Source organism: Streptomyces sp. NPDC093984, assembly GCF_044764595.1.
Lineage (GTDB): Bacteria > Actinomycetota > Actinomycetes > Streptomycetales > Streptomycetaceae > Streptomyces > Streptomyces cynarae.
In genome coordinates this window covers 1-113,091 of sequence record NZ_JBIWIM010000010.1, presented here as the reverse complement: position 1 = coordinate 113,091, position 113,091 = coordinate 1, and the positions used below count along the sequence as shown (strand labels likewise).

The 113,091-nt window shown below is 70.9% G+C and carries 104 protein-coding genes, 2 pseudogenes and 1 riboswitch (1 of these 107 only partly in view); of the genes and pseudogenes, 68 read left to right on the top strand and 38 right to left on the bottom strand.

The window, feature by feature from the left end:
- A protein-coding gene (locus ACIRC0_RS29920; protein ID WP_403622058.1) for a BTAD domain-containing putative transcriptional regulator crosses the window boundary here: on the bottom strand, positions 1-1,417 show its 5' end (the start). 1,604 nt of this gene lie to the left of the window's left edge; only the first 1,417 of its 3,021 coding nucleotides appear in the window; its start codon is at positions 1,415-1,417; the stop codon falls past the left edge of the window.
- A 109-nt stretch (positions 1,418-1,526) separates the two neighbouring features.
- The gene (rpmB, locus tag ACIRC0_RS29915; protein ID WP_403622055.1) at positions 1,527-1,712 is read right to left on the bottom strand and encodes a 50S ribosomal protein L28; all 186 of its coding nucleotides are present in this window, start codon (positions 1,710-1,712) and stop codon (positions 1,527-1,529) included.
- Between the two features lie 287 nt (positions 1,713-1,999).
- Here rpmB and ACIRC0_RS29910 point away from each other — a divergent pair, with 287 nt between their 5' ends.
- Complete coding sequence (locus ACIRC0_RS29910; protein WP_403622052.1) at positions 2,000-3,700, top strand: DAK2 domain-containing protein; 1,701 nt, start codon at positions 2,000-2,002, stop codon at positions 3,698-3,700.
- A gap of 55 nt (positions 3,701-3,755) precedes the next feature.
- On the opposite strand, the gene ACIRC0_RS29905 is transcribed toward ACIRC0_RS29910, so the two are convergent.
- Positions 3,756-6,656, bottom strand: coding sequence for a tetratricopeptide repeat protein (locus ACIRC0_RS29905; protein WP_403622049.1), 2,901 nt, complete (start codon positions 6,654-6,656; stop codon positions 3,756-3,758).
- On the bottom strand, positions 6,653-8,509 hold the full coding sequence (locus tag ACIRC0_RS29900) for an HSP90 family protein (protein ID WP_403622363.1): 1,857 nt from the start codon (positions 8,507-8,509) through the stop codon (positions 6,653-6,655). The genes ACIRC0_RS29905 and ACIRC0_RS29900 overlap by 4 nt, the downstream gene beginning before the upstream one ends.
- Before the next feature lie 167 nt (positions 8,510-8,676).
- Between ACIRC0_RS29900 and recG the strand changes: the two genes are divergently transcribed.
- From recG to mutM, 8 genes are all read left to right on the top strand, one after another.
- Complete coding sequence (recG, locus tag ACIRC0_RS29895) at positions 8,677-10,893, top strand: ATP-dependent DNA helicase RecG (RefSeq protein ID WP_403622046.1); 2,217 nt, start codon at positions 8,677-8,679, stop codon at positions 10,891-10,893.
- Between the two features lie 113 nt (positions 10,894-11,006).
- On the top strand, positions 11,007-11,594 hold the full coding sequence (rsmD, locus tag ACIRC0_RS29890; protein ID WP_403622043.1) for a 16S rRNA (guanine(966)-N(2))-methyltransferase RsmD: 588 nt from the start codon (positions 11,007-11,009) through the stop codon (positions 11,592-11,594).
- Between the two features lie 26 nt (positions 11,595-11,620).
- Positions 11,621-12,100: a pantetheine-phosphate adenylyltransferase gene (gene coaD, locus ACIRC0_RS29885; protein WP_200422737.1), complete on the top strand. Its 480-nt coding sequence runs from the start codon at positions 11,621-11,623 to the stop codon at positions 12,098-12,100.
- A 121-nt stretch (positions 12,101-12,221) separates the two neighbouring features.
- Entirely contained in the window at positions 12,222-13,274 is a 1,053-nt protein-coding gene (locus ACIRC0_RS29880; protein ID WP_403622040.1) for a cell division initiation protein, read from the top strand.
- 185 nt (positions 13,275-13,459) lie between these two features.
- Positions 13,460-14,104: a YceD family protein gene (locus tag ACIRC0_RS29875; RefSeq protein ID WP_403622037.1), complete on the top strand. Its 645-nt coding sequence runs from the start codon at positions 13,460-13,462 to the stop codon at positions 14,102-14,104.
- A 2-nt stretch (positions 14,105-14,106) separates the two neighbouring features.
- Positions 14,107-14,280, top strand: a complete 174-nt coding sequence (rpmF, locus tag ACIRC0_RS29870; protein WP_003951102.1) for a 50S ribosomal protein L32 — start codon at positions 14,107-14,109, stop codon at positions 14,278-14,280.
- 19 nt (positions 14,281-14,299) lie between these two features.
- Positions 14,300-15,127, top strand: coding sequence for a ribonuclease III (rnc, locus tag ACIRC0_RS29865; protein WP_403622034.1), 828 nt, complete (start codon positions 14,300-14,302; stop codon positions 15,125-15,127).
- A gap of 426 nt (positions 15,128-15,553) precedes the next feature.
- Complete coding sequence (gene mutM / locus ACIRC0_RS29860) at positions 15,554-16,414, top strand: bifunctional DNA-formamidopyrimidine glycosylase/DNA-(apurinic or apyrimidinic site) lyase (protein ID WP_403622031.1); 861 nt, start codon at positions 15,554-15,556, stop codon at positions 16,412-16,414.
- Here mutM and ACIRC0_RS29855 read toward each other — a convergent pair.
- Positions 16,387-16,788, bottom strand: a complete 402-nt coding sequence (locus ACIRC0_RS29855) for a winged helix-turn-helix transcriptional regulator (RefSeq protein ID WP_403622028.1) — start codon at positions 16,786-16,788, stop codon at positions 16,387-16,389. The genes mutM and ACIRC0_RS29855 overlap by 28 nt on opposite strands.
- A 135-nt stretch (positions 16,789-16,923) precedes the next feature.
- Here ACIRC0_RS29855 and ACIRC0_RS29850 point away from each other — a divergent pair, with 135 nt between their 5' ends.
- The gene (locus ACIRC0_RS29850; protein WP_403622025.1) at positions 16,924-17,508 is read left to right on the top strand and encodes a flavodoxin family protein; all 585 of its coding nucleotides are present in this window, start codon (positions 16,924-16,926) and stop codon (positions 17,506-17,508) included.
- An 82-nt stretch (positions 17,509-17,590) separates the two neighbouring features.
- On the opposite strand, the gene ACIRC0_RS29845 is transcribed toward ACIRC0_RS29850, so the two are convergent.
- Positions 17,591-18,556 (bottom strand): CAP domain-containing protein, encoded by a 966-nt coding sequence (locus ACIRC0_RS29845; protein ID WP_403622022.1) that lies wholly within the window; start codon positions 18,554-18,556, stop codon positions 17,591-17,593.
- Between the two features lie 139 nt (positions 18,557-18,695).
- Between ACIRC0_RS29845 and ACIRC0_RS29840 the strand changes: the two genes are divergently transcribed.
- The 4 genes from ACIRC0_RS29840 to ACIRC0_RS29825 all read left to right on the top strand — a co-directional run bounded on the left by ACIRC0_RS29840 (position 18,696) and on the right by ACIRC0_RS29825 (position 25,013).
- Complete coding sequence (locus tag ACIRC0_RS29840; protein ID WP_403622019.1) at positions 18,696-18,977, top strand: acylphosphatase; 282 nt, start codon at positions 18,696-18,698, stop codon at positions 18,975-18,977.
- A 376-nt stretch (positions 18,978-19,353) separates the two neighbouring features.
- A complete protein-coding gene (locus tag ACIRC0_RS29835) occupies positions 19,354-19,560 on the top strand; it encodes a hypothetical protein (protein ID WP_200422604.1) in 207 nt (68 codons plus the stop codon).
- A 211-nt stretch (positions 19,561-19,771) separates the two neighbouring features.
- Positions 19,772-23,335, top strand: coding sequence for a chromosome segregation protein SMC (gene smc / locus ACIRC0_RS29830; RefSeq protein ID WP_403622016.1), 3,564 nt, complete (start codon positions 19,772-19,774; stop codon positions 23,333-23,335).
- 259 nt (positions 23,336-23,594) lie between these two features.
- Positions 23,595-25,013 (top strand): sugar porter family MFS transporter, encoded by a 1,419-nt coding sequence (locus ACIRC0_RS29825; protein ID WP_403622013.1) that lies wholly within the window; start codon positions 23,595-23,597, stop codon positions 25,011-25,013.
- A gap of 137 nt (positions 25,014-25,150) precedes the next feature.
- On the opposite strand, the gene ACIRC0_RS29820 is transcribed toward ACIRC0_RS29825, so the two are convergent.
- Positions 25,151-26,128: an LLM class flavin-dependent oxidoreductase gene (locus tag ACIRC0_RS29820; protein WP_403622010.1), complete on the bottom strand. Its 978-nt coding sequence runs from the start codon at positions 26,126-26,128 to the stop codon at positions 25,151-25,153.
- 135 nt (positions 26,129-26,263) lie between these two features.
- Here ACIRC0_RS29820 and ftsY point away from each other — a divergent pair, with 135 nt between their 5' ends.
- Positions 26,264-27,466 carry a signal recognition particle-docking protein FtsY gene (gene ftsY, locus ACIRC0_RS29815; RefSeq protein WP_263232275.1) on the top strand — a complete coding sequence of 401 codons (1,203 nt, stop codon included), beginning with the start codon at positions 26,264-26,266 and terminating at the stop codon, positions 27,464-27,466.
- Positions 27,467-27,606: 140 nt separating this feature from the next.
- On the opposite strand, the gene ACIRC0_RS29810 is transcribed toward ftsY, so the two are convergent.
- Positions 27,607-28,269 carry a bifunctional DNA primase/polymerase gene (locus ACIRC0_RS29810; protein WP_403622007.1) on the bottom strand — a complete coding sequence of 221 codons (663 nt, stop codon included), beginning with the start codon at positions 28,267-28,269 and terminating at the stop codon, positions 27,607-27,609.
- Between the two features lie 448 nt (positions 28,270-28,717).
- On the opposite strand from ACIRC0_RS29810, the gene ACIRC0_RS29805 reads away from it, so the two are divergent.
- From ACIRC0_RS29805 to ffh, 5 genes are all read left to right on the top strand, one after another.
- Entirely contained in the window at positions 28,718-30,196 is a 1,479-nt protein-coding gene (locus ACIRC0_RS29805) for a hypothetical protein (RefSeq protein WP_403622004.1), read from the top strand.
- Positions 30,197-30,653: 457 nt separating this feature from the next.
- Positions 30,654-31,994, top strand: a complete 1,341-nt coding sequence (locus ACIRC0_RS29800) for an ammonium transporter (RefSeq protein WP_403622001.1) — start codon at positions 30,654-30,656, stop codon at positions 31,992-31,994.
- Positions 31,991-32,329 (top strand): P-II family nitrogen regulator, encoded by a 339-nt coding sequence (locus tag ACIRC0_RS29795; protein WP_103839971.1) that lies wholly within the window; start codon positions 31,991-31,993, stop codon positions 32,327-32,329. Before ACIRC0_RS29800 ends, ACIRC0_RS29795 begins: the two co-directional genes overlap by 4 nt.
- A gap of 25 nt (positions 32,330-32,354) precedes the next feature.
- Positions 32,355-34,799 carry a [protein-PII] uridylyltransferase gene (locus ACIRC0_RS29790; RefSeq protein WP_403621998.1) on the top strand — a complete coding sequence of 815 codons (2,445 nt, stop codon included), beginning with the start codon at positions 32,355-32,357 and terminating at the stop codon, positions 34,797-34,799.
- A gap of 88 nt (positions 34,800-34,887) precedes the next feature.
- Entirely contained in the window at positions 34,888-36,438 is a 1,551-nt protein-coding gene (ffh, locus tag ACIRC0_RS29785; protein WP_403621994.1) for a signal recognition particle protein, read from the top strand.
- Positions 36,439-36,498: 60 nt separating this feature from the next.
- On the opposite strand, the gene ACIRC0_RS29780 is transcribed toward ffh, so the two are convergent.
- Complete coding sequence (locus tag ACIRC0_RS29780; RefSeq protein ID WP_403621991.1) at positions 36,499-37,359, bottom strand: SAM-dependent methyltransferase; 861 nt, start codon at positions 37,357-37,359, stop codon at positions 36,499-36,501.
- 236 nt (positions 37,360-37,595) lie between these two features.
- On the opposite strand from ACIRC0_RS29780, the gene proS reads away from it, so the two are divergent.
- From proS to ACIRC0_RS29690, 18 genes are all read left to right on the top strand, one after another.
- Positions 37,596-39,011 carry a proline--tRNA ligase gene (proS, locus tag ACIRC0_RS29775; protein WP_403621988.1) on the top strand — a complete coding sequence of 472 codons (1,416 nt, stop codon included), beginning with the start codon at positions 37,596-37,598 and terminating at the stop codon, positions 39,009-39,011.
- A 260-nt stretch (positions 39,012-39,271) separates the two neighbouring features.
- Positions 39,272-39,868 carry a hypothetical protein gene (locus ACIRC0_RS29770; protein WP_200422616.1) on the top strand — a complete coding sequence of 199 codons (597 nt, stop codon included), beginning with the start codon at positions 39,272-39,274 and terminating at the stop codon, positions 39,866-39,868.
- Positions 39,869-40,169: 301 nt separating this feature from the next.
- A complete protein-coding gene (gene rpsP / locus ACIRC0_RS29765; protein WP_200422617.1) occupies positions 40,170-40,598 on the top strand; it encodes a 30S ribosomal protein S16 in 429 nt (142 codons plus the stop codon).
- Between the two features lie 2 nt (positions 40,599-40,600).
- A complete protein-coding gene (locus tag ACIRC0_RS29760) occupies positions 40,601-40,840 on the top strand; it encodes an RNA-binding protein (protein ID WP_003973401.1) in 240 nt (79 codons plus the stop codon).
- A gap of 81 nt (positions 40,841-40,921) precedes the next feature.
- Complete coding sequence (gene rimM / locus ACIRC0_RS29755; RefSeq protein WP_403621984.1) at positions 40,922-41,467, top strand: ribosome maturation factor RimM; 546 nt, start codon at positions 40,922-40,924, stop codon at positions 41,465-41,467.
- A complete protein-coding gene (trmD, locus tag ACIRC0_RS29750) occupies positions 41,464-42,297 on the top strand; it encodes a tRNA (guanosine(37)-N1)-methyltransferase TrmD (RefSeq protein ID WP_403621981.1) in 834 nt (277 codons plus the stop codon). Before rimM ends, trmD begins: the two co-directional genes overlap by 4 nt.
- A 136-nt stretch (positions 42,298-42,433) precedes the next feature.
- Positions 42,434-42,784 (top strand): 50S ribosomal protein L19, encoded by a 351-nt coding sequence (rplS, locus tag ACIRC0_RS29745; protein WP_200422620.1) that lies wholly within the window; start codon positions 42,434-42,436, stop codon positions 42,782-42,784.
- Between the two features lie 45 nt (positions 42,785-42,829).
- Positions 42,830-43,585: a signal peptidase I gene (gene lepB / locus ACIRC0_RS29740; RefSeq protein WP_403621977.1), complete on the top strand. Its 756-nt coding sequence runs from the start codon at positions 42,830-42,832 to the stop codon at positions 43,583-43,585.
- On the top strand, positions 43,578-44,597 hold the full coding sequence (gene lepB / locus ACIRC0_RS29735) for a signal peptidase I (protein ID WP_403621975.1): 1,020 nt from the start codon (positions 43,578-43,580) through the stop codon (positions 44,595-44,597). Before lepB (ACIRC0_RS29740) ends, lepB (ACIRC0_RS29735) begins: the two co-directional genes overlap by 8 nt.
- A complete protein-coding gene (gene lepB / locus ACIRC0_RS29730) occupies positions 44,551-45,504 on the top strand; it encodes a signal peptidase I (protein WP_403621972.1) in 954 nt (317 codons plus the stop codon). The genes lepB (ACIRC0_RS29735) and lepB (ACIRC0_RS29730) overlap by 47 nt, the downstream gene beginning before the upstream one ends.
- A gap of 77 nt (positions 45,505-45,581) precedes the next feature.
- Positions 45,582-46,328: a signal peptidase I gene (gene lepB, locus ACIRC0_RS29725; RefSeq protein WP_403621969.1), complete on the top strand. Its 747-nt coding sequence runs from the start codon at positions 45,582-45,584 to the stop codon at positions 46,326-46,328.
- The gene (locus ACIRC0_RS29720) at positions 46,318-46,854 is read left to right on the top strand and encodes an NUDIX hydrolase (protein WP_403621966.1); all 537 of its coding nucleotides are present in this window, start codon (positions 46,318-46,320) and stop codon (positions 46,852-46,854) included. The genes lepB (ACIRC0_RS29725) and ACIRC0_RS29720 overlap by 11 nt, the downstream gene beginning before the upstream one ends.
- A 56-nt stretch (positions 46,855-46,910) precedes the next feature.
- Positions 46,911-47,219 (top strand): DUF2469 domain-containing protein, encoded by a 309-nt coding sequence (locus tag ACIRC0_RS29715; RefSeq protein ID WP_003965949.1) that lies wholly within the window; start codon positions 46,911-46,913, stop codon positions 47,217-47,219.
- 91 nt (positions 47,220-47,310) lie between these two features.
- Positions 47,311-47,712, top strand: coding sequence for a YraN family protein (locus tag ACIRC0_RS29710; protein WP_403621963.1), 402 nt, complete (start codon positions 47,311-47,313; stop codon positions 47,710-47,712).
- Position 47,713: 1 nt separating this feature from the next.
- Complete coding sequence (locus tag ACIRC0_RS29705; RefSeq protein ID WP_403621960.1) at positions 47,714-49,339, top strand: YifB family Mg chelatase-like AAA ATPase; 1,626 nt, start codon at positions 47,714-47,716, stop codon at positions 49,337-49,339.
- The gene (dprA, locus tag ACIRC0_RS29700) at positions 49,336-50,496 is read left to right on the top strand and encodes a DNA-processing protein DprA (RefSeq protein ID WP_403621958.1); all 1,161 of its coding nucleotides are present in this window, start codon (positions 49,336-49,338) and stop codon (positions 50,494-50,496) included. The genes ACIRC0_RS29705 and dprA overlap by 4 nt, the downstream gene beginning before the upstream one ends.
- A 272-nt stretch (positions 50,497-50,768) precedes the next feature.
- Positions 50,769-51,611, top strand: a complete 843-nt coding sequence (gene whiG, locus ACIRC0_RS29695) for an RNA polymerase sigma factor WhiG (protein ID WP_366027846.1) — start codon at positions 50,769-50,771, stop codon at positions 51,609-51,611.
- A 98-nt stretch (positions 51,612-51,709) separates the two neighbouring features.
- The gene (locus tag ACIRC0_RS29690; protein WP_403622360.1) at positions 51,710-52,267 is read left to right on the top strand and encodes a TetR/AcrR family transcriptional regulator; all 558 of its coding nucleotides are present in this window, start codon (positions 51,710-51,712) and stop codon (positions 52,265-52,267) included.
- Between the two features lie 65 nt (positions 52,268-52,332).
- Here the strand turns inward: ACIRC0_RS29690 and ACIRC0_RS29685 are convergent, their stop codons facing one another.
- Positions 52,333-53,013 (bottom strand): murein hydrolase activator EnvC family protein, encoded by a 681-nt coding sequence (locus tag ACIRC0_RS29685; protein ID WP_403621954.1) that lies wholly within the window; start codon positions 53,011-53,013, stop codon positions 52,333-52,335.
- A 247-nt stretch (positions 53,014-53,260) separates the two neighbouring features.
- Here ACIRC0_RS29685 and rpsB point away from each other — a divergent pair, with 247 nt between their 5' ends.
- The 6 genes from rpsB to ACIRC0_RS29655 all read left to right on the top strand — a co-directional run bounded on the left by rpsB (position 53,261) and on the right by ACIRC0_RS29655 (position 58,858).
- Positions 53,261-54,154, top strand: a complete 894-nt coding sequence (gene rpsB, locus ACIRC0_RS29680) for a 30S ribosomal protein S2 (protein WP_103839952.1) — start codon at positions 53,261-53,263, stop codon at positions 54,152-54,154.
- A 221-nt stretch (positions 54,155-54,375) separates the two neighbouring features.
- Positions 54,376-55,212: a translation elongation factor Ts gene (gene tsf, locus ACIRC0_RS29675; RefSeq protein WP_103839951.1), complete on the top strand. Its 837-nt coding sequence runs from the start codon at positions 54,376-54,378 to the stop codon at positions 55,210-55,212.
- Between the two features lie 191 nt (positions 55,213-55,403).
- The gene (pyrH, locus tag ACIRC0_RS29670) at positions 55,404-56,162 is read left to right on the top strand and encodes a UMP kinase (protein WP_103839950.1); all 759 of its coding nucleotides are present in this window, start codon (positions 55,404-55,406) and stop codon (positions 56,160-56,162) included.
- A 168-nt stretch (positions 56,163-56,330) separates the two neighbouring features.
- Positions 56,331-56,888, top strand: a complete 558-nt coding sequence (frr, locus tag ACIRC0_RS29665) for a ribosome recycling factor (protein WP_044388432.1) — start codon at positions 56,331-56,333, stop codon at positions 56,886-56,888.
- On the top strand, positions 56,888-58,015 hold the full coding sequence (locus ACIRC0_RS29660; protein WP_403621949.1) for a phosphatidate cytidylyltransferase: 1,128 nt from the start codon (positions 56,888-56,890) through the stop codon (positions 58,013-58,015). Before frr ends, ACIRC0_RS29660 begins: the two co-directional genes overlap by 1 nt.
- A gap of 165 nt (positions 58,016-58,180) precedes the next feature.
- Entirely contained in the window at positions 58,181-58,858 is a 678-nt protein-coding gene (locus tag ACIRC0_RS29655) for a YceI family protein (RefSeq protein ID WP_403621946.1), read from the top strand.
- Between the two features lie 190 nt (positions 58,859-59,048).
- Here the strand turns inward: ACIRC0_RS29655 and ACIRC0_RS29650 are convergent, their stop codons facing one another.
- The 12 genes from ACIRC0_RS29650 to ACIRC0_RS29595 all read right to left on the bottom strand — a co-directional run bounded on the left by ACIRC0_RS29650 (position 59,049) and on the right by ACIRC0_RS29595 (position 65,744).
- Positions 59,049-60,311, bottom strand: coding sequence for a tyrosine-type recombinase/integrase (locus ACIRC0_RS29650; RefSeq protein WP_403621944.1), 1,263 nt, complete (start codon positions 60,309-60,311; stop codon positions 59,049-59,051).
- Positions 60,311-60,508 carry a helix-turn-helix transcriptional regulator gene (locus ACIRC0_RS29645; RefSeq protein ID WP_384212255.1) on the bottom strand — a complete coding sequence of 66 codons (198 nt, stop codon included), beginning with the start codon at positions 60,506-60,508 and terminating at the stop codon, positions 60,311-60,313. The genes ACIRC0_RS29650 and ACIRC0_RS29645 overlap by 1 nt, the downstream gene beginning before the upstream one ends.
- Positions 60,509-60,510: 2 nt before the next feature.
- Positions 60,511-61,884: a replication initiator protein RepSA gene (repSA, locus tag ACIRC0_RS29640; RefSeq protein WP_403621942.1), complete on the bottom strand. Its 1,374-nt coding sequence runs from the start codon at positions 61,882-61,884 to the stop codon at positions 60,511-60,513.
- On the bottom strand, positions 61,877-62,062 hold the full coding sequence (locus ACIRC0_RS29635; protein ID WP_403621940.1) for a hypothetical protein: 186 nt from the start codon (positions 62,060-62,062) through the stop codon (positions 61,877-61,879). The genes repSA and ACIRC0_RS29635 overlap by 8 nt, the downstream gene beginning before the upstream one ends.
- Before the next feature lie 91 nt (positions 62,063-62,153).
- Positions 62,154-62,471: a SpdD-like protein gene (locus tag ACIRC0_RS29630; RefSeq protein WP_403621938.1), complete on the bottom strand. Its 318-nt coding sequence runs from the start codon at positions 62,469-62,471 to the stop codon at positions 62,154-62,156.
- Between the two features lie 24 nt (positions 62,472-62,495).
- Positions 62,496-62,651 (bottom strand): hypothetical protein, encoded by a 156-nt coding sequence (locus tag ACIRC0_RS29625; RefSeq protein WP_403621935.1) that lies wholly within the window; start codon positions 62,649-62,651, stop codon positions 62,496-62,498.
- A gap of 8 nt (positions 62,652-62,659) precedes the next feature.
- Complete coding sequence (locus tag ACIRC0_RS29620) at positions 62,660-62,851, bottom strand: mobile element transfer protein (RefSeq protein WP_388575662.1); 192 nt, start codon at positions 62,849-62,851, stop codon at positions 62,660-62,662.
- Between the two features lie 6 nt (positions 62,852-62,857).
- Positions 62,858-63,043, bottom strand: coding sequence for a hypothetical protein (locus ACIRC0_RS29615; protein ID WP_403621930.1), 186 nt, complete (start codon positions 63,041-63,043; stop codon positions 62,858-62,860).
- 20 nt (positions 63,044-63,063) lie between these two features.
- Complete coding sequence (locus tag ACIRC0_RS29610) at positions 63,064-63,738, bottom strand: DUF2637 domain-containing protein (RefSeq protein ID WP_403621928.1); 675 nt, start codon at positions 63,736-63,738, stop codon at positions 63,064-63,066.
- Positions 63,738-63,944 carry a hypothetical protein gene (locus ACIRC0_RS29605; RefSeq protein ID WP_403621925.1) on the bottom strand — a complete coding sequence of 69 codons (207 nt, stop codon included), beginning with the start codon at positions 63,942-63,944 and terminating at the stop codon, positions 63,738-63,740. Before ACIRC0_RS29605 ends, ACIRC0_RS29610 begins: the two co-directional genes overlap by 1 nt.
- An 85-nt stretch (positions 63,945-64,029) precedes the next feature.
- Positions 64,030-65,385: an FtsK/SpoIIIE domain-containing protein gene (locus ACIRC0_RS29600; protein WP_403621923.1), complete on the bottom strand. Its 1,356-nt coding sequence runs from the start codon at positions 65,383-65,385 to the stop codon at positions 64,030-64,032.
- Between the two features lie 2 nt (positions 65,386-65,387).
- Positions 65,388-65,744 carry a hypothetical protein gene (locus ACIRC0_RS29595; RefSeq protein ID WP_403621920.1) on the bottom strand — a complete coding sequence of 119 codons (357 nt, stop codon included), beginning with the start codon at positions 65,742-65,744 and terminating at the stop codon, positions 65,388-65,390.
- A 150-nt stretch (positions 65,745-65,894) separates the two neighbouring features.
- On the opposite strand from ACIRC0_RS29595, the gene ACIRC0_RS29590 reads away from it, so the two are divergent.
- The 3 genes from ACIRC0_RS29590 to ACIRC0_RS29580 all read left to right on the top strand — a co-directional run bounded on the left by ACIRC0_RS29590 (position 65,895) and on the right by ACIRC0_RS29580 (position 68,216).
- The gene (locus ACIRC0_RS29590) at positions 65,895-66,263 is read left to right on the top strand and encodes a GntR family transcriptional regulator (RefSeq protein ID WP_403621917.1); all 369 of its coding nucleotides are present in this window, start codon (positions 65,895-65,897) and stop codon (positions 66,261-66,263) included.
- Between the two features lie 233 nt (positions 66,264-66,496).
- Positions 66,497-67,711 (top strand): helix-turn-helix domain-containing protein, encoded by a 1,215-nt coding sequence (locus ACIRC0_RS29585; protein ID WP_403621914.1) that lies wholly within the window; start codon positions 66,497-66,499, stop codon positions 67,709-67,711.
- A 19-nt stretch (positions 67,712-67,730) separates the two neighbouring features.
- A complete protein-coding gene (locus tag ACIRC0_RS29580; protein WP_403621911.1) occupies positions 67,731-68,216 on the top strand; it encodes an NUDIX domain-containing protein in 486 nt (161 codons plus the stop codon).
- Between the two features lie 428 nt (positions 68,217-68,644).
- On the opposite strand, the gene ACIRC0_RS29575 is transcribed toward ACIRC0_RS29580, so the two are convergent.
- From ACIRC0_RS29575 to ACIRC0_RS29565, 3 genes are all read right to left on the bottom strand, one after another.
- On the bottom strand, positions 68,645-69,532 hold the full coding sequence (locus ACIRC0_RS29575) for a hypothetical protein (RefSeq protein WP_403621908.1): 888 nt from the start codon (positions 69,530-69,532) through the stop codon (positions 68,645-68,647).
- A 41-nt stretch (positions 69,533-69,573) separates the two neighbouring features.
- On the bottom strand, positions 69,574-70,734 hold the full coding sequence (locus tag ACIRC0_RS29570) for an AAA family ATPase (RefSeq protein ID WP_403621905.1): 1,161 nt from the start codon (positions 70,732-70,734) through the stop codon (positions 69,574-69,576).
- Positions 70,735-71,126: 392 nt separating this feature from the next.
- Entirely contained in the window at positions 71,127-71,531 is a 405-nt protein-coding gene (locus ACIRC0_RS29565) for a DUF6416 domain-containing protein (protein WP_258053339.1), read from the bottom strand.
- Positions 71,532-71,728: 197 nt separating this feature from the next.
- Here ACIRC0_RS29565 and ACIRC0_RS29560 point away from each other — a divergent pair, with 197 nt between their 5' ends.
- From ACIRC0_RS29560 to ACIRC0_RS29535, 6 genes are all read left to right on the top strand, one after another.
- Positions 71,729-72,046 carry a hypothetical protein gene (locus tag ACIRC0_RS29560; protein ID WP_403621902.1) on the top strand — a complete coding sequence of 106 codons (318 nt, stop codon included), beginning with the start codon at positions 71,729-71,731 and terminating at the stop codon, positions 72,044-72,046.
- 125 nt (positions 72,047-72,171) lie between these two features.
- Positions 72,172-73,278, top strand: coding sequence for a 23S rRNA (adenine(2503)-C(2))-methyltransferase RlmN (gene rlmN / locus ACIRC0_RS29555; protein WP_403621899.1), 1,107 nt, complete (start codon positions 72,172-72,174; stop codon positions 73,276-73,278).
- Between the two features lie 32 nt (positions 73,279-73,310).
- Positions 73,311-73,416: riboswitch (TPP riboswitch) on the top strand.
- Positions 73,417-73,543: 127 nt separating this feature from the next.
- Positions 73,544-74,584, top strand: coding sequence for a thiamine ABC transporter substrate binding subunit (locus ACIRC0_RS29550; RefSeq protein WP_403622357.1), 1,041 nt, complete (start codon positions 73,544-73,546; stop codon positions 74,582-74,584).
- Positions 74,560-76,224, top strand: coding sequence for an ABC transporter permease (locus ACIRC0_RS29545; RefSeq protein ID WP_403621896.1), 1,665 nt, complete (start codon positions 74,560-74,562; stop codon positions 76,222-76,224). Before ACIRC0_RS29550 ends, ACIRC0_RS29545 begins: the two co-directional genes overlap by 25 nt.
- A 2-nt stretch (positions 76,225-76,226) precedes the next feature.
- Positions 76,227-77,258 carry an ABC transporter ATP-binding protein gene (locus ACIRC0_RS29540; RefSeq protein WP_403621893.1) on the top strand — a complete coding sequence of 344 codons (1,032 nt, stop codon included), beginning with the start codon at positions 76,227-76,229 and terminating at the stop codon, positions 77,256-77,258.
- A 10-nt stretch (positions 77,259-77,268) separates the two neighbouring features.
- Positions 77,269-77,709 carry a GNAT family N-acetyltransferase gene (locus ACIRC0_RS29535; RefSeq protein ID WP_403621890.1) on the top strand — a complete coding sequence of 147 codons (441 nt, stop codon included), beginning with the start codon at positions 77,269-77,271 and terminating at the stop codon, positions 77,707-77,709.
- 69 nt (positions 77,710-77,778) lie between these two features.
- Here the strand turns inward: ACIRC0_RS29535 and ACIRC0_RS29530 are convergent, their stop codons facing one another.
- The 6 genes from ACIRC0_RS29530 to ACIRC0_RS29505 all read right to left on the bottom strand — a co-directional run bounded on the left by ACIRC0_RS29530 (position 77,779) and on the right by ACIRC0_RS29505 (position 83,243).
- Positions 77,779-78,471: an LAETG motif-containing sortase-dependent surface protein gene (locus tag ACIRC0_RS29530; protein ID WP_403621887.1), complete on the bottom strand. Its 693-nt coding sequence runs from the start codon at positions 78,469-78,471 to the stop codon at positions 77,779-77,781.
- 226 nt (positions 78,472-78,697) lie between these two features.
- Entirely contained in the window at positions 78,698-79,105 is a 408-nt protein-coding gene (locus ACIRC0_RS29525) for a VOC family protein (RefSeq protein WP_403621884.1), read from the bottom strand.
- A 103-nt stretch (positions 79,106-79,208) separates the two neighbouring features.
- Positions 79,209-80,423 carry a hypothetical protein gene (locus tag ACIRC0_RS29520; protein ID WP_403621882.1) on the bottom strand — a complete coding sequence of 405 codons (1,215 nt, stop codon included), beginning with the start codon at positions 80,421-80,423 and terminating at the stop codon, positions 79,209-79,211.
- Positions 80,405-81,142: an ABC transporter ATP-binding protein gene (locus ACIRC0_RS29515; protein ID WP_403621879.1), complete on the bottom strand. Its 738-nt coding sequence runs from the start codon at positions 81,140-81,142 to the stop codon at positions 80,405-80,407. Before ACIRC0_RS29515 ends, ACIRC0_RS29520 begins: the two co-directional genes overlap by 19 nt.
- A 218-nt stretch (positions 81,143-81,360) precedes the next feature.
- Positions 81,361-82,743 carry an aspartate aminotransferase family protein gene (locus ACIRC0_RS29510; protein WP_403621876.1) on the bottom strand — a complete coding sequence of 461 codons (1,383 nt, stop codon included), beginning with the start codon at positions 82,741-82,743 and terminating at the stop codon, positions 81,361-81,363.
- Positions 82,728-83,243 (bottom strand): Lrp/AsnC family transcriptional regulator, encoded by a 516-nt coding sequence (locus ACIRC0_RS29505; protein WP_403621873.1) that lies wholly within the window; start codon positions 83,241-83,243, stop codon positions 82,728-82,730. Before ACIRC0_RS29505 ends, ACIRC0_RS29510 begins: the two co-directional genes overlap by 16 nt.
- A 165-nt stretch (positions 83,244-83,408) precedes the next feature.
- On the opposite strand from ACIRC0_RS29505, the gene ACIRC0_RS29500 reads away from it, so the two are divergent.
- On the top strand, positions 83,409-84,848 hold the full coding sequence (locus ACIRC0_RS29500; RefSeq protein ID WP_403621870.1) for a gamma-aminobutyraldehyde dehydrogenase: 1,440 nt from the start codon (positions 83,409-83,411) through the stop codon (positions 84,846-84,848).
- Between the two features lie 125 nt (positions 84,849-84,973).
- Here ACIRC0_RS29500 and ACIRC0_RS29495 read toward each other — a convergent pair whose 3' ends face one another.
- Complete coding sequence (locus tag ACIRC0_RS29495; protein WP_403622355.1) at positions 84,974-86,128, bottom strand: serine hydrolase domain-containing protein; 1,155 nt, start codon at positions 86,126-86,128, stop codon at positions 84,974-84,976.
- Between the two features lie 420 nt (positions 86,129-86,548).
- Between ACIRC0_RS29495 and ACIRC0_RS29490 the strand changes: the two genes are divergently transcribed.
- Entirely contained in the window at positions 86,549-88,204 is a 1,656-nt protein-coding gene (locus ACIRC0_RS29490; RefSeq protein WP_403622352.1) for an RNA polymerase sigma factor, read from the top strand.
- On the opposite strand, the gene ACIRC0_RS29485 is transcribed toward ACIRC0_RS29490, so the two are convergent.
- Positions 88,186-88,893, bottom strand: coding sequence for a glycerophosphodiester phosphodiesterase (locus ACIRC0_RS29485; RefSeq protein WP_403621867.1), 708 nt, complete (start codon positions 88,891-88,893; stop codon positions 88,186-88,188). The genes ACIRC0_RS29490 and ACIRC0_RS29485 overlap by 19 nt on opposite strands.
- 81 nt (positions 88,894-88,974) lie before the next feature.
- Positions 88,975-90,193 (bottom strand): annotated as a pseudogene (locus tag ACIRC0_RS29480) (adenosine deaminase).
- Between ACIRC0_RS29480 and ACIRC0_RS29475 the strand changes: the two are divergent.
- Positions 90,192-91,091: a DUF4190 domain-containing protein gene (locus ACIRC0_RS29475; protein ID WP_403621864.1), complete on the top strand. Its 900-nt coding sequence runs from the start codon at positions 90,192-90,194 to the stop codon at positions 91,089-91,091. The pseudogene ACIRC0_RS29480 and the gene ACIRC0_RS29475 overlap by 2 nt on opposite strands.
- On the opposite strand, the gene ACIRC0_RS29470 is transcribed toward ACIRC0_RS29475, so the two are convergent.
- Positions 91,065-91,694 carry an NADAR family protein gene (locus ACIRC0_RS29470; RefSeq protein WP_403621861.1) on the bottom strand — a complete coding sequence of 210 codons (630 nt, stop codon included), beginning with the start codon at positions 91,692-91,694 and terminating at the stop codon, positions 91,065-91,067. The two genes, ACIRC0_RS29475 and ACIRC0_RS29470, sit on opposite strands and share 27 nt — an antisense overlap.
- Before the next feature lie 180 nt (positions 91,695-91,874).
- Here ACIRC0_RS29470 and ACIRC0_RS29465 point away from each other — a divergent pair, with 180 nt between their 5' ends.
- From ACIRC0_RS29465 to ACIRC0_RS29440, 6 genes are all read left to right on the top strand, one after another.
- Positions 91,875-93,428 carry a gamma-aminobutyraldehyde dehydrogenase gene (locus ACIRC0_RS29465; protein ID WP_403621858.1) on the top strand — a complete coding sequence of 518 codons (1,554 nt, stop codon included), beginning with the start codon at positions 91,875-91,877 and terminating at the stop codon, positions 93,426-93,428.
- 71 nt (positions 93,429-93,499) lie between these two features.
- Positions 93,500-94,747, top strand: coding sequence for a spermidine/putrescine ABC transporter substrate-binding protein (locus ACIRC0_RS29460; protein WP_403621855.1), 1,248 nt, complete (start codon positions 93,500-93,502; stop codon positions 94,745-94,747).
- Positions 94,744-95,937, top strand: a complete 1,194-nt coding sequence (locus tag ACIRC0_RS29455) for an ABC transporter ATP-binding protein (RefSeq protein WP_403621852.1) — start codon at positions 94,744-94,746, stop codon at positions 95,935-95,937. The genes ACIRC0_RS29460 and ACIRC0_RS29455 overlap by 4 nt, the downstream gene beginning before the upstream one ends.
- On the top strand, positions 95,937-96,869 hold the full coding sequence (locus tag ACIRC0_RS29450) for an ABC transporter permease (protein WP_403621849.1): 933 nt from the start codon (positions 95,937-95,939) through the stop codon (positions 96,867-96,869). Before ACIRC0_RS29455 ends, ACIRC0_RS29450 begins: the two co-directional genes overlap by 1 nt.
- Positions 96,870-97,697: an ABC transporter permease gene (locus tag ACIRC0_RS29445; protein ID WP_403621846.1), complete on the top strand. Its 828-nt coding sequence runs from the start codon at positions 96,870-96,872 to the stop codon at positions 97,695-97,697.
- A 38-nt stretch (positions 97,698-97,735) separates the two neighbouring features.
- Entirely contained in the window at positions 97,736-99,154 is a 1,419-nt protein-coding gene (locus tag ACIRC0_RS29440) for an NAD(P)/FAD-dependent oxidoreductase (RefSeq protein ID WP_403621843.1), read from the top strand.
- 43 nt (positions 99,155-99,197) lie between these two features.
- On the opposite strand, the gene ACIRC0_RS29435 is transcribed toward ACIRC0_RS29440, so the two are convergent.
- Positions 99,198-99,839, bottom strand: a complete 642-nt coding sequence (locus ACIRC0_RS29435; RefSeq protein ID WP_403621840.1) for a phosphatase PAP2 family protein — start codon at positions 99,837-99,839, stop codon at positions 99,198-99,200.
- Between the two features lie 104 nt (positions 99,840-99,943).
- On the opposite strand from ACIRC0_RS29435, the gene ACIRC0_RS29430 reads away from it, so the two are divergent.
- Positions 99,944-100,372 (top strand): DUF5959 family protein, encoded by a 429-nt coding sequence (locus tag ACIRC0_RS29430; RefSeq protein ID WP_403621836.1) that lies wholly within the window; start codon positions 99,944-99,946, stop codon positions 100,370-100,372.
- Positions 100,373-100,696: 324 nt separating this feature from the next.
- On the opposite strand, the gene gabT is transcribed toward ACIRC0_RS29430, so the two are convergent.
- Entirely contained in the window at positions 100,697-102,031 is a 1,335-nt protein-coding gene (gabT, locus tag ACIRC0_RS29425) for a 4-aminobutyrate--2-oxoglutarate transaminase (protein WP_403621833.1), read from the bottom strand.
- Positions 102,032-102,320: 289 nt separating this feature from the next.
- On the opposite strand from gabT, the gene ACIRC0_RS29420 reads away from it, so the two are divergent.
- The 3 genes from ACIRC0_RS29420 (at position 102,321) to ACIRC0_RS29410 (ending at position 107,915) form a co-directional block, all read left to right on the top strand.
- Positions 102,321-104,438: an ATP-binding protein gene (locus tag ACIRC0_RS29420; RefSeq protein WP_403621830.1), complete on the top strand. Its 2,118-nt coding sequence runs from the start codon at positions 102,321-102,323 to the stop codon at positions 104,436-104,438.
- A 135-nt stretch (positions 104,439-104,573) separates the two neighbouring features.
- Positions 104,574-106,256 (top strand): PucR family transcriptional regulator, encoded by a 1,683-nt coding sequence (locus ACIRC0_RS29415; protein ID WP_403621827.1) that lies wholly within the window; start codon positions 104,574-104,576, stop codon positions 106,254-106,256.
- A 213-nt stretch (positions 106,257-106,469) separates the two neighbouring features.
- On the top strand, positions 106,470-107,915 hold the full coding sequence (locus tag ACIRC0_RS29410; RefSeq protein WP_403621824.1) for an aldehyde dehydrogenase family protein: 1,446 nt from the start codon (positions 106,470-106,472) through the stop codon (positions 107,913-107,915).
- A 76-nt stretch (positions 107,916-107,991) separates the two neighbouring features.
- On the opposite strand, the gene ACIRC0_RS29405 is transcribed toward ACIRC0_RS29410, so the two are convergent.
- Positions 107,992-110,823, bottom strand: a complete 2,832-nt coding sequence (locus ACIRC0_RS29405; RefSeq protein ID WP_403621821.1) for a glycoside hydrolase family 3 C-terminal domain-containing protein — start codon at positions 110,821-110,823, stop codon at positions 107,992-107,994.
- 366 nt (positions 110,824-111,189) lie between these two features.
- On the opposite strand from ACIRC0_RS29405, the gene ACIRC0_RS29400 reads away from it, so the two are divergent.
- Both ACIRC0_RS29400 and ACIRC0_RS29395 read left to right on the top strand, forming a co-directional pair.
- On the top strand, positions 111,190-112,869 hold the full coding sequence (locus ACIRC0_RS29400) for an extracellular solute-binding protein (protein ID WP_403621818.1): 1,680 nt from the start codon (positions 111,190-111,192) through the stop codon (positions 112,867-112,869).
- Positions 112,869-113,091 (top strand): annotated as a pseudogene (locus ACIRC0_RS29395) (sugar ABC transporter permease); the annotation flags it as partial. The gene ACIRC0_RS29400 and the pseudogene ACIRC0_RS29395, both read left to right, overlap by 1 nt.

The following is a 113,091-nucleotide window of genomic DNA, read 5'->3' as shown; positions in this document are numbered from 1 at the left end:
TGCGGTCGCCCCGGGACAGCAGCCGGAACCGGTCGTCCAGACGGTCGGCCAGCTCGTCCGGGGTCAGGGTGCGCAGACGCGCCGCGGCCAGCTCGATGGCCAGCGGCAGCCCGTCGAGCGCGGCGCAGACGTCCGCCACGCGCGCGTGACCCTCGAAACCGGGCCGCACCGCCCGGGCCCGGTCCAGCAACAGCCGCTCGGCGTGCTCCGGCGGCAGCGGCGGCACCGGGCACAGCACCTCGCCGGTGATGCCCAGCGCCTCGCGCCCGGTCGCCAGGACGCGCACGCCGGGGCAGGCGGCGAGGACGAGCGCGGTGAGGTGTGCGGCGTCCTCGACGAGGTGCTCGCAGTTGTCGAGCACCAGCAGCAGCTCACGGTCCTCCAGGGCGGCCAGCAGCCGTTCCGTGGCGTCCACGGCCGGCCCGCGGAAGCCGTCGCGCACACCGAGGGCGGTGAGGACGGCGTACGGGACGGCGGAGCCGTCGGTGAGCGGGGCCAGCTCGACGAAGTGGACGTCGGGGTGCCTGCGGGCCGCTTCCGTGGCCAGCCGTGTCTTGCCGGCACCGCCCGGGCCGGTGAGCGTGACCAGGCGGGTGCCGGGTGTGGTGAGGAGATCGTGGATGCGGGCCAGTTCCGGGGCGCGGCCGACGAAGCCGGTCAGCTGGGTCGGCACGCGCGCGGCCCGGGAAGGACCCGTGCCGCGCAGCAGCTCCTGGTGGAGGGCGGACAGGGCGGGCGAGGGGTCGGCGCCGAGTTCGTCGGAGAGGGTGCGGCGCGCCTGCTCGTAGACCGTGAGCGCCTCGGCGGGCCGCCCGGCCGCGTGCAGGGCCCGCATCAGCAGCTCGTACAGACGTTCGCTCAGCGGGTGTGCGGCGAGCAGTGCGCGCAGTTCGGGTACGAGGCCGGAGCCGGCTCCGAGGGCGAGGTCCGCCTCGGCGCGGTCCTGCAGGGCGCCCAGCCGCAGCTCCTCGAGCCGGGTGCGCTCGGCCGGTGCGCCGGGAAGGTCGGCGAGCGCGGGGCCGCGCCACAGGGCGAGCGCCTCCCGCAGCACGGCGGCCGCCGTTCGGTGGTCCCCGCCGGCGAGGGCCGTGGAGCCTTCGCGGGCGAGCCGTTCGAAACGGTGCGCGTCGACCGTGTCGGGGGAGACGGCGAGGCGGTAGCCGGTGGGGGCCGCCTTGATCTCCGCGTGGGGGCCCAGCCGCCTGCGCAGCCGGGAGATCTGCGACTGGAGGGCTCCCGCGGCTCCCGCGGGCGGCTCGTCGCCGTACAGGCCGTCGGTGAGGCGCTCGGTGGACACCGTCCGCCCGGCGTCGAGGAGGAGCAGGGTGAGGAGCGCCCGGGGGCGGGGGCCGCCGGCGTCGAGCGGGGTCCCGTCCTCGGTGCGGACGTCGAGGGGGCCGAGGATGCCGAAGCGCATGCGGCGGATTCTGGCAGGCCGCGCCCGCGCGGGCACAGCAAAAAGCCGGCCCACCGAGGTGGACCGGCTCAGTGCAGCGAACCAGCGTGGCCGCGCGCTTAACTGGACGTCAGCGCGAGACCTTGCCGGCCTTGATGCACGAGGTGCAAGCGTTCACGCGCTTCGGCGTCCCGCCCACCACGGTACGCACACGCTGGATGTTCGGGTTCCAGCGACGGGACGTACGGCGGTGCGAAAACGAGATGCTGTTGCCGAAGCCCGGCCCCTTGCCACAGACGTCGCAGTTGGCAGCCACGGGTCACTCCAAAGACTTCAGATGCACTTACGGTTATGGTCCCGGCATGCCGGGATCGAGATCGCAGGATCTGAGTGGCGCTGCCAGGGGAAAACACCCGACCTGGATCGGGCAACCGGAGCAGCATACATCGGCTGCGCCCGTAGAACGAAACTACCACGGTCCCGCCGCACCTCCTCGCGGCCCCGTGGGCGGCCCGGCCACGGGCGTCCCCCCGGCCCTCTTCCGGCCCGGACCCCTTGTGGGTCTACGCTGCCTCCCACGTCCAGCAGCTGAAGGAGGCGCAGGTGGCGCAGGTGCCGCAGCCCTTGGATGCTCTCGCGGTGCGCACCTGGTGCTCTCTCGCCCTTCAGGCGCTGGGGCGGGCGCGCGAGGAGATCGACGCGATCAACGTCTATCCCGTGGCCGACGGAGACACCGGCACGAACCTGTATCTGACCGTGGAGTCGGCCGCGGCGGCCGTCGAGGCGGTCTTCGCCGGGTATGAGACGGGCGCCGCCGGCAGCGAGGGGCGGCCTGCGCTCGCCGACGCCGTACGGGCCATGGCGCACGGCGCGCTCATCGGGGCCCGCGGCAACTCCGGGACGATCCTCGCGCAGCTGCTGCGCGGCATGGCACAGGTGCTCGCCGCCGACGGCGAGACGGCCCACGCCGACGCGCAGGGGCTGCGGCTCGCCCTGAGGCAGGCCGCCGACTCCGCGCGCCAGGCCGTCGCGCACCCCGTGGAGGGCACCGTGCTGAGCGTCGCCTCGGCCGCCGCGGACGCGGTCACCGGCGCCGAGGGCGACTGCGGCAGCGTGGCACGGGCGGCGTACGAGGGAGCGCGAGCGGCCCTCGCGGCGACACCCGGACAGCTGGCGGTCCTGGAGCGCGCCGGAGTCGTCGACGCGGGCGGCCGGGGGCTGGTGGCAGTGCTCGCGGCGCTGGTGGAGACACTGACGGGCGAGGCGCCCCGGGTGGCCGTGGAGGCGTCGGCCGCCGCCTCCGGCGGCCACGCGCGCGTGCCGGACCCCAGGACCGCCGTGCCCCGCCAGGGGGCCGGGGACTGCTCCGCCGACGGAGGCGGGCCCGCGTACGAGGTGATCTACCTCCTCGATGCCGACGACGCGGCCGTGGCGCGGCTGCGGGAGCGGCTCGACGCGCTCGGGGACTCGCTGGTGGTGGTCGGCGGGGACGGGCTGTGGAACGTCCATGTCCACGCCGACGACGCGGGCGCCGCCGTGGAGGCGGGCATCGAGGCCGGGCGGCCGCACCGGATCCGGATCACCCACTTCGGCGCCGATGACGCGCACACCGCGGGCGCCGGGCGACCGCCGCGCGAGCGGGTGCAGCGGGCGGTGGTGGCCGTGGTGCCGGGCGAGGGCCTGGCCGGGCTCTACCAGGAGGCCGGTGCGACCACCGTGCTCGCCCGCCCGGGGGAGCCCCCGGCGAGCGGGGAGCTGGTGGAGGCGGTACGGCGGGCGCACGCGCGCGAGGTGGTGCTGCTGCCCAACGACGCCGACCTGCGCCACACCGCGGCCGCCGCGGCCGAGCAGGCCCGCACCGAGGGCGTCCGCGTGGCACTGATCCCGACCCGGTCCGCGGTGCAGGGCATCGCGGCGCTGGCCGTGCACGAGCCGGAGCGGCGCTTCGACGAGGACGTCGTGGCGATGACGTCGGCGGCCGGGGCGACCCGGTACGCCGAGGTGACCGTGGCGGCGGAGCGGTCCTGGACGATGGCCGGCATCTGCCAGGCCGGGGACGTCCTCGGCCTGATCGACGGCGATGTCGCGGTCATCGGCTCCGAGGTCACGGCGACGGCCGAGACGGTCCTCACCCGCATGCTCGCGGCGGGCGGCGAGCTGGTCACCCTGGTCCTCGCCGACGAGGCCCCGGAAGCCGTCGCGGAGCACTTGGAGGCGCGGGTGCGCGAGTCGTACCTGGCGGTGGACACGGTGGTGTACCGGGGCGGCCGTCAGGGGCCGCTGCTGCTGATCGGCGTGGAGTGATCCGGAGCGCCGCCGGGCGCCCCTCCGTGAGGAGGCGGGCGCCCGGCGGCGACCGTCACCCGTCCTGCCGGGTGGTCGGCAGTTCCAGCAGGCGTTCCGCCTCCGCCCGCCGGGCCTCGGCCGTCTCCGCGTCGGCGTCCGCCTCCTCGTAGGCCGCCAGCACCGCACGCGCGCGTGCCGACGCCTCGTGCGGACGCCCGAGGTCGGCCTCGAGCCAACCCGCGGCCAGTTCCGCGGCCGTGCGGGGACCGAGGGCCCCCGCGCCGAGGGACGCGAAGGCGGCGATCGCCTCCGTCAGGTGCGTCAGCGCCTCCTCGAACGCCGCGTGCGTCGCCTCCTCGTCCGCGCCGTCCTCGACCGACCGGGCGACCAGCTCGCCGAACTGGCGGTGGGTGTGGCCGAGTTCCATGATCAGCCCGGCGCGCGCGTCGTCGTCCGCCGTGGCGTCCGCCGCCGCCGCGCACTCCCGCGCCGCCTCGGCCATCAGCTCCCGCCCCGCGTCCAGGCCCGCCTCCCCGCCAGCCGCGAGCCACGCCCGGGCGCGCAGCGCGCGCACCAGACCCGGAGTGTTGCCCAGCTCGCGCCACAGGTCACCGGCGCGCGCGTACGCCCGGTCCGCCTCCGTCGGCAGGTCCGCGCGGCCCAGCGCCTCGGCGGCCAGGTGCGCCAGCATGGCGTGGTCCCGCTGGTCCGGCCAGTGCCGGGCGATCTCCGCGGCCCGCAGCCGGCGCTCGGCCGCCTCCCGGTGCTCGCCGAGCTGCGTGTGGCAGTCGCCGAGCCACCACTGGGTCTGCACGATCGCCCCGTCACCGTGCGTCTCGGCGGTCAGGTCGGGCAGCGCCGACTCCAGCACCTCCGCCGCTTCCGCGAACCGCCCCTGCCGCAGCAGGAACCCGCCCAGCTGGTGCCGCGCCCAGGCGCCGAGCCTGGGGCCCTCGCCCGCCTCGTCGGCCCAGTGCGCCGCCTCCAGGGCGTGCCCGGCGGCCTCCGGGAACCGCCCCGACGCCGCCAGCACCTCCGCCACCTGAAGGTGCAGCTGCGCCTGCCCGACCGGCTCCAGGTGCCCCTGGCCGTGCTCCAGCGCAGCACGGGCCGCCCGCTCGGCCGACTCCGCGTCGCCGAGCTGCCGGGCGATGCCGGCCAGCCGGGCCTCGTGCTCCACCGCGAACCACGGCAGGCCCGCCGCCACGTACTCCTCGGCCGCCCTCGCCAGCAACTCGGCCCCTGCTCGGGGGTCCCCGGCGTGCAGCGCCAGTTCCCCGAGCACGGCCTTGGCCTCTGCGGCCCGATACGCCAGGTGGCGATCGGCGGTGTGCGGCCCGGCGAACGCCAGCAGCTCCCGGGCGGCCTCCTGGGCGGCCCCGGCGTCGCCGCCGTCCTCGTGCAGCCGGTTCATCAGGACGCGGGTCCGTCCGACGAGCACCGACGCCGTCTGCCGCACCCCCGTCCCGCCCGCCTCGAACAGCGCGAGCGCCTCCTCGCGCAACGCGGTGACCGTCTCCAGCGCCTCGTCCGGGCGGCCCGTCAGGGAGCGGACGAAGGCCGCACGCGCGCGTGCCGCCAGCGCCTCACCGGGGTCGTCGGCGGCCAGGTACAACTCGGCCGCCCGCTCGAACAGTTCGGCACCTTCCGGGCCCCGGCTCATCGCCTCGTGGTCGACGAGGTCCGCCTGGTCGCGGGGGTCCAGCTCCCGGCCCCGAGCGGCACGCGCCACCGCCGCCCAGGCGTCCATGGCGGCCGGGTCCAGGGCGTCCGCGAGCCGGCGCGCCTCGGCGAGCAGGTCCGCGAGGTCCCGCTCCTCGGCCCGCGGGGCGGGCGGGGGCGGCGCCACCGGTGCCGGGCGCGTGGCGCGCACGCCGAGCGGCAGCCGGTCCACCAGCGGGCGGCGGTCCATGCGCTCGCGGGCGCGCTCGCCGACGTACGGCGTGCCGTTGCGCGCGTCGAAGCGGGCGGCCAGCGCCAGCGCCTCCCCGCGCGCGTGGACGGCGAGTTCCCGGGCGGTCCACTCCCGGCCGGCCGGGCCCGGCACCACCTGGTCGCCGAGCCCGCGCTCGACCAGCCGGTCCATCAGCAGCGCCACCACGGCGAGGAAGTTCAGCTTGCTGCGCGGCTCCCCGGAGTCCGTGAAGTACGCCGGCCGCTCGGCCAGCAGTTCGAGGCCGCGCGCCTCGTTGCCGGTCAGCGCGCAGAACTCCACGTGGTCCGCGTAGGAGGAGCGCATGCTCTCCATGGCCCGCACCAGCCGCAGTCCGCGCAGGTGGTGCGCCCGCGCCTCGTCCAGGCGGCCCAGCCGCAGCAGCGGCAGCAGGGAGGAGGCAAGGGCGGCGTGCGGCTCGTGCGCACAGACGTGCTCGCCCTCCAGGACCGGCCGCCACAACTGAAGCGCCCGCTCGTCCTCGCCCTTGCGGGACTGCCACCAGCCCTGGTCGTGCAGCTCGCACGCGTGGCAGTCGGCCATCGCGTCCCGGTCGGCGGCCAGCCACGCCGCGTACGCCCGCTCGGCCCGCTCCAGGTCCCCGACGTGCGCGGCGATGTTGAACTCGGCGCTGCGCACGGCCCGTTCGGAGTACCCGGCCAGCCGGTAGCGGTGCTCCATCTCGCCGAGCCACTTCTCGATGGAGGCGAGCGGGATGTGCGGCTGGCCCAGCATGCCCGCCGACATCCACTTGAAGACCCAGTGCAGCGAATGGGACTCGTACTCGTCGAAGTCCTCCGGGCGCTCGTCCCACATGCGCAGCAGCCGCGCGAACGGGACGAACATCTTGTCCTTCTCGGAGCTGTAGTTGTACACCTTCAACTGGTGTCCGAGCGCCTCGATGACGGCCAGCGGGATGCCCAGCTTCTCCGCCTCCACCAGCAGCCGCTCCGCGCGCGCGTTGCGCGCCGGGCCCTCCGGCTGGTCGTAGTTGTCCGCCATCGCCTGGCGCAGCGCGTCGAAGTCCATGACCTGGCTCATCGGAAGCCGTCCTTGGGCGAGTCGGTGTGGGTGGCCCATTCCAGAAGGCCGATGAAGGCACGGTTCAGCAGCGCGGAGTCCGCGGGCCTCAGCGGCCGCTGGGCCATCAGCAGGGCCTGCCCGTACAGCGACTCCGTGGCGGTGCCGATCAGCTCCGGGTCCTTCAGGGAGCTGATCCTGCGGACCAGCGGGTTGAGGTGGTTGAGCACCAGGCGCGCGCGTGGAGCACTGCCCCGCAGCGAGCCCAGGATGCCCGCCCACAGCTCGTCGGCCTGCCCCTCGGCCTCCGCGCGTGCCTGCTCGTGCCGCGCCTCCCGGTCGTCCAGGTGCAGCGCCGGAACGGACAGCGGATGGAACGCGCGCAGCACGACGTCGCAGCCCAGCGCGTCGAGCCTGGCGCGCGCCGCCGCCAGGAAGGCGGACAGGGCCAGCTCCTCGGCCGGGTCGACCGCGTCCAGGTGCGCGGTCACGGTGTCCGCGTCCAGTTCGGCGACGGCCGTGCCCGGGCGCACCGACGGCAGCGCCTCGATCAGCTCGCTGTCGTACGTGTAGCCGCCGTTGACCACCCCGACGCCCTGCGCGGACGCGATCGCCGCCACCTGGCGGTACTCCTCCACCGTCCGGGTGAAGTGGACGACCGGGTGCCGCTGCGCGAACTCCTCCAGGGACAGCCGCCCGTCGGTCGTCTCGAAGGGCAGCCACGGCAGCATCGTGCGCAGCATCTCCCTGTCGTGCCGCGCCAGCGACTTCACGCCCAGGTAGTGCACCGACAGGAAGGCGGCGAGGCGCTCGGGGTCCCCGGCGGCGAGAGAGGTCAGCCAGGACCGGATGCGCTCCCCGAGGGCGTCGCGCACGGCCGCGAGGGTCTCGTCCTCGTACAGCGACTCGCGCGACGCCGTGGGCCGCAGACTGTCCGTGTCGAGCACACAGCGCACGAAGAACGCCCAGTCCGGCAGCAGCTGTTCGGCCCGCTCCGTCAGCAGCATGCCCTTCAGGTGCACCCGGTGACCCGCCCGCTGCGCCGGGCTCACCGCGGTCGGCAGCACGTACGCCACACCCCGGATGCCCGCGAGCGGCACATCCAGGTCGATGGAGTCCAGCGGGGTGAACCCGAACAGGTCGTGACAGTGGCGAGCCAGGGCCACCCTGCGGGCCGCGGGGGAGGGGTGGGCGCGGTCCCAGGGCGCCGGCAGTTCCGTGACCGGCTCGTCGCCGACCCGGACGTCGTAGGGCAGCAGCGACCCGAAGTCCCGTGCCAGGGACCGTACCCGGTCCGCGGAGAGCCAGTCGCCGGCACCCGGACGCGCCACCAGGTGCACGGTGGTGCCGGGTTCGGGCCGGGCGTCCGGCGGCAGTGTGCGCACGACGTACGAACCGTCGTCGGCGGCCGTCCACTCCACGGGCGGCGCATCCGGCGTACGGGCGCTGCGGCTGACGACCCGTATGCGCTCGGCCACGACGAAACACGCCAGCAGTCCGATGCCGAACTGCCCGAGGAAGTCGGAGCGCGCCTCCTGGAGCCCGGCGGCCGAGTCGGCCCGCTTGGAGCTGCGCCCGATGGTGGCGAGGAGGTTGTGCACATCGGACTCGGTGAGCCCGATGCCCGAGTCCTCCACGCGCAGCGCGCCGCCGTCCGCGTACAGCCGGACCGTGGCGGGCGCGTCGGGCTGCTCGGCGCGGCGGGCGGTGATCGCGTCCACCGCGTTCTGCAGCAGCTCGCGCAGATAGACCTTGGGGCTGGAGTAGAGGTGATGGGAGAGCAGGTCCACCAGCCCACGCAGGTCGACCTGGAAGGTATGGGCCGACGTGGGTGACTGTGAGGCCTGTGAGGACTGTGAGGTCTGGGAATCCATCGTCACGGCGCCGCGGGTGGGGGACGTTCGACGGCGCGGGGTCGGGCGGTCCCGGTGGGGCGGTGACCGCGGAGCGAGCCGGGGGTGGGCCATCGTAGGCCCGGAACCACCCCGCTGACCAGCGGTTTTGCAAGACGTATACGGCATTGTCAGTGCCGTGGTGTGCAATGGATCTCGTGCCCGCACTGCAAGAACCGCTGAAACAGCCACTGAAGTCGGTGCTCGGCCCCGCCACCGCGAAGGTGATGGCCGAGCACCTCGGCCTGCACACCGTCGGCGACCTGCTCCACCACTACCCGCGCAGATACGAGGAGCGCGGACAGCTCACCCACCTCGCCGACCTCCCCATGGACGAGCACGTCACGGTGGTCGCCCAGGTCGCCGACGCCCGTCTGCACACGTTCGCCTCGGCCAAGGCCCCCCGCGGCAAGGGCCAGCGCCTGGAGGTGACCATCACCGACGGCAGCGGCCGCCTCCAACTCGTCTTCTTCGGCAACGGCGTGCACAAGCCCCACAAGGAACTCCTGCCGGGCACCCGCGCGCTGTTCGCGGGCAAGGTCTCGGTCTTCAACCGCAGGCTCCAACTCGCCCACCCGGCCTACGAACTGCTGCGCGGCGACGACGTGGCCGAAGCGGTGGACAGCTGGGCGGGCGCCCTGATCCCGCTGTACCCGGCCACGGCCAAGCTGGAGTCCTGGAAGATCGCCAAGGCGGTGCAGACGGTGCTGCCCAGCGCCCAGGAGGCGATCGACCCGCTCCCGGAGTCGCTCCGCGCGGGCCGCGGCCTGATCTCCCTCCCCGAGGCCCTGCTGAAGATCCACCGCCCGCACACGAAGGCGGACATCGACGACGCCCGCTCCCGCCTGAAGTGGGACGAGGCGTTCGTCCTCCAGGTCGCCCTGGCCCGCCGCCGCCACGCGGACACCCAACTCCCGGCGGTGGCCCGCAGGCCGAAGCCGGACGGCCTCCTGGCGGCCTTCGACGAGCGCCTGCCCTTCACGCTCACGGAAGGCCAGCAGAAGGTCTCGAAGGAGATCTTCGCCGACCTGGCGACGGACCACCCGATGCACCGGCTGCTCCAGGGCGAGGTCGGCAGCGGCAAGACCCTGGTCGCCCTGCGCGCCATGCTCGCCGTCGTCGACGCGGGCGGGCAGGCCGCCATGCTCGCGCCCACGGAAGTGCTCGCCCAGCAGCACCACCGGTCGATCGTCGAGATGATGGGCGAGCTGGCCGAGTCAGGGATGCTCGGCGGGGCCGAGCAGGCCACCAAGGTGGTGCTGCTCACCGGGTCCATGGGCGCCGCCGCGCGACGGCGGGCGCTGCTCGATCTCGCCACCGGGGAGGCCGGGATCGTGATCGGCACCCATGCCCTGATCGAGGACAAGGTGCAGTTCCACGACCTCGGGCTGGTGGTGGTGGACGAGCAGCACCGGTTCGGGGTGGAGCAGCGCGACGCACTGCGCGGCAAGGGCAAGCAGCCACCGCACCTGCTGGTGATGACCGCCACGCCGATTCCCCGGACCGTCGCCATGACCGTCTTCGGCGACCTGGAGACCTCCGTCCTCGACCAGCTTCCGGCCGGGCGGTCGCCGATCGCCAGCCATGTGGTGCCGGCCGCGGACAAGCCCCACTTCCTGGCGCGCGCCTGGGAGCGGGTCCGGGAGGAGGTCGCGGGCGGGCATCAGGCGTACGTGGTGTGCCCGCGGATCGGCGACGAGGAGGAGGACCCCGGGAAGGCGCGGAAGTCGCCCGAGGACGAGGCGGAGAAGCGCCCGCCGCTCGCGGTGCTCGACGTGGCCGGCCAGCTCGCCGAGGGGCCGCTGAAGGGCCTTCGCGTCGAGGTGCTGCACGGCAGGATGCCGCCCGACGACAAGGACGCGGTGATGCGCCGGTTCGCCGCCGGCGAGACCGACGTCCTGGTCGCGACGACGGTCATCGAGGTCGGCGTCAACGTCCCGAACGCCACCGTGATGGTGATCATGGATGCCGACCGCTTCGGGGTCTCGCAACTCCACCAGCTGCGCGGCCGGGTCGGGCGGGGCTCGGCGCCGGGGCTGTGCCTCCTGGTCTCCGAGATGCCGGAGGCGAGCGCGGCCCGCCAGCGGCTGACCGCGGTCGCCTCCACGCTCGACGGCTTCGAACTCTCCCGGCTCGACCTCGAGCAGCGCCGCGAGGGCGACGTCCTCGGCCAGGCCCAGTCCGGCGCCCGCACCTCGCTGCGCATGCTCGCCGTCATCGACGACGAGGAGATCATCACCCAGGCCCGTGAGGAGGCCGCGGCGGTGGTGGCGGCCGACCCCGACCTCGAACATCTGCCCGGGCTGCGTACGGCACTGGAAGCCCTGCTGGACGAGGACAGGGAGCAGTACCTGGAGAAGGGCTGATCCCGTCGCCGAGCCCGAGCGGGCATGAGGCGCCCGTGCTCAGCGCCGGGCGTGGCTGAGAGACTGAAGACGTCACCGCACGCAGACCGACAAGACCGACAAGGACCGAAGAGATGACCCGCGTGATCGCCGGTCGCGCCGGCGGGCGCCGGCTCGCCGTTCCGCCCGGGCACGGGACCCGCCCCACCTCCGACCGGGCGCGCGAGGGCCTCTTCTCGACCTGGCAGGCCCTCCTCGGCGGCCCGCTGGACGGCGAACGGGTCCTCGACCTGTACGCCGGCTCCGGCGCCGTCGGCCTGGAGGCCCTGTCCCGCGGGGCCGGCCACACCCTCCTCGTGGAGGCCGATGCCCGCGCCGCCCGCACCGTCCGTGAGAACGTCAGGGCGCTCGGCCTGCCCGGCGCCGAAGTCAGGGCGGGCAAAGCGGAACAGATCATCCGGACATCGGCGCCGGCGGACCCGTACGACATCGTCTTCCTCGACCCCCCGTACGCCGTGTCCGACGACGATCTTCGCGAGATTCTGCTCACACTCCGCTCAGGGGGCTGGCTCGCGGCCGACGCCCTCGTCACCGTGGAGCGCAGCACCAGAGGCGGGGAATTCCAGTGGCCGGACGGCTTCGACGCGATCCGGGCCCGTCGCTACGGCGAGGGCACGTTTTGGTACGGTCGCGCCGCCTCTACGTGCGAAGACGCACGATGACCGGACCGGAGAGCGAGGGATCACAAGTGCGCCGCGCCGTCTGTCCCGGGTCGTTCGACCCGATCACCAACGGACACCTCGACATCATCGCCCGCGCCTCCAAGCTGTACGACGAGGTGTACGTGGCGGTGATGATCAACAAGGCCAAGAAGGGCCTGTTCGAGATCGACGAGCGGATCGACCTGATCCGCCAGGTCACCGCCGAGTTCGGGAACGTCACGGTGGAGTCCTTCCACGGCCTCCTCGTCGACTTCTGCAAGCAGCGCGACATCCCCGCCATCGTCAAGGGCCTGCGCGCCGTCAGCGACTTCGACTACGAGCTGCAGATGGCCCAGATGAACAACGGCCTCTCCGGTGTCGAGACCCTCTTCGTCCCCACCAACCCCACTTACAGCTTCCTGTCCTCCTCGCTCGTCAAGGAAGTCGCGGCCTGGGGCGGGGACGTCTCCCACCTGGTGCCCCCGATCGTCCTTCAGGCCCTCGACCAGCGCCTGAAGAAGGACTGAGCGGTGCCCGGCAGGACCCCGAGAACCTGACAGCCCGTCATCCGGTGTCGGGTGGTGCGGCAGTGGCCGTACAGTCGATCCGTCCGTCTCCAACACATCCGTAGAGAGTGGCGAGCACACGGTGGACGTGCAGAAGAAGCTCGACGAGATCGTCGCGGTGGTCTCCAGCGCCCGGTCCATGCCCATGTCGGCGTCGTGCGTGGTCAACCGCGCCGAGCTGCTCGCGATGCTCGAAGAGGTGCGCCGGGCGCTGCCCGACTCCCTGGCCGAGGCCCAGGAGCTGATCGGCGACCGGGAACAGATGGTGGAGCGGGCCCGCCAGGAGGCCGAGCGGATCATCGAGAGCGCGCACGCCCAGCGCGGTTCCCTGATCTCCGACACGGAGGTCGCCCGCCGCTCGCAGGCCGAGGCCGACCGGATCCTCGCCGAAGCCCGCCAGGAGGCCGAGGAGATCCGCGCCGAGGCCGACGACTACGTCGACTCCAAGCTCGCCAACTTCGAGGTCGTCCTCACCAAGACGCTCGGCTCGGTCGGCCGCGGCCGCGAGAAGCTCCTCGGCACCGGTCCCGGCCTCGACGAGAACGGCTACGAGGACGAGGACGCCCCCGAGCGCAGCCACGACCCGGAGACCCTGCGCCGCGACGCCGACGCGTACGTGGACGCCAAGCTCGGCGCCTTCGAGGCCGTCCTCGCCAAGACCCTGCAGGCCGTCGGCAAGGGCCGCCAGAAGCTGCACGGCCGGATCGCCACCGACGACCTCGGCGCGCTGGCCGGCGACACCACCACCGTCCAGCACACGAGCGACGCCGACTACCTCGCCGACCTCGCGGCCCTCGCCGACACCCCGGACCCGGCGCCCGCGATCCCGGCCCAGCAGACGGAGCCGGCCTACGCGCAGGCGCAGGACCCGTACGGCTACCAGCAGCCCGACCAGTACGGTTACCAGCAGACGTACGCCCAGCAGGACGCCTACGGCTACCAGCAGGCCGACCCGTACGCCGCCTACCCCCAGGCCGGGGCCTACGACCAGCACCAGCAGGCCGCGTACGACCAGGGCCAGAGCCAGCAGGGATACGGCGCGACAGGCGCCCTCGACGAGACCAGCCTCTTCGACACCAGCATGATCAGCGCCGAGCAGCTGCGGGCCTACGAACAGGAACGCGGCGGTCACTGAGCGCCCCGGCGCACGCGGCCCGGAACCCCCTCGGGCGGACCGGATTGGGCCGAGAGCGGAAGGTCCAGTATTCTGGCTCTTCGGTCGCGCGTACGCACACGCTGTTTCGTAGACGTCCGCGATCAGCGCTGCCCGGGAACACCGGAGGGCAGCGTTCCCCCGAGCTTCGAAGACCGAAAGCAGGAATGGCCCTGAACGCCCGCCTCGACCACCGCAACCCCCTCGTGTTCGACACGCACGAGCTGGGTCGGCGGCCTGGTGCGCTGCAGCGCCTGACCCGCACGGTCGACGCCCCGAAGGACTTCGGTATCCGCGGGGTCATCGGAGTGCCGGAAGGCGCCCCGGTGGAGCTCGAACTCCGCATGGAGTCGGTCATGGAAGGGGTGCTCGTCACGGGCACCGCCCGTGCCAGGGCCGAGGGGGAGTGCGTAAGGTGTCTGGAGCCGGTCGGGCTGGAGCTCGAAGCGGACTTCCAGGAACTGTTCTCGTACCCTGACGCCGACGACCGGGGCCGTGTGATCGCGGAACCGGGCGACGACGCCGAGGACGACGAGGACAGGTTCTTCCTCGAGGACGGACTCTTCGACCTCGAACCTCTGCTGCGCGATGCGGTGGTGCTCGCACTGCCGATGCAGCCGGTGTGCCAGGAAGACTGTCCGGGCCTGTGCTCCGAGTGCGGGGCGCGGCTCGCGGACGACCCGGACCACCACCACGACGCCGCCGACATCCGTTGGGCGGCACTGCAGGGACTCGCCGACTCACTCCAGAGTGGCGACAAGGACGAGACGAGCGGCGCCGAAGCGGGCGTCGACGAGAAGCAGGAGAAGTAGCCGTGGCTGTTCCGAAGCGGAAGATGTCGCGCAGCAACACGCGCCACCGCCGGTCGCAGTGGAAGGCTGCGGTCCCCACCCTGGTCGCGTGCGAGCGCTGCCACGAGCCCAAGCAGCAGCACATCGCGTGCCCGTCGTGCGGCACCTACAACAAGCGCCAGGTCCTCGAGGTCTGAGCGGCTGGTGAGAGGTCTGATGTCTGACGCCAAGGCGGACCCAACCGCCAGGAAAAAGGCGGACAACACAGCCTCGTCCCACACGCTTCTGGAAGGGCGGCTCGGCTACAAGGTCGAGTCCGCCCTTCTGGTGCGTGCGCTGACCCACCGCTCCTACGCGTACGAGAACGGCGGTCTGCCGACGAACGAGCGCCTGGAGTTCCTCGGGGACTCCGTGCTCGGCCTCGTCGTCACCGACACGCTGTACCGCACCCACCCCGACCTGCCCGAGGGCCAGCTGGCCAAGCTGCGGGCCGCGGTGGTCAACTCGCGTGCGCTGGCGGAGGTGGGCCGCGGGCTCGACCTCGGCTCCTTCATCCGGCTCGGCCGGGGCGAGGAGGGCACGGGCGGCCGGGACAAGGCGTCCATCCTCGCCGACACCCTCGAAGCGGTGATCGGTGCTGTCTATCTCGACCAGGGGCTGGAATCGGCGGCGGAGCTGGTGCACCGCCTGTTCGACCCGCTGATCGAGAAGTCCTCGAATCTCGGCGCCGGCCTGGACTGGAAGACCAGCCTCCAGGAGCTGACCGCGACCGAGGGGCTCGGCGTTCCCGAGTACCTGGTCACGGAGACCGGCCCCGACCACGAGAAGACCTTTACTGCTGCCGCCCGCGTCGGAGGCGTCTCGTACGGCACCGGCACCGGCCGCAGCAAGAAGGAGGCGGAGCAGCAGGCCGCGGAGTCGGCCTGGCGCTCCATCCGCGCCGCCGCGGACGAGCGCGCCAAGGCGGCGGCCGAGGCGGGGGCCCCCGACGGGACCACCGAGACCGCCGCCACGGCCCCGGCCAGCGACACGGCCACGGCCTGATTCCTTCATCACGGCCCCTGCCCCGGCACCTGTGCCGGGGCAGGGGCCGTTTTCATGGAACGACCCGGGGCCGGGGAAGCGTGCTGAGCGCCCGAAGACGCTTCGAACGCCCGAGGACGGACGCTTCGAACGCCGAAGACGGACGCATCGAACGCCCGAAGACGCTTCGACAGCGTCCGCCACGTCGCGCCAGGAGCGCGGAGGCGATACCCCGCGGGCGAGCCGTGCGGCCGGCGTCCGCTCCTGTGCGCGCGGCGCCGGTCCTTCCGTGCGGGTACGCACCCTCCTTGCGGGTACGCACCCTCCTTGCGGGTACGCACCGGCGGTCGGCGCGCTTCGTCCCGCCGTTCCGGACGGGCGTCACCCGTTCCTGACCAAGAGGTACGCTGCGGACGTCGCCCCCTGTTCACCCCTTCGGAGGAGTCCGTGCCCGAGTTGCCCGAGGTCGAAGTCGTGCGGCGCGGGCTGGAGCGCTGGGTGGCCCACCGGACGGTCGCCGAGGTGGAGGTGCTGCACCCGCGGTCCGTCCGCCGTCACCTGGCCGGCGGGGACGACTTCGCGCACCGGCTGAAGGGGCAGCGCATAGGCACCCCCAGCCGCCGCGGGAAGTACCTCTGGATCCCGGTCGAGACCACCGGCACGGCGGTCCTCGCCCACCTCGGCATGAGCGGTCAGCTCCTCGTCCAGCCGCACCAGGCGCCGGACGAGAAGCACCTCAGGATCCGGGTCCGCTTCGACGACGCCCTCGCCACCGAGCTGCGCTTCGTCGACCAGCGCACCTTCGGCGGCCTCTCACTGCACGAGACCGCCCCCGACGGGCTGCCCGACGTCATCGCGCACATCGCCCGCGACCCGCTCGACCCGCTCTTCGACGACGAGGCCTTCCACCAGGCGCTGCGCCGCAAGCGCACCACCATCAAGCGGGCCCTGCTCGACCAGTCGCTGATCAGCGGCGTCGGCAACATCTACGCGGACGAGGCGCTGTGGCGCTCCCGCATCCACTACGAGCGCCCCACCGCCGGCTTCACGCGCCCCCGTACGGCGGAACTCCTCGGTCACATCAGGGACGTGATGAACGCGGCGCTCGCCGTCGGCGGCACCAGCTTCGACAGCCTCTACGTCAACGTCAACGGGGAGTCGGGCTACTTCGACCGGTCGCTGGACGCGTACGGCCGCGAGGGCGAGCCCTGCCGGCGCTGCACCACGCCCCTGCGCCGCCGCCCCTGGATGAACCGCTCCAGCTACTTCTGCCCGAGCTGTCAGAGGGCGCCGCGCGTCTCGTCGTAACGCTCGCGGGCCGCCAGGACGTCGTCCATACGGCCCTCCACGCAGTGGATGAGGGCCAGCAGGCGCTCGGCGACCTCGCGGCCGAGGGGGGTCAGTTCGTAGTCCACCCGTGGCGGGTTGGTCGGCTGGGCCTCGCGGTGCACCAGGCCGTCGCGCTCCAAGGCGTGCAGGGTCTGGGACAGCATCTTCTCGCTCACGCCGTCGACCCGGCGGCGCAGCTCGTTGAAGCGCATCGAGCCCTCGTACAGCGCGCCGAGCGTGAGTCCGCCCCAGCGGCCGGTGACGTGCTCCAGCGTGCCGCGTGAGGGGCATGCCTTGGCGAACACGTTGTAGGCGAGGTCCTGTTCCTCCGTGCGCTCCTGGGTGCGGTTCATGCTCCAAGCGTACGCGAGGGCAGCGCTAACCGCCAGGTTGCACTAACCAAAAGTTAGTGCTTTCCTTTGGTCATCACCGGTGAGCTGCGCGCTTCGCTGTGGCTGCCGTTTCATGACCTCTGAGGAGAGCGAACCGTGACCACTCCTGTTGTCTCCATCGCCTACCACTCCGGCTACGGCCACACCGCCGTCCTCGCCGAGGCCGTACGGGACGGCGCCGCGGACGGCGGCGCCCAGGTCCACCTGATCAAGGTCGACGAGATCACCGACGAGCAGTGGGCGATCCTCGACGCCTCGGACGCGATCGTCTTCGGCTCGCCGACCTACATGGGCACCGCGTCCGGCGCCTTCCACGTCTTCGCCGAGGCGTCCTCGAAGCGGTGGTTCGGGCAGGACTGGAAGGACAAGCTGGCCGCCGGCTTCACCAACTCCGGGTCCAAGAGCGGCGACAAGCTGCACACCCTGCAGTTCTTCCAGATCCTGGCCGCGCAGCACGGCATGAACTGGGTCAACCTCGGTCTGCACCCCGGCTGGAACGTCAGCACCGGCTCCGAGCACGACCTCAACCGCCTCGGCGTCTTCGCCGGCGCCGCCGCCCAGACCAACAACGACGAGGGCCCGGAGGCCGTCCACAAGGCCGACATCGCCACCGCCCGGCACCTCGGCCGCCGCGTCGCGGAGGCGGCACGCGTCTTCACGCTCGGCCGCGCGGCCGCCTGAGCCGCCCGCACACAGCCGTGCCCCCGCCCCGGACACCCGGGCGGGGGCACGCGCGTACGGCTGCGGCCGTAACAGGAGTGCGTCAGTAGCCGAAGTCCTGCGTCCACCAGGGGCCGCCGGAGCCGAAGTGCACTCCGACGCCCAGGGTGGTGAAGTCGCAGTTCAGTATGTTCGCCCGGTGGCCGGGGCTGTTCATCCAGGCGTCCATGACGTCCTGCGGGGTCGCCTGGCCGCGAGCTATGTTCTCGCCACCCAGGTCCGTTATGCCGAGCACGGCCGCCCGCTGCCACGGGTCCTTGCCGTCGGGGTCGGTGTGGTCGAAGAAGTTCCGCGCGGCCATGTCCTCGCTGAACGCCTCCGCCAGCTTGCGCAGCGGGCCGTTGGGGGTCACCGGGGAGCAGCCCACCTTGGCCCGCTCCTGGTTGACCAGCCTGAGCACCTCGGCCTCGGCGGCGGCCTCGGAGGTCACCTTCTGGTGCGGGATCGTCACCGGCTTCTTCGTGCGCTGCTCGGACGGCGGCGCGGCCGTCGCCGTGCTCCCTGTCGCGGTCGGGGACGGTGTCCGCGCGGGCTCGGTCGTCGGCGCCGCCGAGGACGCCGAGGGGGTGGAGGGGGTCGCGGTCGCCGCCGGCGTGGGCGAGCGGTCGGCGTCACGGCTGGTGGACGAGGACCCGCGGGAGTCCGCGGTGCCGCTCGTGCCGCCCTGCTGGGTGGCGAAGCCCGACGGGGTGGTGCCGCCGGCCTGCACATCGCCTGGGTCGCCGCTCACCGAGAAGTGGTTGCCGCCGGGCAGCACCCCGGTGGCGACCGCCACGGTGCCCAGCGCCACGGCGGCGGAGACGCCCAGCAGACCCGTGCGCACCGGCGTCGGGGCCTTCTTCCTGCGGTGCGAGCGGGTAGCACGCCGCTCGGCCTCCAGGACCGCGGCGAAGCCATAGAGGTTCTCCGGGCCGTAGCGCTCCGGCGGAGTGTCGTAGCTCTCTGTGACCCTCTCGGCGCGGCCCCCCGTGGCGGCGCGTCCGGCGGCGGAGCGTCGGTGGCGTCCCATTGCTGGCCTTCCTGGTCTTGCGGTCGGCGCAACTCACACGATCGTGTGAGTTTCACGTGAGAGTTATGGGTGGGGACGGTACCGCATCGCGCACGGGGCGGATGTGCCGGGAGGGACATTGGCCGGTTAGCGTGCACCCATGAACGACGACGCACGGCTGGTCGCGTGGGTGCGCGGACGTGTCCAAGGGGTGGGTTTCCGCTGGTTCACCCGGGCCAAGGCGCTGGAGATCGGCGACCTGAGTGGCTTTGCTCTCAATCTGGACGACGGACGGGTCCAGATCGTCGCCGAGGGGCCCCGGAAGGGGTGCGAGCGCCTGCTGGAGTGGCTCCGGGGCGACGACACACCCGGGCGTGTGGACGGAGTCACTGAGATTTGGGACACGCCCCGCGGCGGCTACGACGGCTTCGCGATCCGCTGAGCCGGAGCCCGAAGAACCCCGCCGAGAAGCGCAGGGACGTGCCACCGGCATCTGCCCCGAGAGGAAAGATGCTGGTGGTTGCCAAGAACCGCTTGCCGTGGCAGGCTCCGCGGGTAAGGATGATCTCCACGCCCCCAGGGGCCCGTAGGAGCCGCAGCGCCGCCCGTCAGGGCCGCGCGCCCCCGGGTCGCCCGCCACCGCAGGGCGTGATCGTGTTGACCGTCAAACTTTTTGGTGAGACGCTGAAAGCCCCGCGCACCTTAGCTGTTTGGCATGGAAGCACGGCGTAGAACTCACCATGCCGGGCACCGCGGGTGCGAATCCCTCACGACCCACACCGCATCGGTCGGTCACTCATTGTGGAGGACCATCCATCATGGCAAAGGCGCTTCTCGGTTACGTCGGCGGCTCCGACCCGCGACTCCTCGCCGAGATGCGACGGCTTCAGCAGCGCGTCCAGGAACTCGAAGCCGAGCTCGGACGGATCCAGGCGGAGAACGACGCGCTGTCCTCGGCTGCCGCTTCTCACGACAGGATCATGGAGAGCGTCGACGCACACCAGGCGGAGCCTGCGCTCACCTGATCACTGCATCACGCCACGGCACACGCAGTGGTCGGGCTGCCCGTACCCACCGCTGATGTTGTCAGAATTGCAAGGGACGCCCTCGGCGTCCCTTCTTTCTTGCCCCCGCGCACCCCTTCGCTGTCTTTAACGGATGGTGTGCCCTGCCCGTTCATGGGTGAAACAGCGGGTTCATGGAGTGAGACAGAGCCGGGCGGTAGAGTCCAGCGGCGTGCACCTCAAGGCCCTGACCCTCCGCGGCTTCAAGTCGTTCGCCTCGGCGACCACGCTCCGGTTCGAGCCGGGCATCACGTGCGTCGTCGGCCCGAACGGCTCGGGCAAGTCCAATGTCGTGGACGCGCTCAGCTGGGTCATGGGCGAGCAGGGAGCCAAGTCGCTGCGCGGCGGCAAGATGGAGGACGTCATCTTCGCCGGCACCACCGGCCGCCCGCCGCTCGGCCGCGCCGAGGTGTCGCTGACCATCGACAACTCCGACGGTGCCCTCCCGATCGAGTACTCCGAGGTCACCATCACGCGGATCATGTTCCGCAACGGCGGCAGCGAGTACCAGATCAACGGCGACACCTGCCGCCTCCTCGACATCCAGGAACTGCTGTCCGACTCCGGCATCGGCCGCGAGATGCACGTGATCGTCGGCCAGGGCCAGCTCGACTCCGTGCTGCACGCCGACCCCATGGGCCGCCGCGCCTTCATCGAGGAGGCCGCGGGCGTCCTCAAGCACCGCAAGCGCAAGGAGAAGGCGCTCAGGAAGCTGGACGCCATGCAGGCGAACCTCGCCCGCGTCCAGGACCTCACCGACGAGCTGCGCCGCCAGCTGAAACCGCTGGGCCGGCAGGCGGCGGTGGCCCGCCGGGCGGCCGTGATCCAGGCGGACCTGCGTGACGCCCGGCTGCGCCTGCTGGCCGACGACCTCGTACGGTTCCGGGAGGCACTCAAGGCCGAGATCGCCGACGAGGCCGCGCTCAAGGAGCGCAAGGAGACCGCCGAGGCCGAGCTGAAGAAGGCACTGCAGCGTGAGTCGCTCCTGGAGGACGAGGTACGGCAGCTGACGCCGCGTCTGCAACGGGCCCAACAGACCTGGTACGAGCTGTCACAGCTCGCGGAGCGGGTGCGCGGCACGATCTCGCTGGCCGACGCCCGGGTCAAGAGCGCCACCTCCCAGCCGCCGGAGGAGCGGCGCGGACGCGACCCCGAGGACATGGAGCGCGAGGCCGCCCGCATCCGCGAGCAGGAGGCCGAACTGGAGGCGGCCCTGGAGGCCGCCGAGCGCGCGCTGGAGGACACGGTCGCGCACCGGGCCGAGCTGGAGCGCGAACTGGCGCTGGAGGAACGGCGCCTGAAGGACGTGGCGCGCGCCATCGCGGACCGGCGCGAAGGGCTCGCCCGACTGAACGGGCAGGTGGGCGCCGCCCGTTCACGCGCGGCCGCCGCCCAGGCCGAGATCGACCGGCTGGCCGCCGCGCGCGACGAGGCACAGCAGCGCGCCGTCGCCGCCCAGGAGGAGTACGAGGCCCTGAAGGCCGAGGTCGACGGGCTGGACGCGGGCGACGCGGACCTCGCCGAGCGGCACGAGACGGCCAAGGCCGCGCTCGCCGAGGCGGAGGCCGCCCTCACGGCCGCACGCGAGGCGGCCACGGCGGCCGAACGAGGGCGCGCCGCCACCCAGGCCCGGCACGAGGCCCTGGCCATGGGCCTGCGCCGCAAGGACGGCACCGGCGCCCTGCTGAACGCCAAGGACCGCCTGGCCGGCCTGCTCGGCCCGGCCGCGGAACTGCTGACGGTGACCCCGGGCCACGAGGCCGCCCTCGCGGCGGCCTTCGGCACTGCCGCGGACGCCCTCGCGGTCACGGACCCGGCCTCGGCGGCCGACGCGCTTCGCCTGCTGCGCAAGCAGGACGGGGGACGGGCGGCGCTGCTGGTGGCGGGGGCACCTCAGGAGCCGGCGGATGCGCGCGACAGCGCAGGTGCCGACGGGCACCCCTTCGCCGCCGATCTCGTCCGCGGCCCCGCCGACCTCATGCCCGCGGTACGCCGTCTGCTGCGCGGCATCGTCGTCGTGGGCACCCTCGAGGACGCCGAGGAGCTGGTCGGGGCGCGCCCCGAGCTGACCGCCGTCACCGCCGAGGGCGATCTCCTCGGGGCGCACTTCGCCCACGGCGGCTCTGCCGGGGCGCCGAGCCTGCTCGAGGTGCAGGCCTCCGTCGACGAGGCGGCCGCCGAGCTGGAGGAACTCGCCGTGCGGTGCGAGGAGCTGGCCGAGGCACAGCGGCTCGCGGGGGAGCGGCGCAAGGAGTGCGCGGCGCTGGTCGAGGAACTGGGGGAGCGGCGGCGGGCGGCCGAGCGGGAGAAGTCCCAGGTTGCCCAGCAGCTGGGCCGGCTCGCCGGTCAGGCGCGCGGGGCCGCCGGGGAGGCCGAGCGCAGCGTCGCCGCCGCCGCGCGCGCCCAGGAGGCGCTCGACAAGGCCCTGCAGGAGGTCGAGGAACTCGCCGAGCGGCTCGCCGTCGCCGAGGAGATGCCGGTCGAGGAAGAGCCCGACACCTCCGTACGCGACCGCCTCGCCGCCGACGGCGCCAACGCGCGGCAGACCGAGATGGAGGCCCGCCTCCAGGTCCGCACCCACGAGGAACGCGTCAAGGGCCTGGCCGGACGCGCCGACTCCCTGGACCGGGCCGCCCGCGCCGAACGTGAGGCACGCGCACGCGCCGAGCAGCGGCGGGCCCGGCTGCGCCACGAGGCGGCCGTCGCCGAGGCCGTCGCCTCCGGCGCCCGGCAGCTCCTCGCCCATGTCGAGGTCTCCCTGAGCCGGGCGGACGCCGAGCGCGCCGCCGCCGAGGCGGTCAAGGCACGCCGGGAGGAGGAGCTGGCGGCGGCCCGCACGCACGGCCGCGACCTGAAGGCCGAGCTGGACAAGCTCACCGACTCCGTCCACCGCGGCGAGGTGCTCGGCGCCGAGAAGCGGCTGCGCATAGAGCAGCTGGAGACCAGGGCGCTGGAGGAGCTGGGCGTCGAGCCGACGGTCCTGGTCACCGAGTACGGCCCCGACCAGCTCGTACCGCCGTCCCCGCCCGCCGAGGGCGAACAGCTGCCCGAGGACCCGGAACATCCGCGCAACCGGCCCCGCCCGTTCGTGCGCGCCGAGCAGGAGAAGCGGCTCAAGGCCGCCGAACGCGCCTACCAGCAGCTCGGCAAGGTCAACCCGCTCGCCCTGGAGGAGTTCGCCGCGCTTGAGGAGCGCCACAAGTTCCTCAGCGAGCAGCTCGACGACCTGAAGAAGACCCGCGCCGACCTGCTTCAGGTGGTGAAGGAGGTCGACGAGCGCGTCGAGCAGGTGTTCACCGAGGCCTACCGCGACACGGCCCGCGAGTTCGAGGGCGTCTTCAGCCGGCTGTTCCCGGGCGGCGAGGGCCGGCTGGTCCTGACCGACCCGGACAACATGCTCACCACCGGCGTGGACGTCGAGGCCCGGCCCCCGGGCAAGAAGGTCAAGCGACTCTCCCTGCTCTCCGGCGGCGAGCGGTCGCTGACGGCCGTCGCCCTGCTGGTGTCGATCTTCAAGGCCCGGCCCAGCCCGTTCTACGTGATGGACGAGGTCGAGGCGGCGCTCGACGACACCAACCTGCAGCGGCTGATCCGCATCATGCAGGAGCTGCAGGAGACCTCGCAGCTCATCGTGATCACGCACCAGAAGCGGACGATGGAGGTCGCCGACGCGCTGTACGGCGTCTCCATGCAGGGCGACGGTGTGTCGAAGGTCATCTCGCAGCGGCTCCGCTAGACGGCTGCTCTCTACACCAGTTGTCGCCTGCACGTTTTCACATCTTCAACACTTGAACTCAGACAGTCGTCCGCATGCCTCAAAGGTCACAGACTCGCGGTATTGACTTCGAAACTTGAAGGCATAGTCTCTGCAACGTTGCTTTTACCTTCAGATATGAGCGGCGTTAACGAGTGCTGCCCGGGTACTTGCACGCCAGCCATACCCGAGAGGGCTTCACCCACCCCCGGCAGCGTTGCCGGTGGCTCGAGGAGTACACGTGACCAGCACAGCGCAGGCATCCAGGACAGGAGCCGGTACGGCTCACCCCGATCATCTCGGGCACGTCATCTTCATCGCGGCGGCCGCCGCGATGGGCGGCTTCCTCTTCGGCTACGACAGCTCCGTGATCAACGGCGCCGTCGAGGCCATCCGGGACCGCTACGACATCGGTTCCGCAGCGCTGGCCCAGGTCATCGCCATCGCCCTGATCGGCTGTGCCGTCGGCGCCGCCACCGCGGGCCGCATAGCGGACCGCCTCGGCCGCATCCGGGTGATGCAGATCGCGGCGGTTCTCTTCGTCGTCAGCGCGGTCGGCTCCGCTCTGCCTTTCGCGCTGTGGGACTTCGCCCTCTGGCGCGTCATCGGCGGCTTCGCCATCGGCATGGCCTCCGTGATCGGCCCCGCCTACATCGCCGAGGTCGCCCCGCCCGCCTACCGCGGCCGGCTCGGCTCCTTCCAGCAGGCCGCGATCGTCGTCGGCATCGCCATCTCGCAGCTGGTCAACTGGGGCCTGCTCAACGCCGCCGGCGGCGACCAGCGCGGCAAGCTGATGGGCCTGGAGGCCTGGCAGGTCATGCTCGGCGTCATGGTCGTCCCGGCCGTCCTGTACGGCCTGCTCTCCTTCGCCATCCCCGAGTCCCCCCGCTTCCTGATCTCCGTCGGCAAGCGGGAGCGCGCCCGGGAGATCCTCGCCGAGGTCGAGGGCCAGGGCACCGACCTCGACGCCCGCGTCGCCGAGATCGAGCACGCCATGAAGAGCGAGCACAAGTCCAGCTTCAAGGACCTGCTCGGCGGCGGCTTCTTCTTCAAGCCGATCGTCTGGATCGGCATCGGCCTGTCGGTCTTCCAGCAGTTCGTCGGCATCAACGTCGCGTTCTACTACTCCTCGACGCTGTGGCAGTCGGTCGGCGTCGACCCGACGGACTCGTTCTTCTACTCCTTCACCACCTCGATCATCAACATCGTCGGCACCGTGATCGCGATGATCTTCGTGGACCGCATCGGCCGCAAGCCGCTCGCCCTCATCGGCTCCATCGGCATGGCCGTCGGCCTCGCACTGGAGGCCTGGGCGTTCTCGTTCCACCTGGTCGACGGCAAGCTGCCGAGCACCCAGGGCTGGGTCGCCCTGATCGCCGCCCACGTGTTCGTCCTCTTCTTCGCCCTGTCCTGGGGCGTGGTCGTCTGGGTCATGCTCGGCGAGATGTTCCCGAACCGGATCCGCGCCGCCGCGCTGGGCGTGGCCGCCGCCGCGCAGTGGATCGCCAACTGGGCGATCACCGCGAGCTTCCCCTCGCTCGCCGACTGGAACCTGTCCGGCACCTACGTGATCTACACGGTCTTCGCCGCGCTCTCCATCCCGTTCGTCCTGAAGTTCGTGAAGGAGACGAAGGGCAAGGCGCTGGAGGAGATGGGCTGAGCCTGACAAGAAGGCTCCTCGAACTCGAGGAGAAGGGCCAAGTCCCCGCTGCCCCTCTCCTCGGACCCTGCCGCCGCCCGGCTCGGCCACTGCCCGAGCCGGGCGGCGGTGTTCTGCCGGCCCCCTGTGTACGAGGCTCAGCTCTCCAGCCCGGGGAGCACCCTCTCGCAGAACAGATGCAGGCTGCGCCAGCCCTCGTCCACCGGCATCCCGCCGGCCAGCGGGTGCAGGACGTGGCTGTCCAGGCCCAGGCCCAGGCACTCCTCCGGCGTCACGATCCGGTACACGCCCTCCGCCCGCAGCTCCTCAACCGTCGTGGCCGCCGACCTCACCGCCGAGCGGACGCCGCGGCCGCCGGACTGCCAGGACGCGTACGTCCGCGCCTCGTGCAGGAAATGCCTCCCGTACCGGGCCCACGCCCGGTCCGGATCCTCCGCGAGGTGCAGCAGCGGGGTCCTCTCGGCGGGCATCATCGTCCAGCCCTCCCTGCCGTACTCCGCCAGCCGCTCCTTGTAGTAGGCCTCCAGCTCCGGCAGGTGAGCGCTCGGGAAGAACGGCAGACCCAGCCGGGCGGCGCGGCGGGCCGCCGCCTTCGAGGAGCCGCCGACCAGCAACAGGGGGTGCGGCTGGGTGTACGGGCGCGGGGTGACACGCACGGTACGGCCCCGATAGGCGAACTCCTCGCCGGTCCACGCCCTCAGCACCGTCTCCAGCAACTCGTCCTGGAGCCTCCCGCGCCGCTCGTAGTCGACACCGAACGCGGCGTACTCCTCGGGCCGGTACCCGATACCGGCGACGGTCACCAGCCGGCCGCCGCTGATCAGGTCCAGGACGGCGATGTCCTCGGCCAGCCGCAGCGGGTCGTGCAGCGGCCCGATCACCGCCGAGACGGTGACCGCGAGCCGCCGGGTCGCGCCGAGCACGGCACCGGCGAAGACGAACGGCGACGGCAGCCAGTTGTTCGCCGCCCCGTGGTGCTCCTCCGTCTGCACGGTGGTGACCCCCCGGTCGTCGGCGTACGCGGCCATCTCCACCGCGGCCCGGTAGCGGGCGCCCAGTGAGGCGGGGGTCGCACCGGGCTCGACGAGGTTGAACCGTACGACCGAGACGGCCATGACAAGGCCCCCTTCACCTTCGCCGGGCGGGAGTGCGAGGGGAGATTAACTGACGGGGCGTCAGACAACCAGGGTGTGCAGCGCCGGAGCCGCCGCCGAACGGGGCGGTGCCCGGTCGCGCATACTGGACGCGTTATGGAAACCGTCATCCTTGCTGTAGTCATCGCCGTGGTCGTGCTCGGCGCGCTCGGCGGGCTCATCGTCGGCAGCCGGCGCCGGAAGCCGCTGCCCCCGCCGCCCCCGACGACGCCCGACATCACCGCCCCTCCGGCCGAGCCGCACGTCGGCGACGAGGCCGAGACGCCGCGCGACGAGGAGCGCCGGACGATAGAGGAGGTGGATCTTCCGGGCGGTGGGGCTCCCGTCGCCGTCGAGGAGCCGCCCGTCGTCGAGGCGCCCCCGATCGAGATCCCCGAGCCCACCGCCGGCCGTCTGGTCCGCCTGCGCGCCCGTCTTTCCCGTTCGCAGAACGCGCTCGGCAAGGGGCTCCTCACCCTCCTGTCCCGGGAACACCTCGACGACGAGACCTGGGAGGAGATCGAGGACACGCTGCTCACCGCCGATGTCGGCGTGCAGCCCACCCAGGAGCTGGTCGAGCGGCTGCGCGAGCGCGTGAAGGTGCTTGGCACCCGCACACCCCAGGAGCTGCGTGGTCTGCTGCGCGAGGAGCTGCTCACGCTGGTCGGCACCGACATGGACCGCACCGTCCGCACCGAGCCCGAGTCCAGCAAGCCCGGCATCGTGATGGTCGTGGGCGTCAACGGCACCGGCAAGACCACCACCACGGGCAAGCTGGCCCGGGTCCTGGTGGCCGACGGCCGCACCGTCGTCCTCGGCGCCGCCGACACCTTCCGTGCCGCCGCCGCCGACCAGCTGCAGACCTGGGGCGAGCGGGTCGGCGCCTACACCGTGCGCGGGCCGGAGGGCGGCGACCCGGCCTCCGTGGCCTTCGACGCGGTGAAGGAAGGCAAGGAGATGGGCTACGACGTCGTGCTCATCGACACCGCCGGCCGCCTGCACACCAAGACCGGCCTCATGGACGAGCTCGGCAAGGTCAAGCGCGTCGTGGAGAAGCACGCCCCGCTCGACGAGGTGCTGCTCGTCCTGGACGCCACGACCGGGCAGAACGGTCTCGTCCAGGCCCGCGTCTTCGCCGAGGTCGTGGACATCACCGGCATCGTGCTGACCAAGCTGGACGGCACGGCCAAGGGCGGCATCGTGGTGGCGGTCCAGCGGGAGCTGGGCGTACCGGTGAAGCTGGTCGGCCTCGGCGAGGGTGCCGACGACCTGGCGCCGTTCGAGCCGGAAGCGTTCGTGGATGCGCTTATCGGGGACTGAGCGCGCCGACGCACGCGGTGCGTGCGTGACCGTACGGAGGAAGGGCCCCGTTCCATGGTGCAGCTGGAACGGGGCCCTTCCGTATCGGTGCAGCCCCTCTTCCCCGTATCGCTGGAGCCGGCCCTTCTCGAATCGGCCGCCTAGACGCGTGAGCGATGCGCCACATACGCCAGCGTGCCGATCAGCAGGCGCGCCGCCGGGGGCCTCGTCGCCGAGTCCAGGGCGGGGGAGCGGAGCCAGCGGACCGGGCCGAGGCCGCCGCGGTCCGAGGGCGGGGCCGTGATGTACGCGCCGGGGCCCAGGGCGTGCAGGTCGAGGGCGGTGTCGTCCCACGCCATCCGGTACAGCAGATCCGGCAGCTCCGCGGCTGACCCCGGGGTGACGAAGAAGTGCGCGCGGCCCTCCGGCGTCGCCGTCACCGGGCCGAGCGGCAGGCCCATGCGCTCCAGCCGGACCAGGGCGCGCCGCCCCGCCGACTCGGCGACCTCGATCACGTCGAACGCCCGGCCGACCGGCAGCATCACCGCGGCACCCGGCACCTCGGCCCAGGTCTCGGTCACCTCGTCGAGTGTCGCGCCGGCGCCCACGACGGGCGCGAAGTCCAGCGGGTGCGCGCCGGGCGCGCCGCAGTCCGCCCTGCCGCAGGAGCACTGCCCGGCGACCGCCCGTGCGCCGGGCACCACGTCCCAGCCCCAGAGCCCGGTGTACTCGGCCACGGCCGTGCACTCCGACGAGCGGCCCCGGCGCCGAGCACCGGAGCGGATGTCGCGGATGCCCCGCGTGCCGCCGATCGTGAAGCCCATGCCCCCTCCAACGGGTCCAGCGCGCCGGTGGTTACGCCATGAGAGCGGAATGTGACTCTGAGTTCCCACCCGCAGGTCGTCTCCGCAGGGCTCCGGGCAGCGCCCGGTTGCATCCCGGGGTGGTGCGCGGTCTGCGCGCGCCGGTGAGTGCACGCATCCACCCGATTCCGGCTGTCATGTGTCAAGTGAATCGTGCGGAGCCCGCCCTTGGTTCATTCGAAGGGGTGGCGAATGGTGGCGTTTCTGTGTACGCCATGGCTGGACGGGTGATCGCAGGACTACTTTGAGTGCACGGTTCCTGGGATGGCATGCGCTCGTGGGTATGCCGGAGGCAAGTCGGTTCCCGTCCGACGGGTGAGAACCGCCGGACGCGGGACCGTGGGCACCGGCATTCTGGTAGTGCTTGGCGCGCACAGCGACAAGTGGTCTGAGGGATGGGGGCGTTCCAGTGGGCGGCAGTGACGGAAGCGCAACGAACGCTGACAAGCGCCCCAACGAGCTGCTCACCTCGTGGTTCGTGCGCAGCGGCTGGTCGAAGGGCGAGCTGGCGCGTCAAGTGAACCGCCGGGCACGCCAATTGGGAGCGAACCACATCTCCACGGACACCTCCCGGGTGCGCCGCTGGCTCGACGGGGAGAACCCGCGCGAGCCGATCCCGCGGATCCTGTCGGAGCTGTTCTCCGAGCGCTTCGGCTGTGTCGTCGCCGTCGAGGACCTCGGACTGCGCCCCGCCCACCAGTCACCCTCGGTGTCCGGGATCGACCTGCCCTGGACGGGCCCGCAGACCGTGGCCATGATCAGCGAGTTCTCGCGCAGCGACCTGATGCTGGCGCGGCGCGGCTTCCTCGGAACCTCGCTGGCCCTGTCCGCGGGCCCGTCCCTCATCGAGCCCGTCCAGCGCTGGCTGGTGCCGAGCCCCGCCTCCTCGCGCGAGGACATCCCGCCCGCCCAGCCGTCCGGGCGCGCCCGCGGCCGGCTCTCCCAGCCCGAGCTGGACCTCCTCGAGACCACCACCGTGATGTTCCGCAAGTGGGACGCCCAGTGCGGCGGCGGACTGCGCCGCAAGGCGGTCGTCGGCCAGCTGCACGAGGTGACCGACCTGCTGCAGGAACCGCAGCCCGAGGCCACCGCCAAGCGCCTGTTCAAGGTCGCCGCCGAGCTGGCCGAACTGGCCGGCTGGATGAGCTACGACGTCGGACTGCAGCCCACCGCGCAGAAGTACTTCGTGCTCGCCCTGCACGCCGCCAAGGAGGCGGGCGACAAGCCGCTCGGCTCGTACATCCTCTCCAGCATGAGCCGGCAGATGATCCACCTGGGCCGGCCCGAGGACGCCCTGGAGCTCATCCACCTCGCCCAGTACGGCAGCCGGGACTGCGCGAGCCCGCGCACCCAGGCGATGCTGTATGCGATGGAGGCCCGCGCCTACGCCAACATGGGGCAGCCCGGCAGGTGCAAGCGCGCCGTCCGGATGGCCGAGGACACCTTCGCCGACGCCGAGGACTGGGACGAGCCGGACCCCGACTGGATCCGCTTCTTCTCCGAGGCCGAGCTGTACGCGGAGAACTCGCACTCCTTCCGTGACCTCGCCTATGTCGCGGGCCGCAGCCCCACCTACGCCTCCCTCGCCGAGCCCCTGATGCGGAGGGCCGTCGACCGGTTCGCGGAGGACACCGAGCATCAGCGGTCGTACGCGCTCAACCTGATCGGCATGGCCACCGTGCATCTTCTCCAGCGCGAACCCGAGCAGAGCGCGGTGCTCACCAAGCGGGCCCTGGAGGTCGCCAAAAAGGTGCGCTCGGAACGTGTCAACACTCGTATCCGAAAAACCGTCGACACGGCTGTACGCGATTTCGGTGATCTCAAGGAGATCGTCGACCTCACCGACCACCTCGCCACCCACCTGCCCGAGACCGCCGAAGCGGTCTGACCCCTCCCCGAGCCCCAGGCTCTCCCAGGGCCCAAAGGCCCCGAGGACTCCGGCCGCGGCCGCCATCCCGAACCGCCCGACTCGGCTCCCCCCATGCCAGGTCATCGGATGGCCGCCGCGGCCGGGCTGTCTTTTGCGCCTGAGCCGGCGCCGGTCTCGCGGAGGTGGTTGCTCGCCGTGGGGGTTGATCAATTGATGGTTGCGGTCTCATTCGGCCGATGGTTGCGCCGCCCATCATCTGAAGGTTGCGCCACGATAACGATCAGCGAGGCCGACATCCGGCAGTTCATCAACGCGTAACACGCCGGGCGCCTTCGTCACTGCGGTGAAACATCGAGGGGCTTCGACCGAAACGGCGCTGCGTCAATCTCGTGGCCCATAACCCCCACGCCCTCATGACCGGACCGCTCTCCGGCTTCGCCCGCACGGGGCCGTACCAACCGACGAGGAGACGCCGATGGCACCAGCCGCCATCACGCTTGCGGCGGACGCACCCAAGCTGTCGTCCGCCAACACAGGCTTCATGCTCATTGCTTCCGCCCTGGTGCTGATCATGACCCCGGGCCTGGCCTTCTTCTACGGAGGCATGGTCCGCGTCAAGAGCACCCTGAACATGCTGATGATGAGCTTCATCAGCATGGGCATCATCACCATTCTGTGGGTGCTCTACGGCTTCTCCCTCGCCTTCGGCACGAACAACAGCTTCATCGGCTGGGACTCCGACTGGTTCGGCCTCCGCAAGATCGGTCTGACGGAGCTCTGGCCCGGCTACACGATCCCGATCTTCGTGTTCATGGTCTTCCAGATGATGTTCGCGATCATCACGCCGGCCCTGATAAGCGGCGCCCTCGCGGACCGTGTGAAGTTCTCGGCCTGGTCGCTCTTCATCGCGCTGTGGCTCACGATCGTCTACGTCCCGGTCGCCCACTGGGTCTGGGGCGCCGACGGCTGGGCCTTCAAGCTCGGTGTGATCGACTTCGCCGGTGGTACCGCGGTCCACATCAACGCCGGTGCGGCGGCGCTCGGCGTGATCCTCGTCATCGGCAAGCGGGTCGGCTTCAAGAAGGACCCGATGCGTCCGCACAGCCTTCCGCTGGTCATGCTCGGCGCGGGTCTGCTGTGGTTCGGCTGGTTCGGCTTCAACGCGGGCTCCTGGCTCGGCAACGACGACGGCGTCGGCGCGCTGATGTTCGTCAACACGCAGGTCGCGACCGCCGCCGCCATGCTGGCCTGGCTCGCCTACGAGAAGATCCGCCACGGCGCGTTCACCACGCTGGGAGCCGCGTCCGGCGCGGTCGCCGGTCTGGTCGCGATCACCCCGTCCGGTGGTGCGGTCTCCCCGCTCGGCGCGATCGCCGTCGGCGCCATCGCCGGTGTCGCCTGCGCCGCGGCCGTGGGCCTGAAGTTCAAGTTCGGCTACGACGACTCCCTCGATGTCGTCGGCGTCCACATGGTCGGCGGCATCATCGGCTCCCTGCTGATCGGCTTCTTCGCCACCGGCAAGGGCCAGTCCACCGCCACGGGCGTCTTCTACGGGGACCACAGCTTCACCCAGCTGTGGAAGCAGTGCGCCGGTGTCGGGGCGGTCCTCGCCTACTCCCTGGTCGTCTCCGCGGTCCTCGCCTTCCTCCTCGACAAGACCATCGGCATGCGGGTCACCGAGGACGAGGAGGTCTCGGGCATCGACCAGGCGGAGCACGCCGAGACCGCATACGACTTCAGCGGCGCGGGTGGCGGTGTCATGGGAACCGTCGCCTCGGCCCTGGCCGCCACGGAGACCAGGAAGGTGGACGCATGAGGCTCATCACCGCCGTCGTCAAGCCGCACCGGCTCGACGAGATCAAGGAGGCCCTCCAGGCCTTCGGGGTCCACGGACTGACGGTCACGGAAGCGAGCGGCTACGGTCGGCAGCGGGGACACACCGAGGTCTACCGCGGCGCCGAGTACACGGTCGACCTGGTACCCAAGATCCGTATCGAGGTGCTGGCCGAGGACGACGACGCCGAACAGCTCATCGAGGTCATCGTCAAGGCGGCCCGCACCGGCAAGATCGGTGACGGCAAGGTCTGGTCCATCCCGGTCGAGACGGCCGTACGGGTCCGGACCGGCGAGCGCGGACCCGACGCGCTCTAGACACGCACGGAACAGGAGTCGCTGGGTGACGAGTACGGACGTACGTACGGAAGCAGAAGGCTCGGGACCCAGCGGCTACGCGGCGGCCCGGCTGCGCCTCCTCACGGAGGGGGCGCAGTCCGGGCCGCCGCGCCGTGCCGCCCTGTCCGACCTCACGGACGGCTGGCTCGCGGAGCTGTTCGCCGCGGGCGCCGAGTCAGTGCGCGGCGTGTCCCTGGTCGCCGTCGGCGGGTACGGCCGCGGCGAGCTGTCCCCGCGCAGCGACCTCGACCTGCTCCTGCTGCACGACGGGAGCGACAGCAAGGCGGTCGCCGCGCTTGCCGACCGCATCTGGTACCCCGTCTGGGACCTCGGTCTGGCCCTCGACCACTCCGTGCGCACCCCCGCGGAGGCCCGCAAGACCGCCGGTGAGGACCTCAAGGTGCAGCTCGGCCTGCTGGACGCCCGGCACCTGGCGGGCGACCTCGGGCTCACCGCGGGCCTGAGGACGGCCGTGCTGGCCGACTGGCGCAACCAGGCGCCGAAACGTCTCCCTGAACTCCAGCAGCTGTGCGCCGAGCGGGCCGAGCGGCAGGGCGAGCTGCAGTACCTGCTGGAACCGGACCTCAAGGAGGCCCGGGGCGGGCTGCGCGACGCCACGGCCCTGCGGGCGGTCGCCGCCTCCTGGCTCGCGGACGCCCCACGCGAGGGCCTGGCCGAGGCCCGGCGCAGGCTCCTCGACGTACGCGACGCGCTGCATCTGACCACCGGGCGCGCCACCGACCGGCTGGCACTGCAGGAGCAGGACCAGGTCGCCACCGAGCTGGGCCTGCTGGACGCCGACACGCTGCTGCGGCAGGTGTACGAGGCGGCGCGCGTCATTTCGTATGCGAGCGACGTCACCTGGCGCGAGGTGGGGCGTGTGCTGCGTTCGCGCGCCGTGCGGCCGAGGCTGCGCGCCATGCTGGGCGGCGGCAAGCCGGTCGCCGAGCGGTCCCCCCTGGCCGAGGGCGTGGTGGAACAGGACGGCGAAGTCGTCCTCGCGCGCGCCGCACGCCCCGAACGCGACCCCGTGCTCCCGCTGCGCGCCGCCGCTGCCGCCGCCCAGGCGGGCCTCCCGCTGTCCCTGCACGCCGTACGGCGCATGGCCACCTCCGTACGCCCCCTGCCCACGCCGTGGCCCGCCGAGGCGCGCGAGCAGCTCGTCACCCTGCTGGGCTCCGGCCGCCCGACCGTCGAGGTCTGGGAGGCCCTGGAAGCCGAGGGCCTGATCACCCGCCTGCTGCCCGACTGGGAGCGGGTGCGCTGCCGCCCGCAGCGCAACGCGGTGCACCTGTGGACCGTCGACCGGCACCTGATCGAGACGGCCGTGCGCGCCTCCGAGCTGACCCGCCGCGTGGGCCGCCCCGACCTCCTCCTGGTCGCCGCGCTCCTGCACGACATCGGCAAGGGCTGGCCCGGCGACCACTCCCTCGCCGGCGAGACCATCGCGCGTGACGTGGCCGGGCGCATCGGCTTCGACCGTGACGACGTCGCCGTCCTCGCCACCCTCGTACGCCACCACCTGCTCCTCGTCGAGACCGCGACCCGGCGCGACCTGGACGACCCGGCCACCGTCAGTTCGGTCGCCGAGGCCGTCGGCTCCCAGAGCACCCTGGAGCTGCTGCACGCCCTCACCGAGGCCGACGCGCTCGCCACCGGCCCCGCGGCCTGGTCGACCTGGCGCAGCGCGCTCGTGACCGACCTGGTGAAACGCGTCTCCGCGGTGCTGGCCGGCGACGAGCCCGCCGACCCCGAGGCCGCCGCTCCCACCGCCGAGCAGGAACGGCTCGCCGTCGAGGCGCACCGCACCGGCGGCCCGGTCCTGGCACTGCGCGCACAGACCGAGCCGCCCGCCGAGGAACCGTCCGGCGAACCGGAACCCCTCGGTGTGGAACTTCTCATCGCCGTACCCGACCAGCCGGGCGTGCTGCCCGCCGTGTCCGGGGTGCTCGCCATGCACCGCCTCACGGTCCGCACCGCCGAGCTGCGCGCCCAGGACCTGCCGGACGGCATGGACGGCTCGGTGCTGCTGCTCGACTGGCGGGTCGCGGCGGAGTACGGCTCCCTGCCCCAGGCGGCCCGGCTGCGCGCCGACCTCGTACGGGCCCTGGACGGCTCCCTGGACATCTCGGCCCGCCTCGCGGAACGCGACGCGGCCTACCCGCGCCGCCGGGGCGTGGTGCCCCCGCCGCCGCGCGTGACGGTCGCCCCCGCGGCCTCCCGCCACGCGACGGTGATCGAGGTCCGTGCCCAGGACGCACCGGGGCTGCTGTTCAGGATCGGGCGGGCACTGGAGAAGGCTGGGGTGCGGGTGCGCAGCGCCCACGTCTCCACGCTGGGGGCCAACGCCGTGGACGCCTTCTACGTGACGACGGGCACAGGCGCGCCGTTGCCGGGGGAGGACGCGGTGTCGGTGGCACGGGCCCTGGAGGAGACGTTGCGGGGGTGACCCCGGCGGGCGGGGACGTTTTCCTCGCGCGGCCGGATACCCTGGAGGGCAGCCCAAGACGACCCCGACCCCGAGGACCGACGCCGCCGTGTTCGACACCCTCTCCGACCGCCTTAGCGCGACTTTCAAAAGCCTCCGCGGGAAAGGCAGGCTCTCCGAGGCGGACATCGACGCCACGGCGCGTGAGATCCGCATCGCGCTCCTCGAAGCCGACGTGGCCCTGCCCGTGGTCCGCTCCTTCATCAAGAACGTCAAGGAACGAGCCCTCGGCGCCGAGGTCTCCCGGGCCCTGAACCCCGCCCAGCAGGTCCTCAAGATCGTCAACGACGAGCTGGTCACCATCCTCGGCGGCGAGACCCGCCGCCTGCGCTTCGCCAAGCAGCCCCCGACCGTGATCATGCTCGCGGGTCTGCAGGGTGCCGGTAAGACCACGCTCGCGGGCAAGCTCGGCAAGTGGCTCAAGGAGCAGGGGCACTCCCCGCTCCTGGTCGCCGCCGACCTCCAGCGCCCGAACGCGGTCAACCAGCTCGCCGTCGTCGCCGAGCGCGCCGGCGTCGCCGTCTACGCACCCGAGCCCGGCAACGGCGTCGGTGACCCGGTCAAGGTCGCCAAGGACTCCATCGACCACGCGAAGCAGAAGGTCCACGACATCGTGATCGTGGACACCGCGGGCCGCCTCGGCATCGACCAGGAGATGATGCAGCAGGCCGCGGACATCCGTGACGCGGTCTCGCCGGACGAGATCCTTTTCGTCGTCGACGCCATGATCGGCCAGGACGCGGTGAACACCGCGGAGGCCTTCCGTGACGGCGTCGGCTTCGACGGTGTGGTGCTCTCCAAGCTCGACGGTGACGCGCGTGGTGGTGCGGCCCTGTCGATCCGCCAGATCACCGGCAAGCCGATCATGTTCGCGTCGAACGGCGAGAAGCTCGACGACTTCGACGCCTTCCACCCCGACCGGATGGCCTCCCGCATCCTCGACATGGGTGACCTGCTCACCCTGATCGAGCAGGCGGAGAAGACGTTCAGCCAGGAAGAGGCCGAGAAGATGGCCTCCAAGCTGGCGTCCAAGAAGGGCCAGGACTTCACCCTGGACGACTTCCTGGCCCAGATGGAGCAGGTCAGGAAGATGGGCTCCATCTCCAAGCTGCTCGGGATGCTGCCGGGCATGGGCCAGATCAAGGACCAGATCAACAACATCGACGAGCGCGACGTCGACCGCACCGCCGCGATCATCAAGTCGATGACCCCGGGAGAGCGCCAGGACCCGAGGATCATCAACGGCTCGCGCCGCGCCCGTATCGCCAAGGGTTCCGGTGTCGAGGTCAGCGCGGTGAAGAACCTCGTCGAGCGGTTCTTCGAGGCCCGCAAGATGATGTCCCGCATGGCCCAGGGCGGGGGCATGCCGGGCATGCCGGGGATCCCGGGCATGGGCGGCGGCCCCGGCCGCGCCAAGAAGCAGCAGAAGAAGGCCAAGGGCAAGCAGCGCTCCGGCAACCCGATGAAGCGCAAGCAGCAGGAACAGGAGGAGGCCGCACGCCGCGCCGCCGCGGCGCAGGGCGGGGGCGCCTTCGGCCTGCCGCAGCAGAGCGGTCAGGAGTTCGAGCTGCCGGACGAGTTCAAGAAGTTCATGGGCTGACCCGCGTTCGACGTACGACGCCGGGGGCGCCCCTCTGAGGAGGGGCGCCCCCGGCGTCGTCTAGGGGATGCGGGCGATCAGGTAGCGGAAGACGTTCGGCATCCACACCGTGCCGTCCGCACGCCGGTGCGGATGCAGCGCCTCCGCCAGCTCCTTGCCGACCTGCTCCTGGTCCGTCGCGTCGATCGCCGCGTCGAACAACCCCGTCGACAGCATCCCCCGCAGCGCGCTGTCCATGTCGGCGTACCCGAAGGGGCAGGCGACCCGCCCCGACCCGTCCGGCCTGAGCCCGCAGCGCTGCGCGGCCTCCTCCAGATCGTCGCGCCGGGCCGGCCGCCAACCGCCCCCGCCACGTTCCGGATCGGTCAGTTTGGCGGCGACACGCAGGACGGACGCGGTGCTGCACCGTTCCGGCGGACCCCATCCGGCGAGCACCACGGGCGTCCCGTGCTCCGTGAACGGCGCCGCCGCCACCAACTGCTCCTCAAGGGTCTCGGCGTCACCGGCCGCACAGCCGATCGACTCGAACGCGGTCACCAGGTTGTACGCCGGCTCATCTGGTGCGGGCGCCGCGTCCCGTGGCGAGCCCTCCACGATCCGGGCACCGGCACACGCGCGCGTGCCCCACGGCGCGGGCCCCAGCCGCTCGCGCGCGAGCGCCAGCCGTTCGCACGCCCCGCAGTCCACGCCGGTGACCGACGCGCCCCGGGAGGCGGCCATCAGCAGCGCCAGTCCCGTACCGCATCCGAGCCCCAGCAGCCGCGTCCCGGAACCCACTTCCAGCCGCTCGTAGACGGCCTCGTAGAGCGGCACCAGCATCCGCTCCTGAATCTCCGCCCAGTCACGCGCGCGTGCACCCCAATCCACGCGAGGAACCGCGCCCGCGTGGGAAAGGTGCTGCCGCACGGGCGTAGGTGTCATCGAAAGCGCCCCAATCCACCGTGAGTTGCCGCTGTCTGACGATGCCGTCCCCCGTGACGTGCCCTCGCACTCGGCCCCCGTGGCCCCCGTATGGCCTCCGTATGCCAGGAAACTCCGCGCCCGTCGCGACGTCCAGGGGTCGTGGGGTACTCGGTGTGCGCCGTCCGCGCGCTCCTGTCCGCCCCCGGGCGAGAAATGATGCGCCGGGCACACAGGTGCCCTCGTACCATCGCGCCATGGCAAAGGCACCCGTTCTCACGCTCCGGGCGGAGGACTTCCCCCGTTGGTACCAGGACATCGTGAACAAGGCCGAACTGGCGGACAACGGGCCGGTGCGCGGCACCATGGTGATCCGACCGTACGGGTACGGGCTGTGGGAGCGGATGCAGCAGGAGATGGACGCCCGCATCAAGGAGACGGGCACTCAGAACGCCTACTTCCCGCTGCTGATCCCCCAGACGTATCTGACGAGGGAGGCCGAACACGTCGAGGGCTTCGCGCCCGAACTCGCGGTGGTCACGCACGGCGGCGGCAAGGAACTGGAGGAGCCGGCGGTCGTCCGGCCCACCTCCGAGACCATCATCAACGAGTACTTCTCCAAGTGGATCCAGAGCTACCGCGACCTTCCGCTCCTGATCAACCAGTGGGCGAACGTGGTGCGTTGGGAACTCAGGCCGCGGCTCTTCCTGCGCACCTCCGAGTTCCTGTGGCAGGAGGGCCACACGGCGCACGCCACCTACGAGGAGGCCCGGGACTTCGCCGCCCGCATCCAGCGCGACGTCTACGGGGACTTTCTGCGCAACGTCCTCGCTACGGACTTCGTGTCCGGGCGCAAGACGGTCAGGGAGCGCTTCGCCGGCGCGATCAACACGCTCACCCTCGAAAGCATGATGGGCGACGGCAAGGCCCTGCAGATGGTCACCAGCCATGAGCTGGGCCAGAACTTCGCCAAGGCCTTCCACACGCGGTACCTGTCGAAGGACGGCAGACAGGAGTTCGTCTGGCAGACCTCCTGGGGCTCCACCACCCGCATGATCGGCGCCCTGGTGATGACGCACGGCGACGACGACGGTCTGCGCATCCCGCCGCGCCTCGCCCCGATCCAGGTGGTCGTGCTCGCGATCAAGGGCGACGAGACGGTTCTGGCCACGGTCCGCGACACCGGCGACCGGCTGAGGGCGGCGGGCCTCCGCGTCCACGTCGACGACCGCACCGACGCCCCCTTCGGCCGCCGAGCCGTCGACTGGGAGCTCAAGGGCGTGCCCGTACGCGTCGAGATCGGGCCGCGTGACCTGGAGAACGGCACCGCGATGCTGGTCCGCCGCATCCCGGGAGGCAAGGAGCCGGTCCCGGTCGACGCGCTTGCCCGGATGCTGCCCGGGATCCTCGAGGAGGACCAGGCGCTGCTGCTCGAGCAGTCACGCGAGCGCCGAGAGTCCCGCACGGCGGACGTGTCCACGATCGAGGAGGCCGTCGAGGCGGCCACGGCGGGCGGCTGGGCGCGCATCCCCTGGGCCGTGCTCGGCGAGGACGGCGAGGCCAGGCTGGTCGAGCACGCGGTGACCGTACGGTGTCTGGTCGCCGAGGACGGGTCGGTTCCCAGCGCCGACGACGCACCGGGTAACGTCGCGGTCGTGGCGCGCGCTTACTGAGATAGCGCCTGGTGCGCCGAGCGCGGCCGAAACGCCTCTTGCGTATCCGAGGACCACAGCGGCCCCGGCATGCTTAGTTCCTCTACGCGCCGGGCCGTAGGCGTCGCTACGCACCACCTTGGGATGAGCTGTGAGGCTTCTCCGCAGTTCGGCGCACCCGCCCTCGTCAGGACGCATCAGCGGCAACTGACGGGTACGTGCAAATTATTTGGGATGCCCCGGAATAGGAACACAGGGGGCCTCAGGCTCGTTGTCATTACGTGAGCACGACACCACCTGTTCTCGCCGCAGAGCTGGCGCAGGCGTGGGCCGACATTCAGCGGTACCACCCCGAGCTGCCCGATCTTGCCGCGCCCGAGTCACTGATCGGAGAGTCGTCGTCCGCCTGCGGGCACGAACTCTCCTTCGAACGACTGCTCCATGAAGCAGTCCACGGCATCGCCGCCGCGCGCGGAGTACGCGACACCTCCCGTGCCGGCCGCTACCACAACCGCAGATTCCTCGCCATCGCCGAGGAGCTGGGCCTGGACCACCCCGAGGAACCGCACCCGAGCAGCGGCTTCTCCCTGGTCACGCTCAACCCCGAGGCGAAGCGGCGCTACCGCCCGACGATCGAGCGGCTCCAGCGCGCGCTCAAGGCCCACTCGCAGGCGACGGCCGCCGACACGGCCCGCACGTTCCGGGGCCCGGCCGCCCGCCACGGCTCCTCCGGAGGCGGCGTCCGCGTCAAGGCGGTCTGCGACTGCGGCCGCAACGTCCGCGTGGTGCCCTCGGTCCTGGCCCAGGCCCCGATCGTGTGCGGCGGCTGCGGAAAACCCTTCCGCATCCCGGAGCCGGTGGGGGCGGCGGCAAGCTGAGCCGACGGCTGCTCGTGGCGGCCGTACCTCACTTGCCCAGGCATCCGTGAGCGCCGGGTGGCGTGACCAACGCCCGGGGGATCCCGGCGCCGGGTGCCTCTTCGGCATGCCCGCACACCTGCACACCGCCCCTCGGCCGGAGGCGACCCGCTGGGTATGGCACAATGGCTAGCTGTACTCGACAGCCGCACAGGACCCCTCTCTCCTCCGGCTGACGCGTCCATCGGGCACTCGGGTACCGCAACCCCACGCGGCCACTTCGCCGTGCCCAACCACGTCAAATCCAGGAGAACCCACTCCCGTGGCAGTCAAGATCAAGCTGAAGCGTCTGGGCAAGATCCGTTCGCCTCACTACCGCATCGTCGTCGCCGACTCCCGCACCCGCCGTGACGGCCGGGCCATCGAGGAGATCGGCAAGTACCACCCGACGTACAACCCGTCGGTGATCGAGGTCGACGCCGAGCGTGCGGCGTACTGGCTCTCCGTCGGCGCCCAGCCGACCGAGCCCGTGCTCGCCATCCTCAAGAAGACCGGCGACTGGCAGAAGTTCAAGGGCGAGCCCGCCCCGGCGCCGCTGCTGCAGCCGGAGACCAAGGCCGCCCGTCCGTCGTTCGAGGCCATCAGCGGCGAGGACGAGGGCAAGGGCGAGGCGATCACCCAGAAGAAGAAGGCCGAGAAGAAGGACGAGGCCCCGGCCGAGTCCTCTGCGTCTGAGTCGACCGAGGCCTGAGCATGCTCGAGGAGGCTCTCGAGCACCTCGTGAAGGGCATCGTCGACAACCCTGACGATGTGCAGGTGGCCTCGCGCAACCTGCGTCGCGGGCGTGTGCTCGAGGTCCGGGTCCACCCCGACGACCTCGGCAAGGTGATCGGCCGCAACGGCCGCACCGCACGTGCTCTGCGCACCGTCGTGGGCGCCATCGGCGGCCGCGGCGTCCGAGTCGACCTCGTCGACGTGGACCACGTCCGCTGAACCAACGCAGCACCGGCTCGGGCCGGGGAGGGCCACTGGGCCGTCCCCGGCCCGTAGTCGTATGACAGGAGATCAAGCACAGTGCAGCTGGTAGTCGCACGGATCGGCCGCGCCCACGGGGTCAAGGGCGAGGTCACCGTGGAGGTCCGTACCGACGAGCCCGAACTCAGGCTCGCACCCGGCGCCGTACTGGCCACCGACCCCGCCTCGGCCGGACCGCTGACCATCGAGACGGGCCGGGTGCACAGCGGCCGCCTCCTCCTTCGCTTCGAGGGCGTGAGGGACCGCAACGCCGCCGAAGCGCTGCGCAACACCCTGCTGATCGCCGAGGTCGACCCCGACGAGCTGCCCGAGGGCGAGGACGAGTACTACGACCACCAGCTCATCGATCTGGACGTGGTCACCGAGGACGGCGTCGAGGTCGGCCGCATCACCGAGATCTCGCACCTGCCCACACAGGACCTGTTCGTGGTCGAGCGCCCGGACGAGACCGAGGTGATGATCCCCTTCGTGCAGGAGATCGTCACTCAGATCGACCTCGAGCAGCAGCGGGCCGTCATCGACCCCCCGCCCGGGCTGATCGACGACCGCGCCGAGATCGTCTCGTCGAGGGACGAGGGCGCATGAGACTCGACGTCGTCACGATCTTCCCCGAGTACCTGGAACCGCTGAACGTCTCCCTCGTCGGCAAGGCACGCGCGCGTGGACAGCTCGACGTCCATGTCCACGACCTGCGCTCGTGGACGTACGACCGGCACAACACCGTCGACGACACCCCGTACGGCGGCGGCCCCGGCATGGTGATGAAGACCGAGCCCTGGGGCGATGCCCTGGACGAGATACTCGCCGAAGGCTACGAGACGGGCTCCCACGAGCCCGCGCTGATCGTGCCGACGCCCAGCGGCCGCCCCTTCACCCAGAAGCTCGCCGTCGAACTCTCCGAGCGCCCGTGGCTGATCTTCACCCCGGCCCGCTACGAGGGCATCGACCGCCGCGTCGTCGACGAGTACGCCACCCGGATGCCGGTGTACGAGGTGTCCATCGGGGACTACGTCCTCGCGGGCGGCGAGGCGGCCGTCCTCGTCGTCACCGAGGCGGTGGCCCGGCTCCTGCCCGGCGTCCTCGGCAACGCCGAGTCCCACCGGGACGACTCCTTCGCCCCCGGCGCGATGGCCAACCTGCTCGAGGGCCCCGTCTACACCAAGCCGCCCGCCTGGCGCGGCCGGGGCATCCCCGACGTGCTGCTCAGCGGCCACCACGGGAAGATCGCCCGCTGGCGCCGCGACGAGGCCCTGAAGCGCACGGCGGCCAACCGCCCCGACCTGATCGAGCGCTGCGACCCCGCCGCCTTCGACAAGAAGGACCGCGAGATGCTCTCCATCCTGGGCTGGGCGCCGGACCCGGACGGCAAGCCCTACGGCCGATTTTGGCGCAGGCCGGACGGCATGGAAGAATAGTGCGCTGTTGCCGCCGTCCGGCGTGCGCCCCTGCCACAGGGGGACACGACGCCCGCCCCGACGACGGCCACCACTCTCTTGTCGAAAAACTACGTACCGCCGATGACCTGTGGCATCGGCGAAGAAAGCAGACGAAATGTCTCACCTGCTCGACACCGTCGACGCCGCGTCGCTGCGTTCCGACATCCCGGCCTTCCGTCCCGGTGACACCGTCAACGTCCACGTCCGCGTCATCGAGGGCAACCGCTCCCGTGTGCAGCAGTTCAAGGGCGTCGTGATCCGTCGCCAGGGCTCCGGCGTGCGCGAGACCTTCACGGTCCGCAAGGTCTCCTTCTCCGTCGGCGTCGAGCGCACCTTCCCGGTGCACACCCCGATCGTGGAGAAGATCGAGCTCGTCACCAGGGGTGACGTCCGTCGCGCCAAGCTGTACTACCTGCGCGACCTGCGCGGCAAGGCCGCGAAGATCAAGGAGAAGCGCGAGAACTGAGCGCCTGAGGGAGTTCACATGGGGGCCGGATAGCATCTGGCCCCGATGGACACCGAAGCACAGCACGCGGAGCGCGACCGCTCCTCCCACCCCGCTCAGCCCGAGGAGACCTCGGACACAGGGGGGCCGGAGGAGCGGTCGCGCTTCGCGTTGCTCTCCCGTGTCGCCGGCTGGCTGCCCGGCGGCCGGATCACCCTCACCGTGCTGGTCTGCCTTCTGTTCCTCCTCACCCTCGGCACGTTTGTGATGCAGCCGTTCGACATACCGAGCGGTTCCATGGAGCGCGGATTGAGGATCGGGGACCGCGTTCTCGTAAATAAGTTGGCGTACCGTTTCGGATCCGAGCCGCAGCGGGGAGATGTCGTCGTGTTCGACGGCACCGGGTACTTCGGGAACGCCGACTACGTCAAACGGGTAGTGGGGGTAGGGGGAGACCATGTGGTCTGCTGCGACAAGGAGGGGAGGCTCGAGGTGAACGGCCGGTCGGTCGACGAGTCGTCGTTTCTGTACCGCGGCAACAGCCCGTCCGACGTCCCCTTCGACGTCGTCGTGCCCGACGGCATGCTCTTCGTCCTCGGCGACCACCGCAGGGACTCCAGCGACTCCCGGGACCACCTCGGCTCGCCGGGCGGCGGCATGGTCCCCGTCAGCGCCGTGATCGGCCGGGCCGACTGGGTGATCTGGCCCTCCGCGCACTTCAGGCACATCATCCGCCCCGGCGCCTACGCGCGCGTGCCCGCGCCCGGCGCGAGCGCCCCGGAGACGAACCCGCCGAAGACAGCGGGCGGTGCGCATGGGTAACCGTGGCAAACCGCGCGGTGCGCCGTCCGACACCGCCACGCAGAACCTGCTGCCCACCGGCGCGCGACGCGCCGCCGGGTCGACCCCCACCGGACGCAGCCGTGCCGAGCGGCGCAAGCTCCAGCGCAAGGTGAAGCGCAAGAGGAGGCGTTCCGCCGTCAAGGAGATCCCGCTCCTCGTCGGTGTCGCCGTCCTCATAGCGCTGGTTCTGAAGACCTTCCTCGTGCAGGCGTTCGTCATCCCGTCGGGCTCCATGGAGAACACGATCCAGATCGGCGACCGCGTCCTCGTCGACAAGCTGACCCCGTGGTTCGGCTCCGAGCCGCAGCGCGGTGACGTCGTCGTCTTCCGGGACCCCGGCGACTGGCTCGCGGGCGAGAAGACCCCCCAGAAGAACGACCCCATCGTCGTCAAGCAGGTCAAGGAAGGGCTCACCTGGATCGGCCTGCTGCCGTCCGACAACGACAAGGACCTCATCAAACGGGTCATCGCGGTCGGCGGAGACACCGTGAAGTGCTGCGACACGCAAGGGCGGGTCACAGTCAACGGCGTACCGCTGAACGAGCCGTACATTCACCCGGGGAACAAACCTTCGGACTTCTCGTTCTCGGAGACCGTGCCACCGGGCCGTCTGTGGGTGATGGGTGATCACCGGGCCAACTCGGCCGACTCCCGCTACCACCGCAACGAGCCGTACGGCGGTACTGTCTCGGAGGAGTCCGTCGTGGGCCGCGCCATGGTTATCGCCTGGCCCATTGGGCACTGGACCCGATTGAAGGAGCCGGACACTTACGCGTCGGTGCCGGGCGGTGCGGTCGGCGCACTCGGTCCGTCGCATAGGGTGGCCTCCGCGGATCGATACGGATTGATCCCCCTCCCGAGCCCTGCGGAACTCCCGCTCGTTATGGGAGTGGTGGGCCTGCGTCGACAGGGGCGCCGGCGGCGGTACGGAGTGAGGAGTGGATGTGGGGGATTTGGCGGTCGGCGCACGGTCCGGACACGAGGGTCCTGAGGAGAGGCCGGAGCGACCCGACGAGGCGGCTGCCCCGGCCGCGGAAGAGCACGTCGGCACCGGGAGTGACTCCCCGGCGCGCGGCGCGCAGGAGAGCGGCGGACAGGGCGGCGGCCCCAAGAAGCAGCGCTCCTTCTGGAAGGAACTTCCACTCCTCATCGGCATCGCGCTGGTGCTCGCGCTGCTGATCAAGACGTTCCTGGTGCAGGCGTTCTCGATCCCCTCGGACTCGATGCAGAACACCCTCCAGCAGGGCGACCGCGTCCTCGTCGACAAGCTGACCCCGTGGTTCGGCTCCAAGCCCTCGCGCGGCGAGGTCGTGGTCTTCCACGACCCCGACAACTGGCTGGCGGGCGAGCCCACCAGCACGCCGAACGCCCTGCAGACGGCGCTGAGCTGGATCGGCCTGATGCCGTCCGCCGAGGAGAAGGACCTCATCAAGCGGGTCGTCGGCGTCGCCGGCGACACCATCGAATGCAAGAACACCGGCCCGCTGCTGGTCAACGGCAAGCCGCTCAACGAGCCGTACGTGTACCCCGGCAACACCCCGTGCAGCGTCGACGACCAGGGCGGCCAGTTCAAGGTCACGGTTCCCCCGAACAAAATCTGGGTCATGGGCGACCACCGGCAGAACTCGCTCGACTCCCGCTACCACCAGCAGGACAAGTACCGGGGCTTCGTGCCCGTGGGGAACGTCGTGGGCCGCGCCGTCGTGATCGCCTGGCCGCCCACCCGCTGGGACACGCTGCCGATCCCGGACACCTTCGACCAGGGCCTGAACACGGTGGCCCCCTCGGCCCTCGGCCTGATCGGCGCCGTGCCGCTGGTGATCTGGCGCAGGCGCCGCCTCACCGCGCGCCTTACCGACGGAAACCCGCGGGTTTCCGGCAGCGGTACCGCCGGGTAGGGTGCCGTCCCAGATGCCGATCTTCCGCGGCCCGGCTGTGGCCGCGGGATCGATTCTCCGACCTGGGAGCTGTGGGAATGAGCGGGACTGGTCGTGCGGACAAGGGCCGCGGACGGCTCGGCAGCAGGCTGTCGGGGCTGGCCGTGGCCCTCGGCTGTGTGCTCTTCCTCGGCGGGTTCGCCTGGGGCGCGATCGTCTACCGGCCCTACACCGTGCCCACCAACTCCATGTCGCCCACCATCGCCGCCGGTGACCGGGTCCTCGCACAGCGCGTCGACGGCGCCGACGTCGAGCGCGGCGACGTCGTCGTCTTCCGCCAGACGACCTGGGGCAACATGCCGCTGGTCAAGCGGGTCGTCGCGGTCGGCGGCGACACCGTCGGCTGCTGCACCGACGGCAAGCTGACCGTCAACGGCAAGCAGATCGACGAGTCCTACCTCACCAAGGGCGAGCCCGCCGAGTTCAAGACGATCCCCACGCTCACGGTCCCCAAGGACCGGCTGTTCGTGCTCGGTGACGAGCGCAGCGGCTCCCTCGACTCCTCCGCCCACCTCACGGAGGCCTTCAACGGCACGGTGCCGCGCAACGCGGTGGACGCCCGTGTGGACGCCGTGGTGTGGCCGGTGCGCGGCATGCTGGCCCGCCCGACGGGCTTCGAGGCACTGGGCCCCATCTCGTCGCCCGGGCCGCTGCGGCTGATCCTCGGCGCGATCGTGGCGGGCGCGGTGCTGGTGCTGGGAGGCGCGGCCTACGGGCCGATCGCGGGGCTCGCGCGACGGGGGCGCGGCACCGCCGTGCGGACGGAGCCGGCCCGTGCCCGCTGAGGCGTCCTCGCCCGCGCCCGCTTCGCCGGACGAGCCGGGCGCCGTCGGCCCGCGCAAGGTGGCCCGGGTGGTGCTGCTGGACCCCGACGACCGCATCCTGCTGCTGCACGGCCACGAGCCGGAGGACCCGGCGGACGACTGGTGGTTCACCCCCGGCGGCGGCGTCGAGGGCGACGAGACACGCGAGCAGGCCGCGCTGCGGGAAGTGGCCGAGGAAACCGGTATCACGCAGGTCGACCTGGGCCCCGTACTGTGGCGGCGCAGGTGCTCGTTCCCGTTCGCGGGCCGCCGCTGGGACCAGGACGAGTGGTACTACCTGGCCCGTACGACCCAGACGGCCACGGCCGCGCCGAACCTCACAGAACTGGAAAAGCGCAGCGTCGCGGGAGCACGGTGGTGGACGTGCGGAGAACTGGCCGAGGCACATGAGACGGTGTATCCGAAGAGACTCGCCGAGCTGCTGCACACACTGCTCGACGAAGGTCCCCCCGCCGAACCTGTGACCCTCGACACGGAAATCGTCTAGGGCCTCACAGGAGTGGCGCACAATGGGGGGATCGCACGGCTGAAGGGGAACATGCCATGAGCGCCGAGGACCTCGAGAAGTACGAGACCGAGATGGAGCTCAAGCTCTACCGGGAGTACCGCGATGTCGTCGGTCTGTTCAAATACGTGATCGAGACCGAACGGCGCTTCTACCTCACCAACGACTACGAGATGCAGGTGCACTCGGTCCAGGGCGAGGTGTTCTTCGAGGTGTCCATGGCGGACGCCTGGGTGTGGGACATGTACCGCCCCGCCCGTTTCGTGAAGCAGGTACGAGTCCTCACATTCAAGGACGTGAACATCGAGGAGCTGAACAAGAGCGACCTGGAGCTGCCGGGCGGCTGAGCACCGCGCCCGTGACCACACCCGTGTGGGTGACGGAGTTCTCCACAACCGCCGAGTAGTCCACCAAGATCCACAAGGTGGAGCCCGATGCGTGACGGTTGGCGCCGGAGGTGGTGCCGACATGAACACACACCAGGCACGCAACGCACTCGGCAGGTACGGAGAAAACGTGGCCGCCCGGCGCCTCACGGCCGCCGGAATGACCATCCTGGAGCGCAACTGGCGCGACGGCAGAAGCGGCGAGATCGACATCGTGGCCAGGGACGGCGACGTCCTGGTCGTCTGCGAGGTCAAGACCCGCAGGGGCGGCACCTTCGAGCACCCGATGGCCGCCGTGACCCCCCAGAAGGCCCAGCGGCTGCGCGACCTCGCCGAACGCTGGATCCAGGCCCACGGCGGCGCCCCACCGGGAGGCGTCCGCATCGACCTGATCGGCATCCTGCTCCCGCAGCGCGGCGCACCCGCCGTCCAACACGCGCGGGGGGTGGCCTGACATGGGCTTCGCGCGCACCTGCTCCGTGGCACTGGTCGGCGTCGAAGGCGTCGTCGTCGAGGTCCAGGCCGACCTCGAACCAGGCGTCGCGGCATTCACCCTCGTGGGCCTGCCCGACAAGAGCCTCACGGAGAGCCGGGACCGCGTCCGGGCCGCCGTGGTCAACTCGGGCGGCGAATGGCCCCAGAAGAAACTCACCGTCGGACTCAGCCCCGCCTCCGTGCCCAAGGCCGGCAGCGGGTTCGACCTCGCCGTCGCCTGCGCCGTACTCGGCGCCGCCGAACGCATCGACCCCAGGGTGCTCGCCGACATCGTCATGATCGGCGAACTCGGCCTGGACGGCCGGGTCCGGCCGGTCCGCGGCATCCTGCCCGCGGTCCTGGCCGCCGCGGACGCGGGCTACGAACAGGTGGTCGTGCCGGAATGCGCCGCCGCCGAGGCCTCACTGGTACCCGGCGTGTCCGTACTCGGCGTCCGCAGCCTGCGGCAACTGATCGCCGTCCTCACCGACGAGCCCGTACCCGACGAGGAGCCGGACGTGCAGGGCCGCCCCGATCCCCTCCTCGCCGGCCTGCGCGTGCCCGGCACCGGAGCCGCCACCGGCATGCACAGCGTGGGCGCCGCACAGCACGACACCGGCCACGACCTCGCCGACGTCGTGGGCCAGCACTCGGCGCGCACCGCGGTCGAAGTGGCCGCCGCCGGCGGCCACCACCTCTTCCTCGAAGGGCCGCCCGGCGCCGGCAAGACCATGCTCGCCGAACGGCTGCCCGCCATCCTGCCCAGGCTCAGCAGGCAGGAATCGCTGGAAGTCACCGCGGTCCACTCGGTGGCCGGCCTGCTCCCACCCGGCAAACCCCTGATCGACATCGCCCCCTACTGCGCCCCGCACCACTCGGCCACCATGCAGGCCCTCGTCGGAGGCGGCCCCGGCGTCGCCCGGCCCGGCGCCGTGTCACTCGCCCACCGAGGAATCCTCTTCCTGGACGAAACCCCCGAGTTCAGCAGCCACGCCCTCGACGCCCTGCGACAGCCCCTCGAGTCCGGGCACGTCGTGATCGCCCGCAGCGCCGGCGTCGTGCGCTTCCCCGCGAAGTTCCTCATGGTGCTCGCCGCCAACCCCTGCCCCTGCGGACGCTTCTCCCAGCGCGACACCCACTGCGAATGCCCGCCCTCGGCGATCCGCCGCTACCAGGCCCGGCTCTCCGGACCCCTCCTCGACCGGGTCGACCTGCGCGTCGAGGTCGACCCCGTCACCCGGGCCGAACTCACCGACCGCCGCGCCCGCGGCGAGACCACCGCGACCGTCGCCGACCGGGTCCGCGCCGCCAGACAGCGAACCGCGGCACGCCTCGCGGACACCCCCTGGCGGACCAACAGCGAAGTGCCGGGACGCGAACTGCGCAACCGCTGGCACGCGGCGCCCGGCGCCATGGACGAGGCCGAACGCAACCTGGAACGGGGCGTGCTCACCGCCCGGGGACTCGACCGCGTGCTGCGCGTGGCCTGGACGGTCGCCGACCTCGTGGGCCACGACCGGCCCAACGCCACGGACGTCGCCCTGGCACTGCAACTACGCACCGGCATTCCGCGGGGCGTGCCGATGACGATCGGAGCATCGGCATGAGCGAGGACAGCACCCTCGACGCCGCATCCCTCGCCCGGATCTCCCTCACCCGGATCATCGAGCCCGGAGACGAAGTGGCCGGCCGCTGGCTGCGGGAACACGGCCCCGAAGAACTGGCCCGACGACTGCGCGAAGGCGGCAAGCGGCTGCCGGGAGTGACCGACAAACGATGGGCAGGACTGCTCGCGCGCGCCGCACAAGCCGAACCGGAGCGGGACTGGGCCGCCGCCCGAGCTGCCGGCGTGAGGTTCGTGTGCCCCGGGACGGCCGAGTGGCCGGCCCAGCTCGACGACCTCCAAGACGCCCGCCCCATCGGGCTGTGGGTACGAGGGCGCCCCAGCCTGCGGATGTGGGCCCTGAAGTCCGTCGCGCTCGTCGGCGCACGGGCCTGCACCGAATACGGCGCACACATCGCGGCCACCCTCGCCGCCGACCTCGCCGAACGCGGCTGGGTCGTCGTGTCGGGGGGCGCCTACGGCGTCGACGGCGCCGCCCACCGGGGCGCCCTCGGGGCCGGCGGTGCCACCGTCGCCGTCCTCGCCTGCGGCGTCGACCGGCCCTACCCACGCGGACACAGCCGGCTGATCGGCAGGATCGCGGAACAGGGACTGGTCGTGGGGGAACTGCCGCCCGGGGAACACCCGACACCGAGCCGGTTCATCGTCCGCAACAGGGTCATCGCCGCACTCACCCGCGGCACCGTCGTCGTCGAGGCCGCCCACCGCAGCGGATCCCTGGTCACCGCGCGTGCCGCCGGGCGGCTCGGCCGCTTCGTCATGGGCGTCCCCGGACCCGTCACCAGCGGACTCTCGGCCGGCGTGCACGAACTGCTGCGCGGCGAAGCCCTACTCGTCACCGACGCAGCCGACGTCGTGGAACTGGTCGGTGACATGGGCGAACTCGCCCCGGACCGACACGGCCCCGTCCTGCCCCGCGACCTGCTGGAACCCGCCGCCCGACGGATCCTGGCCGCCCTGCCCGCATGCGGCACCGCGTCCGCGGCCGAGATCGCCCGCGGCGCGCAGACGACCCAGGACGACGCGGTCGGGAGACTGTACGAACTCCGATCACTTGGATTCGTCGAACGACACGGCGATGGCTGGAAGTTGACACGCCAGGCCATCACAGCCGGTCGACAAGATCAGCTCTGGTGCTGACCGAGCGTGTGTCGGCCGTCCGGGCGACCCCCGACAGCCTTGGCGTTTCCCGCAGTTGACCCTTTCCGGGGATCACAGACGGCTACCACGGCACCCGCGGCAACCGCCCCACACGGCCCGTTCGCGCACGGGTGATGCGTTGCCCTTCGCACACTGCGACACCACAGTCACGCTACGCTCACGAGGTTCCGACTCAGACAAGCCATCTCGGCACCACACCGACAGCTCACCCAGGCATCACCAGTTCACGGCAGAACGGCACAAGGCGACGAATGCCCCAGCACACCTCCGGGTCCGACCGGGCGGCGCTTCCCCCAGCCGCCCGTGACGGCGGCAGCGTGCGCCCGCCCGCTCCCTCGACGCTCGACGAGTTGTGGCGGTCGTACAAGGAGACGGGGGACGAGCGGTTGCGGGAGCAGCTGATCCTGCACTACTCACCGTTGGTGAAGTACGTGGCCGGCCGGGTGAGCGTGGGCCTGCCGGCCAACGTGGACCAGGCCGACTTCGTGTCATCGGGGGTCTTCGGGCTGATCGACGCGATCGAGAAGTTCGACATCGACCGGGAGATCAAGTTCGAGACGTACGCGATCACCCGCATCCGGGGCGCCATGATCGACGAACTGCGGGCGCTCGACTGGATCCCACGATCGGTACGGCAGAAGGCACGCAGTGTGGAGCGGGCGTACGCGACCCTGGAGGCGCGCCTGAGACGGACCCCGACCGAGGCGGAAGTGGCCGCTGAGATGGGCATCGGCGTGGAGGAGCTCCATGCCGTCTTCAGCCAGTTGTCACTCGCGAACGTGGTGGCCCTGGAGGAACTGCTGCACGTGGGCGGTGAGGACGGCGACGGGCTGAGCTTCATGGACACGCTGGAGGACACCGCCGCCGACAACCCGGTCGAGGTCGCCGAGGACCGGGAGCTGCGGAGGTTCCTGGCACGAGCCATCAACACGCTGCCCGAGCGGGAGAAGACCGTGGTCACGCTCTACTACTACGAGGGGCTCACACTCGCCGAGATCGGCAACGTGCTCGGCGTGACCGAGAGCCGGGTGAGCCAGATCCACACGAAGTCGGTCCTGCAGCTGCGGGCCAAACTGGCCGCCTTCGGCCGCTGAGGCGCAATCCCGTCATCGGCGCGTGTGGCCCGAGTGACTGCCGTCGCCGGCGGTCCGTCCGTACAGTGGGGGACGTGCCAAGGATTCGAGCGGCCTCCGTGGCCGAGCACCGGTCGATGCAGCGAGCCGCCCTGCTGGACGCGGCACGGTCCCTGCTGTCCGAGGGAGGCACGGAGGCACTGACCTTCCCGGCCCTCGCCGAGCGCACGGGCCTCGCCCGCTCCTCCGTCTACGAGTACTTCCGCTCCCGCGCGGCCGTCGTCGAGGAACTCTGCGCGGTCGACTTCCCCGTGTGGGCGGCGGAGGTCGAGGCCGCGATGGCGGCGGCGGAAGGCCCCGAGGCCAAGATCGAAGCGTACGTACGACGGCAGCTCGCCCTCGTGGGGGACCGGCGGCACCGGGCCGTGGTGGCCATCTCGGCCAGCGAACTCGACGCCGGGGCCCGCGAGAAGATCAGGGCGGCGCACGGCGGGCTCGTCGCCATGATCGTCGAAGCCCTGCGCGACATGGGCCATCGCGAACCCCGACTGGCCGCGATGCTGCTCCAAGGCGTGGTCGACGCGGCGGTACGGCGGATCGAACTGGGCGCGGCGGAGGATCCGACGGCGATTACGGAGGTGGCGGTGGCGATGGTGCTGCGCGGCGTGCTGGGCTGAATTCACTTGCTGGGGGCCCTCCCCCTCCCCCCTCCCTCCCCGCCCACCCCCACCCAAGCCCCCGCCTACGGCCCCGACACAGACCCCGATTCCGGCACAGGCACCCCCTCCACAGCCAGCAGCCGAGACGGCCCCGCACGCAGCAGCCACGGCGGCAGGAGCGACAGCGGGTCCAGGTACGTGTCCCCTCGGCGCAGGCCCCAGTGCAGGCAGGAGCCCGGGCAGTGGGCCGTCGACGGTTCCAGTACGCCCAGGACGTCGCCCGGGTCCACCTCGTCCCCTTCCCGTACCGACGCGCGCACCGGCTCGTACGTCGTGCGCAGGGGTGGGTCGCCGGTGCCCGTCAGGTCGACCGAGACCACGCCCCGTCCCGCCACCCGGCCCGCGAACGTCACCCGCCCGGCGGCGACCGCCCGTACCGGATCGCCCGCGGCTGCCGCCAGGTCAACGCCGCGGTGGCCCGGGCCGTACGGAGTCGCCGGGGGTTCCCAGCCCCGTACCACCGTGGGGCGCACACCCACCGGCCACAGGCGGCCCACGGCCGACACCGAACCACCAGGGTCCGGCGCGGGCGCCCCAGGCGAAGGCCCCCGGGCCGCCGCAGGCACCGCTGCCGACGGCCCACGGGCCGGCTCCGGCACCGGCGCCGAAGGCCAGCCGCCCGCCCACGCCGCCGAGGCCGGGACCCCCGCCATGACCAGCAGCAGTGCCGTCGGCCATGTCCGCACACATCGTTTCGTTCGCATGGGAGTACCGTGCCGGGCGACGGGCCGAGCCTGCCGGAACCTGTGGACAACTGCCCGGTTGTGGACAGCGGCGTCACCCGCCGCCCCGGCGGTCCCGTACACTTCTTGTGGCGATCCGGGTCACCGGGTCGACTTCGCACGCCCCGACAACGGGCCCTCACGGGCCGGTGTCAGCGCCTCCTCGGTCCTTCGCGGCACGGCGCACGCGGGCGTCAGGGACAACCGAGAAAACACAAGGAGAACGGCCATGGCCGTCGTCACGATGCGGGAGCTGCTGGAGAGCGGCGTCCACTTCGGTCACCAGACCCGTCGCTGGAACCCGAAGATGAAGCGCTTCATCTTCACCGAGCGCAACGGCATCTACATCATCGACCTGCTCCAGTCGCTGTCGTACATCGACCGCGCCTACGAGTTCGTCAAGGAGACCGTCGCCCACGGCGGCACGGTCATGTTCGTCGGCACGAAGAAGCAGGCGCAGGAGGCCATCGCCGAGCAGGCCACCCGCGTCGGCATGCCGTACGTGAACCAGCGCTGGCTGGGCGGCATGCTCACCAACTTCTCGACCGTCTACAAGCGTCTGCAGCGCCTGAAGGAGCTCGAGCAGATCGACTTCGAGGACGTCGCGTCCTCCGGTCTGACCAAGAAGGAGCTCCTGGTCCTCTCCCGCGAGAAGGCCAAGCTGGAGAAGACCCTCGGCGGTATCCGCGAGATGCAGAAGGTGCCGAGCGCCGTCTGGATCGTGGACACCAAGAAGGAGCACATCGCGGTCGGTGAGGCCCGGAAGCTCAACATCCCGGTCGTCGCCATCCTCGACACCAACTGCGACCCCGACGAGGTCGACTACAAGATCCCGGGCAACGACGACGCGATCCGCTCCGTCACCCTGCTCACCCGTGTGATCGCCGACGCGGTCGCTGAGGGCCTGATCGCCCGTTCCGGCGTGGCCGCCGAGGGCAAGGGCGAGAAGGCCGCCGGCGAGCCGCTCGCCGAGTGGGAGCGTGACCTGCTCGAGGGCGAGAAGAAGGCCGAGGAGGCCCCCGCCGCCGAGGCCGAGAAGCCGGCCGAGGCTCCGGCCGCTGAGGCTCCGGCTGCCGAGGCTCCGGCTGCCGAGGCTCCGGCCGCCGAGGGCGAGCAGGCCTGACCTTCAGGGCCGTTCGGCTGATGTGAGGGCGGGCGGCGCCGTGAAGCGCCACCCGTCGTTCATCCGCAGCCCTTAGATCTGCTTCAGGCCGACGGATCCGCATCGGTGGATCTTCACCGGCAGCAGATCTCCGTAGCCCGTAGATCTTCGGCGGCCGCCCGCCCCCGGGTCGGCGGCCGCCGCTTCGAGACTTCGAACTCCGAGAAGAGATTCACAGAATCATGGCGAACTACACCGCCGCCGACGTCAAGAAGCTCCGTGAGCTCACCGGCGCCGGCATGATGGACTGCAAGAAGGCGCTGGACGAGGCCGAGGGCAACGTCGACAAGGCCGTCGAGGCGCTCCGCATCAAGGGCCAGAAGGGCGTCGCCAAGCGCGAGGGCCGCTCCGCCGAGAACGGCGCCGTGGTCTCCATCATCGCCGACGACAACTCCTCCGGTGTCCTCGTCGAGCTGAAGTGCGAGACCGACTTCGTCGCCAAGGGCGAGAAGTTCCAGGCCGTCGCCCAGGCGATCGCCGAGCACGTCGCCAAGACCTCCCCGGCCGACCTCGAGGCCCTGCTCGCCTCCGAGATCGAGCCCGGCAAGACCGTGCAGGCGTTCGTCGACGAGGCCAACGCCAACCTCGGCGAGAAGATCGTCCTCGACCGCTTCGCGCAGTTCGCCGACGGCTATGTGTCGGCGTACATGCACCGCACGATGCCCGACCTGCCGTTCCAGATCGGTGTGCTCGTCGAGCTCGACAAGCCGAACGCCGAGGTCGCCAAGGGCGTCGCCCAGCACATCGCCGCCTTCGCGCCGAAGTACCTCTCCAAGGAGGACGTCCCGGCCGAGGTCGTCGAGTCCGAGCGCCGCATCGCCGAGGAGACCACCCGCGCCGAGGGCAAGCCCGAGGCCGCCCTGCCGAAGATCGTCGAGGGTCGCCTCAACGGCTTCTTCAAGGACGCCACGCTGCTCGGCCAGCCCTACGCGCTGGACAACAAGAAGTCCGTCCAGAAGGTCCTGGAAGAGGCCGGTGTCACCCTGAAGCGCTTCACGCGCATCAAGGTCGGCATCTGAGTCCGGACCGCGATCGACGCGCGACCCCGGTAGGGTCGAAAGCAGTCGTCTGCGCGCTCGCGTAGGCCGACCCGCACACGCGTGTGGCGGACGACAGCAGATCTGACGAGGAGGCCATTGCCGAGCATGGGATGCGAAACACGCCCCACCGGCAATGGCCTTCTTCGTATGCGCACCACGAGGAGATCTCCATGACCACCAAGGCCGAGAAGAGCGACGACGGCAAAGTTCGCGGCCGGTTCCTGCTGAAGCTGTCCGGAGAGGCGTTCTCCGGCGGCACCGGACTGGGTGTCGACCCGGACGTGGTGCACGCCATCGCCCGGGAGATCGCGGCCGTGGTGCGCGACGGATCCCAGATCGCCGTCGTCATCGGCGGCGGCAACTTCTTCCGCGGTGCGGAACTCCAGCAGCGCGGCATGGACCGGGCCCGCTCCGACTACATGGGCATGCTGGGCACGGTCATGAACTGCCTCGCCCTCCAGGACTTCCTGGAGAAGGAGGGCATCGACTCGCGCGTGCAGACCGCCATCACCATGGGCCAGGTCGCCGAGCCTTACATCCCGCTGCGCGCCGTGCGCCACCTGGAGAAGGGCCGCGTGGTCATCTTCGGCGCCGGTATGGGCATGCCGTACTTCTCCACCGACACGACCGCCGCCCAGCGTGCCCTCGAGATCGACGCCGAGGCGCTGCTGATGGGTAAGAACGGTGTGGACGGGGTCTACGACTCCGATCCGAAGACCAACCCCGAGGCCGTCAAGTTCGACTCGCTCAGCTACGGCGAGGTCATCACCCGCGATCTGAAGGTCGCCGACATGACCGCGATCACGCTGTGCCGGGACAACAAGCTGCCCATCCTCGTCTTCGAGCTGCTGGCGGAGGGCAATATCGCCCGGGCCGTCAAGGGTGAGAAGATCGGCACTCTCGTGGGTGACCAAGGCGGCCGGGAGTGACCGGAGGCAGACCCGTCGGGGGTGAACCCCGTCCGGGCGAGGGACCCTGACCGGGGGATGGACAATGTCCTGCCGGTCGGGAACCGTGCAGGAAGAAGACGCGACGCAGCCGGCCGCAGACCGATGAGGACCGTTGCCGGGCCTACTCAAGACACGCAGGAGCAAGTGGTGATCGAAGAGACCCTCCTCGAGGCCGAGGAGAAGATGGAGAAGGCCGTCGTGGTCGCCAAGGAGGACTTCGCCGCGATCCGCACCGGTCGTGCGCACCCGGCGATGTTCAACAAGATCGTGGCCGACTACTACGGCGCACCGACGCCGATCAACCAGCTGGCCTCGTTCTCGGTGCCGGAACCGCGTATGGCCGTGGTGACGCCGTTCGACAAGAGCGCGCTGCGCAACATCGAGCAGGCGATCCGCGACTCCGACCTGGGCGTCAATCCGAGCAATGACGGCAACATCATCCGTGTGGTGTTCCCCGAGCTCACCGAGGAGCGGCGCCGGGAGTACATCAAGGTCGCCAAGGGCAAGGGCGAGGACGCCAAGGTCTCGATCCGCTCCGTGCGCCGCAAGGCGAAGGACGCCATCGACAAGCTCGTCAAGGACGGCGAGGTCGGCGAGGACGAGGGCCGCCGTGCGGAGAAGGAGCTCGACGACACCACCGCGAAGTACGTCGCGCAGGTGGACGAGCTGCTCAAGCACAAGGAAGCGGAGCTCCTCGAGGTCTGATGAACGACTCTTCCTGGGGGGCGCCGCCACAGGCCGGGTACTGGGGGCCCACCGAGCAGGGGCCTGGCCGGGGCGTCGGCCCGGCGGGTCCCGCGTACGATGCGCATGACGCCCAGCAGACTCGCCCCATGCCCATCGTGCCCGAGGTACCCGCGCCCGGCGGAGACCAGGATGACGACCGGGGGGTCGCCGCCCGTCGACGCGGCCCCCTGTTCCGCGACGAGACGCCGCAGGTGCCGTCCCCGTGGGCGGCGCCGCAGAATACGGAGCCCATGCCCGACGCCCCGCAGCCGGCACCCGCACCGCAGAAGAAGAGTGCGGGCCGTGACCTGGGCGCGGCCATAGGGGTCGGCGTCGGGCTCGGCGTCGTGATCGTCGCCTCGTTGTTCATCGTCAAGGCCGTGTTCGTCGGTGTCATAGCGGTCGCCGTCGTGGTGGGCCTGTGGGAGCTCACGAAGCGGCTGGAGGAACGCAAGGGCATCAAGGCACCGCTGGTCCCGCTCGCGGTCGGCGGCGCGGCGATGGTCGTCGCCGGGTATGTGCGGGGCGCCGAGGGAGCCTGGGTGGCGATGGCGCTGACCGCGCTCGCGGCCCTGGTGTGGCGCATGACGGAACCGCCGGACGGCTACCTCCGCGACGTCACGGCGGGCGTCTTCGCGGCCTTCTACGTGCCGTTCCTGGCCACGTTCGTCGCCATGATGCTCACGGCCGGCGACGGTCCGCAGCGCGTGCTGACCTTCCTGCTCCTGACGGTTGTCAGCGACACGGGCGCCTACGCGATCGGCTGGCGCTTCGGCCGGCACAAGCTGGCCCCGCGCATCAGTCCCGGCAAGACCCGCGAGGGGCTCATAGGCGCGGTCACCTTCGCGATGGGCGCGGGCGCCCTGTGCATGCAGTTCCTGATCGACGGCGGTTCCTGGTGGCAGGGCCTGCTGCTGGGGCTCGCGGTCGCGGCCAGCGCCACTCTCGGCGACCTCGGCGAGTCCATGATCAAACGAGACCTGGGCATCAAGGACATGGGCACACTGCTGCCGGGCCACGGGGGCATCATGGACCGCCTCGACTCCTTGCTGCCGACGGCGCCGGTGGTGTGGCTGCTGATGGTGATCTTCGTGGGGCCGGCCTGACCTGCGCTGTCCGGGCAGAGGGGCTCGCCGTCCACAGGGCGGTGGGCCCCTCCGTCGCGTCGTCACCCGGCAGATAAGCCCACCTGTGAAGGTCTGCCGATGAAGGGTCGGGTTTCCTGACCAGGCCTTGCGGGCGCCGGTCGCCCTGACATAACTACATGCGTCATGAACCTTTTCGGTCGCAGCTCTCCACTCCGACGCGCGGCGGCTCCCGCCGCACCTGTGGCCCCCGGTGCCCCGCGGAGCCCCGCCGCCCCCGCGCATTCCGGTGTCGGCGTTCTGCCTGAGCCCGCCCTGCAGGCCCTCACCGGCGAGTGGATGATCGACCCCGCGCACAGCAGGATCGGGTTCTCCGTGCGGCACGCCATGGTGACGACGGTGCGCGGCGCCTTCACGCAGTACGACAGCCGCCTCTACTTCGACGGCCGCGACCCGGCCCGCTCCCGTGCCGACATCGCGCTGTTCACCGCCAGCGTCGACACCGGTGTCGAGCAGCGCGATGCGCACCTGGTCGGCCGCGACTTCCTGGACTCCGCGACCTATCCGCGGATGATCTTCACCAGTACCGCTGTGCACCTCGCGGACAAGGACGTCTACCGCATGACCGGTGACCTCACCATCAAGGACACCACCCGTCCCGTCGACCTGGAACTCACCTACATCGGCCATGTGACGGACCCGTTCGGTTACGAGCGCGTCGGCTTCGACGGCACCACCACGATCAACCGTTCCGACTGGGGCCTGACCTACAACGCCAGGCTGGCCGAGGGCGGCGCCATGGTGAGCGAGAAGGTCCGCCTCCAGTTCGACATCGCGGCCATCCGCGCCACCGCCACCGCCTGACGGACCACGCGGGCCGCGCCGACAGGAGACCGAACCGGCCTTCGCGGCCTCGTGAATCTTCGGTCGCGGGCCACACCAGTGGATCTGAGACACTGGGGGGACCATGCCCAAGCCCGGAGAACTGGCAGTGACCGGGCAGCAATAAGCCCCCTACCAGCGCGTTCGGCGCGGATAGGGGGCCTTGTGTGGGTCACTGGGCCGTCTCTGGGCCGTCCGGCTCGCGCGGGGCCGGGAGAAGCACCCGATCCACGGCCTTCCTGGTGCGCTCCTGGCTCGACGGCATCAGGTGCGCGTACACCCGCAGTGTCAATCCGGGGTCGGAGTGCCCCAGGTACTCGCTCACGGCCTTGATGCTCTCTCCCGCGTCGAGGAGGACCGAGGCGTAGAAGTGCCTCAGGGCGTGCATGCCGTGCTCGCGAGCGGACTCGTACTTGCCATCCGCCCCGGCCTCCGAGATCAAGCCAGCAGCCGCAAGAGCAGGCTTCCACTCCTGGATGTTGAAGTTGCTGCGCCACACAAGACCGCTCGCGGTGTTCGTGAACAGGAGGCGGGCCGACACCTTCGGGCCGTCCGGCTTGCGCCAAGGCAACGTGATCTCAACCGGCTTGAAGGCATCCATGTGGACCCGTAGGGCCTCAGCCACCGAAGGCGGCAAAGGTACGTCCCGCTCCTTGTTGCACTTCGGAGGAGCGAACACGGCCTTGCCCCGAATGAGCTTCACCTGCCGGACCACCCGAATGAGGCCGCCGTCGAAGTCGAGCGCATCCTCAGCCAGTCCCACGATCTCGCCCTGACGGAGCCCGCACCCGGCGCCCACGTCCACCATGGGCCGGTAGCGCTGGGGGAGTGCTGCACGGACCGCCTGAACCTGGGCAGGCAGCCACGGCACAACACGGCGTTGCTCGGCGGCTGGCGGGCGGACGGACTTCGCGGAGCACGGGTTGCGGGGCAACAGCCCGTCGTCAACGGCCGCACTGAGCACGGCTCGTACGTCACCGTAGATGTTCCGCGCATAGCCGCCGCTCAGGGCCGGGTCGTTCTCCAGCGCGCTCACCAGGCCCCGGATGTGCTCGGGACGGAACGAGTCCAGCGGCCGGGAGCCGATCAGCCGGAACGCGTGCAGGCGCAGCCGCTGCTCGACCACCACCTGACTGGCCGGGTCGATGCCGTGCGTCTTGAGCCACTTCTCGGCATAGCTCTTGAAGGTGATCCGAGCTGCGCGCGGGTCGATGTACTGACCGCGCGACATGTCCGACGCAATGTCGGTGAGCCACTTCTCGGCGAGGCGTTTCTGTCGGTCCGGGAAGCTCTTGGACTTCTCGGTGCCGTCGGGCCCGACGTACCGGGCGCGGTAGCGCATGCCGGTGCCATACCGTTCGGTCTTGACTCTGACGGACTTGCCATCCGGGCCGGTCTCGGTCTTGTACCAGCGGTCTTGGATGTGCCCGGCCATCAGGCAGCCTCCCCGAGCTGGGAGTCCACCCAGGCCCGCACGTCACGCGGGTCGAAGCGCAGGTGCCGGCCGACGCGGAAGCCGCGGGGACCGGTGTGCTTCCGGCGCCACTGGTAGACCGTCTCGACGCTGGGCAGTTCGAACATCTCGACCAGGTCCTCAGGAGTCAGGAACCGGTTCGGCAGCTCTGAGGCCATGGTCAGCACTCCCTTTCGTCGGCAAGTTGGTCGCGTAGGGCTTCGCGGGCGGTTTCGCGGTTGAGCTGGAGGTCTCGGGCGATGGTGGCGGCGAGGGCGGATTCGCCGGGGGTGTGGCCGTGTCCGGCGTACTGCCAGTCGGCCAGGACCAGGACGGTGTCCGGCTCGCAGTCGTCCAGGCCGAGGGCTTCGCGCTCTTGGGCGGCGCGGTAGTCGGCGCGTTCCTGGCGGAGGGCGCCGAGCGTGGTGGAGTAGCGCCGGGACTTGGAGGAGAAGTGGCCGCGGAAGCCGAGCATGTGAGCCCAGGCCCACAGGCGGCGGTCCGGGTACAGCGGGTCGAGCAGCTTGCACGCCTCGATGAGGCGGCGGGTGTGGTCGGGGACCTGGTGGCGGTCGAGTTCGGAGAGTTCGCCGATGCGGCGGTCGAGGGTGCCGGTGTTCTCGGCGGCCTTGGTGGCGTACTTGGCGACGTAGGAGGCCACGGCCTGTTCGGTGATCTCGGAGCCGTCGCCGAAGGCCTTCACGGGCCGGACGTCGAGCTGGGTCCCCCAGCGGAAGGTCCGTGCGGGTTGGTCCTCGGCGGCCGGGACGGAGACCGACGTGTACGAGTGCGCGGCGGCGGCGCGGATCGCGTCGGTGAGGAGGTCGACCGTCGCCCAGGCCGGGGGCGGGGTGTCCGGTCCTTCCGGGCCGTCGAGGCGGACCACGGCATGGAAGTGCACGGCACCGCGCTTTTGGAACTCGGCGACCTTGCCGTACGACAGTCGGGCGCACTCCTTCAGCCCCCGCTGCGTGATGCCGGCGCGGGCGGCGATCTCGCGGCGTAACCGGGTGGTGAAGCGCTGCCAGAGCTGCCCGGCGTGGTTGTTGAACAGGACGGCGCCCGCGTAGTCGTACGTGGCCGGGTCCAAGGCGGTGCCGAGGGCGGGATCGTCGGCGCCGTGGCGGGTGCCGCAGCGGCAGAGGCCGTGGTCGGGGCGGTTGTGGACCGGGCCGAAGGACGGGGCGGTGAGGGTGGCGAAGACGCGAGGGTGGTCGCGGACGGTGGCGGGGATGTCGCGGCGGTCGTCGCCCGCGAGCCCGGCGCGGATGAGGTGGTAGGTGTCGCCCGCGTACGTCCAGGCGCAGGCGGGGCAGCGGGAGGCGCGGCGGTTGCCGCAGGCGACGCGCAGGCGTCCACCGGGCTCGTTCTCGGTGCTGTAGTGATGCAGCGTCTCGCCGGTGACCTTGTCTTTGTGGAGGACCCAGCCGCGCAGGTGGATGGGGTCGGCACAGCCGCCGGTACGACGGATCCGGTCCTCCCACCGGTGGAAGTCCGGGGCCGAAGCCACCCTCAGCAGGTCGCCGAGGGTGGTCGGGTCGAGCAGGTCAGGCACGGGCGCCCTCCCGGACGGGGCGGGCGGGGGCGGTGCCGGTGCCCTTGCAGGCCGGGCAGTGGGCCGTGATGGTGCGCAGGTGCCCGTGCCGGTCGCGGCCACCGGAGGTGACGGCGACGGAGGCGAAGCCGTCGCAGTTCGGGCAGATGCGGGGCGAAGGTGTGGCGCGGTCGGTCATGCTGGGGGTTCCTTCCGGTTGCGAGATCGGTGAGGGGCACGGCTTCCGGGGCGGCGGAGACTTGGCGGTTGACGGCCGCCCCGGGGGCCGGTCAGCGACGCTTGGCGTCCGCGTTGACGAGCGAGCGGATCACCAGGGCGCAGACGGCGACCGATGCGCCGGTGACGGCGACCGCCAGGAGCATGGAGACCAGGACGGCGCCGACGACCAGGACCACGGCGGTGCCACCACCGACGAGGGCGACCACGGCGCCGGGGGTGAGCTGGACGACGGGGCGGGACAGCACCGGTGCCGCCGGAGCGGGCGGCGGGGTATGGGCCGCCGGGACGACGGCGGTCGGCTCGACCACGGCGGGCGGGGTGACGTGGCCGGTCGGTGTGGGATTGGTCGGGATCTTCGGGCGGAACATCAACGGTTCTCCCTTCCGGGTGGGCTACTTGATGAGCGCGTTGATGGCGGGGGCCAGGACGCTGTCGGCGAGGAGGAATCCGCCGAGGAGAAGCACGGCGATGAGCCACCAGGGCGGGCGGATGAGCTTGACGCCGAGCCAGCCGACGACGAGCAGGAGGAGCCAGAGCGGAACCTGCACGGGGCCTCCTAACGGACGCGGCAGCGATGTGTGCGGGCGGCGAGCTGCGCGGCGGACTGGCTGGAGTAGTCGGCGGACCAGCCGCACCGGTCGGCGGTGCACACGGCGGCGTACTTGGTCCGGCCGTTGCGGTCGCGGTGGGTGCCGATCTGCACCGGGCCGATGCTCATGACGGAGTGGAAGTGGTCGCGGGCAGGCATGTGTGATCAGTCCTTCTGGGCGGTGGGGTCGGTGAACTGGCTACGGATGCTGAGGGCCATGATCGGATCGGCGGTGCGCTGTGCGGCTTCCTCGGCGAGCAGGTAGGCGAGGTAGGGGCGTCCGGCTGCGGCCATCTCCCTGGCTCCGTCGAGGTAGTCGGCGGCCGTCAGGTCGGCGGGGTCGTTGGTCATCTGACATCGTCCAGTCCAGTTCAGGTGAGTTGGGCGGCGATGGCGTCGGCCAGCTGGGGCGGGACGCCGAGGCGGGCGCGAAGGGTGTCGGTGTCGATCCGGGCTCCGGTGCGTGCTTCGTGGTCGGCGGCGACCTTCCGGGCGTGGTCGACCAGGGCGGCCGGTACCGGCACGGCCGGTGCGGCGGGCGGAGGCGAAGCGGCAGCGGGAAGCGCGGGGGCCTCTTCGACCGCTGCCTCCGGGAACGTGTCCGTTTCCGCTGCCGGAGTCGATGCGTCAGGCACGGGTTCCGGCTCGGCGCCAGGTGCCGGCGGAACCGGCTCCCGTTCCATGGCCGCTGAGTGAGCGAGCAGGGTGCCGCCGAGGAAGGCCAGCGCAGGCCATCCGGCGACGCCGAGGCGGAGCAGGGCGGGCGGGTTGGCGAGGTCGAGGAATCCAGCGGTGGCGACGTTGGCACCGAGCGAGGCGCACAGGGCGATGACGAACCAGGACCAGGCCAGCCGGGAGGGGCCGTCCGAGCGGAGGCGTCGCCATGCGGCGACCAGGAGCAGGTCGACGCTGATCGGGTAGGCCCAGGCCTTCCAGCCGCTTTGTCCGGCTGCGGCGGCGAGGTCGTGCAGGTGGGCGAAGGACAGGGCTCCGGCGATGACGGCCTGGACCAGGACGGCGTCGATGCGCAGGGCGGGGCGGGCCATCAGGAGTCCTCGCCGGGATACGCCGGGCCGTCGTTGGGGTCGTAGCCGGGCGGGAAGGTGCCGGGCGGCGGCTCGGGCAGCGAGGCGGCCAGGGACGGGCCGATGGCCTCGATGAAGCCCTGGTCAGCGCCGGTCGTGTTGGCGTAGTGACCGAGCTGGAGCAGCAGCAGCACCGTGCGGGCGAAGTCCTCGCGGTGAGGGCACATGGCGGGGCTCTCCCTTCGTCAGGCATGGCAGGGGTAGGGACCTGGCGCGAAGCGGTCGCGCCGACCGTGAAGCGGGGAGAGGGAGTCAGGCCGTCGCCGGGGCTGTCTTGGACAGCGGCACAGGGGCCGAGGGCAGCGAGGCAGCCGCGGGCTTGTAGGCCGCAAGCGCGGGCAGGTCGGGCGTGCGATCGGCGTACTTGTTGCAGATGTTCACGGCCTGGCGCAGCGAGGTGTGCGGGGCGCGGATGCGGTGCCAGCCGCCAGTGGAGTCGCCCGCGATGGCAACACCGCGCATCTCGGCCGGGATCTGGATGGCGGCCAGGACGGCGTCCGGCGCGATGTCACCGAAGGCCATGTTGGCGGAGGTCTCGTCGTTGACGCGGTGCGCGGTGCGGCCGGTGAGCTGGGCGCGGAGCATGGTGATGCCCTTGCCGAGTTCGGAGCCGAAGCGCTGCCCGCAGATCTCGAGGTAGATGCCGGCCGCGCGGCCGAGCTGGGCGAGTCGAACGAGTGCGGTGATGATCCGGTCTCGCCGCTTCTCCTCCTCCTTCGTGGTGAACAGGGCGAGTTCGGCGACCTCGTCGACCAGGACCACGATCGGGGTTGGGCGCAGGTCCTCGGGCAGGTCCCAGATGTCGGCGGCGATCTCCGCATCCGGCACGGCCACACTGATGCGCTGCTCGGCCCGTATGAGCTGGTACACCTCCTCCATGTGCGTCACCAGCGCTTCCAGCACCTCCAGCGCGGTGTCGGGGTTGTCGGCCAGGGCGGAGAAGCGGCGGGCCAGCGGGAACAGCTCGACCCCTTGTTTGCAGTCGATGCCGACCAGGGCCACATCGTGGGGAGCCAGCCCGGCAACCAGGTTGCGCTGGTAGACGGACTTGCCGGACTCCGTGGCTCCGAGCGTCAGGCCGTGGGGAACGGCGCGGTAGTCGCGGTAGTGCACCGAGCCGTCCTCACGCAGGGCGACTGGAATCCGCATCGGCGCACGGTCGACCTTGGCGGGCATCTGCACCCGCTTGAGCACGTCGTAGCCGGTCATCCGCACCTCGACCACGCCCGAGCGGACCTCACGGGAGGTCACGCCGTACATGCCGAAGGAGTGGCGCAGCCGGTCCGTGGCGGCCGAGACGTCGAAGGCGTCCTGACCAGGCCGCAGCTTGAGCCGCAGGACCAGGCCGGTGCGAGTTGGCCGGAGCCGCAGGATGCGTGGCGGGCGTGACTCGGGCACCGGGCGGTTGGTGGCCCGGGCTAACGCCAGGCGCCAGCGGGAGGGCGGGACGGCCAGTCCGCAGGCGTCCATTACGGAGGCGTAGCGGACCAGGACCCGCAGCGTGGCGAGGGCGACCCCGAGGGTCATCCAGTACCAGGCGGGGCGCCGCCACCGCAGGAGACCCGCAGCGGCGACGACCACAACGACAGCGGCCGCGAACTCGGTCATGTTCAGGCCGCCTTCGACTGCGACGCACCGGCGGTCAGCGCGGTCACGGCCACCGCGCGGAAGGCGATGCCGTGCCGCTTCTGCCCGTTGAACTCGTTCTCCCAGGGACGGGCGATCAGCCCGGTCAGCGCCACGGGCGTACCCATGGTCAGCTCTTCCGAGACGCCGGTCTCGGGGACGGTGATGGAAAGGATCTCGACCTCGTCATTCGCCGCGAACATCACGTCGACGGTCATCAGCTTTGCGCCGGTCTCGGCGTCGAGCGCGATTTCGCCCGTACGGCGGTCCTTCACCTTGGGCTGCGGGGTCTTGGCGACCATCACGGTGGCGGCGGTGGTGTCGACGGGGATCTGACGCATGAGTGCGCTCCTAGGTGTCGTCTAACTTGACGTACTTAGTACGTCGACCTGTAACGAGGGTGCACCTGAAGTACTTAGTACGTCAAGTGGGTTCTCGACTGTTGTCGGTTGGATGTGCTGCACTTAGTGCGACAAGCACTGAGAGGGGCTATGGCCGAGTTCACGGGACGCGCGAAGTACTTGGAGATCGCCGATGACTTCAAGCGGCGCATCCGTCAGGGAAAACTGACTCCAGGCGAGAAGCTGCCGTCCGAGACCGCGCTGATGGAGACCCACGGGGTCTCACGGACCGTGGCCCGGCAGGCGATCTCACGCCTCCGTGAGGACGGCTTCGTGATCTCTCACCAGGGCAAGGGCAGCTTCGTCACCCTTCCTGAGGAGCCGCGTCCGACGAAGCACAGCCCCGAGTTCGAGGAGATCGCCGCGTACCTGTCCGACGTCCGCCAAGAGGTGCGTCGGCTGGCGGAACGGATGGATCAGCTTGAGCAGTTGGTCCGGAACCAGGCGCAAGACGGTTGACCAACGCATCAGCACGGCTTGCCAGCGCCGCCACCTCCTCACCAAGTGCCTTGACTTCACTGATCAGTTCCACCACTTCGGCCGGGGTCAGCGGCATCGTGGCTCCTTCGTCCTGCGTTCGACCTGTCATCCCCTGGGGTGTCACCAACGCTAGGAGCGGGCCGCTGGAGTACCCCGGAAAATCTCTCCGGGGTCCCATATAGAGACGGGGGGACGCTCTTGCCATGCGAGGAATGACGACGAATCTGACGATCGGCGAACGCGTCGCCTGGTACCGCCGCAGGCGGGGCATGTCCCAAGAGGTCCTGGCCGGACTGGTCGGCCGAACGGTCGACTGGCTGAGCAAAGCCGAGAACAACCGCATCGAGCTGGACCGGCTCTCGGTCATCAAGTCCCTTGCCGATGCACTCGACGTGACCCTGGGAGACCTGCTCGCCGAGCCGACGCTGCTGGACTGGACGGCGGACAGCGGGACCCGCACGGTGCCGGCACTTCGCTCGGCCCTGATGAACTACCGCCAGCTCACCCCGCTGTTGGGCGTGACCACCGAGGGCGAGCCGACGCCGCTCGACGAACTCCGGAGCAACGTCGCCGAGGTATGGGACGCCTATCAGGACTCCCGCTATGCGTTCGCGACCCGCCGCCTGCCCCTTCTTCTGGCGGATGCGCTCATCGCCGCCCAGGCCTACGACGGCCGGGAGCGCGAGCAGGCGCACGAACTCATGGCGATGACCTACCAGGGCGCGGCCATGGTCCTCACCAAGCTGGGGGAGACCGACCTCGCATGGATCGCGGCCGACCGCGGACTGGCAGCGGCGCAGCAGTCCGGCAACGCGGTGGTGACCGGGTCCCTGTTCCGCTCCGTGGCTCACTGCCTGCTCTCTAACGGCCGATTCGACGCCGCCACGCAGCTCATTGGAGACGCGGGGGAGTACCTCCGCCCCGGCCTGGACGACGCGAGCCCCGAGTTCCTGTCGATCTACGGGACTCTCTTCCTCACCGGCTCCATGGCAGCGGCCCGCGCGGAGGACCGCGCGACGACTCAGACGTTCCTCGCCGAGGCCGACCGGGCGGCGCAGCGTCTCGGCGCGGACGCCAACCACGTGTGGACCGCTTTCGGCCCGACCAACGTGGCCATCCACCGAGTGGCCACGGCCGCAGAGCTGGGGGACATGCAGGTCGCGGCGGACCTGGGGCCGCAGATCGACACCAGCGGCCTGCCGACCGAGCGCCGGACCCGTCACAACCTCGAAGTCGCGCGAGCCCTCAGCGCCCACAACCGTATGGACGACGCACTGGCCAAGGTCCTCGAAGCGGAGAGCTGGGCGCCCGAGCAGGTGCGAAGCCACTACCTTGCGCGTGAACTTGTCCTCACCTGGGTCCGGAACCAGAAAGGCCGGCCGAGCCGCAGTCTGGCGGACCTGGCCAAGAGGCTGCATGTCGTCTGAGCTGGGTACCCTCGGCTGCATGGCGCCGAATGCACAGGAAGCGAAGATGGCGCACCCGCGTATGGCAGCGGGTGTGCTCTTCTTTGATGCCGCCGGGCGGATCCTCATGGTGGAGCCGTCCTACAAGGACTACTGGGAGATCCCTGGCGGGTACGTCGAGACCGGCGAGTCCCCGTTGCACGCCGCCATCCGTGAGGTCCAGGAGGAGCTGGGCATCACACCGCCCATCGGGCGCCTGCTCGCGGTCGACTGGGCACCGAACCAGGCCGAGGGCGACAAGGTGCTGTACCTCTTCGACGGCGGCCAGCTCAGCCAGGAGGACCTGGCAGCAATCACCTTGCAACCCGAGGAGCTGAAGAGCTCCGCGTTCCTCTCCCCAGAGCAGATCACCGAGCGCACGATCCCGCGGCTGGCCCGACGCATCCTCGCGGCGGCCGAGGCCAGGATCGGCTCTGCGCCGGTGTACTTGGAGCATGGCCAGAGGCCAGAGAACCGAGCTGCGTGATCACGCAGGACACGGCCTGACCGCTGCGCGGTAAGACTTTCCCTACTTCATCAAGACGGCTCGCTGCCGCTCGCCGCGCGCAGGCCCGGCCCCCGGCCGGGCCTGCGCTCCTGTCTCCGCCCCGCTCCAGCCCGGCCGGCGCCCGTGCCGCGCGCGCAGCAATCAGCCGCCTGATGCCAGAGAAGGGGTACGTCGTGGCTGGGGCGGTCGGCTCCACGGCTTTACGGAGCCACTTTGGCGCGAGCCTCGAAGATCATGGCCCCAACGTCGTGCTTTACCGGGCAGGTCCACAGACTGCCCGACGCGCCGGAAGCTTACGGGGCCATGATCACTCGCGCCAAAGCAGCGCCACCCCAAAGCCGCTCCGCCGACCTTAAAAGGGCTACCTCACCGCAACATTTTCCGCGAAGAAGAACTTGGCTCTGAAGTTACGTCAACAATTCTAAGCGGTCTCTATAGTGGTCAGCCCACATTTCTCTGAAATCGCATGCCGCCAGGTAAGCTCGCGCCAGAGAATCTTCAACACTCTTATAACTCACTGGCGCCGACCCGAAGTGAGATTTCACCCTGTGCATCAAGTAAGGGGCAAGCCACTTGCCTTTAATCAGACGATAGCCGTGGCCTTTAGAGTAGCAAGAGTTTATTCGACGTCGAACGCGTGATGAAATCGCGCTGTATTCGGTTGCACTGCGGCGCGTAGACGTGGCAACCTTCTGCGCTGCGGCTGCCAGCTTGACTGCCTCTACAGCTCCGTACTTTGGATTATTGACCCACGACTCCCGGCCAAACCCTACGTCACAGCCAGCCCCGGTGGCCTTCGCTATGACGCAAAGAGTTATCCACTCTCGCCAAGCGTCGGCGAGATCCATTACCCAGCCACTCAAGTCGGTCACTAGTTGACTCACTGAGGCAGAATCCAGGGAGAGGATCCCCGCCAATGCCTCTTGGTCGCTTCCGCGAATAAAAACCTCTGCTTCGACATCGAACATGTCCGTGTAAATAACGTGCGGAGATCTCTTCTTTCCGCCAGACACGTCCTCATTGTCCCTGTCTACCATGAAGGCCATCGAGCGTTTCCCGCTCGAAGAGGTAACGGTTAGCTTCCCGGATGCTTTGAAAAACTCAAAGTGGGCGAGAACCGCCTTCTTGCCACCTGCGGCAACTCCCGTCACATCGTCCTTCAGCTGCTCGGCCAACCAGACCTGATAACCAGCCGCTTCGACTTTTGCGCTACTGCCGCAGATGCGATCATAAAACCGCGCATCCAGGTCTTTTCCTTCTACAATCACGAACAAGGAATCCTGGGAAATCTGCACGCGACGCGCAAACGCCGATCTACTGTATGAAAGCCTACGGCTCATAGCTCGTGGATCGTCCTGTCCGGGAGGTCAGCCATGATTTCTGGAGAATGCGTAGCAAGAATCAACTGAGTCCTGGGATTGATCGTGCGCATCGCATTTACCAACCGATGCTGCCAATCGACATGCATTGAGATTTCCGGCTCATCCACGAGCACGGAGTTAGGCCCAGCCGCCAGACATTCAACCAGGAGGCGCACAACCTGCTTTTGACCACTCGAAAGGGCCTCCAATGGGACATCTTCATTCCCTTGTTTGATTTTCAGGAATCTTCCTTCAAAATCGACTCGCATACGCCCCCTAAATAGCTCGTGAATCAGACGTTCTACCGCCTGCTTCGGCTCTTGCGCATTCACCACCTCTTTTTGTACTTCCACAATTTCGGCAACCACCTCACGCATTAGCTCATTCGTCAGGAAGTTCTCCGAAAAACTTTCGTAATCCCCAACTCGGAGATGAAGGTTTTGATCTTGGAAGAAATTCTTCACAGCCACATAGGCGGACTCAACATCGATGTCTGCCAAATTCGCCCGCTTCTTGCGTGGCCCAAGAGACCTGGTGATGACCGAACCAGCAATTGCCGCCAAGCCATTCTGTTGAACGCGACGGATTTGCATCAGTTCACGCGTGTTGTAATCCTGCCAAATGGCCTGGATTTGGCGCGCGAACATCCGGTCGTAGGCTACCTCGTCGAGGATATCCGCAGTACTTCCTACCCTCATTCTGGGGCTGTCGCTCAGGCGCAAGATAGATAGGTAGCTATGCCGAAAGATTTGACCGTTATGGTCAGACGGCTTACTGCTCCACCGCATCTTTTCGGCTCGATCTATAAGTCGTTCGCCAACTTGCCGATCATGCAGTTCGTAGTCGTCGAAGAGAGTGTCTGGAGGTTCAATATCAACGTTCTTTGCCTTGGGATTTCTGATGGTCCTCTCGATCTCTTTACTCCCTGTATGAATCTTTACGACAGCCCAGTCGAAAGGAACACGAACAAGGAGCGACGCCTCATCCTGAAGTGCGCTGTGCAAGATTTTGAGCATTGATGTCTTGCCGCTACCGTTGAGTCCCCAAAAAACGTTGACGTCAGGCTGGAGAGAGTGGCGAATGATCCCTGGCCGACCAGCAAGGCCAGCAATCTCGAAACTTACAATGCTCGGCATGACGAATTATCTGCCTTCCAGAAGGACACCTTCGCTGCGAGGAGAATCATAGATCTGCTACTCGCTCCGATCGTGGTCTTCCGTCAAAGTTGGCGAGCCTTTGCGCCGGTACCGAGTGTCCAGGTCAGCCCAGCAGCGCCGATCACTGGGCCTCCCGAGCTGATGGTGTAAGCGTGCGCCCGCACAGCGGTAGCTCTGGCTGACATCTGCAGGTGACATCAGCAGCACCGGACCCGGGCACCCATGCACGGCCCGGCATGCAACAACACGCCCACGCGGTGACGCCGCCGGGCCACGCTCGGATCGAACTCCTAAGCGGTGCTCAGCGCCAGCCGACTCACGCCGATGCGGTAGCGCCGCCTGACTGGTGGATGCCGGCGCCCGCGGCGGAGTCACTGGCCGAGCTGAGCGGCTAGGAACACCGCCGCCACTGAGGGGCGGACTGCGTACGTTGCGCCCGCGCTCCCCTCAGGAGCTTCCCACCAGTAGAACGGAAGCCGCCGCCCACTGTTGCTGTGTCCCTTGCTCATTCCCCTCACCACGCCTGCCACGCGCTGCGCCGGAGCGCCCTCATTTGGACCGCCCAGGGCCATATCCACCAGCTCCGTGCAGTGGATCTTCCGGCCAGGGTTGCGCAGCAGGTACTCGAGCATCTGCCGGGCCTGCGGTGCGAGTTCAGCCAAGAACCTTGTAGCGCGCTCCAAGTCCTCCGGGCCCCATTCGGGGGCACCGTAGTGCGCCTCTTCGCCAGAGTGCTCAGCCCATCGCGGATCAACCTCAGACAGATACTCCGTCATGCCCGCCCCTAACAGTTCGTCCCTAGGGTGTGTGTCGTTCGCACCGTACAGATCCGCCAGGACACTACGTATCGAATCCGTGTCGAAGTTCTACCGGCAAGCGGCTCAGCTGGGGAAGAGGGACAGGTCAAGAGGAGGTCGGGACGCAGCCACAAAGCGCCTTCTAAGCACCGGTCCCAGGGCGTCATGATCTACCGATGGATGAGTATGACTGGCCCACGGGCTCTGAAGCGCCGGCCGCTGAGGCGGTCCAGTCGAGCTGGGCGGTAACCGTCTCGGCCCTGCCTGTAGGAACCCGGATCACCGGCGAGGTCATCGGTCGGCAGCGCTTCGGGGTCTTCATACGTATAGACGGCGTGGCGAACGCCATAGCGCTGGCGGAGATCACGGCCATGCCGCACGGGACGGACCTCCCGGCCCTCGGGGCCTTCGTCAGCGGGGAGGTCCTCTGGCACGCCGCCCACAACTACCAGGTCAAGGTCCGGCTCGATGAGTGGGTGGCAGCCGACGAGTGATCTTCGCTGGGCCGTCCCTGGGCCGTCCGAGGCCGCTCAGCGGCGACCGGTGACGACTACTAACGACAGTCGTAGCGAGCGACAGCCGCAGGTCACCCAATTGGATCTGCGACACTGGTGAGGCCATGCCTAAGCCCGGAGAACTCACTTTCGTCGCGCCGCGCGGTGCCAAGACGCCGCCGCGGCATCTCGCCGACCTCTCGCCCGCCGAGCGCAAGGAGGCGGTCGCCGCGGTCGGTGAGAAGCCGTTCCGCGCCAAGCAGCTCTCGCAGCACTACTTCGCGCGGTTCGCGCACGACCCGGAGCAGTGGACCGACATCCCCGCGCCCTCCCGTGGCAAGCTCCAGGAGGCGCTGCTCCCGGAGCTGATGACGGTCGTCCGGCATCTGGCGACGGACCAGGGGACCACCCGTAAGACGCTGTGGCGGCTGTTCGACGGCACGCTCGTCGAGTCCGTGCTCATGCGCTACCCGGACCGGGTCACCATGTGCATCAGCTCGCAGGCGGGTTGCGGCATGAACTGCCCGTTCTGCGCCACCGGCCAGGCGGGCCTGGACCGCAACCTGTCGACCGCCGAGATCGTGCACCAGATCGTGGACGGCATGCGGGCGCTGCGCGACGGCGAGATCCCCGGCGGCCCGGCGCGGCTGTCCAACATCGTCTTCATGGGCATGGGCGAGCCCCTCGCCAACTACAAGCGCGTCGTGGGTGCGATTCGGGCCCTTACCGATCCCGCGCCGGACGGGCTCGGCCTCTCGCAGCGCGGCATCACCGTCTCCACCGTCGGACTGGTGCCGGCCATCCACCGATTCGCCGACGAGGGCTTCAAGTGCCGTCTCGCCGTCTCCCTGCACGCCCCGGACGACGAGCTGCGCGACACCCTCGTCCCCGTCAACACGCGGTGGAAGGTGCGCGAGGTCCTCGACGCCGGGTTCGACTACGTCGAGAAGTCCGGACGCCGGCTGTCCATCGAGTACGCCCTCATCCGGGACATCAACGACCAGGCGTGGCGCGGTGACCTGCTGGGCCGGCTGCTCAAGGGCAAGCCCGTGCACGTCAACCTGATCCCGCTGAACCCGACGCCCGGCTCGAAGTGGACCGCCTCCCGCCCCGAGGACGAGAAGGCGTTCGTCGAGGCGATCGCCGCCCACGGTGTGCCGGTGACGATCCGGGACACCCGGGGTCAGGAGATCGACGGGGCGTGCGGTCAGCTCGCCGCGACCGAGCGGTAGTCTGAGAGCCGTCAGTCAGTACGTACATCTTCATATTCCGACAGGGGAGCGCCACAGCGCTGAGAGTGCGGTAGCGACCGCAGACCCTCTGAACCTCGCCCAGGTCATTCTGGGTAGGGAGTTCGGTCTTCACTCGAGCTGTTGCGCCCTGCCCGGGACCCTCCGAGGTCCGGGGCAGGGCCGCGTCTCTTCCTGGTCACCCCCAGGAGGAATCCAGTTGAGCATCACCGGTAAGCAGTGGGCGGCCGTGGCCGTCGGACTGGGCATGGTCACGCTGTCCGCGTGCGGATCGTCCGGTTCCGGAAGTGGGAACGGCAGCGGCGGCTCCAAGACCGTGACCCTCGTCAGCCATGACTCGTGGGCCGCCTCCAAGAGCGTCATCGCGGCGTTCGAGAAGGAGTCCGGCTACACCGTCAAGGTCCTCAAGGACGGCGACGCGGGCCAGGCCGTCAACAAGGCGATCCTCACCAAGGACAACCCGCAGGGCGACGTCTTCTTCGGCGTCGACAACACGCTGCTGTCCAGGGCGCTGGACAACGGCCTGTTCCAGCCGTACGAGGCCAAGGGCCTCGACCAGGTCGGCACCCAGTACCAGCTGGACGCGGACAAGCACCGGGTCACGCCCATCGACTACGGCGACATCTGCGTCAACTACGACAAGAAGTACTTCGCCGACCACAAGCTGACCCCGCCGGCGTCCTTCGACGACCTCGTCAAGCCCGAGTACAAGAACCTCCTCGTCACCGAGAACGCCTCCACGTCCTCGCCCGGTCTCGGCTTCCTGCTCGGCACCGCCGCGAAGTACGGCGACGGCGGCTGGCCGGACTACTGGAGGAAGCTCAAGGCCAACGGTGTGAAGGTGGTCGACGGCTGGGAGCAGGCCTACAACGAGGAGTTCTCCGGCTCCGCCGGCGGCAAGAAGGCCAAGGGCGACCGGCCGCTCGTCGTCTCCTACGCCTCCTCGCCGCCCGCCGAGGTCGTCTACGCCGACCCCCGGCCCAAGACCGCGCCGACCGGCGTCGCCACCGGCACCTGCTTCCGCCAGATCGAGTTCGCCGGTCTGCTGACAGGCGCGCACAACACCAAGGGCGGCAAGGCGTTCCTCGACTTCCTGATCAGCAGGAGGTTCCAGGAGGACATGCCGCTCAACATGTTCGTCTACCCGGTGGTCGAGGGAGCGAAGGTGCCCGCGGAGTTCACCGAGTACGGGCCCGCGGCCAAGGATCCCGAGACCATGGCCCCCACGAAGATCGCCGCGAACCGTGACCAGTGGGTCAAGGCGTGGACGTCGCTCGTACTGAAGTGACCCCACGCAGGCGGGGGAACGCGGCGCGGCTCGGGCTGATGGCCCCGCCCGTCGCGTTCTTCGCGGTCTTCTTCGCCTACCCCGTCGCCGCGATCGTCGCGCGCGGTCTGAAGACGGACGGGGCCTGGCGGCTCGGGCGGGTCGTGGACGTGCTCGCCGAGCCGGACATGCGGCACGTGCTGTGGTTCACCACCTGGCAGGCGCTGGCCTCCACCGCTCTGACCCTGCTGATCGCGCTGCCCGGCGCGTATGTCTTCGCGCGCTACGACTTCCCGGGCAGGCAGGTGCTGCGCGCCGTCGTCACCGTCCCGTTCGTGCTGCCCACGGTCGTCGTCGGCACCGCCTTCCTGGCGCTGGTGGGTCGCGGCGGACTCCTCGACGACCTGTGGGGCATACGGCTCGACACCACCGTGTGGGCCATCCTGCTCGCCCACGTCTTCTTCAACTACGCCGTCGTCGTCCGCACGGTCGGCGGACTGTGGGCGCAACTCGACCCCCGTCAGGAGGAGGCCGCCCGTGTGCTCGGCGCCTCCCGGCTCACGGCCTGGCGGACGGTGACGCTGCCCGCCCTCGCGCCGGCGGTGGCCGCCGCCGCGCTGATGGTGTTCCTGTTCACCTTCACCTCCTTCGGCGTGGTGCAGATCCTCGGCGGCCCCACCTTCTCCACCCTGGAGGTGGAGATCTACCGGCAGACCTCGGAGATCTTCGACCTGTCCACCGCCGCCGTGCTGACGATCGTCCAGTTCGCCGCGGTGGGCGCGATCCTCGGGGTGCACGCCTGGACGGTGCGCCGCCGGGAGAGCGCGCTGAAGCTGGTCGACCCGTCGCGCACGGCGCGCAGACCGCGCGGGGCCGCGCAGTGGGCGCTGCTCGGCGCGGTCCTCGCGACCGTCGCCCTGCTGCTCGTCCTGCCGCTCGCCGTCCTCGTCCAGCGCTCGCTCGACGCGCCCGGGTTCGCCTACTACAAGGCGCTGACCCGTACCGACGACAGCACCTTCCTCGTCCCGCCCGTCGACGCCATCGTGAACTCCCTCCAGTACGCCGTCGCGGCCACCCTCATCGCGGTACTGATCGGCTCGCTGGCCGCCGCGGCCCTCGCCCGCAGGGACGCCGGCCGGCTCGTACGGGGATTCGACGCGCTGCTGATGCTGCCGCTCGGCGTGTCCGCGGTGACCGTCGGCTTCGGCTTCCTCATCGCGCTCGACAAACCGCCGCTGGACCTGCGTGGTTCCTGGATCCTGGTGCCGCTCGCGCAGGCGCTGGTGGGCGCGCCCTTCGTCGTCCGCACCATGCTGCCGGTGCTGCGGGCCGTGGACGAACGGCTGCGGGAGGCGGCCGCCGTGCTCGGGGCGTCGCCGTGGCGGGTGTGGCGCGAGGTCGATCTGCCGATCGTACGGCGGGCGTTGCTGATCGCGGCCGGGTTCGCGTTCGCCGTGTCGCTGGGCGAGTTCGGGGCGACCGTGTTCATCGCGCGGCCCGACAACCCGACGCTGCCGGTGGCTGTGGCGCGACTGCTCGCGCGGCCCGGCGACCTCAACTATGGGCAGGCGATGGCCCTGTCGACGATTCTGATGGTGGTGTGCGCGGTCGCGCTGGGCGTCCTGGAGAGGCTGCGGACCGATCGGACGGGGGAGTTCTGACGATGCTCGCACTGCAAGGCGCGACCGTGCGCTTCGACGGGCGGGCCGCGCTCGACCGGGTGGACCTCGAGGTCGCCGAGCAGGAGATCGTGTGTGTGCTCGGGCCGAGCGGCAGCGGCAAGTCGACCCTGCTGCGGGCGGTGGCCGGGCTGCAACCCCTGGACGCGGGGCGGCTGTTCCTCGACGGCCGTGACCTGGATGACGTGCCCGCGCACCGGCGCGGAGTGGGCCTGATGTTCCAGGACCATCAGCTGTTCCCGCAGCGGGACGTCGGGGGGAACGTCGCCTTCGGGCTGCGTATGCACAAGACCGCGCGCGCCGAACGTCAGGCACGGGTAGCGCAGTTGCTCGACCTGGTGGGACTGCCGGGAGCCGCGCGCAGGGCGGTGTCGGAACTCTCCGGCGGCGAACAGCAGCGCGTCGCGCTCGCCCGCGCCCTCGCGCCCCGGCCACGGCTGCTGATGCTGGACGAGCCGCTGGGCCAGCTCGACCGGTCCCTGCGCGAGCGGCTCGTCGTCGAACTGCGCGAGCTGTTCGGCCGCTTGGGCACGACCGTGCTCGCCGTCACCCATGACCAGGGCGAGGCCTTCGCGCTCGCCGACCGGGTCGTGGTGATGCGCGACGGGCGGATCGCCCAGTCGGGTACGCCGCTCGAGGTGTGGCAGCGGCCCGCGAACGAGTTCGTGGCGCGCTTCCTCGGCTTCGACAACGTGGTGGAGGCGACCGTCGCCGGCGAGGTCGCGGCCACCCCGTGGGGCAAGCTCCCGGTCCCGGAAGGCTCCCCGCAGGGGCCCGGCACACTGCTGATCCGCCCGGCGGGCGTACGGTTGACGGCGGCCACCGAGGGCCTGCGCTGCACCGTGACCGCCCGCACCTTCCGCGGCACCCACGTGGCCGTACGTCTGCGACCGGAGGAGGCCCCCGCACTGGAGGCGGCCTGCCCGCTGCGGTCGGCGCCCGAACCGGGGGACGAGGTCGGAGTCGTGTTCGACGCAGCGGAAATCGTGGTGCTCGGCGGCGCGTCCGCCACCTAGGGTGGCGATCATGGCGGACTGGGAGATGCGCCCGGCGTCGGTGTCGGACGTCGAGGCAGTGGTCGAGTTGCGTGCCATGGTGATGCGGGCTGATCTGGAACGGCTCGGGCGGTACGACGAGCAGCGGGTGCGGCAGCGGCTGCGGGACCGATTCGACCCCGCCCACACATGGGTGATCGAGGTGGGCGGTGCGTTCGCCGGCTGCGTGGCGCTGCGACCGGCCGAGGAAGCCCACTGGCTGGAGCACTTCTACCTGGCCCCGCGTCTTCAGGGCAGCGGCATCGGTACGGGCGTGCTGCGGGAACTGCTGGAGCGGTGTGAATCCCGCGGTGTCCTCGTCCGGTTGAACGTGCTGCAGGGCAGTCCCGCCCGACGGCTCTACGAGCGGCACGGGTTCACAGTGGAGACCGAGGATCCGGTGGACGTGTTCATGGTGCGCAGGCCGGCCTGATGTGCGGCACGCACGACGGCCCGCCCCGGCGAAGGGGGCGGGCCGTCGGTTCGTCCGGGTGCGGAGGCGTCAGTTGCCCTTCGACGCGCCGCCGCGGCGGCGCATGCCGAAGAACACCGCGCCGCCACCGATGACGACCAGGCCGCCGGCGATGCCGGCGATCATGGGCGTGCTGGAGCTGGCGCCGGTCTCGGCGAGGTTGGAGCTGCCCGCCGCGGGCGAGGGGGAGTTGTCCCCGGCCGTGGCGGGGGCCGTGCTCTCCGGCTGCGACGGCGTGGCCGACGGGGACGCGGAGGAGGACGGGGCCGGAGCCGGCGTGTCGGACGGCTTCGGGGTCTCGGAGGCCGGCGGGGTGGTCTGCGACGTCGCGCATGCCTTGGACGGGGTGGTCAGGAGCGAGAGGTCCTCGTTGACCTGGCCGCCGTTGGCGTTGATGTGGACCCGGTACTGGGCGCCGGCGGCCCAGTCCTCGGAGAACGTGACGATCGCACCGTCCTTGGTGCCGGTGACCGTCTTCTCACCGACCTTCTTCGCGTCCGCGCCGTTCTCTTCCAGGTAGACGCTGACGGTCGCCTCCTTGCCCGAGGCGTCCTTGTCGGTGACGGTGATGCTGCCCTTCCCGTTGTCGCAGGAGGCGACGGCCGAGAAGTCACGGATGTTGCAAGCGAGCGCGTTGCCGGCGACGCCGAGCGCGAGCGCGGCGGAGGCCGAGGCGACGCCGAGGATGCGCACCGTTCGAGCGGTGCGGGAGGATATGGACACGATTGCCCTTCACGGGATGCGCAATTGCGGGGGGTTCAGGGGGAGTTGCGCTGCAATCACAACTTCCCCGAGAGGCTCACAGGTTTATAAGCGGTAGCTAAGTGCTGTCAACGCCGATGTCCGGCATGACGGCCGTCTTTGCCTGCTCATTAACCGCCCATGCGTTTGAAATCCGCAGAGCCGTTCTCAACCCCCCGCCGGGGCGCCCCCGTTCACCTGCGCGTGCTCAGCCCTGCACCGCCGCCGGGTCCATCCACATGACCTCCCAGGTGTGGCCGTCCGGGTCGTCGAAGGCACGGCCGTACATGTGGCCGTAGTCCTGCGCCTCGCCGGACACCGTGCCGCCCGCGGCGAGGGCCCGGTCGACCAACTCGTCGACCTTCTCGCGGCTTTCGGCGCTCAGGCAGAGCAGCACCTCGCTGGTCCTGGTGGCGTCCGCGATCTCCTTCTTGGTGAAGTTGGCGTAGTGCTGGTGGCTCAGCAGCATCGCGATGATGGTGTCGCTGATCACGACGCAGGCGCAGTCGTCCGTCGTGAACTGCGGGTTGATCGTGTAGCCCAGCTCCGTGAAGAACTTCTTCGACGTCTCGACGTCGGCGACGGGCAGGTTCACGAAGATCATCTGCTGGTACATGGGCGGCCTCTCTTTCGACGTGGCGGATGAGCCGTACGCAGAGATGGACCGCGCGCCGACGCGAAACTCATCGCCGGTCGCGAAAAAACCTTCCGGGATGTGCTCAGCCCGTCAGCGGCATCGCCGCCAGCTCCGCGACGACCCAGGTCAGCGGTGTGAACACCACCGCCAGAGCGCCCGCACGCAGCAGTGCCGCGGTGCGCAGCACGGTGGCCGGGGCGCCGAGCCGCACCAGCGCGGCCACCGTGTCGGTACGCGCCTGCCTCGCCTCGACCGCGGCCGTCGCCAGTGCCGCGACCGCGCAGCCCCCCACCACCGCCGCGCCCAGCGTCGTCAGCGGTCCCGGGGACGGGCGCGTGTCGGCGTACAGCGCCGCCATGGCGTAGAAGCCCGACGCCACCGCGCACACCACCCCGAGCGGCCGGCCGATCCGCCCTGCCTCCTCCTGCAGACCGCGCCCGGCCAGCAGCCGCACGGCACCCGGGCGCACCGCCTGCAGCAGCCACCCGCACAGATGCGTCAGCGCGGGCCCGGCCAGCGCGAGCCCCAGCGCGGTCAGCGCCCAGCCCGCGAGCACGGCCACGGGCCCGCCCGCGAGTCCGCCGGGCAGCGGAGCAGTCGGCGCCGGGCCCGGCCGGCTCGCGTGCGCCTCGACGGCGAACCCCGCGGCGAGCGCGGCCACACCCCAGGGCAGGCCGCCGGGGGCGGGCTGGAGGGCGGTGGGAGGCTCCGGTGCCGGATCCTCGGCCGGCACCTCGGGGGGGTCGTCGGCGTCGGGGCCGGCGGCGCCGCCGCGCGGTGGCCGTTCGCCCCGCGGGCGCAGCGCCAGCGCGGTCGCCACGGACGCCGTGAACGGCACCAGCGCCAGCAGCGTGAGCGCCGCGGGGACGGGCAGGGGCTGGTCGGCGGCGAGGAGGTCCGCCGCCGCGCCGTCGAACGGCATCCCCGTCGGGTCGCCGCGCAGATGCAGGAAGCCCAGCAGTGCCAGCAGGGAGCCGAGTGAGGTCGCGAAGGCCGTGGTGGCCGCCGAAAGGGCCATCAGCCGGGCCGGGCCGAGGCCGATCGCCGCCAGACCGGACCGTGGACGGGTGCCCGGGTCCGTGCGGGCGACGGCGACCGCGAGGTACACGGTGGCCGCGATCGGCGCGAGGCACCAGGCCAGCCGCAGCGTCGAGCCGTCCGCCGCCTCCGGGTGTCCCAGCGCGTACCCCAGCGTGAACAGCAGCAGGAAACCCGTGCCCGCCGAGGCCGCGACGACCAGGAGCCGGCGGAGCTGGACCAGGGGGCGCGCCCCGCGGGCTAGGCGGAGAGCGAGCACGTCTGACGGCCTTCCGTCTCGGACACCGGTGGCAGATGGACGGTGTTCACGGGCCGCCCGTCCAGCAGCGACACCGTCCGGTCGGCGAGGCCCGCGGCCTGAGCCGGGTGTGTGGCGATGACGACGGTGATGCCGTGCGAGCGGGCCGCCGTGGTGAGCGTGCGCAGCACCTGGGCGCCGTCGGCGCGGTGCAGGGAGGCGGTGGGCTCGTCCGCGAAGAGCACGGTCGGGCAGGTGGCGAGCGCCCGGGCGACGGCGATCCGCTGCCGCTGCGCCTGGGTCAGTTCGTGGGGGCGCTTGCGGGCGCTGTCGCCGACGTCGAGGCGTTCCAGCCACTCCAGCGCGGCGGTCTTGGCGCGGCGGCGGCTGGTGCCGCGCAGCAGCAGCGGCAGCGCCGCGTTCTCCCAGGCGTTCAGCTCGGGGACCAGCATCGGCACCGGGTCGATCCAGCCGAACCGGTCGCGCCGCAGCCTCTCGCGGGTGAGCGGGCCCATGGTGTGCACGGGCGTGCTGTTGAACCAGACCTCGCCCCGCTGGGCGGGCAGCAGCCCCGCCAGACACTGCAGCAGGGTCGTCTTGCCGCTGCCGCGCGGGCCGGTGACGGCCAGGATCTCACCCTCGCGCACCCCCAGGGAGACCCCGCGCAGCGCGGGTGAGCCGTTGTGCTGGAAGTGCAGGGCGCGTGCCCAGAGCACGTCGTTGTCCGGCGGGGCCACCATCGCGTACACCTCGGTTCTGATCCGTTTTCCCGTGCCGATCCCCGTCCGGGGGACCCGTTCGGGCGAACGATGGCAAGGGCGATCGGTCACCTCGCACGCTAAGCAAGCGGCACCCGTGCGCCCGGACAGCGAACGGCCCCGGGCCCCCGTTTCTCACTCGAACGGGTGGCCCGGGGCCGTTGTCGGTCATCCGGGAGGACGAATCCCGCACCGACGGGTCAGAGCTTGGTCCATGCCTCCGTGAGGGTGGCGCGCAGGATCTGCTCGATCTCGTCGAAGGTCTCCTGGTTGGAGATCAGCGGCGGGGCGAGCTGGACGACCGGGTCGCCGCGGTCGTCGGCGCGGCAGTACAGGCCGTTGTCGAACAGCGCCTTGGACAGGAAGCCGTACAGGACGCGCTCGGTCTCCTCCTCGTCGAAGGACTCCTTGGTGGCCTTGTCCTTGACCAGCTCGATGCCGTAGAAGAAGCCGTTGCCGCGGACGTCGCCGACGATCGGCAGGTCGTGCAGCTTCTCCAGCGTCGCGCGGAACGCGCCCTCGTTGTCCAGCACGTGCTGGTTCAGGCCCTCGCGCTCGAACAGGTCGAGGTTGGCCAGGCCCACCGCGGCGGAGACCGGGTGGCCGCCGAAGGTGTAGCCGTGCAGGAAGGTGTTGTCGCCCTTGTAGAAGGGCTCGGCGAGGCGGTCGGAGACGATGCACGCGCCGATCGGGGAGTAGCCCGAGGTCATGCCCTTGGCGCAGGTGATCATGTCCGGGACGTAGCCGAACTTGTCGCAGGCGAACATCGTGCCGAGGCGGCCGAAGGCGCAGATGACCTCGTCCGAGACCAGCAGCACGTCGTACTGGTCGCAGATCTCGCGCACCCGCTGGAAGTAGCCGGGCGGCGGCGGGAAGCAGCCGCCGGCGTTCTGCACCGGCTCCAGGAAGACCGCGGCGACCGTGTCGGGGCCCTCGAAGAGGATCTGCTGCTCGATCTGGTCGGCGGCCCAGCGGCCGAAGGCCTCCGGGTCGTCGCCGAAGATCGGGGCCCGGTAGATGTTGGTGTTGGGGACCTTGTGCGCGCCCGGAACCAGGGGCTCGAACGGAGCCTTCAGGCCCGGCAGGCCGGTGATGGACAGGGCGCCCTGCGGGGTGCCGTGGTAGGCGACCGCGCGCGATATGACCTTGTGCTTGGTGGGCTTGCCGACCAGCTTGAAGTACTGCTTGGCGAGCTTCCAGGCGGTCTCGACCGCCTCGCCGCCGCCCGTGGTGAAGAAGACCTTGTTCAGGTCGCCCGGGGCGTGGTCGGCGAGCCGCTCCGCGAGCTCGACGGCCTTGGGGTGGGCGTAGGACCACACCGGGAAGAACGCCAGCTCCTGCGCCTGCTTGAACGCCGTCTCCGCCAGCTCCGTGCGTCCGTGGCCCGCCTGGACCACGAAAAGACCGGCGAGACCGTCGAGGTAGCGCTTGCCCTTGTCGTCGTAGATGTAGGTGCCCTCGCCCCGGACGATGGTGGGGACGGGAGCGTTCTCGTACGAGGACATGCGGGTGAAGTGCATCCACAGGTGGTCGTACGCGGTCTTGCTGAGGTCCTTGGTACTCACGGCTATCGGGTTCCCCACATGTAGGTCTGCTTCTTCAGCTTGAGGTAGACGAAGCTCTCGGTGGAGCGCACCCCGGGGACGGCCCGGATGCGTTTGTTGATGACTTCCAGCAGGTGGTCGTCGTCCTCGCAGACGATCTCCACCATCAGGTCGAAGGAGCCCGCGGTCATCACGACGTACTCGCACTCGTCCATGGCGGCCAGCGTGTCGGCCGCGGACTCCACGTCGCCCTCGACGTTCACCCCGACCATCGCCTGCCGGCGGAAGCCCACGGTGAGCGGGTCCGTGACGGCGACGATCTGCATCACGCCCTGGTCGAGCAGCTTCTGGACGCGCTGGCGCACCGCCGCCTCGGACAGGCCGACGGCCTTGCCGATCGCGGCGTACGGCCGGCGGCCGTCCTCCTGGAGCTGTTCGATGATGGCGAGGGAGACGGCGTCCAGCTGGGGTGTGCCGTTCTTGGACTCGCGGGAGTCCCTCTGGTCTGCGCTTCGACTGGCCACGACCTCACTGTGCACGACGTATCAACAGTTCCGCAAGGCGGGATCGATGAAATTCGTTGTTTCCGTGATCTAAGTCTGCGGATTTCGCAGTGCTGGCGCAATCGTGGGTGTTGAAAACGTCGGCCTACGGACTAGGGTGGGTGTCTCAGCGATTGGACACCCGAACTTGGAGGGCCCGCAGTGAGCACCGAGCTGCGTCGTCTGCGCAACTACATCGATGGCGAATACCGTGACGCCGCCGACGGACGGACCACTCAGGTGGTCAACCCCGCGACCGGTGAGGCGTACGCGACCGCCCCGCTGTCCGGGCAGGCGGACGTCGACGCCGCGATGGCGGCCGCCGCGGCGGCCTTCCCCGGCTGGCGCGACACCACGCCCGCGGAGCGGCAGAAGGCCCTGCTGAAGATCGCTGATGCGTTCGAGGAGCGCGCCGAGGAACTGATCGCGGCCGAGGTCGAGAACACGGGCAAGCCGATCGGGCTGACCCGGTCGGAGGAGATCCCGCCGATGATCGACCAGATCCGGTTCTTCGCGGGCGCCGCCCGGATGCTCGAGGGCCGCTCGGCCGGCGAGTACATGGAGGGGATGACCTCGATCATCCGCCGCGAGCCGGTCGGCGTCTGTGCGCAGGTCGCGCCGTGGAACTACCCGATGATGATGGCCGTGTGGAAGTTCGCCCCGGCGATCGCGGCGGGCAACACCGTCGTGCTGAAGCCGTCGGACACCACCCCGGCGTCCACGGTCCTGATCGCCGACATCATCGGCTCGATCCTGCCCAAGGGCGTCTTCAACGTCATCTGCGGCGACCGCGAGACCGGCCGGCTGATGGTCGAGCACCCGACCCCGGCGATGGCGTCCATCACCGGCTCCGTCCGCGCCGGCATGTCGGTCGCCGAGTCCGCCTCCAAGGACCTCAAGCGGGTCCACCTGGAGCTGGGCGGCAAGGCGCCGGTCGTCGTCTTCGAGGACACCGACATCGCCAAGGCCGTCGAGGACATCTCGGTCGCGGGCTTCTTCAACGCCGGCCAGGACTGCACGGCCGCCACCCGCGTCCTGGTCCACGAGTCGATCCACGACGAGTTCGTGGCCGCGCTCGCCAAGGCCGCCTCCGAGACGAAGACGGGGCAGCCGGACGACGAGGACGTGCTCTACGGCCCGCTGAACAACCCCAACCAGCTCAAGCAGGTCACCGGCTTCATCGAGCGCCTGCCCGCCCACGCCAAGGTCGAGGCCGGCGGTCACCCGGTCGGCGACAAGGGCTACTTCTACGCCCCGACCGTCGTCTCGGGCCTCAAGCAGGACGACGAGATCATCCAGAACGAGGTCTTCGGCCCGGTCATCACCGTGCAGTCGTTCTCCGACGAGGAGCAGGCCGTCGAGTACGCGAACGGCGTCGACTACGCCCTCGCCTCCTCGGTGTGGACCAAGGACCACGCGCGCGCGATGCGCATGTCCAAGGCGCTCGACTTCGGCTGCGTGTGGATCAACACGCACATCCCGCTGGTGGCGGAGATGCCGCACGGCGGCTTCAAGAAGTCCGGCTACGGCAAGGACCTGTCGGCGTACGGCTTCGACGACTACACGCGGATCAAGCACGTGATGACGTCGCTCGACGCGTAGCCCTCCGGGGGGCGGTGCGAGCAACGCGGCCCCGGGCGGGAGTGGTCCCGTCCGGGGCCGCGGCGTGCCCGGGGTGCGCGCAGTGGGCGGCCCTGCTCGGGTCGGTGGTGGCGGCCCTGGCGTCGTCAGCGGTTGAACGCGGGGAAGCCGAACCGCTGCGCGACGCCCGCGCCGTCGCCCTTCGCGTCGGTGGCGTTGACGGAGTAGACGAGGGTCCGGGAAAGGTCGCGGGTGGCGGCGATCACCGTGGCGTAGCCGGGGCGGGAGCCCGTCTTGCCCCAGATCACCCTGCCGTTCAGCTCCAACCGCTCCAGCGCCGCCGCGTACCGCGCCCCCGGCACGTCGGGGAGCGTGAACATCTCCTTCAGCTGCGGCCCGGGCACGACGCGGCCGCGGAACAGCGCCACCAGCAGCCGTTCCAGGTCGGCGGTCGTCGAGATCATGTCGCCGGCCGCCCACCGGTCGGACATGTTCCAGTCGGTCACGTCGGCCAGCCTGCCGTCGATCCAGTCGTATCCGCGGTTGTGCGGACCGTGGATGCGCGGGTCGGACCCGTTCGGGAACGAGGTGTCCCGCATGCCGAGCGGCCGGAAGATCCGTACGGCCGCCTGGTGCGCGTACGAGTCGCCGGTGATCCTCTCGATCAGCATGCCGAGGACGGTGTAGTGGATGTTGGAGTAGTCCTGCTGCGTGCCGGGCGCGAACTCCGGGCCCTCGGCGACCGAGGCCCCCACGACCTGACGTGGCGTCAGCGTCTCGAAGCGATGCGCGTATCCCTCCTCGACGGTCTCCCCGAGGGACGCTCCCGGCCGCAGTCCGCTCGTGTAGTTGAGCAACTGCCGTACGGTGACGGGCTCGAAGTCCTGGGTCAGCAGCCCCGGCAGATACTGCTGAACGGTGCCGTCCAGGCTGATCCGCCCCTCGGCGGCGAGCTGCAGCACGATCGCCGCGGTCACCACCTTGGTCACCGAACCGGCCCGGAAGCGGGCGTTGTCCAACGCCGGCGCCCCCGTCCGGACATCGCGCACTCCCGCGACGCCGCGCCAACTGCCCTGGCCGCCCACGCGGATGAGCGCGGCGGTGGCGTCGTGGTCGGGCAGCCCGGCGATCGCGGCGCGCAGGGCCTCGGTGTCGGGTCCCTCGGTCGCGGACGGCGGGGTCGTCCGTGCCGCGGATGCCGGGGCTGCCGCCTGGGCGGAGGCGACTCCCGCCAGGGGGAGGGCGGTCAGGCTCAGGGCGAGGGCGGTGGCGAGGGCGACGGCGGTCGGGCGTAACTGCATGGGATGCTCCCTGATCGAGGGGATGTCGGTGATCATCCTGCGGACCGTGCGGCGGTTGGGGATCCTCTCGAAGGAGGGTGCGGCCCCGGGCATGGGACCGGGGGTCGCCCCTAGGGGGCGGAGCCGCCCCGGCACGGGAGCGTGTGGTCCGCGTCGCGCCCGAAAAACTGTTATCCCGGCCCCCGTCCCTCCGTCTCCCTCAGCGCCCCGGATCCCGACGCACAGGAGCGAACCGCGTGAGGCATGGGCACGGCGACCGCATCCGCCCCCACCGCCGGACACGACCGATGATCCGTCCCTGTATCGCCGGATATCCGGCGTTCCGTCGTGAGCCGTCGTGGACCGCCCGTCCCGTGGATCGCGGCCGTGGCTGAGACTGTACGTCCGCAGGGCGGTACGACGACCAGGGAGAGGACGCACGTGGACAGCCGGCAGTGGCGTTCCACCATCGCGGCGGCGCAGGCCGGTGACCGGCACGCGCTGGACGAGCTGGTCGCGGGCTGGCTGCCGCTCGTCTACAACATCGTCGGCCGCGCGCTCAACGGCCATGCCGACGTCGACGACGTCGTGCAGGAGACGATGCTGCGCGCCGTCGGCAACATCGGCGCCCTGCGCGATCCGGACAGTTTCCGCTCCTGGCTGGTCGCCATCGCCATGCGGCAGATACGGGACCGGGCGCGCCGCCGGACGTCCGAGCCGCTGGCCCAGGACGCGGGGGACCGGGACGCCGACTTCGCCGAACTCACCGTGCTGAGGCTGCAGTTGGAGGGCCAGCGGCGCGAGGTCGCGGAGGCGGTGCGCTGGCTCGACGACGAGGACCGGCAGCTGCTGTCGCTGTGGTGGCTGGAGGTCGCGGGCGAGCTCACCCGTCGGGAGCTGGCCGCCGCCGTCGGCATCAGCCGCCAGCACGCCGCCGTCCGGGTGCAGCGGATGAAGGCGCGCCTGGAGGTGGCGCGCGGCATCATACGGGCGCTGGAGGGCTCCTGCCCCGAGCTGGCCTCCGTCACCGCCCGCTGGGACGGCCGGCCCGGATCCGTGTGGCGCAAGCGGCTGGCCCGGCACATCCGCGGCTGCCCGGTCTGCGCCGGCGCCGAGAAGGCCGTCGTGCCGGCCGAACGGCTGCTCGCCGGGATCGCGCTCGTCCCCGTCCCGGCCGGCTTCGCCCTGTCGCTGGCGCTGGGCGGCAAGACGTCCGCGGCGGCCGTCTCCGTCGGCTGGTCCGCCAAGGTGCTCGGCGCGCTCACCAAGCCCGCAGTCGTCGTCACGGCGGGCGCGACGATCGCCGCGGGCGGCGCGTACGTCGTGACACGGCCGCCGCAGGCGCCGCCGGCCCCTCGGATCGCACCCACGGCGGCGAGCACGGCCCGCCCGCCCACGCACACCCCGCCGAGCGTCCTGCCCTCGCCGTCCACGGTGAGCCCCACACCGTCGACGAAGACAACGGACCTGTACGGCACGGTCGTCGACGCCGTCGACAGCGCGCCCGCCCCGGACGTTCCGCCGGGGCCGCTGCCGCACCGCCCCGAGTCCGGGATCACCAGCAGCGGCGGCCCGAGGACCGTCATGCAGCACCGCGGGGAGAGCGTCACCCTCAAGGGCCAGGGTTACGTCCTGGTGCGCTGGTACATCGCGCCGGCGCGCCGGCCGGGGAACCTGGTCATGCCGGCCTGGACCGGCCTGAAGGGAAAGCTGTTCCACGTGGCGTCCGGCGGCGGCCGCCGGATGGACGACCCTCTCGTCGGCAGTCCCGGCGGCTACGCCACCGGCATGGGCGGACCGACCATCGGGTACGCCGTCCTGCCCGCCGGCACCCAGCAGATGTGGCAGAACGAGTACTTCTACCTCGACGGTTCCGTCACGCTCACCCTCAACGAGCACGGCTGCGACTATGGCGTCACCGTCTTCCCGTCGAGCTGGGACGCGGTGAACAAGGACATCCGGACCGGCCCCGCCCAGGGTGCCATCCGCTACGGCATGGTCCGCGACAACGGCAAGGACACCGCACCGGTGCCGCAGTACGTCACCCGCGCCACCCCGGCCGACCCGGCGACCGTCCCTCAGCGTTCCCGGGTGTGACCGCCCACCGGCCCCCGCATCGCGCACAGCGCGTCGATGCGGTTGGTGGTGATGGAGTCCACCCCTGCCTCGAGCAGGCGCCGCATCGAGCGGCGGGTGTCCGGCGTCCACACGGACAGCAGATGGCCGCCCCCGTGCACTCGGGCCGCCAGGTCCCGGTCGACCAGGCCGAAGCGGTAGTTGAGCCAGCGCGGGCGCACCGCGTCGAGCAGCGCGGGCCGTGGCGGGGCGAGGGTCGTCCAGGTCAGGGCGATCTCCGCCGCGGGATCGGCGGCGCGCACCGCCAGCATGGTCTCGGCGCCGGCGCAGTAGTACACGCGCTCCGCCGCCCCGCAGTCCCGGACGATGCCGACGATCCGCCGTACGGCCCGGGACGAGGGGTCGCCCGGCAGGTCGATCATCACTCGGCTGCCGTCGGTCGCCGCGAGCGCGTCCGCCAGCGTCGGCACACCGCCGGCCGTCAGGCCCCGCACCTCGTCCGAGGAGAGCGCCGCGAGCGGGCGGTCCTGCTCCCACAGACGCTTCAGCGTCCCGTCGTGCAGCAGCACGGGCACACCGTCCCGGGTGAGCCGTACGTCGATCTCCACCGCGTCCGCGCCACGCCGGAGCGCGGAACGCAGCGAGTCGATCGTGTTCTCACGGTGGCGGTAGGGGTCGCCGCGATGGGCCACGGCGGTCACGGTACGCATGGGGCTCATTGTGACGGTGCGGCGCCGCGCAGTGGCCCGCCGGGGTGGTGGCCGGGATGCGGTCGGGAGACGGTCGGGCCGTCAGGGCGCCAGCCAGGCGGTGGTGTACGCGTCGATCTCGGCCGACAGTGCCGCCTTGCCGGCGTCGTCGAGGAACGACGCCTCGACCGCGTTCCTCGCGAGTGCCGCCAGACCCCGCTCGTCGAGGTCGAGGAGCCGCGCTGCGACCGCGTATTCGCTGTTGAGGTCGGTGCCGAACATCGGCGGGTCGTCGGAGTTGACGGTGACGAGGACCCCGGCGCGCACGAACTCCTTGATGGGGTGCTCGTCGAGCGAGCGGACCGCGCGCGTGGCGATGTTGGAGGTCGGGCACACCTCCAGCGGGATGCGGTGCTCGGCGAGGTGGGCCAGCAGCTTGGGGTCGCGGGCGGAACTGGTGCCGTGCCCGATGCGCTCGGCCCGCAGCTCGTTCAGCGCGTCCCAGACCGTCTCGGGCCCGGTCGTCTCGCCCGCGTGCGGAACGGAGCGGAGGCCCGCCGCTATGGCCCGGTCGAAGTAGGGCTTGAACTGCGGCCGCGGTATGCCGACCTCGGGACCGCCGAGCCCGAACGAGACGAGCCCCTCGGGACGCAGCCGGTCGTCGGTGGCGAGCCGGGCCGTCTCCTCGGCCGATACGAGCCCGGCCTCGCCCGGGATGTCGAAGCACCAGCGCAGCACGGTCCCGAACTCGGCCTCCGCGGCCTTGCGGGCGTCCTCGATGGCGTCCATGAAGGCGCGCTCGTCGATACCGCGGCGGGTGGACGAGTACGGGGTGATGGTCAGCTCGGCGTAGCGGACCTGCTGGCGGGCCATGTCACGGGCGACCTCGTACGTCAGCAGGCGGACGTCCTCGGGGGTCCGGATCAGGTCGACGACCGACAGGTACACCTCGATGAAGTGGGCGAAGTCCGTGAACGTGAAGTAGTCGGCCAGGGCCTCGGGGTCGGTGGGCACCTTGGAGTCGGGGTGGCGGGCGGCCAGTTCCGAGACGATGCGGGGGGAGGCGGAGCCGACGTGGTGCACGTGCAGTTCGGCCTTGGGCAGTCCGGCGATGAAGGCGTGCAGGTCGCGCACGGCGGGAGCGTCGCGGTGGTCGGTCAAGGTTCCTCCCCGGGAACGGCGTCCCGGCGCCGGGCCATGGCCCGGCGGGACGCGGGTGATCGGCTGATCGGTGACGTGCGGGATCATCGTAGGGCGCGGGCCGCGTGGGGGAGACGCGGCCGTAGCATGACGGAACATTCGACAGAGGGGGCCTACGCATGTCCGACGACGCCCAGCGCCCGGGAACACCTCAGGACGCGGCCCGGGACGGGTGGGCCTTCCCGGGCCACGGGACGGACGGGGCGCCGGGCGGACAGGCGCCGGGCGCCCCGGACGGTGCGGGCGGCTGGATACCGGGTGCGCCCGCCACCCCCGCCGACCAGCCCTCCGGGGTGCGGCTCGACAAGCCCGCCCCCGACCCGTGGGCGCCCCCCGTCGAACCCCGGGGCACCGTGGCCTCCGGCGGCGGCACCCCCTCCGTGCACGACCGGCCCACGGCCGTCCCGCCGCCGGGTCCCGCCCTGCCGAGCACCCCGCCCCAGGGGCCCTGGGCCGGCCCGTACGCCGCTCCGGGCCCCGGCCGGGCCACCCCGTACGCCGCTCCGGTCCCCGGCACCGCAGCCCCCGGCAACCCCTTCGCTCCTTCGCCCGCCGTCCCGGGCGGGCCCGTGCCGCCGCCCCCCATCGGGCCCGAGGGGCCGGGGCCGTACGGCTATCCCCAGTACCCCGGATATCCCGGGTACGGCGCGCCCTACGGCCCCCAGGGCGCCGGCTACGGCTGGCCCGGTATGCCCCTCCCGCCGAGCAACGGCATGGGGATCGCCTCGCTCGTGCTCGGCGTCATCTCCCTCGTCCTGTTCTGCCTCTGGCCGGTGGCCCTCATCGTCGGCGTGCTCGCCGTGATCTTCGGCATCATCGGCCGCCGCAAGGCGCGCCGGGGCGAGGCGACGAACGGAGGCATGGCCCTGGCCGGGCTCATCTGCGGAGCGGTCGGTTTCGTCCTCAGCGCCGTCCTGCTCATCGTCCTGCTCGCCGTCCCGGACCACAGCGGCGACGACCCGTGGACGGGCACCGACGACGGCTACTCGACCTCACTGGTGACGGGCGCCGCCGGCTGAGCCACCGGACGCCCCGCGACCCGCGGCCAGCCGCTCCCGCGCCTCCATCAGCGCGAACCCCAGCAGGTTCGGCCCCCGCCACCGTTCCGGATCCGCCGCCCGTTCGTCGTCCGCCGCGAGCCCGATGCCCCACACCCGGTCCAGCGGGCTCGCCTCGACGAGCACACGCTGCCCGGTGCCCAGCAGAAAGTCCCGCAGCTCCTCGTGCGCGGCGAACTTTTGCACGCTGCCCTCGACCACGATGCCGAACCGCTCGCGCTCCCATATGGCCTCGTCGAAGCCGCGCACCAGCCGCCCCGCCTTCTTCGCCAGCGCGGGCTCCGGCGACTGAAGCACCCTCCGCTCCGCCTCCGCGTCGTCGAAGAGCCGCGCCTTCGACGCCATCATCCAGTGCTCCGCCGTCGCGTACTCCACGCCGTCCACGGTGAACGGCGACGGCCACCACTGGCTGAGGCAGCCCGCCCCGATCTGCCCGTCCCTGCGCGGCCGGTGCCCCCAGAAGTGGAGGTACTTGATCCTCGCCCCCGTGCGGACCTCCCTGATCAGGGCGTCCCAAGAATCGATCTTCTCCATGCCGCCGAGTCTGGCACGCACCACTGACATTCCGTCCCCGCTTTATGGGTCGCACTCGACACCTGGTCGACAGATTCCGTCGCGTAACCAAAAGGCAACAACGGAATCACTTGTTGGGCTCCCCTCCCTCTGTCAGGATCGGCACTCACATCGAGCCGAAGCTACGCCGGCCTCCGCAGCGCACGCGGGCCGGCGGCGGAGGAGAGCGACATGCAGAACCCCGGCAACGCCGGCGACGCCGACACCCGCCTCATGACGCGGGACGACGTACAGGAACGTTTCGCGGACGGTGCGCAGTACATCGCGGGCCGGCCGGCCACGGGCACCTCGGGCCGTACGCACTCGGTGATCGACCCGTCCACCGGCACCGAGGTGTACACCTACGAACTGGCCGGCACCGACGACGTCGACCGCGCCGTGGCCGCCGCCCGCGCCGCCTTCCCCGAGTGGTCCGCGGCGACCCCGGGCGAACGCTCCGACGCGCTGCACCGTTTCGCCGCCGTCCTCGCCGACCGCGCCGAGGACGTCGCCCGCGTCGAGTCGCTCCAGTGCGGCAAACCGCTCAAGCTCACGCGGGAGTTCGACGTACCCGGCACGATCGACAACACCGCTTTCTTCGCCGGTGCCGCCCGCCACCTCCAGGGGCAGTCCGCCGGTGAGTACTCCGGCGACCACACCTCCTACGTCCGCCGCGAACCCATCGGCGTCATCGGGTCCATCGCGCCCTGGAACTACCCTCTGCAGATGGCCGCCTGGAAGATCCTCCCGGCGATCGCCGCGGGCAACACGATCGTCCTGAAACCGGCCGAGCCGACCCCGCTGACCTCCCTGCTCTTCGCACGGGCCGCCACGTACGCCGGCATCCCGGACGGTGTCATCAACATCGTGACCGGCACCGGCAAGGAGGCCGGAGAGCATCTCGTCGGTCACCCCGACGTGGCCATGACCTCCTTCACCGGTTCGACCACGGTCGGCAGGCGCGTCGCCGAGATCGCCACCGCGACCGTCAAGCGCCTCCACCTGGAACTCGGCGGCAAGGCCCCGTTCGTCGTGTTCGACGACGCGGACCTGGAGGCCGCCGTGCACGGCGCGGTCGCGGGCGCCCTCATCAACACCGGCCAGGACTGCACGGCCGCCACGCGCGCGTACGTGCAACGGCCCCTGTACGAGGAGTTCGTCGCGCGGACCGCCGCCCTCATGGAGACCGTCAGGCTCGGCGACCCGTTCGCTCCCGGCACCGACCTGGGCCCGCTGATCTCGCACGTCCAGCGGGACCGTGTGGCCGGCTTCGTCGACCGGGCACGTGCCTACGCGCGCGTGGTGACCGGGGGGGAGGCCCCCGAGGGCGACCTCAAGGACGGCGCGTACTATCGGCCCACCCTGATCGCCGACGCGCCCCAGGACAGCGAGATCGTCCAGTCCGAGATCTTCGGGCCCGTGCTGGTGGTCCTGCCCTTCGACAGCGACGACGAGGGCATCCGGCTCGCCAACGACACCCCTTACGGCCTCGCCGCCTCCGCCTGGACGCGGGACGTCTACCGGGCGAACCGCGCGACCCGCGAGATCAGGTCGGGCTGCGTCTGGGTCAACGACCACATCCCGATCATCAGCGAGATGCCCCACGGCGGCTATCAGGCGTCCGGCTTCGGCAAGGACATGTCCGCCTACTCGTTCGAGGAATACACCCAGATCAAGCACGTCATGTTCGACAACACGGCGGTGGCCCGCAAGGACTGGCACCGCACGATCTTCGGGGACCGCTAGCAGACGGGCCGCCCGACCCGCGGCCGCACACCCTCCCGAAAGGGCACCACCTCCGAAAGGGCACCACGCGCATGGAGCAGTACGAGCCCGACCGCCTGACCCCGGCCCAAGTGGCCGCCGTGCGGCGCAGTTTGCGCAGCGCCAGGGCCGCCCTGACCCGCCGTTCGCTGTTGCGCGCCTCCGCGGGCGGTGTGCTCGCCGTGGGCGGCCTGGGGGCGCTGAGCGCCTGCGGCATCCCGCCGGCCGGCAAGACACAGGGCGGCACGTCCACCCAGGACTTCTCGGCCAAGGAGAAGGTCGTCAACTTCTCCAACTGGCCCGAGTACATCGACGTGGACGACAGCGGCAAGCACCACCCGACGCTCGAGACGTTCGCCCGGCGGACCGGGATCAAGGTCAAGTACACCGAGGACATCAACGACAACAACGAGTTCTTCGGCAAGATCAAGCCGCAGCTCGCCGCCGGCCAGGACACCGGCCGTGACCTCATCGTCCTCACCGACTGGCTGGCCGCCCGGCTGATCCGGCTCGGCTGGGTGCAGAAACTGGACCCGTCCCACCTGCCGCACGCCTTCGCCAACCTGTCGGCCCAGTTCCGCAGCCCCGACTGGGACCCCGGCCGCGCCTACTCCTACCCCTGGCAGGGCATCTGCACGGTCATCGCCTTCAACAAGAAGGCGCTCGACGGCGTCGAGGTCAGGTCGGTGTCCGACCTGCTCGACAACCCCAAGCTCAAGGGCCGCGTCGGTTTCCTGTCGGAGATGCGCGACAGCATCGGCATGACGCTGCTCGACATGGGCAAGGACCCCGCGAAGTTCACCGACGACGACTTCGACGCGGCGACAGCCCGCCTGCAGAAGGCCGTCGACAAGGGCCAGATCCGCCGCTTCACCGGCAACGACTACACCTCCGACCTCACCAAGGGCGACCTGGCCGCCTGCGTGGCCTGGGGCGGCGACATCGTCCAGCTCAAGGCGGACAGCCCGGACGTCGACTTCGTCATCCCGGACAGCGGCTACATGACGTCGACCGACAACCTGCTGATCCCCAACAAGGCGCGCCACAAGACCAACGCCGAGAGGCTCATCGACTTCTACTACGAGCCCGAACAGGCCGCCGCGCTCGCCGCCTACATCAACTACGTGTCCCCCGTCGACGGCGTGAAGGACCACCTCGCGAAGATCGACAAGTCGGCGGCGAACAACCCGCTGATCATTCCCGACAAGGCCATGGCCGCCAAGTCCCACGCCTTCCGCTCGCTGACGCAGAAGGAAGAGACGGCCTACGAAGCGAAGTTCGCGAAGCTCACAGGGGCGTGACGACGATGACCACCACGACAGACACCGGCGCCGACGTCCGCCTGACGGGCATCAGCAAGGCCTACGGCTCCTTCACCGCCGTGCACCCGCTCGACCTGACCGTGCCGCAGGGCTCCTTCTTCGCCCTGCTCGGCGCCTCCGGCTGCGGCAAGACCACGACCCTGCGCATGATCGCCGGCCTGGAGGAGCCCACGAGCGGCACCGTCCACCTCGGCGACCAGGACGTCACACACCTGCCGCCGTACAAGCGCCCGGTCAACACGGTCTTCCAGTCCTACGCCCTCTTCCCGCACCTGGACATCTTCGAGAACGTCGCCTTCGGCCTGCGCCGGCGCGGCATCAAGTCGGTGAAGAAGCAGGTCGAGGACATGCTGGAGCTGGTGCAGCTCGGCGAGCAGGCGCGCAAGAAGCCGCACCAGCTCTCCGGCGGGCAGCAGCAGCGCGTCGCCGTGGCCCGTGCGCTGATCAACCACCCCAAGGTGCTCCTTCTGGACGAGCCGCTCGGCGCCCTCGACCTCAAGCTGCGCCGCCAGATGCAACTGGAGCTCAAGCGGATCCAGACCGAGGTCGGCATCACCTTCATCCATGTCACGCACGACCAGGAGGAGGCCATGACGATGGCCGACACGGTCGCGGTGATGAACGCGGGCCGGGTCGAGCAACTCGGCTCGCCCACCGACCTGTACGAGAACCCGCGGACGACGTTCGTCGCCAACTTCCTCGGCACTTCCAACCTGATCGAGGCCGAGGTCGACTCCAGATACGGCGAGGAGATCGTCCTCAAGGCGGGCGGCGGCAAGCTGACCCTGCCCGAGGCGCGCTGCTCCGCGCCGACGAGGCCCGGCGGCAAGGTCCTGGTCGGGGTCCGCCCGGAGAAGGTCTCCCTCACCCACGCCGACGACGCGGGCGAGGTCCCCGAGGGCCGCAACCGCATCACCGGCAGGATCGCCGACGCGAGTTTCATCGGCGTCTCCACCCAGTACGTCGTCGACAGCCCCGTCTGCCCCGAGTTCGCGGTCTACGCCCAGAACATCGACCGCGACCCCCGTCTGGTGCCCGGCGCGGAGGTCGTCCTGCACTGGAGCCCGGCCCACACCTTCGGCCTGGACGCGGCTCAGTCCCCGCTTGCCGGGACAACGGGCGACGCCGGCGTCGAGACCGCGGAGCCGGAAGAGGGGGTGGCCGCCTGATGGCCGCCGTCACCGAGGCGCCCCCGCCCCTCGCGCCCACCGCACCCCTGAAGCAGAAGCCCCCGCGCAGACGGGGCCGCCTCACGCCGTACTGGCTGCTGCTGCCGGGCATCCTCTGGCTGCTGGTCTTCTTCGCGCTGCCGATGATCTACCAGGCGTCCACGTCCGTGCAGACGGGCTCCCTGGAGCAGGGCTACAAGGTCACCTGGCACTTCGCCACCTACTGGGACGCGCTGTCCGCGTACTGGCCGCAGTTCGTGCGGTCGGTCGTCTACGCGGCCGCCGCGACGCTGCTGTGTCTGCTGCTGGGCTACCCGCTCGCGTACCTCATCGCCTTCCGCGCGGGACGCTGGCGGAACCTGATCATGATCCTGGTGATCGCGCCGTTCTTCACCAGCTTCCTGATCCGTACGCTCGCCTGGAAGACGATCCTCGCGGACGGCGGCCCGGTCGTCGGCGCCCTGAACACCCTGCACGTCCTGGACGTCACCGACTGGCTCGGCTGGACCTCCGGCGACCGCGTGCTCGCCACCCCGCTCGCGGTGGTGTGCGGACTGACGTACAACTTCCTGCCGTTCATGATCCTGCCGCTGTACACCTCGCTGGAGCGCATCGACCCGCGCCTGCACGAGGCGGCCGGCGACCTGTACGCCCAGCCCTTCACCACCTTCCGGAAGGTCACCTTCCCGCTGTCGATGCCGGGCGTGGTCTCCGGGACCCTGCTGACCTTCATCCCGGCGGCTGGCGACTACGTCAACGCCGATCTGCTCGGCTCCACGGACACCCGCATGGTCGGCAACGTCATCCAGACACAGTTCCTGACCGTCCTCGACTATCCGAAGGCCGCCGCCCTCTCGTTCATCCTGATGGCCGCGATCCTCGTCATGGTCACGGTCTACATCCGCAGGTCCGGCACGGAGGATCTGGTTTAAATGAACACGCGACCCAGTCGCACATTCGGCCGAAGCGTCAACTGGCTCAAGCGCCGTCTCGTCGTCATCGCCGGACTGCTGACACTCGGATATCTCCTGCTTCCGAACGTCGTCGTCACGGTGTTCTCCTTCAACAGGCCGACGGGCCGCTTCAATTACGAGTGGCAGCAGTTCTCCATGGACGCCTGGAAGGATCCGTGCGGCGTCGCCGGAATGTGCGGCTCGCTGGCGGTCAGCCTCCAGATCGCCGTGTGGGCGACGCTCGGCGCCACGGTCCTCGGCACGATGATCGCCTTCGCGCTGGTCCGCTACCGCTTCCGCGCGCGCGGCGCCGTGAACTCGCTGATCTTCCTGCCGATGGCGATGCCCGAGGTCGTCATGGCGGCCTCGCTGCTCACCCTGTTCCTCAACATGGGCGCTCAGCTCGGCTTCTGGACCATCCTGATCGCGCACATCATGTTCTGTCTCAGCTTCGTCGTCACCGCGGTCAAGGCGCGCGTGATGTCGATGGACCCGAGGCTGGAACAGGCGGCGCAGGACCTGTACGCGGGCCCGGCGCAGACCTTCCTGAGGGTCACGCTCCCCATCGCCGCCCCCGGAATCGCCGCGGGCGCCCTGCTCGCCTTCGCGCTGTCCTTCGACGATTTCATCATCACCAATTTCAACGCGGGCTCCACCGTCACCTTCCCCATGTTCGTGTGGGGTTCGGCGCAGCGCGGAACGCCCGTCCAGATCAATGCCATCGGCACCACGATGTTCATCGTCGCCGTCCTGTTCGTGCTGGCGTCCATGGCCGTCGGCAACCGCAGAAAACGCCAGAAGGCGTAGTCCTGACGTTCCTTGGAATTCCGTAGGGAGTTGACATCATGGCCCCGAGCGCCATGACCCGTTGGACGAGATCCCTCTCCGAAGCCCGGCCGGTCCCGTACTGGCTGGACGACCCCACAAGGCCCCGCCCCGAGCCCGCGCTCACCGGCGCCGAGACCTGCGACCTGCTGATCGTGGGCGGCGGCTACAGCGGACTGTGGACCGCGCTGATCGCCAAGGAGCGCGACCCCGGGCGGGACGTGGTGCTGGTGGAGGGCCGCGAGGTGGGCTGGGCCGCCTCCGGCCGCAACGGAGGCTTCTGCGCCGCCTCCCTCACCCACGGCCTGGCCAACGGGCTCGCCCGCTGGCCGGACGAGATCCACAAGCTGCAGGAACTGGGCGCCCGCAACCTCGACGAGATCGAGGAAGCGGTCGCCCGCCACTCGCTGGACTGCGACTTCGAGCGCACCGGCGAGATCGATGTCGCGACCGAGACGTACCAGGCGTGGGAACTGAAGGACCGGTACGAGGAGATGGAGCGCCGGGGCCTCGCGGACGGCGTCGAGTACCTGGACGCGGACGCGGTGCGGGAACAGGTCGACTCGCCGACCTTCCTGGCGGGTCTGTACGACCGCCGGGGCGTGGCCCTGGTGCATCCGGCGAAGCTCGCCTGGGGCCTCAAGCGGGCCTGCCTGCGGCTCGGCGTCCGCATCCACGAGCACACGCCCGCCCTCACCCTGAAGCCGTACGGCGCCGGCATGGCCGTCCGCACCCCGTACGGCGAGGTGCGCGCGCGGCGCGTCGCGCTCGGCACGAACGTCTTCCCGAACCTGGTGCGGCGCGTCCGCTCGTACACGATCCCGGTCTACGACTACGCGCTGATGACCGAGCCGCTCACCGCCGACCAGCTGGCCTCGGTCGGCTGGAAGAACCGCCAGGGCCTCGGGGACTCGGCGAACCGGTTCCACTACTTCCGGCTCTCGCCCGACAACCGCATCCTGTGGGGCGGCTACGACGCGATCTACCCGTACGGCGGCCGGGTGCGCGCCGAGTACGACGACCGCCCGGAGACGTACGCCAAGCTCGCCGGGCACTTCTTCACCTGCTTCCCGCAGCTGGAGGGTGTCCGCTTCACCCACGCGTGGGGCGGGGCGATCGACACCTGCTCGCGCTTCTCGGCGTTCTTCGGCACGGCCCACCAGGAGCGGGTGGCGTACGCGGCCGGTTACACGGGCCTCGGCGTCGGCGCGACCCGTTTCGGCGCGGAGGTGATGCTGGACCTGCTGGCGGGGGAGCGCACCGAGCGCACGGAACTCCAGATGGTCCGCAGGAAGCCACTGCCGTTCCCGCCGGAGCCGTTCGCCTGGACGGGCATCGCGCTCACGAAGTGGTCGCTGGCGCGGGCGGACGCGCACGCGGGGCGGCGCAACCTGTGGCTGAGGACCATGGACAGACTGGGCCTGGGCTTCGACAGCTGAGGGCCTGCCGACGGTGCCTGTCCGTGGTGCCTGCCGGCGGTGGCTACGGCCGGTCGTCCCGGCCGAGGAACACCGCGAGCCCGGTCAGCAGCACGGCGCACAGGCACCAACTGGCCACGACGTCCAGGGGCCAGTGATATCCGTGGCGGACCAGGCCGAAGGCCACGCCGAGGTTGAGGGCGAGGCAGGCGAGGAGCACGCCACGGCGGGCGTACGACGTGCGCAGCCAGGGCCACAGGACGAGGGCCGCCGAACCGTAGGCGACGGCTGCGGTGGCCGTGTGGCCGGAGGGAAAGAAGCCGGTGGCCGGGCCCATCACGGGTGGGCCCGGCCGGGCGACGAGGTCCTTGAGCGGGACGACGACCACCGGGACGACGGCCATCAGGACGGCCGCGGCGACGGACGGCAGCCACCACCGCCGCGTACCGGCGCACCGGGCACGCCAGGCGGCGCACACGAGCACCACGGCGAGGACCGGGACGGCGACGATGATGTTCCCCAGGTCGGCGAGAACCCCGGAGACCCGGTCGGGACGGACCAGGTCCCCGCTCAGCCGCCGGTCCGCCCGCGCGAGCGGCCCCTGAGCGACGACCTGCCAGGTCAGGAGCAGGAAGAGGAGGCCGGCGGTGGCCAGGACGCAGGCCGGCCACCTGCGCCGGGGGGCGGGCTCTCGGGACGTTGACACGCCGAACAGCTTCGCAGGGCCCGCTGGGCCGCCGTGATCGGTGCCCTCCGGTGTCCGTGCCGGTGGCTAGGGTGGAGCAGCACGCGAGACGGGGAGGAACAGCAATGGCCGATGCGCCGATCGAGTTGATGCGCCTGGAGGGTGAGGGCAACAGCGTCGTGCTCCGGATCACCGGGGAGCAGCCGCGGAAGGATCCGGACGCAACCCGTGTGCTGGCCGGGGAGTTCCTGGTGGACACACCGTTCGTGCGGGGCAGTGTGGCGGTCTGGCTCTTCCCCGAGGACCTGCGGCGGTGGCAGCAGGCCCTGGACGCGCTGGACGCCGGGCAGGACATCGCGTGGCGCGAGGGCGCACGGGGGCCCCGGCTGTTCATCGAACGCGACGAGGACGGCGAACGGTGCCGCGTCACCGTCGAGGACGCCTCGGCTTCCGGGACGTCGGTGACCGTGACCGTTCCCCTGAAGGACGAGTGGTTCGACGACGCGTACCACCGCCTGGACCTCGCTTCGGAGAACTGGCCGCTGAACGAGTGAGGCGGGACGCGGGACGGCCGCCCCGGAACAGGGGGGGTGGTTCCGAGGCGGCCGTAGTGATCGGGGTGCCGCCCGCCCCGGGGGGTTTGGGGCGTGCGGCCGTCCGATCATGAGGAGATCCGGAGCCGAAGGCTCCTTGTGTGCGCGAGGGCACGACCAGGTCGAAGCTGGGGAGGCCCCGGCCCAGTGCCGCCCACAGTCCCCTGTGGGCGGGTGTATCTCTCATCTGGGTAGAACCTACGGCAGGGAAAACCGCTCCGACAGCCGGAATCGCGTCCCGCCATCCACCTCGCACACCTTCTTCACACCCTCTGACGTTGGTGGTCAGATGCGCGCGAACGCCTGCTCGATGATGTCCAGGCCCTCGTTCAGCAGGTCCTGGCCGATCACCAGCGGCGGCAGGAAGCGCAGCACGTTGCCGTAGGTGCCACAGGTCAGGACCAGCAGGCCCTCCTGGTGGCAGGCCTTGGCGAGCGCCGAGGTCGCCTCCGGGTTCGGCTCCTTCGTCGCACGGTCCTTCACCAGCTCGATCGCGATCATCGCGCCGCGGCCGCGCACGTCGCCGATCACGTCGAACTTCTCGGCCATCGCCGTCAGGCGGGCCTTCATGGTCTCCTCGATCTCCTTCGCCCGGGCGTTGAGGTCGAGCTCCTTCATCGTCTCGATCGCGCCGAGCGCGCCCGCGCAGGCGACCGGGTTGCCGCCGTAGGTGCCGCCCAGACCGCCCGCGTGCGCGGCGTCCATGATCTCGGCGCGGCCGGTGACGGCCGCGAGCGGGAGGCCGCCCGCGATGCCCTTGGCGGTGGTGATCAGGTCCGGGACGATGCCCTCGTCCTCGCACGCGAACCACTGGCCGGTGCGGCAGAAGCCCGACTGGATCTCGTCGGCGACGAAGACGATGCCGTTGTCCGTGGCGAACTTCCGCAGCGCGGGCAGGAAGCCCTTCGCCGGCTCGATGAAGCCGCCCTCGCCGAGCACCGGCTCGAGGATGATCGCGGCCACGTTGTCCGCGCCGACCTGCTTGGTGATCTGGTCGATGGCCTGCGCGGCGGCCTCGGGGCCGCAGTTCTCCGGGCCGGTCGGCCAACGGTAGGCGTACGCCATCGGCATCCGGTAGACCTCGGGCGCGAACGGCCCGAAGCCGTGCTTGTACGGCATGTTCTTCGCCGTCAGCGCCATCGTGAGGTTCGTACGGCCGTGGTAGCCGTGGTCGAAGACGACGACCGCCTGGCGCTTGGTGTAGGAGCGGGCGATCTTGACCGCGTTCTCGACGGCCTCGGCGCCCGAGTTGAACAGCGCCGACTTCTTGGCGTGGTCACCCGGCGTGAGCTCGGCCAGCGCCTCGGCGACGGCCACATAGCCCTCGTACGGCGTGACCATGAAACAGGTGTGCGTGAAGTCCTGCAGCTGGGCGGAGGCCCGGCGTACGACGGCCTCGGCGGAGGCGCCCACGGACGTCACGGCGATACCGGAACCGAAGTCGATCAGCCGGTTGCCGTCGACGTCCTCGATGATCCCGCCGCCCGCGCGCGTGGTGAAGACCGGCAGCACGGAGCCCACGCCCTGCGCGACCGCGGCGGTGCGACGGGCCTGCAGCTCGAGCGACTTCGGGCCGGGGATGGCGGTGACGACGCGGCGCTCCTGCGGAAGTGCGGTCATGGGGGCTCCCTGATGATCTTGCGTTCGGCATGTCGACGTCGTGTCGACGAAGGTGTTTTTCGGACGGTTGCCTTCTTTTCTCGCAGGCTAGGACGGGCCGCGGAGGGTGGGCATGCTCCATGTGGGCGCCTTGCGCGCGCCCGCTTGTCCGCCGTGGACATAGCGGTGGACGCCGCGGAAGGGGACGCGTCATCGGATACCCGGTCGCGTATGCGGTGAACTCCCCTTGCGGGGACGTTAGATTGACTCGCTGATGGTGGACGGAGCGGCTGGTCAGGGGGCAAGGGCGATGGACAGCGACGGAACGCAGGACGCACGGAGCACACGGGCCGATCCGGTGCCGCGTCCGGCGGGGCCGCCCCCGGTGCCGCCCCGCCCGGCGCACGCCCCCGGGCTGCCGCCGCGGCCGGACGGCTCGGCGTTCCTGGCCTGGCTGCGCGCGCCACGGCCGCCCGCGCTGCCCGGCGTGTGGCGCTTCGGACACCGGCCACGGCCCGAGCAGGAACCGGAGCGGATCCCGACACGGCAGCTGCTCAGCGGAGCGCTGATCGCCTTCCTGGTCGGCTGGCTGATCTGGTCGCTGCTGTGGAACGGCTACCTCGGCGGCTGGTGGGTGGTACCGCTGGACCTCTTCACCCCCGACTCCTGGCGGCACAGCAACGACCGAGTCGGCAACGCCGTCCTCTGGTACGGCTACTACACGGTGATCGCCCTCGCCATCATGCTCACGGTCGGCAAGCTCGGGCGCTGGGGCGAGGTCTGGCGCCGCTTCGGACCGCCCGGCTGGCGCGCCTCCGGCTCCGTGGCCGAGAAGCCACCGGCTCCCGAGGAGGACCCCGCCCGTTTCAACCAGCTCCGCGCCGCCGGGGCGCACGAGGCCGCCGACCGGCTCGCCGCCGACGCGCACGCCGGGCTGATGCGCGACGTGGACCACGCCCGCATCACCCGCGCCTGGCAGGGCGTGCTCAACGGGCGGCACGACCTGGCCACATTCACCGGCGCGGTCCTGAAGGACGGCGCCGCCGCCTGCCCGCACCCCTCCGGGGAGCGAGACCTGCCCGCCCGGCTCGCCCACCACGACCTGTTCACCGGCCAGGTCCGGCTCGGCACCACCGTGGACGACCCCCGCAACCCCTACGCCTACCGCGGCAGCGGACTCGCCCTCGGCCCGGACCTGCTCGCCACCTCCCTGGTCGCCGTGGGGCCCGCCGGGTCCGGCAAGACCAGCTCGCTGGTGTGGCCGCTCGCCGAGTCGCTGTGCCTGCACGCGCTCACCGGGCGGGCCGCCGTCGTCGTGGTCGGGGCGGCCGGCGCCGGGCTCGGACCGGCGGACGCCTACGACGTCGTCGTGCGCGTCGGACATCCCGAATCCGTCTACGACCTGGACCTGTACGGGGGGACCACCGACCCGGACGAGGCGGCGTCCGTGCTCGCCGAGGCGCTCGTCGGTGACCTCGCCGACCCGCACCCCGGCGGGGACAGCCGCCGCTCCACCACCGTCCTCGCTCAGCTCCTCGGGCCCTACCGGGCCGTCCACGGCCGCTTCCCGTCCGTACCGGAGCTGCGCCAGCTCCTCGACGGCGCGCCCGGGCCCCTCACGGCCCTGCGCAAGGCCCTGCAGGACAGCGGACAGGACGCCCTGCTGCGCGAACTGGACGCCCGGGAGCGGCAGTCCCGGCACCCCGGCGACGTCGGCGGCGTCCTCGCCGACCGGGTCGCGCTGCTCGACCGGCCCGCCTTCGCGCAGTTCTTCGACACTTCCGGGCAGACCCGGCCGTTCTCCCTGCGCGCCCTCGACCACCCGGTGCGGGTCCGCATCGACCTGCCCGAGCGCGGTCACGCCGACGCCTCGCGGATCCTCGCGCGACTGGTGCTCGCCCAGTTCACGGCCAGTGTCGCCACCCGCGAGGACCGGTCGCTGTTCGCCTGCCTGCTCCTCGACGACGCGAGCGGGGTCGTCACGCCCGAGGCCGTCCGCGGCATCCAGCGGCTCAGGTCCGCGAACGCCGGTGTCGTCCTCACCCTGCGCACCCTGGACGACGTGCCCCGGCCGCTGCGGGGGCCCCTGCTCGGCGCCACCGGGTGCCGGATGGCGCTGTCCGGCCTCACCCCCTGGGACGGCCAGGACTTCGCCGAGGTGTGGGGCAAGGAGTGGACCGAGACCCGGGACGTCACCGACCGGCAGATCATCGCCGAGACCCCGGCGGGCAAGGCCCTGCACATGCTGCGCCGGGTGATCACCGGCCACGCGCCCACCGCGCGCGCGGTGACCGTCCGCCAGGTGGAGCGCGAGCGGTGGTCCGCGTCCGAACTGGCGCACGCCGTGCCGCCGGGGCACGCGGTGCTGTCCCTGACGAATGTGAAGGGCGAGCACGCCCCTCCGCTGCTGGTGGATCTACGGAACTGACGGGGATCAGGGCACGCGCCGACCGTACGGTGAGGCAGAATCGGCATTGGTCGTTCATACGCGGCGGCCAAAGGATCACGACGATCACACGATGATCGCATCGATCGCAGAGATCACACAGGACCCGAAGGCCCCATGCCCCTCACCCTCGCCTCGCTCGTCCACCACTCCGCGCTCAAGCTGACCGTGCGCGCGGGCGAGGACCGCCTGGACGTTCCCGTCCGCTGGGCACACGTCAGCGAACTCGCCGACCCCGTGCCCTACATGGAGGGCGGCGAACTGCTCCTGATCACCGCGCTGAAGCTGGACGCGGAGGACCCGGAGGCCATGCGCCGCTATGTGAAGCGGCTGGTGGGCGCGGGCGTGGTCGGCCTCGGCTTCGCCGTCGGCGTCAACTACGAGGAGGTCCCCAAGGCCCTCGTGGACGCGGCCCGTGAGGAGGGGCTCCCGCTGCTCGAGGTGCCGCGCCGCACCCCGTTCCTCGCCATCAGCAAGGCCGTCTCCGCCGCGATCGCCGCCGACCAGTACCGGGCTGTGACCGCGGGGTTCGCCGCGCAGCGCGAGCTGACCAGACAGGCCCTCAGCGACGGACCGGAGGGACTGCTCGCCGCGCTCGCCGCCCAGGTCGACGGCTGGGCCGCGCTGTACGACGCCTCGGGCGCCGTCGTCGCCGCCGCGCCCGAGTGGGCGGGACGGCGTGCGGCACGGCTCACCGCCGACGTGGAGCGGCTGCGGGAGCGGCCCGCGCCGGCCACCTCCGTGGTCGGCGGGTCGAACGGAGAGGCGAACGGAGAGGACCGGGTCGAACTGCACTCGCTCGGCACCGGACGCCGCCCGCGCGCCGCGCTCGCCGTGGGCACGGCCGCCCCGCTGGGCACCGCCGAGCGGTACGCCGTGCACTCCGCCATCGCCCTGCTCACCCTCACCACCGAACGCTCCCGGTCCCTGCACGCCGCCGAGCAGCGGATCGGCGGGGCCGTGCTGCGCATGCTGCTGGCCGGGCAGCCGGACCACGCCCGCGCCGTTGCCGGGGACCTGTACGGCGACCTCCTGGACGCGCCCTTCCGGGTGATCGTCGCCGAATCGGCGTCCGCGTCGGCCGCCCGGGCGCACGCGGACGGGCACGCGCGCGTGGTGACCGCGCAGCCGACCGCCGCCGCGCTCGCTGCGGCCGACACGGACGGCGACCCACTGGAAGGGCTCGCGGAGACCGTGGAGTCCGCCGCCGCCCGCTCCGGCGAGGCCGTGCTCGTCGTGCCCGAAGGGGAGGCCCGGCTCGTGATCCTCGCCGTCGACGGGGGCGCCGCCGTCGCCGCCTGCCAGGAGTACGCGCCGGCGGTCCAGGCGGCCCGGGCCGCCGCCCGCGAGCAGTCGGCCCCCGACGAGGACGAACTGGTGGTCGGGATGTCGGCGCCCGCCGGGCCGATCGCCGCCGCTGCCGCCTACAAACAGGCCGAACAGGCGCTCTCGGTGGCCCGGCGGCGCGGCCGGGCGCTGGTCGAGCACGAGGAACTGGCGACCGGATCGGTGCTGCCGCTGCTCCAGGACGACGCCGTACGCGCCTTCGCGGACGGGCTGCTGCGCGCCCTGCGCGAACACGACGCGACGGGCCGCGGCGACCTGGTCGCCTCGCTGCGGGCCTGGCTGTCACGCCACGGCCAGTGGGACGCGGCGGCGGCCGACCTCGGCGTCCACCGCCACACGCTCCGCTACCGGATGCGCCGGGTCGAGGAGATCCTGGGCCGCTCCCTGGACGACCCGGACGTCCGGATGGAACTGTGGCTCGCGCTCAAGGCCACGGCAACGGCGGGGGAGTGACGCCGCCACCGTGCGGCACCACCGCCGGACGGCCGCACCGCCGGACGGCCCCGCCGCCGTACGGGCCCTGTGCGGAGCCCCGCTGTACATCCCGTAGAAGCCCGCCCGGGCAGTGCTACTCCCCGGACAAACGACCCCTGGGTGTCCCGGCCCTACCGTGGACCACGCAACCCCAAGCACCAGCCAACCTCGGAAGGGCCGGGACTCAACGCTATGACTTCCACCCACGCCTTCTGGCTCGCCGGCCGCCAGGCCACCGGTGAGACCACCTTCGACGTCACCTCGCCGTGGGACGGCCGGCTCGTCGGCAAGGTCAGTGTCCCGACCGAGGCGCAGGTCGAGGAGGCCGTGGCGGCCGCGTACGCCGTGCGCGACGAGTTCGCCGCCACCCCGGCCCACGTCCGCGCCGCCGCCCTCGACCACGTCTCGAAGCGGCTCGCGGAGCGCACCGAGGAGATCGCGCAGCTGATCTCCGCCGAGAACGGCAAGCCCATCAAGTGGGCGCGCGGCGAGGTGGGCCGTGCCGTCTCCGTGTTCCGGTTCGCGGCCGAGGAGGCCCGCCGCTTCAACGGCGGCGAGGCCCAGCGCCTCGACACGGACGCCGGCGGCCAGGGCCGTCTGGCGCTGACCCGCCGCTTCCCCAAGGGCGTCGTCCTCGGCATCGCGCCGTTCAACTTCCCGCTGAACCTGTGCGCCCACAAGGTCGCCCCGGCCATCGCCGCCGGCGCCCCCATCATCCTCAAGCCCGCCCCGGCCACCCCGCTGTCCGGCCTGATCATCGGCGAGCTGCTCGCCGAGACCGAGCTGCCCGCCGGCTCCTGGTCGATCCTGCCGGTCCCCAACGACCGCATGCCCGCCCTCGTCCAGGACGAGCGCCTGCCGGTCATCTCCTTCACCGGCTCCGAGAAGGTCGGCTACGCGATCATGGACTCGGTGCCGCGCAAGCACTGCACGCTGGAACTGGGCGGCAACGGCGCGGCCGTCGTGCTCGCCGACTACGCGAGCGACGAGGACCTGGACCGGGCCGCGAACCGCATCGCCACCTTCTCCAACTACCAGGGCGGCCAGTCCTGCATCTCCGTGCAGCGCGTGATCGCGGACGCCTCGGTGTACGACCGGCTGCTGCCGCGCATCGTCGCCGCCGTCGAGGCCCAGGCCACCGGCGACCCCTCCGACGGCGCGACCGATGTCGGCCCGCTGATCAGCGAGGACGCCGCGAAGCGCGTGGAGTCCTGGGTCGACGAGGCGGTGAACGCGGGCGCCACGCTGCTCACCGGTGGCAAGCGGGACGGCGCCTCCTACGCGCCGACGGTCCTCACCGACGTCCCCGCCGATGTGACCATCTCCTGCGAGGAGGTCTTCGGGCCCGTCCTCACCGTGCAGAAGGTGGACGGCGAGGCCGCGGCGTTCGACGCGGTCAACGACTCCAAGTACGGCCTCCAGGCGGGCGTGTTCACCCACGACCTCCAGGTCGCCTTCCGCGCCCACCGTGCCCTCGAGGTCGGCGGCGTGGTCATCGGCGACGTGCCGTCCTACCGCGCCGACCAGATGCCCTACGGCGGTGCCAAGCTGTCCGGTGTCGGGCGAGAGGGCGTGAAGTTCGCGATGGAGGACTACACCTACGAGCGGGTGCTGGTCCTGACGGGCCTCGCCCTCTGACCCCACCTGCTCGACGACGGCCGGAGCCCGCTGTGCGGGGGCTCCGGCCGTCGGTGCGTCGGCCTGGTCCGGACCCTCAACCGGAGAAGCCGACGTGCGCGAGCCGCAGCGGGCCGCGCAGCCCGAGACGGACGTCGTGCACACCCGAGGCGGTGAACGCGGCGTCCACGGTGGTGTAGTCGTACGGGCCGGTGGGCCCCTCGAGCGTCAGCACGGCCGACGCACCGCCCCCGTCCAGCGACACCTCGACGGTGCCCTCGCCCGCGACCCGCACCGCCACCCCCGTCACGCCGTCCCCGAAGTCGCAGCGGCGGAAGAGCAGTTCGCCCTTCCTGCCCTCCGCCGGTGCCACGGAGTCCCCGGACACCTTCGTACGGTCGACGATCACCGTGCCCCGCTGCTCGTCGAAGTCGGCGGCCTCCAGGCCGCGTTCACGTACCGGGCGCGGTCCGGCCGGCTCACCGGGCGGCTCGATCGTCGTCCGCAGCCGGATGTCCTCGCTCGACGCGCCCACCAGGATCTCGTACGGGCCCGGCTCGAGCCGCCACCGCCCGTGCGCCACGTCCCAGAACTCCAGGGCGCCGAGCGGCACCTCGAAGGCCAGCTCCGCCGAGGCGCCGGGCGCCAGGTGCACGCGCCGGTGGGCGACCAGCTCGCGGCGCGGACGCGGGACCGACGGATCGACGGCCCGGGTGTACACCTGGGCGACCTCGTCGGCGGCCCGCGTGCTCGTGTTGGTCACGGTGAAGGAGACCGCCACCCGCCCGTCCTCCACCCGGGCGGTGAGGTCGCCGTAGCCGAAGGACGCGTACGACAGCCCGTGCCCGAACGGGAACAGCGGCGTTCCCTCGAAGTACAGATACGTCTGACGGCTGCCGATCACGTCGTAGTCCAGCAGATCGGGCAGGTCCGCGTCGTCCGCGTACCAGGTCTGCGGCAGACGGCCCGCGGGGGAGACGTCGCCGGACAGCACCCGGGCCAGCGCGGTGCCCGCGGCCTGGCCGCCGTGCGCGGTCCACACGACGGCCGGGAGATCCGCGGGGTCGACCGCGTACGGGTACGCGGACACCAGCACCAGCGCCGTGCGCGGGTTCGCGGTACGGGCCGCGCGCAGCAGGCGCTCCTGGTGATCGGGCAGGCGCAGCGTCGTGCGGTCCTCGGTCTCACGGCCGCGCAGATGCGGGTCGTTGCCCGCGAAGACGAGCACCACGTCCGCTCCGGCCGCCGCCCGGGTGACCGCGTCCTCACCGCGCTCGGTGATCTCCAGTTCGAAGACCTCCGGCCGGTCCTCGGCAACCTTCACTCCGTCGGCGGCGACCAACACGTACCCGCCCGTCCCGACATGCTTCAGGAGGTGGCCGCTGCCATGGGGTTCCAGGCGGAACGTCTCCTGGACGACCCAGCCGCCGGGCTGGTCCGCGGACGCGCGGACGTACCCGTCGTCGGCGACCGAGAGGTACCGCCCGTCGGGGGCGCGGAAGGTCAGCAGGCCCTCGCCCCAGTCGATCAGCGCGAGTTCGCTGCCGTGCGCGTCGGCGGTGAGCGGCGGCAGGTCCGTGCGGCCCTGCAGCAGAGCCGGGTCCAGGGCGCCCTCGGCGCCGCGCACCTCGTCGCCGCCGTCGGCCACGGGCACCCGCAGATACGCACCGGCGGAGGTCTTCAGACGTACCCGGTCCACGCCCTCCGCGAAGTCCACGCGGTTGGCGCCGAGACGTTCGTAGAGGCCCTCCAGAGGCGTGGACCGGTGGATCAGCGTGCCGCTGTACCAGTCGAGCTTGCACTCGTCGGCGAGCAGCCCGACCGCCGCGACGCGCACGTCGTCGGCGAGGGGCAGCAGGCCGTCGTTCTTCAGCAGCACGACCGCCTGCTCCGCGGCCTCCTGGGCGAGCGCCCGATGGGCCGGGGTGTCGAAGTCCCGGGTCCCCGCATGTGGGTCCAGACGCGGGTCGAACTCGCCCAGCCGGAACCGCACCGAGAGCTGCCGGCGCACCGCCTGGTCGATGTCCTCCTCGCTCAGCAGCCCCTTCACAAGTGCGCCTCTGACGCGCGCGACGATGGTCGAGCTGTCCGTGCCGTGGTCGGTGAAGCTGTCGACACCGGCCCGGACCGCTGCGGCCGTCGCCTCCTCGTGCGTGTCGAAGTAGTGCTCGGAGTCGACCAGGTTGGAGGGCGCGCCCGCGTCCGAGCACACCATCAGCTCCTGGTCGCTCCAGCCGCGCAGGTGCTCGCGCAGATACGGCGAGACATGGTTGGGGCGGCCGTTGACCAGGTTGTACGCGGGCATCACCCCGGCCACCGAGCCGGCCTGAACCGCCTCGCGGAACGCCCGCAGGTCGTACTCGTGCAGCACACGCGGCCGGACCGAGGAGGAGGCGGTGTCGCGGTCGGTCTCGTTGTTGTGGGCGAGCCAGTGCTTGAGGACCGGGGCGGTGCGCCAGTACGTCGGATGGTCGCCGCGCAGGCCCCGTGTGTACGCCGTCGCGATCGCCGAGGTCAGCCCGGGGTCCTCCGAGTAGCCCTCCTCGTTGCGCCCCCACAGCGGGTGGCGCAGCAGGTTGACCGTGGGCGACCAGACGTTGAGGCCGACGCGCTCGTCGCGGGCGCGCATCGCGCGGACCTCCTTGGAGACCGCCTCGCCGACCCGGCGCACCAGGTCGTCGTTCCAGGTCGCGCCGAGCCCGACCGCCTGCGGGAACACCGTCGCCGGGCCCATCCACGCCACTCCGTGCAGCGCCTCCTGGCCGGTGCGGAACGCGGCGATGCCGAGGCGCTCGACGGCCGGCACGAACTGGTGCAGGAACGCGATCTTCTCGTCGAGTGTCAGCCGCGCCACCAGGTCGTCGATGCGCTTCGCGAACGGGAGCTGCGGATCGCGGAAGGAGGGGGCTGGCGGCGTCTGAGCGGTCACTTGGCGATCCTTCACAGGTCGAGCGGTGCGGCGCTTTCGAAGCGCTTCGATGCTCATTCGACTCGGAGCGAGTGTCAAGACACCCAGACGCAACAACTTCGTTTCCTCACCGTGGTTTCAGGCTTCCCGACCCGTCCGACCGGTGTCTCCGCGCCCAGGAGGAATCTTGGAAGCGACCCTTGTGCGCCCCCAGGCGTTCACTTAACCTCGCAGCAACATCGAAGCGCTTCGACTGCGGAGGGCCCGCTCCGTGCTCACCACCCCTCCGATGTCACCGCCGCTTCAGCTCAGCCAAGTTCCACTCGAGACACCGCAGCCGACGGCTCTTCCGCCGGGTGTCCTGGTGCGCCACGAAGGGTTGACGCAATGACGCCGAACTCCGCTACCGCCTCCTCCGGGCCCAGCCGGAGAAGTTTCCTCGCCTCCACGGCGGTCGCCGCCGCGGCTGTGGCCGGGGGGATGCCGCTGCTCGCCGCTTGCGGCGGTTCGGACAGCGGCTCGCGTGAGGGCACCACGTCACGCAAGGCCGCTGACAAGCTGCTCCCGACGTACGTCGCCAGCACGGTCGCCAAGCCGGACCTTGCGTCGAAGAACGGGTCGGCCGCCGGTTTCACCAGCAAGATCGATCTGGCGTCCCTTGCCACGTCGGTGCCGGACAAGCTCGGCACCGGCGCCCCCTTCACGATCATGTCGCCGCTTTGGGGCAGTCCGCCGAAGCCCGATTGCGCGTACTACAAGGCACTCGACGCGGCGGCGGGCACGAAGATCACCTGGCAGAACCAGGACGGCAACACCTACGGTGAGAAGCTCGGCGCGGTCCTCGCCTCCAGCTCCATACCCGACATGGTGGTCGTGCCCAGCTGGGAGCTGGTCGGCAAGATCGCGAGCGCGGTCACCGCGAAGTTCATGGACCTCGGCCCCTACCTGGCGGGCGACAAGGTCAAGAAGTACCCGAACCTGGCCGCGATACCGTCCGATTCCTGGCGCATGAGCATCTTCGGCGGCGCGCTGCGCGGCATCCCGATGCCCGCCGCCTCCGTGCCCAACATCGTGCCCTTCTACCGCAAGGACATCTTCGACAAGAAGGGTTACACGGTTCCCAAGTCGGCCGACGAGTTCCTCAGCTGGGCCAAGGAGGCCACCAGCGCCAAGGCCAAGGTGTGGGCCTGCGGCGACATGAGGTGGAGCGCGGCGAGCATCTTCGGTGTCCTGCCCGCCGGGCCGCTCGGCTGGAACATCGGGGACGACGGCAAGCTGACGTACCGCATCGAGCATCCGGAGTACCTCGAACACCTTGAGTGGGTCCGCAAGCTGTTCGACGCGGGCGTGGTCCATCCCGACGACAAGGCGAACACGGGCGACGTGAGCCAGCGGTTCACCGCCGGGCAGGTCCTGGTCTTCAACGGCGACATGTCCGCCTGGTACGGCAAGACCGCCGAACAGGCCAAGTCCAACCCGGAGTTCCAGATCGAGGGCATGGACTACTTCGGCGCCGGCGGCGGCAACCCGACGCTGTACGCCGCCCCGCCCGCCAGCATCTGGTCGATGATCCGCAAGGGCGCCTCGAAGGAGACGATCGAGAATGCGCTGGCCGCCGCCAACTTCGCGGCAGCACCCTACGGCACCAGGGAGCGGATGTTCGTCGACTACGGCGTCGAGGGCACCCACTACACGGTCAACAACGGCGTCCCGGTCAAGAACGACCTGGGTAACCAGGAGGTGAACAACGCCTGGGTGATGCTGGCGGCTCCGGCTCCCTACCTCGCCCACCCCGACTTCCCCGAGGTCGCCCGCAAGCAGGTCGAGTGGCAGCAGCGGCAGGGTGCCTTCGTGAAGAAGACGTCCACCTACGGCATGAACATCATCGAGCCGAGCCGCTACGCCAACCTCTCCAGCCAGTTCGAGCAGCTGGAGATCGACTACGTGCGCGGCAACAAGCAGCTGTCCGACATACAGCAGGCCATCTCCACCTGGAAGTCCTCCGGCGGCGACAAGCTGCGCGACTGGTACAAGCAGCTCCTCGAGAAGAACGGCAGTGGCAACTGATGTCCCTCACGGCCGGGAGCAGGCCCGATGGGACACGTCCCCCCGCGGCCGTCGAGGAACCGGCGGCCGCGGTCGCCGCGGCCACCGTGAAGAAGAGCGTGCCGCGCCGGGCCGGCAAGGCGGGCAGGGTTCCCTTCCGGGTCCGATGGCGCCGCGACCGCGCGCTCATCCTGATGACGCTGCCCGTCATCGTCCTGCTCCTGATCTTCAACTACGTCCCGC

Bases quoted from the DNA above. Each gene is read 5' to 3' on its own strand.
- ACIRC0_RS29570 (WP_403621905.1), bottom strand. From the start codon at position 70,734: ATGCCGAGCATTGTAAGTTTCGAGATTGCTGGCCTTGCTGGTCGGCCA.
- tsf (WP_103839951.1), top strand. From the start codon at position 54,376: ATGGCGAACTACACCGCCGCCGACGTCAAGAAGCTCCGTGAGCTCACC.
- dprA (WP_403621958.1), top strand. From the start codon at position 49,336: ATGAGCGAGGACAGCACCCTCGACGCCGCATCCCTCGCCCGGATCTCC.
- ACIRC0_RS29655 (WP_403621946.1), top strand. From the start codon at position 58,181: ATGAACCTTTTCGGTCGCAGCTCTCCACTCCGACGCGCGGCGGCTCCC.
- ACIRC0_RS29440 (WP_403621843.1), top strand. From the start codon at position 97,736: ATGGCCCCGAGCGCCATGACCCGTTGGACGAGATCCCTCTCCGAAGCC.
- ACIRC0_RS29660 (WP_403621949.1), top strand. From the start codon at position 56,888: ATGAACGACTCTTCCTGGGGGGCGCCGCCACAGGCCGGGTACTGGGGG.
- ftsY (WP_263232275.1), top strand. From the start codon at position 26,264: ATGGAAACCGTCATCCTTGCTGTAGTCATCGCCGTGGTCGTGCTCGGC.
- ACIRC0_RS29620 (WP_388575662.1), bottom strand. From the start codon at position 62,851: ATGCCTGCCCGCGACCACTTCCACTCCGTCATGAGCATCGGCCCGGTG.
- ACIRC0_RS29715 (WP_003965949.1), top strand. From the start codon at position 46,911: ATGAGCGCCGAGGACCTCGAGAAGTACGAGACCGAGATGGAGCTCAAG.
- ACIRC0_RS29590 (WP_403621917.1), top strand. From the start codon at position 65,895: ATGGCCGAGTTCACGGGACGCGCGAAGTACTTGGAGATCGCCGATGAC.
- ACIRC0_RS29900 (WP_403622363.1), bottom strand. From the start codon at position 8,509: ATGGATTCCCAGACCTCACAGTCCTCACAGGCCTCACAGTCACCCACG.
- whiG (WP_366027846.1), top strand. From the start codon at position 50,769: ATGCCCCAGCACACCTCCGGGTCCGACCGGGCGGCGCTTCCCCCAGCC.
- ACIRC0_RS29820 (WP_403622010.1), bottom strand. From the start codon at position 26,128: ATGGCCGTCTCGGTCGTACGGTTCAACCTCGTCGAGCCCGGTGCGACC.
- ACIRC0_RS29635 (WP_403621940.1), bottom strand. From the start codon at position 62,062: ATGACCGACCGCGCCACACCTTCGCCCCGCATCTGCCCGAACTGCGAC.
- ACIRC0_RS29525 (WP_403621884.1), bottom strand. From the start codon at position 79,105: ATGTACCAGCAGATGATCTTCGTGAACCTGCCCGTCGCCGACGTCGAG.
- ACIRC0_RS29595 (WP_403621920.1), bottom strand. From the start codon at position 65,744: ATGCGTCAGATCCCCGTCGACACCACCGCCGCCACCGTGATGGTCGCC.
- lepB (WP_403621975.1), top strand. From the start codon at position 43,578: ATGGGTAACCGTGGCAAACCGCGCGGTGCGCCGTCCGACACCGCCACG.
- ACIRC0_RS29585 (WP_403621914.1), top strand. From the start codon at position 66,497: ATGACGACGAATCTGACGATCGGCGAACGCGTCGCCTGGTACCGCCGC.
- ACIRC0_RS29875 (WP_403622037.1), top strand. From the start codon at position 13,460: ATGGCCCTGAACGCCCGCCTCGACCACCGCAACCCCCTCGTGTTCGAC.
- rnc (WP_403622034.1), top strand. From the start codon at position 14,300: ATGTCTGACGCCAAGGCGGACCCAACCGCCAGGAAAAAGGCGGACAAC.
- proS (WP_403621988.1), top strand. From the start codon at position 37,596: ATGGCAAAGGCACCCGTTCTCACGCTCCGGGCGGAGGACTTCCCCCGT.
- ACIRC0_RS29650 (WP_403621944.1), bottom strand. From the start codon at position 60,311: ATGGCCGGGCACATCCAAGACCGCTGGTACAAGACCGAGACCGGCCCG.
- rlmN (WP_403621899.1), top strand. From the start codon at position 72,172: ATGCCTAAGCCCGGAGAACTCACTTTCGTCGCGCCGCGCGGTGCCAAG.
- ACIRC0_RS29415 (WP_403621827.1), top strand. From the start codon at position 104,574: ATGCCCCTCACCCTCGCCTCGCTCGTCCACCACTCCGCGCTCAAGCTG.
- ACIRC0_RS29400 (WP_403621818.1), top strand. From the start codon at position 111,190: ATGACGCCGAACTCCGCTACCGCCTCCTCCGGGCCCAGCCGGAGAAGT.
- ACIRC0_RS29420 (WP_403621830.1), top strand. From the start codon at position 102,321: ATGGACAGCGACGGAACGCAGGACGCACGGAGCACACGGGCCGATCCG.
- ACIRC0_RS29760 (WP_003973401.1), top strand. From the start codon at position 40,601: ATGCTCGAGGAGGCTCTCGAGCACCTCGTGAAGGGCATCGTCGACAAC.
- ACIRC0_RS29845 (WP_403622022.1), bottom strand. From the start codon at position 18,556: ATGGGACGCCACCGACGCTCCGCCGCCGGACGCGCCGCCACGGGGGGC.
- ACIRC0_RS29470 (WP_403621861.1), bottom strand. From the start codon at position 91,694: ATGTCAGTGGTGCGTGCCAGACTCGGCGGCATGGAGAAGATCGATTCT.
- ACIRC0_RS29800 (WP_403622001.1), top strand. From the start codon at position 30,654: ATGGCACCAGCCGCCATCACGCTTGCGGCGGACGCACCCAAGCTGTCG.
- lepB (WP_403621969.1), top strand. From the start codon at position 45,582: ATGAGCGGGACTGGTCGTGCGGACAAGGGCCGCGGACGGCTCGGCAGC.
- ACIRC0_RS29630 (WP_403621938.1), bottom strand. From the start codon at position 62,471: ATGTTCCGCCCGAAGATCCCGACCAATCCCACACCGACCGGCCACGTC.
- ACIRC0_RS29460 (WP_403621855.1), top strand. From the start codon at position 93,500: ATGGAGCAGTACGAGCCCGACCGCCTGACCCCGGCCCAAGTGGCCGCC.
- ACIRC0_RS29780 (WP_403621991.1), bottom strand. From the start codon at position 37,359: ATGACACCTACGCCCGTGCGGCAGCACCTTTCCCACGCGGGCGCGGTT.
- rplS (WP_200422620.1), top strand. From the start codon at position 42,434: ATGTCTCACCTGCTCGACACCGTCGACGCCGCGTCGCTGCGTTCCGAC.
- rsmD (WP_403622043.1), top strand. From the start codon at position 11,007: ATGACCCGCGTGATCGCCGGTCGCGCCGGCGGGCGCCGGCTCGCCGTT.
- ACIRC0_RS29810 (WP_403622007.1), bottom strand. From the start codon at position 28,269: ATGGGCTTCACGATCGGCGGCACGCGGGGCATCCGCGACATCCGCTCC.
- ACIRC0_RS29410 (WP_403621824.1), top strand. From the start codon at position 106,470: ATGACTTCCACCCACGCCTTCTGGCTCGCCGGCCGCCAGGCCACCGGT.
- ACIRC0_RS29605 (WP_403621925.1), bottom strand. From the start codon at position 63,944: ATGTGCCCTCACCGCGAGGACTTCGCCCGCACGGTGCTGCTGCTGCTC.
- ACIRC0_RS29905 (WP_403622049.1), bottom strand. From the start codon at position 6,656: ATGAGCCAGGTCATGGACTTCGACGCGCTGCGCCAGGCGATGGCGGAC.
- ACIRC0_RS29515 (WP_403621879.1), bottom strand. From the start codon at position 81,142: ATGGTGGCCCCGCCGGACAACGACGTGCTCTGGGCACGCGCCCTGCAC.
- ACIRC0_RS29540 (WP_403621893.1), top strand. From the start codon at position 76,227: ATGCTCGCACTGCAAGGCGCGACCGTGCGCTTCGACGGGCGGGCCGCG.
- gabT (WP_403621833.1), bottom strand. From the start codon at position 102,031: ATGACCGCACTTCCGCAGGAGCGCCGCGTCGTCACCGCCATCCCCGGC.
- pyrH (WP_103839950.1), top strand. From the start codon at position 55,404: ATGACCACCAAGGCCGAGAAGAGCGACGACGGCAAAGTTCGCGGCCGG.
- rpsB (WP_103839952.1), top strand. From the start codon at position 53,261: ATGGCCGTCGTCACGATGCGGGAGCTGCTGGAGAGCGGCGTCCACTTC.
- ACIRC0_RS29445 (WP_403621846.1), top strand. From the start codon at position 96,870: ATGAACACGCGACCCAGTCGCACATTCGGCCGAAGCGTCAACTGGCTC.
- ACIRC0_RS29705 (WP_403621960.1), top strand. From the start codon at position 47,714: ATGGGCTTCGCGCGCACCTGCTCCGTGGCACTGGTCGGCGTCGAAGGC.
- ACIRC0_RS29495 (WP_403622355.1), bottom strand. From the start codon at position 86,128: ATGCAGTTACGCCCGACCGCCGTCGCCCTCGCCACCGCCCTCGCCCTG.
- ACIRC0_RS29465 (WP_403621858.1), top strand. From the start codon at position 91,875: ATGCAGAACCCCGGCAACGCCGGCGACGCCGACACCCGCCTCATGACG.
- ACIRC0_RS29580 (WP_403621911.1), top strand. From the start codon at position 67,731: ATGGCGCCGAATGCACAGGAAGCGAAGATGGCGCACCCGCGTATGGCA.
- ACIRC0_RS29855 (WP_403622028.1), bottom strand. From the start codon at position 16,788: ATGAACCGCACCCAGGAGCGCACGGAGGAACAGGACCTCGCCTACAAC.
- ACIRC0_RS29560 (WP_403621902.1), top strand. From the start codon at position 71,729: ATGGATGAGTATGACTGGCCCACGGGCTCTGAAGCGCCGGCCGCTGAG.
- lepB (WP_403621977.1), top strand. From the start codon at position 42,830: ATGGACACCGAAGCACAGCACGCGGAGCGCGACCGCTCCTCCCACCCC.
- ACIRC0_RS29475 (WP_403621864.1), top strand. From the start codon at position 90,192: ATGTCCGACGACGCCCAGCGCCCGGGAACACCTCAGGACGCGGCCCGG.
- ACIRC0_RS29615 (WP_403621930.1), bottom strand. From the start codon at position 63,043: ATGACCAACGACCCCGCCGACCTGACGGCCGCCGACTACCTCGACGGA.
- ACIRC0_RS29795 (WP_103839971.1), top strand. From the start codon at position 31,991: ATGAGGCTCATCACCGCCGTCGTCAAGCCGCACCGGCTCGACGAGATC.
- ACIRC0_RS29485 (WP_403621867.1), bottom strand. From the start codon at position 88,893: ATGCGTACCGTGACCGCCGTGGCCCATCGCGGCGACCCCTACCGCCAC.
- trmD (WP_403621981.1), top strand. From the start codon at position 41,464: ATGAGACTCGACGTCGTCACGATCTTCCCCGAGTACCTGGAACCGCTG.
- ACIRC0_RS29450 (WP_403621849.1), top strand. From the start codon at position 95,937: ATGGCCGCCGTCACCGAGGCGCCCCCGCCCCTCGCGCCCACCGCACCC.
- ACIRC0_RS29600 (WP_403621923.1), bottom strand. From the start codon at position 65,385: ATGACCGAGTTCGCGGCCGCTGTCGTTGTGGTCGTCGCCGCTGCGGGT.
- recG (WP_403622046.1), top strand. From the start codon at position 8,677: ATGGATCTCGTGCCCGCACTGCAAGAACCGCTGAAACAGCCACTGAAG.
- ACIRC0_RS29835 (WP_200422604.1), top strand. From the start codon at position 19,354: ATGGCAAAGGCGCTTCTCGGTTACGTCGGCGGCTCCGACCCGCGACTC.
- ACIRC0_RS29550 (WP_403622357.1), top strand. From the start codon at position 73,544: ATGGTCACGCTGTCCGCGTGCGGATCGTCCGGTTCCGGAAGTGGGAAC.
- ACIRC0_RS29685 (WP_403621954.1), bottom strand. From the start codon at position 53,013: ATGCGAACGAAACGATGTGTGCGGACATGGCCGACGGCACTGCTGCTG.
- ACIRC0_RS29840 (WP_403622019.1), top strand. From the start codon at position 18,696: ATGAACGACGACGCACGGCTGGTCGCGTGGGTGCGCGGACGTGTCCAA.
- ACIRC0_RS29645 (WP_384212255.1), bottom strand. From the start codon at position 60,508: ATGGCCTCAGAGCTGCCGAACCGGTTCCTGACTCCTGAGGACCTGGTC.
- ACIRC0_RS29535 (WP_403621890.1), top strand. From the start codon at position 77,269: ATGGCGGACTGGGAGATGCGCCCGGCGTCGGTGTCGGACGTCGAGGCA.
- ACIRC0_RS29430 (WP_403621836.1), top strand. From the start codon at position 99,944: ATGGCCGATGCGCCGATCGAGTTGATGCGCCTGGAGGGTGAGGGCAAC.
- ACIRC0_RS29565 (WP_258053339.1), bottom strand. From the start codon at position 71,531: ATGACGGAGTATCTGTCTGAGGTTGATCCGCGATGGGCTGAGCACTCT.
- ACIRC0_RS29610 (WP_403621928.1), bottom strand. From the start codon at position 63,738: ATGGCCCGCCCCGCCCTGCGCATCGACGCCGTCCTGGTCCAGGCCGTC.